The 113,195-nt window shown below is 73.3% G+C and carries 106 protein-coding genes (2 of these 106 cut by a window edge); 62 read left to right on the plus strand and 44 right to left on the minus strand.

Translation table 11 applies throughout. From position 1 onward, the window contains the following. Together HNR61_RS16320 and HNR61_RS47745 are read left to right on the plus strand one after the other, a co-directional pair. Positions 1-189 carry the 3' portion of an ArsR/SmtB family transcription factor gene (locus HNR61_RS16320; protein ID WP_182844028.1) on the plus strand. It extends 147 nt beyond the left edge of the window, so only the last 189 of its 336 coding nucleotides appear in the window; its start codon lies off the left edge, out of view; it ends in the stop codon at positions 187-189. Further along, positions 186-1,070 (plus strand): SRPBCC domain-containing protein, encoded by an 885-nt coding sequence (locus HNR61_RS47745; RefSeq protein WP_312897928.1) that lies wholly within the window; start codon positions 186-188, stop codon positions 1,068-1,070. Before HNR61_RS16320 ends, HNR61_RS47745 begins: the two co-directional genes overlap by 4 nt. Before the next feature lie 63 nt (positions 1,071-1,133). On the opposite strand, the gene HNR61_RS16335 is transcribed toward HNR61_RS47745, so the two are convergent. Continuing rightward, the gene (locus HNR61_RS16335) at positions 1,134-2,678 is read right to left on the minus strand and encodes a long-chain-fatty-acid--CoA ligase (RefSeq protein ID WP_182844029.1); all 1,545 of its coding nucleotides are present in this window, start codon (positions 2,676-2,678) and stop codon (positions 1,134-1,136) included. Positions 2,679-2,888: 210 nt separating this feature from the next. Further along, entirely contained in the window at positions 2,889-3,479 is a 591-nt protein-coding gene (locus HNR61_RS16340) for a lytic polysaccharide monooxygenase auxiliary activity family 9 protein (RefSeq protein WP_182844030.1), read from the minus strand. 233 nt (positions 3,480-3,712) lie between these two features. On the opposite strand from HNR61_RS16340, the gene HNR61_RS16345 reads away from it, so the two are divergent. From HNR61_RS16345 to leuS, 3 genes are all read left to right on the plus strand, one after another. Further along, the gene (locus tag HNR61_RS16345; protein ID WP_182844031.1) at positions 3,713-4,327 is read left to right on the plus strand and encodes a TerB family tellurite resistance protein; all 615 of its coding nucleotides are present in this window, start codon (positions 3,713-3,715) and stop codon (positions 4,325-4,327) included. 122 nt (positions 4,328-4,449) lie between these two features. Beyond that, entirely contained in the window at positions 4,450-4,683 is a 234-nt protein-coding gene (locus HNR61_RS16350; RefSeq protein WP_182844032.1) for a hypothetical protein, read from the plus strand. A gap of 214 nt (positions 4,684-4,897) precedes the next feature. After that, the gene (gene leuS / locus HNR61_RS16355; protein ID WP_182844033.1) at positions 4,898-7,363 is read left to right on the plus strand and encodes a leucine--tRNA ligase; all 2,466 of its coding nucleotides are present in this window, start codon (positions 4,898-4,900) and stop codon (positions 7,361-7,363) included. A 93-nt stretch (positions 7,364-7,456) separates the two neighbouring features. Here the strand turns inward: leuS and lexA are convergent, their stop codons facing one another. After that, positions 7,457-8,155 (minus strand): transcriptional repressor LexA, encoded by a 699-nt coding sequence (gene lexA / locus HNR61_RS16360; RefSeq protein ID WP_067814464.1) that lies wholly within the window; start codon positions 8,153-8,155, stop codon positions 7,457-7,459. A 565-nt stretch (positions 8,156-8,720) separates the two neighbouring features. Here lexA and HNR61_RS16365 point away from each other — a divergent pair. The 4 genes from HNR61_RS16365 (at position 8,721) to HNR61_RS16380 (ending at position 13,854) form a co-directional block, all read left to right on the plus strand. Next, the gene (locus HNR61_RS16365; protein WP_182844034.1) at positions 8,721-9,029 is read left to right on the plus strand and encodes a LysM peptidoglycan-binding domain-containing protein; all 309 of its coding nucleotides are present in this window, start codon (positions 8,721-8,723) and stop codon (positions 9,027-9,029) included. A gap of 297 nt (positions 9,030-9,326) precedes the next feature. Beyond that, positions 9,327-9,800: a transcriptional regulator NrdR gene (nrdR, locus tag HNR61_RS16370; RefSeq protein WP_067814468.1), complete on the plus strand. Its 474-nt coding sequence runs from the start codon at positions 9,327-9,329 to the stop codon at positions 9,798-9,800. A 114-nt stretch (positions 9,801-9,914) separates the two neighbouring features. After that, complete coding sequence (locus tag HNR61_RS16375) at positions 9,915-12,764, plus strand: vitamin B12-dependent ribonucleotide reductase (RefSeq protein ID WP_182844035.1); 2,850 nt, start codon at positions 9,915-9,917, stop codon at positions 12,762-12,764. A 145-nt stretch (positions 12,765-12,909) separates the two neighbouring features. After that, complete coding sequence (locus HNR61_RS16380) at positions 12,910-13,854, plus strand: hypothetical protein (RefSeq protein WP_220509439.1); 945 nt, start codon at positions 12,910-12,912, stop codon at positions 13,852-13,854. A 101-nt stretch (positions 13,855-13,955) separates the two neighbouring features. Here HNR61_RS16380 and HNR61_RS16385 read toward each other — a convergent pair whose 3' ends face one another. Further along, positions 13,956-14,360 (minus strand): winged helix-turn-helix transcriptional regulator, encoded by a 405-nt coding sequence (locus HNR61_RS16385; protein WP_182844037.1) that lies wholly within the window; start codon positions 14,358-14,360, stop codon positions 13,956-13,958. Positions 14,361-14,427: 67 nt separating this feature from the next. On the opposite strand from HNR61_RS16385, the gene HNR61_RS16390 reads away from it, so the two are divergent. From HNR61_RS16390 to HNR61_RS16405, 4 genes are all read left to right on the plus strand, one after another. After that, the gene (locus HNR61_RS16390) at positions 14,428-15,090 is read left to right on the plus strand and encodes a nitroreductase family protein (protein WP_182844038.1); all 663 of its coding nucleotides are present in this window, start codon (positions 14,428-14,430) and stop codon (positions 15,088-15,090) included. Positions 15,091-15,152: 62 nt separating this feature from the next. Next, positions 15,153-15,902, plus strand: coding sequence for a GNAT family N-acetyltransferase (locus tag HNR61_RS16395; RefSeq protein WP_182844039.1), 750 nt, complete (start codon positions 15,153-15,155; stop codon positions 15,900-15,902). Between the two features lie 220 nt (positions 15,903-16,122). After that, positions 16,123-17,508 (plus strand): MocR-like pyridoxine biosynthesis transcription factor PdxR, encoded by a 1,386-nt coding sequence (gene pdxR / locus HNR61_RS16400; RefSeq protein ID WP_182844040.1) that lies wholly within the window; start codon positions 16,123-16,125, stop codon positions 17,506-17,508. A gap of 86 nt (positions 17,509-17,594) precedes the next feature. Further along, positions 17,595-18,554: a pirin family protein gene (locus tag HNR61_RS16405; RefSeq protein WP_182844041.1), complete on the plus strand. Its 960-nt coding sequence runs from the start codon at positions 17,595-17,597 to the stop codon at positions 18,552-18,554. Here HNR61_RS16405 and HNR61_RS16410 read toward each other — a convergent pair. After that, positions 18,551-19,675: a Gfo/Idh/MocA family protein gene (locus HNR61_RS16410; RefSeq protein WP_182844042.1), complete on the minus strand. Its 1,125-nt coding sequence runs from the start codon at positions 19,673-19,675 to the stop codon at positions 18,551-18,553. The two genes, HNR61_RS16405 and HNR61_RS16410, sit on opposite strands and share 4 nt — an antisense overlap. A 131-nt stretch (positions 19,676-19,806) precedes the next feature. Between HNR61_RS16410 and HNR61_RS16415 the strand changes: the two genes are divergently transcribed. From HNR61_RS16415 to HNR61_RS16430, 4 genes are all read left to right on the plus strand, one after another. Beyond that, a complete protein-coding gene (locus HNR61_RS16415) occupies positions 19,807-20,448 on the plus strand; it encodes a TetR/AcrR family transcriptional regulator (RefSeq protein WP_182844043.1) in 642 nt (213 codons plus the stop codon). Positions 20,449-20,489: 41 nt separating this feature from the next. After that, positions 20,490-21,542 carry a lipoate-protein ligase LplAB gene (lplAB, locus tag HNR61_RS16420; RefSeq protein ID WP_182844044.1) on the plus strand — a complete coding sequence of 351 codons (1,053 nt, stop codon included), beginning with the start codon at positions 20,490-20,492 and terminating at the stop codon, positions 21,540-21,542. A 154-nt stretch (positions 21,543-21,696) separates the two neighbouring features. Further along, positions 21,697-23,088, plus strand: a complete 1,392-nt coding sequence (locus tag HNR61_RS16425) for a TerD family protein (protein WP_220509440.1) — start codon at positions 21,697-21,699, stop codon at positions 23,086-23,088. Between the two features lie 65 nt (positions 23,089-23,153). Beyond that, a complete protein-coding gene (locus HNR61_RS16430; protein WP_182844045.1) occupies positions 23,154-23,816 on the plus strand; it encodes a nitroreductase family protein in 663 nt (220 codons plus the stop codon). Between the two features lie 27 nt (positions 23,817-23,843). On the opposite strand, the gene HNR61_RS16435 is transcribed toward HNR61_RS16430, so the two are convergent. The 4 genes from HNR61_RS16435 to HNR61_RS16450 form a co-directional block, all read right to left on the minus strand. Continuing rightward, complete coding sequence (locus tag HNR61_RS16435) at positions 23,844-24,476, minus strand: HhH-GDP family DNA glycosylase (RefSeq protein ID WP_182844046.1); 633 nt, start codon at positions 24,474-24,476, stop codon at positions 23,844-23,846. Between the two features lie 76 nt (positions 24,477-24,552). Continuing rightward, the gene (rnhB, locus tag HNR61_RS16440) at positions 24,553-25,311 is read right to left on the minus strand and encodes a ribonuclease HII (protein ID WP_376770260.1); all 759 of its coding nucleotides are present in this window, start codon (positions 25,309-25,311) and stop codon (positions 24,553-24,555) included. A gap of 17 nt (positions 25,312-25,328) precedes the next feature. Further along, complete coding sequence (locus tag HNR61_RS16445) at positions 25,329-26,240, minus strand: haloalkane dehalogenase (RefSeq protein ID WP_182844047.1); 912 nt, start codon at positions 26,238-26,240, stop codon at positions 25,329-25,331. Between the two features lie 13 nt (positions 26,241-26,253). After that, a complete protein-coding gene (locus HNR61_RS16450; protein ID WP_312897929.1) occupies positions 26,254-27,210 on the minus strand; it encodes a cation diffusion facilitator family transporter in 957 nt (318 codons plus the stop codon). A gap of 120 nt (positions 27,211-27,330) precedes the next feature. On the opposite strand from HNR61_RS16450, the gene HNR61_RS16455 reads away from it, so the two are divergent. From HNR61_RS16455 to HNR61_RS16475, 5 genes are all read left to right on the plus strand, one after another. Further along, positions 27,331-29,784, plus strand: a complete 2,454-nt coding sequence (locus tag HNR61_RS16455) for an AAA family ATPase (RefSeq protein WP_182844048.1) — start codon at positions 27,331-27,333, stop codon at positions 29,782-29,784. A 38-nt stretch (positions 29,785-29,822) separates the two neighbouring features. Further along, positions 29,823-30,887 (plus strand): winged helix DNA-binding domain-containing protein, encoded by a 1,065-nt coding sequence (locus HNR61_RS16460; RefSeq protein WP_182844049.1) that lies wholly within the window; start codon positions 29,823-29,825, stop codon positions 30,885-30,887. Between the two features lie 313 nt (positions 30,888-31,200). Continuing rightward, positions 31,201-31,602: an effector-associated constant component EACC1 gene (locus HNR61_RS16465; protein WP_182844050.1), complete on the plus strand. Its 402-nt coding sequence runs from the start codon at positions 31,201-31,203 to the stop codon at positions 31,600-31,602. Between the two features lie 10 nt (positions 31,603-31,612). Next, complete coding sequence (locus HNR61_RS16470; protein WP_182844051.1) at positions 31,613-35,197, plus strand: caspase, EACC1-associated type; 3,585 nt, start codon at positions 31,613-31,615, stop codon at positions 35,195-35,197. 88 nt (positions 35,198-35,285) lie between these two features. After that, entirely contained in the window at positions 35,286-35,981 is a 696-nt protein-coding gene (locus HNR61_RS16475) for a histidine phosphatase family protein (RefSeq protein WP_182844052.1), read from the plus strand. A 21-nt stretch (positions 35,982-36,002) separates the two neighbouring features. Here the strand turns inward: HNR61_RS16475 and HNR61_RS16480 are convergent, their stop codons facing one another. The 9 genes from HNR61_RS16480 to HNR61_RS47755 all read right to left on the minus strand — a co-directional run bounded on the left by HNR61_RS16480 (position 36,003) and on the right by HNR61_RS47755 (position 44,604). Then, a complete protein-coding gene (locus HNR61_RS16480) occupies positions 36,003-36,755 on the minus strand; it encodes a LamB/YcsF family protein (protein ID WP_182844053.1) in 753 nt (250 codons plus the stop codon). A gap of 20 nt (positions 36,756-36,775) precedes the next feature. Beyond that, complete coding sequence (locus tag HNR61_RS16485) at positions 36,776-37,576, minus strand: putative hydro-lyase (protein WP_182844054.1); 801 nt, start codon at positions 37,574-37,576, stop codon at positions 36,776-36,778. A 29-nt stretch (positions 37,577-37,605) separates the two neighbouring features. After that, entirely contained in the window at positions 37,606-37,974 is a 369-nt protein-coding gene (locus HNR61_RS16490) for a UCP033725 family protein (RefSeq protein WP_182844055.1), read from the minus strand. Further along, positions 37,971-39,530 (minus strand): TY-Chap domain-containing protein, encoded by a 1,560-nt coding sequence (locus HNR61_RS16495; protein WP_182844056.1) that lies wholly within the window; start codon positions 39,528-39,530, stop codon positions 37,971-37,973. The genes HNR61_RS16490 and HNR61_RS16495 overlap by 4 nt, the downstream gene beginning before the upstream one ends. A gap of 79 nt (positions 39,531-39,609) precedes the next feature. Next, positions 39,610-41,007: a TY-Chap domain-containing protein gene (locus HNR61_RS49185; protein WP_220509441.1), complete on the minus strand. Its 1,398-nt coding sequence runs from the start codon at positions 41,005-41,007 to the stop codon at positions 39,610-39,612. 101 nt (positions 41,008-41,108) lie between these two features. Then, positions 41,109-42,638: a hypothetical protein gene (locus HNR61_RS16505; protein ID WP_182844593.1), complete on the minus strand. Its 1,530-nt coding sequence runs from the start codon at positions 42,636-42,638 to the stop codon at positions 41,109-41,111. Positions 42,639-42,809: 171 nt separating this feature from the next. Beyond that, positions 42,810-43,127, minus strand: coding sequence for a hypothetical protein (locus tag HNR61_RS16510; RefSeq protein WP_246442957.1), 318 nt, complete (start codon positions 43,125-43,127; stop codon positions 42,810-42,812). Between the two features lie 174 nt (positions 43,128-43,301). Then, the gene (locus HNR61_RS16515; protein ID WP_067814508.1) at positions 43,302-43,967 is read right to left on the minus strand and encodes a cytochrome b/b6 domain-containing protein; all 666 of its coding nucleotides are present in this window, start codon (positions 43,965-43,967) and stop codon (positions 43,302-43,304) included. Continuing rightward, a complete protein-coding gene (locus HNR61_RS47755; protein ID WP_220509442.1) occupies positions 43,912-44,604 on the minus strand; it encodes a molybdopterin-dependent oxidoreductase in 693 nt (230 codons plus the stop codon). Before HNR61_RS47755 ends, HNR61_RS16515 begins: the two co-directional genes overlap by 56 nt. A gap of 83 nt (positions 44,605-44,687) precedes the next feature. Here HNR61_RS47755 and HNR61_RS16525 point away from each other — a divergent pair, with 83 nt between their 5' ends. The 3 genes from HNR61_RS16525 to HNR61_RS16535 all read left to right on the plus strand — a co-directional run bounded on the left by HNR61_RS16525 (position 44,688) and on the right by HNR61_RS16535 (position 49,609). Continuing rightward, positions 44,688-45,299, plus strand: coding sequence for an HhH-GPD-type base excision DNA repair protein (locus tag HNR61_RS16525; RefSeq protein WP_182844057.1), 612 nt, complete (start codon positions 44,688-44,690; stop codon positions 45,297-45,299). Positions 45,300-45,593: 294 nt separating this feature from the next. Beyond that, complete coding sequence (locus HNR61_RS16530; protein WP_246442959.1) at positions 45,594-47,732, plus strand: SpoIIE family protein phosphatase; 2,139 nt, start codon at positions 45,594-45,596, stop codon at positions 47,730-47,732. 266 nt (positions 47,733-47,998) lie between these two features. Next, positions 47,999-49,609 (plus strand): RNA polymerase sigma factor, encoded by a 1,611-nt coding sequence (locus tag HNR61_RS16535; protein WP_182844059.1) that lies wholly within the window; start codon positions 47,999-48,001, stop codon positions 49,607-49,609. A gap of 76 nt (positions 49,610-49,685) precedes the next feature. On the opposite strand, the gene HNR61_RS16540 is transcribed toward HNR61_RS16535, so the two are convergent. The 4 genes from HNR61_RS16540 to HNR61_RS16550 all read right to left on the minus strand — a co-directional run bounded on the left by HNR61_RS16540 (position 49,686) and on the right by HNR61_RS16550 (position 52,881). Continuing rightward, a complete protein-coding gene (locus HNR61_RS16540; RefSeq protein WP_182844060.1) occupies positions 49,686-50,426 on the minus strand; it encodes a YaaA family protein in 741 nt (246 codons plus the stop codon). A gap of 121 nt (positions 50,427-50,547) precedes the next feature. Next, entirely contained in the window at positions 50,548-50,778 is a 231-nt protein-coding gene (locus HNR61_RS47760; RefSeq protein ID WP_067814514.1) for a DUF7455 domain-containing protein, read from the minus strand. A 130-nt stretch (positions 50,779-50,908) separates the two neighbouring features. After that, positions 50,909-51,982, minus strand: coding sequence for an ABC transporter permease (locus tag HNR61_RS16545; RefSeq protein WP_182844061.1), 1,074 nt, complete (start codon positions 51,980-51,982; stop codon positions 50,909-50,911). Next, positions 51,979-52,881: an ABC transporter ATP-binding protein gene (locus tag HNR61_RS16550; protein ID WP_182844062.1), complete on the minus strand. Its 903-nt coding sequence runs from the start codon at positions 52,879-52,881 to the stop codon at positions 51,979-51,981. The genes HNR61_RS16545 and HNR61_RS16550 overlap by 4 nt, the downstream gene beginning before the upstream one ends. 174 nt (positions 52,882-53,055) lie before the next feature. Between HNR61_RS16550 and HNR61_RS16555 the strand changes: the two genes are divergently transcribed. Then, positions 53,056-55,146, plus strand: coding sequence for a DNA gyrase/topoisomerase IV subunit B (locus tag HNR61_RS16555; RefSeq protein WP_182844063.1), 2,091 nt, complete (start codon positions 53,056-53,058; stop codon positions 55,144-55,146). Between the two features lie 156 nt (positions 55,147-55,302). Next, positions 55,303-55,998 carry a hypothetical protein gene (locus tag HNR61_RS16560; protein ID WP_182844064.1) on the plus strand — a complete coding sequence of 232 codons (696 nt, stop codon included), beginning with the start codon at positions 55,303-55,305 and terminating at the stop codon, positions 55,996-55,998. Positions 55,999-56,011: 13 nt separating this feature from the next. Here the strand turns inward: HNR61_RS16560 and HNR61_RS16565 are convergent, their stop codons facing one another. Beyond that, complete coding sequence (locus tag HNR61_RS16565) at positions 56,012-57,142, minus strand: tudor domain-containing protein (protein ID WP_182844065.1); 1,131 nt, start codon at positions 57,140-57,142, stop codon at positions 56,012-56,014. A 61-nt stretch (positions 57,143-57,203) separates the two neighbouring features. On the opposite strand from HNR61_RS16565, the gene HNR61_RS16570 reads away from it, so the two are divergent. Both HNR61_RS16570 and HNR61_RS16575 read left to right on the plus strand, forming a co-directional pair. Further along, a complete protein-coding gene (locus tag HNR61_RS16570; protein ID WP_312897930.1) occupies positions 57,204-58,565 on the plus strand; it encodes an FAD-binding oxidoreductase in 1,362 nt (453 codons plus the stop codon). A 73-nt stretch (positions 58,566-58,638) separates the two neighbouring features. After that, positions 58,639-60,009, plus strand: a complete 1,371-nt coding sequence (locus tag HNR61_RS16575) for an APC family permease (protein ID WP_182844067.1) — start codon at positions 58,639-58,641, stop codon at positions 60,007-60,009. A gap of 43 nt (positions 60,010-60,052) precedes the next feature. Here the strand turns inward: HNR61_RS16575 and HNR61_RS16580 are convergent, their stop codons facing one another. Together HNR61_RS16580 and HNR61_RS16585 are read right to left on the minus strand one after the other, a co-directional pair. Next, positions 60,053-60,379 (minus strand): hypothetical protein, encoded by a 327-nt coding sequence (locus HNR61_RS16580; RefSeq protein WP_182844068.1) that lies wholly within the window; start codon positions 60,377-60,379, stop codon positions 60,053-60,055. 48 nt (positions 60,380-60,427) lie between these two features. Next, positions 60,428-62,287, minus strand: a complete 1,860-nt coding sequence (locus HNR61_RS16585) for a CocE/NonD family hydrolase (RefSeq protein WP_182844069.1) — start codon at positions 62,285-62,287, stop codon at positions 60,428-60,430. Positions 62,288-62,425: 138 nt separating this feature from the next. On the opposite strand from HNR61_RS16585, the gene HNR61_RS16590 reads away from it, so the two are divergent. From HNR61_RS16590 to HNR61_RS16600, 3 genes are all read left to right on the plus strand, one after another. Continuing rightward, the gene (locus tag HNR61_RS16590; RefSeq protein WP_220509444.1) at positions 62,426-63,949 is read left to right on the plus strand and encodes a N,N-dimethylformamidase beta subunit family domain-containing protein; all 1,524 of its coding nucleotides are present in this window, start codon (positions 62,426-62,428) and stop codon (positions 63,947-63,949) included. A 194-nt stretch (positions 63,950-64,143) separates the two neighbouring features. Beyond that, positions 64,144-65,313, plus strand: coding sequence for a sensor histidine kinase (locus tag HNR61_RS49925; protein ID WP_220509445.1), 1,170 nt, complete (start codon positions 64,144-64,146; stop codon positions 65,311-65,313). Continuing rightward, on the plus strand, positions 65,310-65,972 hold the full coding sequence (locus HNR61_RS16600) for a response regulator (protein WP_182844070.1): 663 nt from the start codon (positions 65,310-65,312) through the stop codon (positions 65,970-65,972). The genes HNR61_RS49925 and HNR61_RS16600 overlap by 4 nt, the downstream gene beginning before the upstream one ends. Positions 65,973-65,983: 11 nt before the next feature. Here the strand turns inward: HNR61_RS16600 and lipP1 are convergent, their stop codons facing one another. The 3 genes from lipP1 to HNR61_RS16615 are packed head-to-tail and all read right to left on the minus strand — an operon-like array spanning position 65,984 to position 68,832. Then, positions 65,984-66,916 carry a LipP1 family hormone-sensitive lipase gene (gene lipP1 / locus HNR61_RS16605; RefSeq protein ID WP_182844071.1) on the minus strand — a complete coding sequence of 311 codons (933 nt, stop codon included), beginning with the start codon at positions 66,914-66,916 and terminating at the stop codon, positions 65,984-65,986. Between the two features lie 17 nt (positions 66,917-66,933). Further along, complete coding sequence (locus tag HNR61_RS16610) at positions 66,934-67,695, minus strand: glucose 1-dehydrogenase (RefSeq protein ID WP_182844072.1); 762 nt, start codon at positions 67,693-67,695, stop codon at positions 66,934-66,936. Positions 67,696-67,704: 9 nt separating this feature from the next. After that, positions 67,705-68,832, minus strand: coding sequence for an LLM class flavin-dependent oxidoreductase (locus HNR61_RS16615; protein WP_182844073.1), 1,128 nt, complete (start codon positions 68,830-68,832; stop codon positions 67,705-67,707). Positions 68,833-68,956: 124 nt separating this feature from the next. Here HNR61_RS16615 and HNR61_RS16620 point away from each other — a divergent pair, with 124 nt between their 5' ends. Beyond that, entirely contained in the window at positions 68,957-69,574 is a 618-nt protein-coding gene (locus tag HNR61_RS16620; protein WP_182844074.1) for a PadR family transcriptional regulator, read from the plus strand. Positions 69,575-69,661: 87 nt separating this feature from the next. Here HNR61_RS16620 and HNR61_RS16625 read toward each other — a convergent pair whose 3' ends face one another. Next, positions 69,662-70,372 (minus strand): TetR/AcrR family transcriptional regulator, encoded by a 711-nt coding sequence (locus HNR61_RS16625; protein ID WP_182844075.1) that lies wholly within the window; start codon positions 70,370-70,372, stop codon positions 69,662-69,664. A gap of 129 nt (positions 70,373-70,501) precedes the next feature. On the opposite strand from HNR61_RS16625, the gene HNR61_RS16630 reads away from it, so the two are divergent. Next, positions 70,502-71,989 carry an APC family permease gene (locus HNR61_RS16630; protein ID WP_182844076.1) on the plus strand — a complete coding sequence of 496 codons (1,488 nt, stop codon included), beginning with the start codon at positions 70,502-70,504 and terminating at the stop codon, positions 71,987-71,989. Then, positions 71,986-73,626, plus strand: a complete 1,641-nt coding sequence (locus tag HNR61_RS16635; protein WP_182844077.1) for an amidohydrolase — start codon at positions 71,986-71,988, stop codon at positions 73,624-73,626. The genes HNR61_RS16630 and HNR61_RS16635 overlap by 4 nt, the downstream gene beginning before the upstream one ends. On the opposite strand, the gene HNR61_RS49190 is transcribed toward HNR61_RS16635, so the two are convergent. After that, a complete protein-coding gene (locus HNR61_RS49190) occupies positions 73,605-74,588 on the minus strand; it encodes an acyl-CoA dehydrogenase family protein (protein WP_182844078.1) in 984 nt (327 codons plus the stop codon). The genes HNR61_RS16635 and HNR61_RS49190 overlap by 22 nt on opposite strands. Beyond that, entirely contained in the window at positions 74,585-75,715 is a 1,131-nt protein-coding gene (locus HNR61_RS16645) for an acyl-CoA dehydrogenase family protein (RefSeq protein ID WP_182844079.1), read from the minus strand. The genes HNR61_RS49190 and HNR61_RS16645 overlap by 4 nt, the downstream gene beginning before the upstream one ends. Before the next feature lie 441 nt (positions 75,716-76,156). Between HNR61_RS16645 and HNR61_RS16650 the strand changes: the two genes are divergently transcribed. Next, entirely contained in the window at positions 76,157-76,561 is a 405-nt protein-coding gene (locus tag HNR61_RS16650; RefSeq protein WP_182844080.1) for a hypothetical protein, read from the plus strand. Between the two features lie 3 nt (positions 76,562-76,564). Here the strand turns inward: HNR61_RS16650 and HNR61_RS16655 are convergent, their stop codons facing one another. Beyond that, positions 76,565-77,131, minus strand: a complete 567-nt coding sequence (locus HNR61_RS16655; RefSeq protein WP_182844081.1) for a thioredoxin family protein — start codon at positions 77,129-77,131, stop codon at positions 76,565-76,567. A gap of 44 nt (positions 77,132-77,175) precedes the next feature. On the opposite strand from HNR61_RS16655, the gene HNR61_RS16660 reads away from it, so the two are divergent. From HNR61_RS16660 to HNR61_RS16670, 3 genes are all read left to right on the plus strand, one after another. Next, on the plus strand, positions 77,176-77,574 hold the full coding sequence (locus HNR61_RS16660) for a nuclear transport factor 2 family protein (protein ID WP_220509446.1): 399 nt from the start codon (positions 77,176-77,178) through the stop codon (positions 77,572-77,574). Positions 77,575-77,830: 256 nt separating this feature from the next. After that, complete coding sequence (locus tag HNR61_RS16665) at positions 77,831-79,561, plus strand: hypothetical protein (RefSeq protein ID WP_182844082.1); 1,731 nt, start codon at positions 77,831-77,833, stop codon at positions 79,559-79,561. A 490-nt stretch (positions 79,562-80,051) separates the two neighbouring features. Further along, positions 80,052-82,112, plus strand: a complete 2,061-nt coding sequence (locus HNR61_RS16670; RefSeq protein ID WP_182844083.1) for a DUF6571 family protein — start codon at positions 80,052-80,054, stop codon at positions 82,110-82,112. Here HNR61_RS16670 and HNR61_RS16675 read toward each other — a convergent pair whose 3' ends face one another. Then, positions 82,113-82,598, minus strand: a complete 486-nt coding sequence (locus HNR61_RS16675; protein ID WP_182844084.1) for a hypothetical protein — start codon at positions 82,596-82,598, stop codon at positions 82,113-82,115. A 107-nt stretch (positions 82,599-82,705) separates the two neighbouring features. Here HNR61_RS16675 and HNR61_RS16680 point away from each other — a divergent pair, with 107 nt between their 5' ends. Continuing rightward, entirely contained in the window at positions 82,706-83,002 is a 297-nt protein-coding gene (locus HNR61_RS16680) for a hypothetical protein (RefSeq protein ID WP_182844085.1), read from the plus strand. 60 nt (positions 83,003-83,062) lie between these two features. On the opposite strand, the gene HNR61_RS16685 is transcribed toward HNR61_RS16680, so the two are convergent. Beyond that, positions 83,063-83,557 (minus strand): FBP domain-containing protein, encoded by a 495-nt coding sequence (locus tag HNR61_RS16685; RefSeq protein ID WP_182844086.1) that lies wholly within the window; start codon positions 83,555-83,557, stop codon positions 83,063-83,065. 71 nt (positions 83,558-83,628) lie between these two features. Between HNR61_RS16685 and HNR61_RS16690 the strand changes: the two genes are divergently transcribed. Then, positions 83,629-84,207, plus strand: coding sequence for a TetR/AcrR family transcriptional regulator (locus HNR61_RS16690; RefSeq protein WP_182844087.1), 579 nt, complete (start codon positions 83,629-83,631; stop codon positions 84,205-84,207). A gap of 168 nt (positions 84,208-84,375) precedes the next feature. After that, positions 84,376-85,509, plus strand: coding sequence for an MFS transporter (locus tag HNR61_RS16695; protein WP_182844088.1), 1,134 nt, complete (start codon positions 84,376-84,378; stop codon positions 85,507-85,509). Here HNR61_RS16695 and HNR61_RS16700 read toward each other — a convergent pair. After that, a complete protein-coding gene (locus HNR61_RS16700; protein ID WP_067814415.1) occupies positions 85,490-86,005 on the minus strand; it encodes a hypothetical protein in 516 nt (171 codons plus the stop codon). The genes HNR61_RS16695 and HNR61_RS16700 overlap by 20 nt on opposite strands. Then, the gene (locus HNR61_RS16705; RefSeq protein WP_067814412.1) at positions 86,002-86,469 is read right to left on the minus strand and encodes a MarR family winged helix-turn-helix transcriptional regulator; all 468 of its coding nucleotides are present in this window, start codon (positions 86,467-86,469) and stop codon (positions 86,002-86,004) included. Before HNR61_RS16705 ends, HNR61_RS16700 begins: the two co-directional genes overlap by 4 nt. Before the next feature lie 85 nt (positions 86,470-86,554). Here HNR61_RS16705 and HNR61_RS16710 point away from each other — a divergent pair, with 85 nt between their 5' ends. Then, positions 86,555-86,863 carry an antibiotic biosynthesis monooxygenase gene (locus tag HNR61_RS16710; RefSeq protein ID WP_182844089.1) on the plus strand — a complete coding sequence of 103 codons (309 nt, stop codon included), beginning with the start codon at positions 86,555-86,557 and terminating at the stop codon, positions 86,861-86,863. Then, complete coding sequence (locus tag HNR61_RS16715; RefSeq protein ID WP_182844090.1) at positions 86,860-87,978, plus strand: serine hydrolase domain-containing protein; 1,119 nt, start codon at positions 86,860-86,862, stop codon at positions 87,976-87,978. The genes HNR61_RS16710 and HNR61_RS16715 overlap by 4 nt, the downstream gene beginning before the upstream one ends. Here the strand turns inward: HNR61_RS16715 and HNR61_RS16720 are convergent. After that, positions 87,971-88,387, minus strand: a complete 417-nt coding sequence (locus tag HNR61_RS16720; RefSeq protein ID WP_182844091.1) for a cytidine deaminase family protein — start codon at positions 88,385-88,387, stop codon at positions 87,971-87,973. The two genes, HNR61_RS16715 and HNR61_RS16720, sit on opposite strands and share 8 nt — an antisense overlap. Positions 88,388-88,511: 124 nt before the next feature. Next, entirely contained in the window at positions 88,512-89,270 is a 759-nt protein-coding gene (locus HNR61_RS49195; protein ID WP_182844092.1) for a TetR/AcrR family transcriptional regulator, read from the minus strand. A 102-nt stretch (positions 89,271-89,372) separates the two neighbouring features. Between HNR61_RS49195 and HNR61_RS16730 the strand changes: the two genes are divergently transcribed. Then, the gene (locus HNR61_RS16730) at positions 89,373-90,185 is read left to right on the plus strand and encodes an alpha/beta fold hydrolase (RefSeq protein ID WP_182844093.1); all 813 of its coding nucleotides are present in this window, start codon (positions 89,373-89,375) and stop codon (positions 90,183-90,185) included. A gap of 345 nt (positions 90,186-90,530) precedes the next feature. Here the strand turns inward: HNR61_RS16730 and HNR61_RS16735 are convergent, their stop codons facing one another. Beyond that, positions 90,531-93,074, minus strand: a complete 2,544-nt coding sequence (locus HNR61_RS16735) for a DNA gyrase/topoisomerase IV subunit A (RefSeq protein ID WP_376770259.1) — start codon at positions 93,072-93,074, stop codon at positions 90,531-90,533. A 109-nt stretch (positions 93,075-93,183) separates the two neighbouring features. Between HNR61_RS16735 and HNR61_RS16740 the strand changes: the two genes are divergently transcribed. From HNR61_RS16740 to HNR61_RS16755, 4 genes are all read left to right on the plus strand, one after another. After that, positions 93,184-94,347 (plus strand): lactate 2-monooxygenase, encoded by a 1,164-nt coding sequence (locus HNR61_RS16740; RefSeq protein WP_182844095.1) that lies wholly within the window; start codon positions 93,184-93,186, stop codon positions 94,345-94,347. A 213-nt stretch (positions 94,348-94,560) separates the two neighbouring features. Further along, positions 94,561-95,214, plus strand: a complete 654-nt coding sequence (locus tag HNR61_RS16745) for an ATP-binding cassette domain-containing protein (RefSeq protein WP_182844096.1) — start codon at positions 94,561-94,563, stop codon at positions 95,212-95,214. Positions 95,215-95,245: 31 nt separating this feature from the next. Next, a complete protein-coding gene (locus HNR61_RS16750; RefSeq protein ID WP_220509447.1) occupies positions 95,246-96,403 on the plus strand; it encodes a sensor histidine kinase in 1,158 nt (385 codons plus the stop codon). Then, a complete protein-coding gene (locus HNR61_RS16755) occupies positions 96,400-97,005 on the plus strand; it encodes a response regulator transcription factor (RefSeq protein WP_182844097.1) in 606 nt (201 codons plus the stop codon). Before HNR61_RS16750 ends, HNR61_RS16755 begins: the two co-directional genes overlap by 4 nt. Before the next feature lie 9 nt (positions 97,006-97,014). On the opposite strand, the gene HNR61_RS46840 is transcribed toward HNR61_RS16755, so the two are convergent. The 5 genes from HNR61_RS46840 to HNR61_RS16780 form a co-directional block, all read right to left on the minus strand. After that, the gene (locus HNR61_RS46840; protein WP_312897931.1) at positions 97,015-97,560 is read right to left on the minus strand and encodes a class I SAM-dependent methyltransferase; all 546 of its coding nucleotides are present in this window, start codon (positions 97,558-97,560) and stop codon (positions 97,015-97,017) included. Positions 97,561-97,820: 260 nt separating this feature from the next. Next, on the minus strand, positions 97,821-98,582 hold the full coding sequence (locus HNR61_RS16765; RefSeq protein ID WP_182844098.1) for an SDR family NAD(P)-dependent oxidoreductase: 762 nt from the start codon (positions 98,580-98,582) through the stop codon (positions 97,821-97,823). A 102-nt stretch (positions 98,583-98,684) separates the two neighbouring features. Next, a complete protein-coding gene (locus HNR61_RS16770; RefSeq protein ID WP_182844099.1) occupies positions 98,685-99,266 on the minus strand; it encodes a TetR family transcriptional regulator in 582 nt (193 codons plus the stop codon). Between the two features lie 32 nt (positions 99,267-99,298). After that, a complete protein-coding gene (locus HNR61_RS16775; RefSeq protein ID WP_182844100.1) occupies positions 99,299-99,871 on the minus strand; it encodes a hypothetical protein in 573 nt (190 codons plus the stop codon). Between the two features lie 120 nt (positions 99,872-99,991). Next, complete coding sequence (locus HNR61_RS16780; protein WP_220509449.1) at positions 99,992-100,450, minus strand: hypothetical protein; 459 nt, start codon at positions 100,448-100,450, stop codon at positions 99,992-99,994. 166 nt (positions 100,451-100,616) lie between these two features. On the opposite strand from HNR61_RS16780, the gene HNR61_RS16785 reads away from it, so the two are divergent. The 13 genes from HNR61_RS16785 to HNR61_RS16845 form a co-directional block, all read left to right on the plus strand. Beyond that, positions 100,617-101,879: a sensor histidine kinase gene (locus HNR61_RS16785; RefSeq protein WP_182844101.1), complete on the plus strand. Its 1,263-nt coding sequence runs from the start codon at positions 100,617-100,619 to the stop codon at positions 101,877-101,879. Next, the gene (locus HNR61_RS16790; RefSeq protein WP_067814359.1) at positions 101,867-102,514 is read left to right on the plus strand and encodes a response regulator; all 648 of its coding nucleotides are present in this window, start codon (positions 101,867-101,869) and stop codon (positions 102,512-102,514) included. Before HNR61_RS16785 ends, HNR61_RS16790 begins: the two co-directional genes overlap by 13 nt. Beyond that, positions 102,511-103,347: a DUF4097 family beta strand repeat-containing protein gene (locus HNR61_RS49930; protein ID WP_182844102.1), complete on the plus strand. Its 837-nt coding sequence runs from the start codon at positions 102,511-102,513 to the stop codon at positions 103,345-103,347. Before HNR61_RS16790 ends, HNR61_RS49930 begins: the two co-directional genes overlap by 4 nt. A 376-nt stretch (positions 103,348-103,723) precedes the next feature. Further along, positions 103,724-104,755, plus strand: a complete 1,032-nt coding sequence (locus HNR61_RS16800; protein ID WP_067814355.1) for a methionine ABC transporter ATP-binding protein — start codon at positions 103,724-103,726, stop codon at positions 104,753-104,755. After that, a complete protein-coding gene (locus HNR61_RS16805) occupies positions 104,752-105,411 on the plus strand; it encodes a methionine ABC transporter permease (RefSeq protein WP_182844103.1) in 660 nt (219 codons plus the stop codon). Before HNR61_RS16800 ends, HNR61_RS16805 begins: the two co-directional genes overlap by 4 nt. Positions 105,412-105,478: 67 nt before the next feature. Then, positions 105,479-106,300, plus strand: a complete 822-nt coding sequence (locus HNR61_RS16810; protein ID WP_182844104.1) for a MetQ/NlpA family ABC transporter substrate-binding protein — start codon at positions 105,479-105,481, stop codon at positions 106,298-106,300. A gap of 166 nt (positions 106,301-106,466) precedes the next feature. After that, on the plus strand, positions 106,467-107,411 hold the full coding sequence (locus HNR61_RS16815) for an STM4015 family protein (RefSeq protein ID WP_182844105.1): 945 nt from the start codon (positions 106,467-106,469) through the stop codon (positions 107,409-107,411). Between the two features lie 4 nt (positions 107,412-107,415). Next, positions 107,416-108,351, plus strand: coding sequence for an STM4015 family protein (locus HNR61_RS16820; protein WP_182844106.1), 936 nt, complete (start codon positions 107,416-107,418; stop codon positions 108,349-108,351). Between the two features lie 4 nt (positions 108,352-108,355). Beyond that, positions 108,356-109,276, plus strand: a complete 921-nt coding sequence (locus HNR61_RS16825) for an STM4015 family protein (protein WP_182844107.1) — start codon at positions 108,356-108,358, stop codon at positions 109,274-109,276. Between the two features lie 4 nt (positions 109,277-109,280). Then, positions 109,281-110,213: an STM4015 family protein gene (locus tag HNR61_RS16830; protein ID WP_312897932.1), complete on the plus strand. Its 933-nt coding sequence runs from the start codon at positions 109,281-109,283 to the stop codon at positions 110,211-110,213. An 84-nt stretch (positions 110,214-110,297) separates the two neighbouring features. Beyond that, the gene (locus HNR61_RS16835) at positions 110,298-111,335 is read left to right on the plus strand and encodes an STM4015 family protein (protein ID WP_182844109.1); all 1,038 of its coding nucleotides are present in this window, start codon (positions 110,298-110,300) and stop codon (positions 111,333-111,335) included. Continuing rightward, positions 111,335-112,414 (plus strand): STM4014 family protein, encoded by a 1,080-nt coding sequence (locus tag HNR61_RS16840; RefSeq protein WP_182844110.1) that lies wholly within the window; start codon positions 111,335-111,337, stop codon positions 112,412-112,414. Before HNR61_RS16835 ends, HNR61_RS16840 begins: the two co-directional genes overlap by 1 nt. After that, positions 112,402-113,195 carry the 5' portion of an STM4013/SEN3800 family hydrolase gene (locus tag HNR61_RS16845; protein WP_182844111.1) on the plus strand. Its footprint extends 7 nt past the window's final position, so the window shows 794 of its 801 coding nt (coding positions 1-794); it begins with the start codon at positions 112,402-112,404; the stop codon falls past the right edge of the window. Before HNR61_RS16840 ends, HNR61_RS16845 begins: the two co-directional genes overlap by 13 nt.

Here is a 113,195-nt window from a genome sequence, read left to right on the forward strand (position 1 = left end):
CACCTCAAGGTGCTGGAGCGGGCCGGGCTGGTGTCGCGCCGCCGGGACGCCCAGCGCCGCCCGGTCCGGCTGGAGTCCGCCCCCCTGCGGGAGGCGGCCGGCTGGCTGGAGGACTACCGGGCGCTCTGGGAGGAGCGCTACGGGAACCTCGACGCGCTGCTCAGGGAGATGAGGGGGGACGGCGCGTGAGGACCGTCCACGTGGAGACCCCGGGCGAGACCGACATCGTCATGACCCGGGCCTTCGACGCGCCGCCCGCGATGGTCTTCGACGCCTGGACCCGGCCCGAGCTGCTGCGCCGCTGGCTCGGCGCGCGCGGCTGGCACCTGACGCGCTGCGAGGTCGACCTGCGGGAGGGCGGCCGGTGGCGGTTCGAGTGGGCCGGCCCCGGCGGCGCGTTCATGGCGAACGGCGGCGTCTACCGGGAGGTCGACCGGCCCCGGCGGCTGGTGTGCACCGAGCGGTTCGACGACCAGTCGTATCCGGGGGAGACCCTGGTCGCCCACGACTTCGCCGACCTCGGCGGCACGACCCTGCTGACCAGCACCTTCCGCTACGCGACGCCGGAGGCCCGCGCCACCGTGCTCGCCTACCCGATGGCCCGCGGCGTCGCCGAGGGCTACGCCCGGCTCGACCGAGTGCTCAAGGAGACACCCATGAACTGGACCCTGGAAGTCGTCGTCGTCCCCGTGTCCGACGTCGACCGGGCCAAGGAGTTCTACGCCGACCGGCTCGGCTTCGCCGTGGACCACGACACGAAGGTCGGCGAGGGCACCCGCGTCGTGCAGCTGACGCCGCCGGGCTCGGGCTGCTCGATCGTGATCGGCGAGGGCCTCACGACGATGGCGCCGGGCTCGCTGGAGGGCGTGCAGCTGGTCGTCAACGACGTCCGCAAGGCCCGCGAGCAGCTGGCCGAACGGGGCGTGGACGTCAGCGAGGTGATCGCCTTCGGGCCCGAGGGGCAGCGCCCCGCGCGGGACGACGACGACCTGAACAACGTCGGCTTCGCCTACTTCACCGACCTCGACGGCAACAGGTGGGCCGTCCAGCAGATCACCGCGCGGCCCTGACCGGGGGCGCGGAGGGACGGGGGCCCCGGGCGGTCGCCCGGGGCCCCCGGGGGCGGGCCGGCGTCAGCGCAGCTCGCGCTTGAGGATCTTGCCGGTGGCGGTCATCGGGAGCTCGTCGCGGAACTCCACGATGCGCGGGTACTTGTAGTTGGCGAACTGCTGCTTGCCCCACTCGACCAGCTCGTCCTCGGTGACCTTGGCGTCCGGCGTGCGGATGACGTACGCCTTGATCTCCTCGCCGTGCGTCTCGTGCGGGACGCCGACCACGGCCGCCAGCGAGACGTCCGGGTGGGTCATCAGGACCTCCTCCAGCTCCCGCGGGTAGACGTTGAAGCCGCCGCGGATGATCATGTCCTTGGAGCGGTCGATGATGTAGTAGTAGCCCTCGTCGTCGCGGCGGGCCACGTCACCGGTGCGGAACCAGCCGTCGCGGATCGCGTCGGCGGTCGCCTCGGGGCGCTTGTAGTACCCCTTCATGATGTTGTGGCCGCGGATGGCGATCTCGCCGGGGCCCTCGCCCTCGATCTCCTTCCAGTCCTCGTCGATGAGCTTCATCTCGACGCCCCAGATCGGCAGGCCGATCGAGCCGGGCTTGGTCGGGCGGTCGGGGCGGTTGAACGAGGCGACCGGCGAGGTCTCCGACAGGCCGTAGCCCTCCAGCACGTCGACGCCGAACTTCTCCTTGATCCCCTTGAGGACCTCCATCGGCAGCGACGCGCCGCCGGCGACCGCGACGTTGATGTTCTCGCGGATCGCCGCGACGTCCTCGGGGGAGGTGTCGTCGGTGAGCAGCCCCCAGTACATGGTGGGCACGCCGGCGAACATGTTCACCTTCTCCTTGACCATCAGCCCGATCGCCTGCTTGGCGTCGAACCGCGGCAGCATCACCAGCGTGGCGCGGCGGTACATGCCGACGTTCATCACGCAGGTCTGCCCGAAGATGTGGAACAGCGGCAGCGTCACCAGGAACGTGTCGTGCAGCGTCTTGGCGAACAGCGTGTCCGACACCATGACGTTGCTGAGCAGGTTGAAGTGCGTGAGCTCGGCGCCCTTGGGCTGGCCGGTGGTGCCGGAGGTGTAGAGGACGACGGCGGTGTCGGTCGGCTCGGTGAGCACCGACTCGAAGGTGCTCGGCTGGCCTCCCAGCGCCGCCCAGAACAGCTCGGCGCCCTCGATCGGCGACTCGGTGGTGGCCAGCGAGGCCGGCATCAGGAAGAAGTGCTCACAGCCCTCGACCTGCTGGAACCCGGCGTGCCCCATCTCGCCGAGCGGCAGTTCGGGGGTGCCCTCGAAGCAGAAGAACGCCTTGGCGTCCGAGTCGCCGAGGTGGTAGGCGATCTCGCGCGGCTTGAGGAGCACGTTCAGCGGCACGACGACCGCCCCGGCCTTGAGCGCCCCGAAGTAGACCATCGGGAAGTAGGGCAGGTTCGGCGAGGAGATGGCGACCTTGTCACCGGGCTGGATCCCGCGCGAGCGGAGCAGGTTGGCCACCTGGTTGGCCACCTGGTCCAGGAACGAGTAGGAGAGCCGGATGTCGCCGAAGACCACGGCGTCGCGGTCGGGGGTCTCGCGGGCGGCATCCTCCAGCAGCACGGAAAGGTTCAGCATGGCACTCCTCGCGCGGGGCTCGTCACCAGCCGGTTATTACCGACGAGTGTAGTTCTGGTCGGCCCCATCCTGGAGTATCAGGCTCCGCCCGCGCCATCCCCTACGGCCCATTTGACGTGCGGATCTTCGTTAAGTGACCGATGAGTCACCACTTGGAGCGGTGAAGGGCCGGTCGGGGCGGGCGCGGACGGGGCCGCGCGCGGCCGGACGTCAGCCGAAGTTGACGTCGGCGCAGGAGTAGAAGGCGTTCGCGGTGTCGGCGATGTCCCAGACCGCCAGGACCAGGTGGCGCCCGCGCTTGGCGGGCAGCGTGCCGGGGTGGGACACCGTGGACGGGGGCCGCTGGCCGCCGTAGTCGCGGCGCAGGAACGGCTGCGACTCCAGCGCCGCCCTGGTCAGCCGCTGGGACGGGTTCCACCCGTCGCGGGTGACGAAGTAGCGGAACGAGGTGGTCGCGTGCGGGGCGGTGAGCCGCCAGGTGAACGTGAACGAGCCGCCCGACGGCAGCGAGGCCGCGGGCCAGGCGCCGCCGCGCGGGTCGTCCAGCGGGGCCCACCGGGGGTCCCCGGCGGCGCAGATCCTTCCGTCGGCGGGGCCGGCCTGCGGGAAGCCCTTGGGGCCCTCCACGCTCTGCGGCTCCCACTGGATGGGGCCGCAGCCGGTCACCCGGCCGCTCGCGCACAGCGAGGACCGGCTCGGTGGCGAGGTGGTGTAGCCGTGCGAGAACGCCGGGACCGCCGGGATCAGCGGGAGCGTGACGGCGGCCGCGGCCGCCAGGGCGAGGGAGCGTTTGCTGGGCATACGTGATCCTCCTTGGCGGGGGGTCGTGCGGGGGGAAGACCGGGGATCGAGGTCCGTAGCCTGGTGCGGGGAGCGGACGCCTCCTTTCTGATAGGAAACCTTCCTGTCTTTTTTGGAGACTCGACGATCCCGCCACGGCCGTCAAGGCCCAAAATCGCCGCCCCCGGAAACCGGCGGGCCGCGCCGCTCGTTCTCGCTACGATGGCCCGTTCCGAAGCGACGAGAGGGACATCTTGCTCATCTTTGGCCTCCAGGTCGTGTACTTCACCCTCAGCAAGGGGGTCTTCCACTGCCCGAACTGCGGCGGCGACCGCGAGTACCGCCGCCGTCAGGGGCGCAACTTCTTCTCCCTGTTCTTCATCCCGGTCATCCCGCTGAACAAGACCGGCGACGAGTTCGTGCAGTGCGGCACCTGCAAGGGACGCTGGCACGTCGGCATCCTGGAGGTCCCGACCACCGCGCAGCTGGCCGCCGTGCCCGCCCTGCTCATGCGGCTGGCCGCCGCCCAGGCCCTGCGCGCCGGGGACGTCACCCACCCCGCCGCCCGCGACCGTGCCGTCGCCGTCGTCCGCCAGGCGGGCGACGCCGGCTACGGCCCGCACGTGCTGGACGGCGACCTGGGCCGCCCGTTCGACCAGGTCCGCGCCGAGATGGCGCACAACTCCGGGTCGCTGGCCCCCGAGGCGCGCGAGAACATCCTGCGCGCCGCCGCCGAGATCGCCCTCACCGACGGCCCGCTGAGCGTCTCGGAGGAGGAGACCCTGCACGCCGTGGGCACCGACCTCGGCCTCACCCGCATCCAGATCGGGGGCGTGATCTCCCTGGCCCGCCAGTCCACCGGGTTCTGAACCCGGCCCGCGCCGCGCGGCCCGCCGGGAGGGCTTCCCGGCGGGCCGCGCGGCGTTCACAGGGCGTTCACCGCCCCCTCGAAGATCATCGGCGGCCCCGCCCCCTCCGAGCAAAGACCCCGATGAAGACCCTGCGCGCCCTGCCCGCCGACCCCGAGGAGGCCGGCCGCGGCGAACGGCGCGGCGGCCCCGCCGAACCGGGCGAGCCGGCCGGACGCGTCGACGGCCGCGGCGCCGACGACCTGGCGCGGCTGCTGCGCGCCGCCCGGCCGGACCCGCTGGTGCTGCGGTACGCCGGGCTGGACCCCGACCGGCGCCTCGCCAGGGTGCGGGAGGCCATGGCCGAAGGCGGCTGACGGGAATGCGGAGGCTTCCGGCGTTGCGGCTGCGATAGTCTTGGGGTATGCGACCCAGGCTGCTCCTTAGCCAGCCGCGTTGACGCACCGCGTCGACGCGGCAACCCCTCCTGCGCGAGGGGTTTTCTCATGTCAGGAGCCCGCAGGCGCGAACCCGCGTGGACCTGGGCGAGCAGCCGGACGAATCCCGTAGACAAGGACCGGAGTAGCGACCGTGAGCGACGAGCAGTACGACCCCCGGGCGGTTCAGGACAAGTGGCAGGCCCGCTGGGCGGAGCTCGACCCGTTCCGCGCCGACGACAACGACGGTGAGCGCGAGCGGCGCTACGCGCTGGACATGTTCCCCTACCCGTCGGGCGACCTGCACATGGGGCACGCCGAGGCGTTCGCGATCGGCGACGTGACCGCCCGCTACTGGTTCCAGCGCGGCCACAACGTGCTGCACCCGATCGGCTGGGACTCCTTCGGCCTGCCCGCCGAGAACGCCGCCATCAAGCGCGACGCGCACCCGGCCGAGTGGACCTACGCCAACATCGACACGCAGGCGGGCTCGTTCCAGCGGTACGCCCCCTCGTTCGACTGGTCGCGGCGGCTGCACACCTCCGACCCCGAGTACTACAAGTGGACGCAGTGGCTGTTCCTGCGCTTCTACGAGCGCGGGCTGGCCTACCGCAAGGGCGGCCAGGTCAACTGGTGCCCCAAGGACCAGACCGTGCTGGCCAACGAGCAGGTCGTCGGCGGCCACTGCGAGCGCTGCGGCACCCTGGTCGAGAAGCGCGTGCTGACCCAGTGGTACTTCCGGATCACCGAGTACGCCGACCGGCTGCTGGACGACATGGAGCAGCTGGAGGGCGCCTGGCCCGAGCGCGTGCTGCTGATGCAGCGCAACTGGATCGGCCGTTCCACCGGCGCGGACGTGAACTTCGTGATCGAGGGCCGGGACGAGCCGGTCACCGTCTACACCACCCGGCCCGACACGCTGTACGGCGCGACGTTCATGGTGGTCGCCGCCGACGCGCCGCTGGCCGAGGAGATCGTCGCGCCCGAGCAGCGCGCCGCGTTCGAGGCCTACCGCGACGAGGTGTCGCGTGAGAGCGAGATCGAGCGGCTGTCCACCGAGCGCGAGAAGACCGGCGTGTTCCTGGGTCGGCACGCGATCAACCCGGTGACCGGCGAGCGCGTCCCGGTCTGGGCGTCGGACTACGTGCTGGCCGAGTACGGGCACGGCGCGATCATGGCCGTTCCGGCGCACGACCAGCGCGACCTGGACTTCGCCCTGAAGTTCGGGCTGCCGGTCCGCGTCGTGGTCGACACCGGCGAGGGCGACCCCGCCGAGACCGGCGTCGCCACCGCCGGGGACGGCCGTATCGTCAACTCCGGCCCGATCGACGGCCTGCCCAAGGCCGAGGCCATCCGGCGGATCACCGAGATCCTGGAGGAGCGCGGCACCGGCCGGGCCGCGGTGAACTTCCGGCTGCGCGACTGGCTGGTGTCCCGGCAGCGGTTCTGGGGCTGCCCGATCCCGATCATCCACTGCGACGCCTGCGGCGAGGTCCCCGTCCCCGACGACCAGTTGCCGGTGAGGCTGCCCGACGACCTGCGCGGCGCGGACCTGGCCCCCAAGGGCACCTCCCCGCTGGCGGCGGCCGAGGACTGGGTCAACGTCGAGTGCCCCAAGTGCGGCGGCGCGGCCCGGCGTGACTCCGACACCATGGACACCTTCGTGGACTCGTCCTGGTACTACTTCCGGTACTGCTCGCCGGACTACGAGAACGGGCCGTTCGACGTCGAGCAGGTCCGCCGGTGGATGCCGGTCGACCAGTACACCGGCGGCGTCGAGCACGCCATCCTGCACCTGCTGTACAGCCGGTTCTTCACCAAGGTCCTGTACGACATGGGCATGGTGGACTTCACCGAGCCGTTCAAGCGCCTGCTGAACCAGGGCCAGGTGATCCTGAACGGCAAGGCGATGTCCAAGTCGCTGGGCAACATGGTCGACCTGGGCGAGCAGATCGACGAGTTCGGCGTGGACGTCGTCCGGCTGGCGATGCTGTTCTCCGGCCCGCCCGAGGACGACATCGACTGGGCCGACGTGTCCCCGCAGGGCATGGGCAAGTTCCTGGGCCGCGTGCACCGCATCGCGGCGGAGGTGGCGTCCGAGCCCGGCGCGGACCTCGCGGCCGGCGACACGGCGCTGCGCCGCGTCACCCACCGCACCGTCGACGAGGTCACCACGCTGGTCGAGGCGCACCGCTTCAACGTCGCCATCGCGCGCCTGATGGAGCTGGTCACCGCGACCCGCCGGGTGATCGACTCGGGGGCGGGCGCGGCCGACCCGGCGGTCCGCGAGGCCGCCGAGACGCTGGCGGTGATCCTGTCGCTGTTCGCCCCCTACACCGCCGAGGAGACGTGGGCGCTGCTGGGCCACCAGGCTCCGGTGAACAGGGCGGGCTGGCCGGCGGCCGACCCGTCGCTGCTGGTGGAGGAGTCGGTGACCTGCGTCGTCCAGGTGGCGGGCAAGGTCCGCGACCGGCTGGAGGTGCCGCCGGCGATCGACCCGGGCGAGCTGGAGCGGCTGGCGCTGGCCTCCGGCAAGGTCCGGGACGCGCTGGGCGGCGCGGAGGTCGCCAAGGTGATCGTGCGCGCCCCCAAGATCGTCAACATCGTGCCCCGGCGCTGACGCCGTGAACGCCGCCGCGCCGCGCCCCGGAGGGGACGCGGCGCGGCGGCGCGGGCGCTCAGGAGTGGGACCGGGCGCGGAGGTCCCGGCGGCTCACATCTTGCGCAGGACGGCGACGACCCGGCCGAGGATGGAGGCGTCGTCGCCGGGGATCGGCTCGTAGGCCGAGTTCGCCGGCATCAGCCAGATGTGACCGTCCTTGCGCTTGAGGGTCTTCACCGTCGCCTCGCCGTCGATCATGGCGGCGACGATGTCGCCCTGCTCGGCGACCGGCTGCTGGCGCACCACGACCCAGTCGCCGTCGGCGATGGCGGCCTCGATCATCGAGTCGCCGGAGACCTTCAGCAGGAAGTGGGTGCCCTCGCCGACCAGCTGCTTGGGCAGCGTGAAGACGTCCTCGACGGCCTCCTCGGCCAGGATCGGGCCACCGGCGGCGATCCGGCCGACCAGCGGAACGTAGGCGGGCGCGGCGGAGGCCGGGGAGTCCTGGCCCGCGCCGGGCTCGTACGGCTCGTCGGAGCGGCGCACCGGCGTGGCGCCGGGCACGCGGATCTCGACGGCGCGCGGGCGGTTGGGGTCGCGGTGCAGGAAGCCCTTGCGCTGGAGCGCGCGTAGCTGGTGCGACACGCTGGAGGTGCTGGTGAGACCGACCGCCTCGCCGATCTCGCGCATCGACGGAGGGTAACCGCGGCGCGCCACCGAATCGCGGATCACCTCCAGCACCATGCGCTGACGCTGCGTCAGACCGCTCTCGTCCATGGGCCCGTCGGGCAGTTCCCGGACCTTGCTCATCGTCGCCTCCGGCGCCTGGGTTCGTCACTCCTTGTCATGGCACGGTATCGCGGCCGAAGCCAATGATCAAACAATTGTTCGAAGAATGTCCTGGAAATCTGGCTCCGCTCGCGCTACAACATCGTACAGGTGTTCGATCGAAAATTCATTCGAACGCTAATGATTCCCAGCCCGTCGCAAGGAGGGTGAAATGCCGGATCCGCGACCTCGGCGACACGGGGGCGGCCCCGCCCGGCGGGGCGGCCGGGCGCGCGCCGGTGTGGCCTGCGGGGCGACCCTCCGCGCCGCCCACGGTCCCACCCGGACCCCGCACGAGAACCCTCCGGAGGCCCCCGGCGAGGCCCGGCCGGAGCGCGGGCCCGACTCCCGACGTCCGGCGGGGCGCGCGGCGGGACCGGGCCGCGGGCGGCCCCGGCGGGCGGCGAGCCCCGCCGTCGGGCGCGTGGTGCGGCATTCCGGTGGACGTCCGGTGCGGCGTCCCGGCGGGCATGCCGGGACAGTCGGGCATGCGCGGAGCGTGAGCGGCGCGGGGGGCGGTGTCCGGCTCACCCGGCGGGGGCGGGTGGTGTTGATCTCTTTCGCGGCGGCGCTCCTGCTGCTGCTCCTCTGGCTCACCGCGGGCCCGTGGGCGCGGGCCGGTTCCGGAGGTCCGGAAAGGCATGGTCAGGACGCCGGGGCGGGGACGGGCGCGGGGCCGCGCGGGCATAGGGTGGAGCACGTCGTGGTCGAGCCCGGGGACACCCTCTGGGGCATCGCCGTGCGGACGTCCGGGAACGCCGACCCCCGGATCACCGTGCAGCGCATCATCGACGCCAACGGTCTGTCCGGCCCCATCGTCCAGCCAGGTCAGCGCCTGCGCCTGCCCGCGCGCTGAGCGCGCCCGGACGTGTGCCCGGACGCGTGTCCGGGCACATGTTGGTACACGTCCGGAGCCATGCTCCGGACGCCGCCGGGGACCGCGCGGACGCGACACGCCCGGCCGGGAAACCCGGAGGTCCGATGTGACCAGGGTCTACGCGTGTGACTCGCGTTCCAGGTTGCGCAGGCGTCGGTCGAGCCTTACGGTTGACCACAACATCTAGTAGTCACATCGATGTGATTTTCCACAGGTTGTGCTTGTGGGCTCATTCGTCGGTGTGGCTCGCGGTTGAGTCAGGGAAGGTTGGATCGCGTGCACTGCCCGTTCTGCCGCAACCCTGACAGCAGGGTGATCGACAGCCGCTCCATCGACGACGGGGCCGCCATCCGGCGCCGCCGGTCGTGCCCGGAGTGCGGCAAGCGGTTCACCACGCAGGAGAACGTGCTCCTCATGGTCGCCAAGCGCAGCGGCGTTACGGAGCCGTTCTCCCGGGAAAAGATCATCGCCGGGGTGCGCAGGGCCTGCCAGGGGCGCCCGGTCGACGAGGACGCGCTCGCCAAGCTCGGCCAGCGGGTCGAGGAGGCGCTGCGCGCGTCCGGGTCGGCCGAGATCCCCTCCCACGAGGTGGGCCTGGCCATCCTCGGACCGCTCAGTGAGCTCGACGAGGTCGCCTACCTGCGATTCGCCTCGGTGTACCGGGGCTTCGAGTCGCTCGACGACTTCGCGCGGGAGATCGAGATTTTGCGTCAGGGGGGTTCCTCGGGGGAGCCCGCCGGATCCCGTTAGGGATTGACAGCAGCAGCACCTAAGTCAAGCGCCCCCGGCCGGGATGGGACGGCCGGCGGGCGGAGTTGTCCTGGACAGGGCCCGGCGGGAGGGCCCCAAGGAGGGGGAAAGGCCATGACGGAGACGGTGAGCGGCTCGGCCCGACGCGGCAAGGGGGGCCGCAAGGGGCTGAAGATCAGCCGCATCTTCACCACTCCCGGCGTACACCCGTACGACGAGATCAACTGGGAGCGCCGGGACGTCGTCATGACGAACTGGCGCGACGGCTCGGTCAACTTCGAGCAGCGCGGCGTCGAGTTCCCCGACTTCTGGTCGATCAACGCCGTCAACATCGTCACCTCCAAGTACTTCCGCGGCGCCGTGGGCACCCCGCAGCGCGAGTGGAGCCTCAAGCAGCTCATCGACCGCGTGGTGCGGATGTACGTCACCACCGGCGTGGAGCAGGGCTACTTCGCCTCCGAGGCCGACGCCGAGGTCTTCGAGCACGAGCTGACGTACGCGCTGGCGCACCAGATGTTCAGCTTCAACTCGCCGGTGTGGTTCAACGTCGGCACGAAGTCGCCGCAGCAGGTGTCGGCCTGCTTCATCCTGTCGGTGGACGACACCATGGAGTCGATCCTCGACTGGTACAAGGAGGAGGGCGTCATCTTCAAGGGCGGCTCCGGCGCCGGCCTGAACCTGTCGCGCATCCGTTCCTCCAAGGAGCTGCTGTCGTCCGGCGGCACCGCCTCCGGCCCGGTGTCGTTCATGCGCGGCGCCGACGCCTCCGCGGGCACCATCAAGTCGGGCGGCGCGACCCGCCGGGCCGCCAAGATGGTCGTGCTCGACGTCGACCACCCCGACATCGCCGAGTTCATCGAGACCAAGGCCCGCGAAGAGGACAAGATCCGCGCCCTCCGCGACGCCGGGTTCGACATGGACCTGGGCGGCCGGGACATCGTCAGCGTCCAGTACCAGAACGCCAACAACTCCGTCCGCGTCTCCGACGAGTTCATGCGCGCGGTGGAGGGTGACGGCGAGTTCGGCCTGCGCGCCCGCCTGACCGGCGAGATCATCGAGACCGTCAAGGCCAAGGAGCTGTTCCGGCTGATGGCCAAGGCGGCGTGGGAGTGCGCCGACCCGGGCATCCAGTACGACGACACCATCAACGACTGGCACACCAACCCCGAGACCGGCCGCATCACCGCGTCCAACCCGTGCTCGGAGTACATGTCGCTGGACAACTCCTCCTGCAACCTCGCCAGCATCAACCTGCTGAAGTTCCTGCGCCCGGACGACACCTTCGACGTCGAGAGGTTCGTCAGCCTCACCGAGCTGATCATCACGGCGATGGACATCTCCATCACCTTCGCCGACTTCCCGACCGAGAAGATCGCCCAGACCACCCGCGACTACCGCCAGCTCGGCATCGGCTACGCCAACCTCGGCGCGCTGCTGATGGCGACCGGCCACGCCTACGACTCCGAGGGCGGCCGCGGCATCGCCGCCGCGATCACCTCGCTGATGACCGGCGTCGCCTACCGGCGTTCCGCCGAGCTCGCCGGGGTCGTCGGCCCGTACGCCGGGTACGCCCGCAACGCCGAGGCGCACAAGCGCGTCATGCGCAAGCACGCCGCCGCCAACGACGAGGTCCGCACCCTCGACGAGATGGACAGGTCCATCCACGCCGCCGCCACCCGGCAGTGGCAGGAGTGCCTGAAGACCGGCGAGAAGCACGGCTACCGCAACGCCCAGGCGTCGCTGCTGGCCCCGACCGGCACCATCGGCCTGATGATGGACTGCGACACCACCGGCATCGAGCCCGACCTCGCGCTGGTGAAGTTCAAGAAGCTGGTCGGCGGCGGCTCCATGCAGATCGTCAACCACACCGTCCCGCGCGCCCTGAAGAACCTCGGCTACCAGCAGGAGCAGATCGAGGCGATCGTCGAGTACATCTCCGAGCACGGCCACGTCGTGGACGCGCCGGGCCTGCGCCCCGAGCACTACGAGGTGTTCGACTGCGCGATGGGCGAGCGCTCCATCTCCCCGATGGGCCACGTGCGGATGATGGCGGCGGTGCAGCCGTTCCTGTCCGGCGCGATCTCCAAGACCGTCAACATGCCCGAGCAGGCCACCGTCGAGGACATCGAGAGGGTGTACTACGAGGGCTGGAAGCTCGGCCTGAAGGCCCTGGCGATCTACCGCGACAACTGCAAGGTCGGCCAGCCGCTGTCGGCCGCCAAGCGGTCCGACGCCAAGGCCGACGCCGCGGCCGAGGCCACGGCCGTCGAGCCCGCCGCCGTCGCGGTGGCCGAGCCCGCCCGCCCGGTCCGCAAGCGCCTGCCCAAGCAGCGCCCGGCCACCGTCACCCGCTTCTCCGTCGCGGGTGCCGAGGGCTACATGACCGCCTCGTCCTACCCCGACGACGGCCTCGGCGAGGTCTTCCTCAAGCTGGGCAAGCAGGGCTCGACCCTGGCGGGCGTCATGGACGCGTTCTCCATGGCGATCTCCATCAGCCTCCAGTACGGCGTGCCGCTGGAGACCTGGGTGGAGAAGTTCACCAACATGCGGTTCGAGCCGGCGGGCATGACCGACGACCCGGACATCCGCATGGCGACGTCGGTGATGGACTACATCTTCCGCCGTCTGGCGCTGGACCACCTGCCCTACGAGACCCGCGCGGGCCTCGGCATCCTCACCGCCGAGGAGCGCGCGATGCAGGCCAACGGCGAGGACCCGGCGAGCCTGCACGAGGCCGAGGAGGTCCGCGAGACGCTGGCCCAGTCGGCCGAGATCGAGCAGCCGGCCCGGCCCGCCGCCGCCCCGGCCCCGGCCGTCGAGGCCCACTCCTCGATGGAGGTCATCGAGTCCCGCCAGGGCCGCACCGCGGACGCCCCGCTGTGCCTGACCTGCGGCACGAAGATGCGCCCCGCGGGCAGCTGCTACGTCTGCGAGGGCTGCGGCTCCACCAGCGGCTGCAGCTGACCTCGGTCGGCCCGCCTCGCCCGACCAGGGGCCCGGTACCGGACGCTCGTCCGGTACCGGGCCCCTGGCCTTTCCCCCGTGCGGGGGAGCGGGATCCCTCCGGCGGGTGGTCCGGATGTTCGCCGGTTCCGCGAGGCTCGTCGGTGTGAACGCACAGGGAACGGCGGTGGGGCCGCGCTGGAACGCGGCGCGCAGGTGGGCGGGGTACGTGGCGGCGTCCAGCATGGGGGCCTATCTGGCGGTGAAGGTCGTCTGGGTCGTCGCGGGCCTGCTGGGGGAGCGCCCGGACGGTTTCGGCGGCACCGGCTGGGTGCTGCTGAACGCCGTCACCGTGGCGATGGCCGCGGCCGGGGTCGCGCTGGGGCTGGCGTTGGCGCGGCCCTGGGGGAGCGGGCTGCCCGCCGTTCCGGTGATCTTCGTCGCCTGGACGGGGGCGGGGCTGCTGGTGCCGATGATCCCGCCCATGGCGGTCCGGGGCGTCCTGGGCGGCGGGGACGAGGAGGCCGGCGCGACGCCGTCGTGGGAGGCGCTCCCGCTCACCGTCGGCTTCGCCGGGATGGGCCTGGGCCTGGCCGTGGCCCTGCCGATCTACCTGTGGGAACGATGGCCGCGGGCGTTCCGGGGACGGGTGGGGGACCTTCGCCTCCCCGCGCCGCCCGCGATGGCGGCGGTGTCCGGCGCGGTCGCGCTGGGGGCGCTCTGGTGCCACTGGGCGGTGGGCGGCGCCCTCGGCCTCGTCCGCGACCTGGACGTCGACGGGCGGCTGCTGGCCGCCAACTCGGGCCTGTGGGCGCTGCTGGGAGCCGGGAGCATCGCGATGCTGGCCCGCGCGTCCCGGGCGCCCCGGTGGATCCCGGTGGCGACGGCCTTCGTGGCGTCGGGCTCGCTGTTCGCGTGGAGCGCCTGGAAACTGCCGATGGTGATCCTGCGACCGGGAGGCTTCACCACCGCCGAGCACCTGTGGGTCGCGGTCGCCGAACACACCCTGGGCATCGCGACGGGCCTGACGCTGCTGGCCGTCGTACTACGAGCCCTCCGCCACCCCTCAGGGCGCCCGGGCGAGGGAGTCGGCGCCTCCCTCGCCCGGTGAACCGCGGTCGCGGGTGTTCGCCGTCGCGTTCCAGCTCGCCGGGCCCTGGTGAGGTGCGAGCGGCCAGGCGAGTGCCGTGGGCCAGGGCTTTGGAACGCGGCTCAGGCGCGGCTGGGCGGCGGGGGGTTCTGCGCCTCCGCGAACCGGGCGCGGGCGCGTTCTATCTCGTTGATGTGGGTCTCGGTCCAGCGGCGCAGCGCGGTGATCGGTTCGGCGAGGCCACGGCCCAGGTCGGTCAGCGCGTACTCGACGCGGGGCGGGATCGTGGGGTGCACGGTGCGGGTGACGAACCCGTCGGCCTCCAGGGCGCGCAGCGTCTGGGTGAGCATCTTCTGCGAGACGCCCTCGATGCGGCGGCTGAGGTCGGTGTACCGCATGGTGCCCTCCAGCAGGGAGTCCACGACCAGGATCGTCCACTTGCCGGAGATGTGGTCGAGGACCTGACGCGTCGGGCACTTGGCGGAGTAGACGTCGGCGGGCAGGCCCGAGGATTCCACGGTCGTCATGAAGGGAGAGTAACGCACTAATTTGTGCCCACTTCCCAATGGAGAGTGACTCTCCGATAGTGGGTGCATGAGCATCCAGAGCATGTCCGTCGCGGAGGCGATCCACGTCCGCCGCAGCGTCCGCCACTACCGTGCCGACCCGGTCCCGCCGTCCGTTCTCGACACCCTCCTCGAACTCGCGGCGGAGGCCCCCACGAGCTGGAACCTCCAGGACCGGTCCGTCGTCGCGGTGTCCGGGGAGGAGGGGCGCCGGGGACTGGAGTGGGCCACCGGCGGGCAGCCCCAGCCGCAGGAGGCGCCGGTCGTGCTGGTCTTCGTGGCCGAGCCGCGGTCCTGGCGCGAGGACCAGGGGGACGTCCACGCGCTCGCCCGCCGCAACGGGGCGTGGAGCGCGGAGTTCGCGGCCGCGTTCGCCGAGGCGTCGCGGGAGTTCCAGGAGGACCTGGAACGCCGCGGGCTGCTGCGGGAGTACGCGGTCAAGGACGCCGTGATCGCGGCCTCGTTCGTCATGCTGGCCGCCACCGAACTGGGGCTGGCGACGTGCCCGATGAACGGCTGGGACGAGGAGCGGGTGAAGAAGGTGATCGGGATCGACGGGCGGGACGACCTGGCCGTCGCCCTGCTGCTGTCGGTCGGCTATCCGGCGGAGGAGCGGCGGCACCCCGGGCGGCGGCCGCTGGAGCGCAACGTCTTCCGCGAGCGCTACGGGCGGGAGGCGGCCGTCCGTTAATTCGGTTGTCGGTGGGGAGGGACGGTCCGTAGCGTGCCGGGGTCGTCATGGAGAGGGGTTCCTTGTTCGCTGCCGAGGTGCACGCCTTCCTGCGTGCCAACGCCGGTCCGGACGCTCCGCGCGTCGGTCCGTTCACGCTCCGGTTCGACGACCACTCCGACGAGCGGTTCTTCAACTACGCGATCCCCGACGACGGCGCCGCTCCCGCGGCCGGGGAGGTGGAGGCGCTGGTCGCGGCGTTCCGGGAGCGCGAGCGGACGCCCCGGCTGGAGTACGTCCCCCGGGCCGCGCCGAAGGTCGAGGGCGCGCTGCTGTCGGCGGGCTTCACACCCGAGGGCCGCTTCCCGCTGCTGGTCTGCTCGCCCGGTGACGTGGTGGACGCTCCGGCGGACCCCTCCGTCCGGGTCTCCCTGGCCGGCGCCGGCGACGACCTGTGGGGAGCCGCGCGGGTGATGGACGAGGCGTTCGGCTCGTCCGGGACCACCGAGCACGACGTCGCCCGGCTGCGGCGGATCGTCGAGGGCGGCGGCCTGGTCGCGGTGGCCGTGGACACCGCGACCGGGGCCGTGGTCGGGGCCGGGCAGAACGAGCGCCCGCACCGGGGCGTCGCGGAGGTCGCCTCCATCGGCGTGCTGCCCTCGCACCGGCGGCGCGGCATCGCGGGCGCGATCACGGCGCTGCTGACCCGCGCGGGCGGCGACGCGGGGATCGCGACGTCGTTCCTCACGCCCGCCGACGACGGCGCGGCCCGCGTCTACGTCCGGGTCGGCTACCGCAAGGTCGGTGAGGCGCTGTACATCTCGTCGCGCTGAGCCCGGCCGCGAACGCCGCCCCAGGAGATGGTGGGGAGACCCCACGGACCGTGCTTCATCGCGAACTCCGTGAACTTCCCCGTGCGGCGCGAGCCCGCGTTCGTCGCGGCGGGTTGACCGTCCGGCCCCATCAGTTCCGTCGTCTGCCCGAAGGCTGCGGCCAGATGTCTCATGCCCGCAACGCTACGAAGGATCTGGCTCACATGTATGGTCCAGATCCATGGCGGATGACTGGTCCAGTTGGGGGCTCGACCTCCATCTGCGGCTCGACCGGAGCCGGGGGCTGCGGATCGGGCTGGAGAACGCCCTGCGCGACGCCGTCCGGTCCGGGCGGCTGGCCGCCGGGACGAAGCTGCCCTCCTCGCGAACGCTCGCCCACGACCTCGGCATGGCGCGCGGCACCGTCACCCAGGCGCTGGACCAGCTCGTCGCCGAGGGCTACCTGACCTCGGCGCCCCGTTCGGGGATCAGGGTCGCCGCGCAGCCCGCCCCGCCCCCGAGGGCCATGCCCGTCACCCGCTCCTGGCTGCCGCCGGTCGAGGGGACCGACCTGCGGCCGGGGCTGCCGGACCTGTCGACGTTCCCGCGCCGGGCGTGGCTGGCCGCCACCCGCCGCGTCCTGCAGACCGCGCCCAACAGCGCGTTCGGCTACGCCGACCTCGCCGGGACCGCCGGCCTCCGCGAGGCGCTGGCCGAGTACCTGGGCCGGGCGCGCGGCGTGGTCACCACGCCGGAGCAGATCGTCGTCTGTGCGGGTTACACCCACGCGCTGCGGGTCGTGTGCGAGGCGCTCGGGACGGCGTCGATCGCGTTCGAGGACCCCTGCTCGCCCGACCACCCGGCGCTGGCCGCCCGCCTGGGCCTGGCGGCGGGGCGGCTGCCCACCGACGCCAGCGGCCTGCTCATCGACGCCCTCACCGACCAGGACGCCGTCGTGGTCACCCCCGCCCACCAGTACCCGCTCGGCGGGACGCTGAGCCCGGACCGGCGCACGGCGCTGCTGGCGTGGGCGCGGCGGACGGGGGCGTTCGTGCTGGAGGACGACTACGACGGGGAGTTCCGCTACGACCGGCAGCCGGTCGGCGCGCTCCAGGGCATGGCCCCCGACCAGGTGATCTACGCCGGGACGGCCAGCAAGACCATCGCCCCCGGGCTGCGCCTGGCGTGGCTCGCCGTCCCGCCCGCGCTGCTCCCGGCGCTGCGGCGGGCCAACGCCTGGGACGACTCGCCCGTCAGCAGCCTCGACCAGCTCGTCCTGGCCGACCTGGTCCGCTCCGGCGAGCTGGACCGTCACCTGCGGCGCTGCCGGTCCCGCTACCGGCGCCGCCGCGACCGCCTGGGCGAGGCCGTCGCCCGCCGTCTCCCCGGGGCGCACCTGTCGGGCATCGCGGCGGGACTGCACGCCGTCCTGCACGTGCCCGGCGCCGACGAACGCGCCCTGGTCGCGCGCCTGCGGTCCCGCGGCGTCCACGTCGACGGCCTGACCTCCTACTACGAGGTCCCCGAGCGTTCCCCCGGCGGTCTGGTCATCGGCTACGCGACGCCGCCGGAGCACGCCTTCGCCTCGGCGCTGTCCGCGCTCGTCACCGCCCTGGGCGGGAGGTGACCGGCGGGATGACGGGACGGCCGCCCCGTGGTTTAATCTTCAACTAGATGTCGCGGTCGCGGGACCGGACGCCGGGGGAGGACCCGATGAGCAACCTGGACGTGCGGCCGAAGCCGGTGGTGTGCGGCGGGCGGGACGAGGTGTCCGCCGCGCCGGTGCGCGAGCTGCTGAAGGCGAGGGAGACGAACCTGGGCGGCGGCACCGTGGTGCGCCGCCTGCTGCCCAGTCTCGGGCGGCGCATGGTGGGCGCCTGGTGCTTCGTCGACCACTACGGGCCCGACGACATCGCCGACGAGCCCGGCATGCAGGTCGCCCCGCACCCCCACATGGGGTTGCAGACCGTGAGCTGGCTGCACGCCGGGGAGATCACCCACCGCGACAGCCTGGGCAGCGAGCTGACGTTCGGGCCGCGCGAGCTGGCGCTGATGACGTCGGGCCGGGCCATCGCGCACGCCGAGCAGACGCCGCGCGAGCACGCGCCCCTCCTGCACGGCGCGCAGCTGTGGGTGGCGCTGCCCGACTCCCACCGCCACACCGACCCCGCGTTCGAGCACCACCCCGACCTTCCGGTGGTGACCGGGGGCGGGGTGAGCGCGAGGGTCATCCTCGGGCAGGTCGACGGCGCGGTCTCGCCCGGGACGGCCTACACGCCCATCGTCGGCGCCGACCTCGTGGTGAACGGGGCCGCGCGCCTCCCCGTCGAGCCCGACTTCGAGTACGCCGTGCTCACCATGTCCGGGATCGTGGAGGTCGACGGCGTCCGGCTGGAGCCCGGCTCGATGCTCTACCTCGGGTGCGGGCGGCGCGAGCTGCCGCTGCGCGCCGACGGCGAGGCCGGGCTGATGCTGCTGGGCGGCGAGCCGTTCGAGGAGAAGCTCGTCATGTGGTGGAACTTCGTCGGCCGCACCGGCGAGGAGATCGGTCGGGCCCGCGCCGACTGGATGGAGGGGGACCGGTTCGGCGAGGTGCGCGGTTACGACGGCGACCCGATCCCCGCGCCCGCCCTGCCCGACGTCCCGCTGAAGGCGCGCGGCCGGGTGCGCTAGAGCCGCTGCCGGGTCCCGGTCTCCGCCGAGCGGCGGACCGCGTCGAGCAGGCCGTGCAGGCGCGCCGCGTGGTCGAAGTCCGCGACCGTGGTCTCGCCGCCGCGGATGTCGGCGGCCAGTGCGGCGTACTGCTCGGCCACGTTGCGGACCGTCGCCTCCGGGACGCCCCGGACCGTCCGGAACCGGTCCGGGACCGGCAGCTCCCGCCGGCCCCGCTCGCCCGCGCGCGCCTCCAGCACCCGGGCCGCGCCGATCTGGAGCTGGGCGTCGCGCGGGTCGGGGAAGTCGGTGACGACCACCAGGTCGCCGTCGGTCCCGGCGATCTCCAGCCGGGTGCGGGGGTTGGCGGCCTTGCGGTCGGACAGGTGGACCGAGGCGACCGCGCCGCCCGCCAGCGTCGCGGTGACGAGGACCTGGTCGGGGGTGGTGCGCTCGAACGTCTCGCCCGTCTCGGCGACGGTGTAGTGGGAGACCTGGCGGGACAGGTGCGCCGACAGCTCGGCGATGTCCCCCGCCACGAACTGCAGGGCGTCCAGGACGTGGCCCCCGGCGACCTCCAGCAGGCCCGCCCCGTTGGCGCTGTCGGCGGTGTAGACGGACGCGGCGGGGTAGCGGCCGTCCGCGCCGTGCGGCCGCGCGGAGTAGGCCGTCACCGCCAGCACGCGCCCGATGCGGCCCTCGGCGACCAGCTCCCGGGCGTAACGCACGCCGGGGGAGTGCCGCGCCTGGAGGCCGATCGCGTGCCGGACGCCCGCCGCCTCCGCCTCCGCCGCCAGCGACCGCGCCTCCCCGGTGGTGAGCGCCAGCGGCCACTCCGACAGCACGTGCTTGCCCGCCTTCAGCGCCGCCCGGACCAGCTCGGCGTGGTGCGGCACCTTCACGGCCACCGTCACCAGATCGACCTCGGGGTGCGCGGCCAGCGCGCCCGCGTCGGCGAACGCGTGCGGCACGCCGAACGCCCGCGCCGCCTCGCGGGCGCTGTCCTCCCGCGAGGTGCCGACGGCGGTGAGGGCGAGACCGGGGGCGGCCGCCAGGGCCGGGACGTGCGCGGCGGCCGCCCAGCTGCGGCCGGGGTCGGCGTTGGCGCCGATGATGCCCACGCGGACGGGGGAGACGGTCATGACGGGACTCCTTGCTTCCTGCTCCGGCATAAACGGACGTGATCCGTCCGTTTTCGGACCCTAGAACAAGCGGACGCGATCTGTCCACTTAATCTGGACGGCCCCCGTCCGCTTGTTGTTAGGCTGGCCGCATGTCCACGCCCCGCCCCGCCCCCGTGCCCGCCGTGGGCCGGCTGCTGGACGACGGCACCGGCCGCCGCCCCCGCGCCGACGCCCGCCGCAACGTCGAACGCCTGGTCGCCGCCGCCCGCGCGGTCGCCGCCGAACGCGGAGCCGAGGTCACCGCGCACGAGATCGCCCGCCGCGCGGGCGTCGGCGTCGGCACGTTCTACCGGCGCGTCGGCACCCTGGAACGCCTCCTCCAGGCCGTGATGGAGGAGATCCTCGGGGAGATCCTGGCCCGCGCCGACCGCGGCCTGGCCGACCCCGACCCCTGGACCGGCCTGCGCGACTTCGCCCTGGCCTACCTGCGGCTCCGCAACGAGCTGTGCGACATCAACGAGGCCGTCGGCGGCCTGCTCGACCACTCCCGCGCCGAACTGCGCGACCGCGTCCGCCTGCTGGTCCAGCGCGCCCAGGACGCCGGGGCGATGCGCGCCGACGTCTCCTGGACCGACGTGGCGTTCCTGCTGGTCGGCGCCGCCACCGGGGACCACACCCTCGGCGTGTTCGCCGGGCCCGACCAGTGGGAGCGCAACCTGCGGATCATCCTGGACGGCCTGCGCGCCCCCGATCCCGGGCCGCTGCCCGGCTCCCCGCCGAAGGCGCCCTGACCGGCCGGAATCCCGACGGCGCCCGCGCGGTTGGGAACGGTGTGACGCATGGCGAGTACAAGGTTCCCGGCGGCAAGCTCGTGGTCGCCGACGTCGAGGTCGTCGACGGGCTGCTGCGCGGGCCCCGGATCAGCGGCGACTTCTTCCTCGAACCCGACGAGGCCCTCGAATCGATCAACGCGGCCCTGGACGGGCTGTCCGCCGGGCTGGAGGCCCGCGACATCGCCGCCCGCGTGCAGGCGGGCCTGCCGCCCGGCACGGTGATGCTCGGCATCACCGCCGAGGCCGTCGGGATCGCCGTCCGGCGCGCCGTGGCCCGCGCCTCCGACTGGCGCGACCACGACTGGCGGCTGGTCCACGAGGGGCCGCAGCCGCCCGCCCTGCACATGGCGATCGACCAGGTGCTCGCCGAGGAGGTCGGCGCGGGCCGCCGCCCGCCGACCCTGCGGATCTGGGAGTGGGGCGGCCCCTCGGTGATCATCGGCAGCTTCCAGTCGCTGCGCAACGAGGTCGACGCCGAGGCCGCCGAGCGGTTCGGCGTCGAGGTGGTGCGCCGGATCAGCGGCGGCGGCGCGATGTTCGTCGAACCCGGCAACACGATCACCTACTCGCTGTACGCGCCCGGGTCGCTGGTCGCCGGGATGTCGTTCGCCGACAGCTACGCGTTCCTGGACGACTGGGTGCTCGGCGCGCTCGCCGAGCTGGGCGTCCGCGCCTGGTACCAGCCGCTCAACGACATCACCTCCGACCAGGGCAAGATCGGCGGGGCGGCGCAGAAGCGGCTGGCGAACGGGGCCGTGCTGCACCACGTGACCATGTCCTACGACATCGACGCCGACAAGATGCTCCAGGTGCTGCGGATCGGCCGGGAGAAGCTGTCGGACAAGGGCATCGCCAGCGCGCGCAAGCGGGTGGACCCGCTGCGCCGCCAGACCGGCCTGCCCCGCGAGGAGATCATCCAGCGGATGGTCGGGCACTTCCGCGGCCGCCACGGCCTCACCCCCGACACCCTCACCGCCGAGGAGCTGCGGCGCGCCGACAAGCTGGCCGCCGACAAGTTCACCACCCCGGAGTGGACCGCCCGCGTCCCCTGATCACGGCCGGTCGCGGCCGCGCGCCCCCACGGCCCCGCCGTCCCCGCCATGCTGGAGGAACAAGATCCGCCGCGACCGGGCGGCCCCGACGGTCGCCTCCGAAGGCCCCCGGGCCGTAGGTTGGTGGGGGTCGGATGACGATGAGGGGAACGGTATGTCGATGCTGAAAGGCGCCAACACCCCGGTGTCGGCCGCCGCGGTCCGCGTCGAGCTGGGCTGGCAGAGCGGGCCCGGTGTGCCCGACGCCGACGCCTCCGCGCTGCTGCTGGCCGGAACGGGCCGGGTGCGCTCCGACGAGGACTTCGTGTTCTACAACCAGCCCGCCCACCGCAGCGGGGCCGTCCGGCACGAGGGCAAGCAGCAGGGCCCGACGGTCCGCGACACCCTCGTCGTGGACCTCGGCCGGGTCGAGCCCGACATCGAGAAGATCGTGGTCTCGGCGTCCTCCGACAGCGGCACGTTCGGCCGCTTCCAGGGCCTGTACGTGCGGGTGCTGGACGCCCAGAACGGCGCCGAGCTCGCCCGCTTCGACAACCCCGGCGCGACGACCGAGACCGCGTTCGTGCTCGGCGAGCTGTACCGGCGGCAGGGGCAGTGGAAGTTCCGCGCGGTCGGGCAGGGCTACGACTCGGGGTTGGCGGGACTGGCCACCGACTTCGGCATCACCATCGACGACGCCCCGCCGCCTCCGCCGCAGACCCAGCAGGCCCCGCCCCCGCCGCCCCAACCGACGCCGCCCCCGCAGCCGCAGTACGCCCCGCCGCCTCCTCCGCAGCAGCCGCAGTACGCCCCGCCCCCGCCGCCGAACCAGTACGCGCCGCCGCCCCAGCCCCAGTACGCGCCGCCTCCGCAGCCGCAGTACGCGCCTCCGCCTCCGCCGCCCGCCCCGCAGCAGGCCGAGCCGCAGATGCAGGGCGGCAAGATCTCGCTGACCAAGAACGCCCCGTCGGTGTCGCTGACCAAGCACGGCGCGACCTCGGGCCACATGCGGGTCAACCTCAACTGGAGCGCCCGCCCCGGCGCGGCCAAGGGCTTCCTCGGCAAGCGCCGCCGCGGCATCGACCTGGACCTCGACCTGTGCTGCCTGTGGGAGCTGCAGGACGGCAGCAAGGGCATCATCCACGCGCTCGGCGACATGGGCGACCTGAACCGGCCGCCGTTCATCAAGCTGGACAAGGACGACCGCACCGGCGGCACCGAGTCCGGCGAGAACATGACGATCAACCTGGACCACACCCGCGAGTTCCGGCGGATCCTGGTGTTCGCCGAGATCTACGACGGGGCCGAGGACTTCCGCGGCCTGGACGCGATCGCCACCCTCTACCCGATCGGCTCCCCGCCGATCGAGATGCGGATGGACGACTGCGCCGACGCCTCCCGCGACGCGGTCCTGGCGCTGATCGAGAACGTCAACGGCGAGCTGGTCGTCCGCCGCGAGGGACGCTTCGTCCTGCCGCCGCCGGGCCGCCCCCGCTGGGGCAAGCTGTCGGTCGACCAGGCCTACGGCTGGAACCTGGAGTGGGTGGCCTCCCGGGGCAAGGACTGAGCCGTTCCCGGTCCGCCCCCGATCGGCTCTTGATCGGTCCGGGGGCGGCGGGATAGGACGGGGCCATGAGCACCCCTCACCCCTATCCGGCCGTCCCCGCGCCGCGCTTCCACGTCCCCTCGCGGCAGGCCGTGGAACGGGCGCGCGCGTTCGCCGACACCATGGCGCTGCGCCGCACCGTCCGGGACTTCGCCCGCACCCCCGTCCCCCCGGAGGTCGTCGAGGAGGCGATCCGCGCCGCCGCGACCGCGCCGTCCGGCGCGAACCTGCAACCCTGGCGGTTCGTGGTCATCACCGACCCCGAGCGCAAACGGCGGCTGCGGGAGGCCGCCGAGGCCGAGGAACGCGAGTTCTACGAGCGCCGCGCCTCGGCGGAGTGGCTGGAGGCGCTCGCGCCGCTGGGCACCGACTGGCGCAAGCCGTTCCTGGAGGACGCGCCCGCCGTCATCGTCGTGTTCGAGGTGCACAAGGGCCCGCACACGCCCCGCCCGTACTACGTGAAGGAGTCGGTGGGGATCGCGGTCGGGTTCCTGCTGGCGGCGCTGCACCAGGCGGGCCTGGCGACGCTCACGCACACGCCCAGCCCGATGCGGTTCCTCAACGAGGTGTGCGACCGGCCGCAGGAGGAACGCGCCTACGTCGTCATCCCCGTCGGCCACCCGGCCGAGGACGCGACGGTCCCCGACATCACCCGCAAATCGATCGAGGAGGTCGTCGTCCACCTGTGACGGCGACCTCCCCGGCGGCCGGCCCGGTCAGCCCTTCAGCACGGTCTCGGCGAGCCTCTTGTCGCGGGCGACGCGGACCAGCGCGGCGGCGAAGCGGGCGAGGTCCTTCTCGGCGACCTCGTCCGCCAGCTTCTTGGGGTCGGCGGGCAGGCCGAGCCGTTCGGCGCCCCGGAGCGTCTGCGCGTCGAAGTAGGGGCGCAGCCACGGCCACATCGCCTGCGCCTCCCGGCAGAAGATGTCCACCCCCGTCGGCCCGATGCCGGGGAACTCCCGCAGCAGCTCGGCGGCGCGGTCGCGGTCGCGTTCGGCCTTGATGGGCAGGCGGCGCAGGTCGCCCGCGTAGTGTTCCTGCACGAGCTCGGCCATGTCGCCGAGGCGGGACGCGGTGCTCTCGTCGTAGCGGACGTAGTGGGCGCGGCCGAGCGCGTCCACCCGTTGCTGCCAGGTGAGCCTGGCCAGGCCCCGCGCGGTGCCGCCGCCCGCCCCGAACAGCTGGCGGGCGGCCTCCATCGCGATCTCCGAGGAGATGCGGGCGCTCAGCAGGTTGGCCAGCACCAGCAGTTTGAACACCGCGCCGGGCTGGTCCTTCAGCGGGATCCCCGCCTCCTCGGCGAAGGTCTGACCCGCCTCGCGCAGCAGCCTTTTGACGACAGAGCCCATGCCACTTACCTCCCGTTAGCCGCGATTTACCCGCGTGGGTGTAATCGACTCTCGCGCACGGGCGACGGAGGCGTCGTCAGAGGAGACTCAGCTGGCCTTCCCCGGCCAACGGATCGCGGTGACGCCGGAGGTGCCGCCACCGGGGCAGGTCGTCCAGGTACGACCACGACAGGCGGTGGTGCGGCGTGGGGCCGCTCTCCGCCAGCGCCTTCTGGTGGGCGGGCGACGGGTATCCGGCGCTGTCGGCGAACCCATAGCCGGGGAAGTCCGCGTCCAGGTCGGCCATCAGCCGGTCGCGGTGCACCTTGGCCAGCACCGACGCCGCCGCCACGCTCACCGAGCGCTGGTCGGCCCTGACCTCGCAGCGGACCCGCCACGGGTGCCGCAGGAAGTCGCGGTCGCCGTCGAGGATCACCACGTCGGGCGGCTCGGGCAGCGCCTCCAGCGCGCGGATCGCCGCGCGCCGCAGCGCCTCCGTCATGCCCAGCTCGTCGATCTCCTCGGGGGAGGCGGATCCGAGGGCGTGCCCGGTCAGCCAGCCGGGCAGGATCTCGGCGAACGCCTCCCGGTGCCGCCGCGTGAGCAGCTTGGAGTCGGTCAGCGCGACCGTCCGGCCGCCGCGTCCCGGCAGCCCGGGCGGCGCGCCGAGGTCGGTGACGGCCGCGCCCACCACGACCGGCCCGGCCCACGCGCCGCGCCCCACCTCGTCGAGCCCGGCGATGCGCGGCGGGCGGCCGTCCGGCGCGGGCAGCGCGGCGCGCAGCTCCTCCTCGATGGCGTACCCCGCCGCGCGCGGGTCGGCGTCGGGCTCGGCGGGACGGGACGCGGCGGTCAGTCCGGGCAGGGCGTCGGTCAAGGGGTCTCCTGGACGAAGCGGGCGATCTCGCGGCCGAGCCGCTCCCCGTCGTCCTCCTGGAGGAAGTGCCCGGCCCCCTCGATCGTAGGGTGCCGCACGCCCGCCGCACCCGGAACCAGGTCCCGGAACAGCGGCGCCATCGGGCCCGTGATCGGGTCGGAGTCACCGAACGCCACCAGGAACGGCTTGTCCCAGGCCCGCAGCAGGTCCCAGGCGTCGCGGTTGGGCTGGGCCTGCGGGTCGCCCGGGTCGGCGGGCACCAGTCCCGGCATGGCGCGCGGTCCGGCCTTGAACGACTCGTCGGGGAACGGCGCGTCGTAGGCGGCCCGCACCGCCGGGTCCAGCGTCGTGCGGCACCCCGACTGGACGCCGCGCGCGACGTCGAAGGCGGGCGAGGTCCGCACCGCCTCCCGGAACCTCAGCCACGTCTCGGGCATGGGGAAGTCGCCGGTCGGCAGCCCGGTGTTGGCGGCGACGAACCGCGCGAACCGTTCGGGGTGGGCGACCGCGAGCCGCAGCCCGATCAGCCCGCCCCAGTCCTGCCCGACGAACGTGACCCCGCGCAGGTCCAGCGCGTCGAACAGCAGCGCCCGCGTCCACTCGATGTGCCGCGCGTAGCTGTGGTCGCCGATCGCGGCGGGCTTGTCCGACCGCCCGAACCCCACCAGGTCCGGCGCGACGACCCGCAGCCCGGCGTCCGCGAGGACCCCGATGACGTGCCGGTACAGGAACGACCAGCTCGGCTCGCCGTGCAGGCAGACCACGACGGGCCCGTCCGGGGGTCCGGCCTCCACGTAGGCCATCCGCAGCGTCCCGCCCTCCTGGTCGGGAACGTCGGCGTAGCGCGGTGCGTGGGGGAAGTCGGGCAGGTCGGCGAAGCGCTCGTCGGGCGTACGCAGGATCCGCATGCCGCCCATCATGTCAGTGAGCGCTTTCGGATCCCGGGTCGGTGCGGACGTGGGTCGTCTCCAGCTCGGTGTCCTGGTAGGAGCGCGGGTCGTCGATCGGCTCCACGTGGGTGAGGACGATCGCGTGCGGGAGGCGGCCGTGGACGGCGGTCTCCACCTCCTCGGCCAGGTCGTGGCCGCGCCGCACCGTCCAGTCGCCGGGGACCAGGATGTGCATGGTCACGAACGCCAGCCGCCCCGACCGGCGGGTGCGGACCGCGTGGAAGGCGATCCGGTCGCCCGCGAAGCCCGCCAGCACGTCGTTGATGATCTTCTGTTCGTCCTCCTCCAGCGCCCGGTCCATCAGGCCCGCGCCGGAGCGGCGGACCAGGCCCGCGCCGGTCCACAGGATATTGGCGGCCACCACCAGCGCGATGATCGGGTCGAGGACGCTCCAGCCGGTCAGCGCGACCGCGACCACGCCGGCGACCACCCCGGCCGACGTCCACACGTCGGTGATCAGGTGCCTGCCGTCGGCCTCCAGGGTGATCGACCGGTACCGGCGGCCGCCGCGCAGCAGCAGCCACCCGACCGCCAGGTTGATCAGCGAGGCGACGATCGAGACCGCGACGCCGGCGTCGACGCGTTCCAGCGGCTGGGGGTTCAGCAGGCGCTCGACGGCGCTGTAGCCGATCACCGCCGCCGCCACGAAGATCATCATGCCCTCGGCGCCCGCCGAGAAGTACTCGGCCTTGGTGTGCCCGAACGAGTGCTCCTCGTCGGCGGGCTTGGTCGCCCAGCGCAGCGCCCCCAGCGCGATCACGGCCGCGACCAGGTTCACCACCGACTCGGCGGCGTCCGACAGCAGACCGACCGAGCCGGTCAACAGCCAGGCGACGGTCTTCAGCGCGATCGTCGCGACGGAGGCCGCGACCGCCAGCCACAGCAGCCGGAACATGCGCCGTTCGGTGAGCGTGCCGGTGGTGTCCACCTTTCCAGCATGACCGATTGGTGGGTTTCGGTCGCGGAGAGGGGGCGGGGAGCGCGGCGCCGCCGACGAACCGGGACCGGGGAGTGCCGTTCCGGCGGGTCCTGCGATTTACTCGGCTTGATGGCTGAGTTCGGCGGCTCCCCCTCTCGCCCGGCCGTGACGACCGCGGCGCGGGATCTGTTCGAGCGCCTGCGCTGCCGGTACTTCCAGATCCCGCCGGGACTGCGGTTCCTGGGCGGGGTCGTGCTGGCCGCGGCCGTGCTGGCGGTGACGGTCGCGCTGGGCGGGCCCGTCCCGGCGGTCGCGGCGGTCACGCCGGTCCTGCTGGTGGTGGCGCACCTGACGCTGCGGTCCCCGGCGGGGATGGCGGTCGTGGCGATGGTGCCGGTGTGGCTGGCGGCGTCGGTGCTGCTGGGGCGGCTGTATCCGTCCGGCGGCGCGTTCTACGGCGACGAGTCGGCATGGCTGGCGGTGCTGGTGTTCCCGGTGGCGTTCCTGGCCTTGCGGATGCGCGGATACGCGCCGTGGCGGACGGTGCTGCTGGCGTTGCTGGCGGCCGGGGCGGCGGCCGCGGCGACCGCGCCGGTCTGGCCGGACCCGCACGTCGCGCCCGCCTGGCTGGCCGCGGCGGCGGTGCTGGCCTACCGCTGGGCGCGGGCGCGCGACACGGTGCCCGCCGAGGCGTACGAGACCGGCTGGGTGCAGGAGCAGGCGAACCCCGGAGGGAACGGCATGGCGGTGCCCGGCAGACCCCCGGCCGAACGGGGCCGGCGCGCGGCCGACGACGCCCCCGAGCCGCAGCCCGCCCCGCCCGCCGTCCCCGAGCCCGCGACCGCCGAGCCCGAGCCGCGCCTCTCGGTGAGCGACGCGCTCGCCGAGCTGGAGGAGATGATCGGGCTGGAGCCGGTCAAGCGGCAGGTCCGCTCGATCGCGGCGTCCATCGAGGCGGCGCACCTGCGGGCCGCCGCCGGGGTGCCGACCGAGAAGCCGATGCGGCACTTCGTGTTCGTCGGGCCGCCCGGCACCGGCAAGACCACCGTGGCCCGCGTGCTGGCGAAGATCTTCTACGCGTTCGGGCTGCTGCCGACGCCGAACGTGGTGGAGGCGCACCGCGCGGACCTGGTCGGGGAGTTCCTCGGCGCCACCGCGCTCAAGACGAACCGGCTGATCGACTCGGCGCTCGGCGGGGTGCTGTTCGTGGACGAGGCGTACGCGCTGGTCAACGCCGCCGAGGGGCAGCCGGACCGGTTCGGCGACGAGGCGGTGCAGACGCTGCTCAAACGCGCCGAGGACGACCGCGACAACCTGGTGGTCATCCTGGCCGGGTACGAGCCGCAGATGACCGGGCTGCTGGACTCCAACCCGGGGCTGGCCTCGCGGTTCGGCACCCGCGTCCACTTCCCGTCCTACCGGCCCGACGAGCTGCTCCGGATCGCCGAGTACCACGTCGCGCAGCGCGAGGACCGTCTCGACGAGGACGCGCGCCGCCGCCTGGCCGACCGGTTCGCCGAGGTGACCCGCCGGGGCGTCGTGGACGAGCTGGGCAACGGCCGGTTCGTGCGCTCGCTCACCGAGGCCGCCGCCCGCGCCCGCGACGTCCGGGTCGTCGGGGGCGCGGCGGGGGAGACGCCGTCGGCCGAGGACCTGGTGACGCTGCGGGCCGAGGACGTCGACACCGCGTTCGCCGAGGTCACCGAGCGGTACCGGGGGTACGCCGAGACCCCGACGCTGGACGAGGCGCTCGGCGCGCTCGACGCGATGGTCGGGCTGGCGCCGGTCAAGCGTCAGGTCCGCGAGATCGCCGCCCAGCTCCAGGTCGCCCGGCTGCGCCAGGAGCAGGGCCTGGTGACCCGCCCGCCGACCCGCCACCTCGTGTTCGCCGGGCCGCCCGGCACCGGCAAGACGACCGTGGCGCGCGTGCTGGGCAGCGTGTTCGCCGCGCTGGGCCTGCTGGCGCGGCCCTCGGTGGTGGAGGCCCAGCGCGCCGACCTGGTGGGCGAGCACCTCGGCGCCACCGCGCTCAAGACGAACCGGCTGGTCGACTCGGCGCTCGGCGGGGTGCTGTTCGTGGACGAGGCGTACGCGCTCGACAACCCCGGCTACGGCGGCGGCGACGCGTTCGGCATGGAGGCGGTGCAGACGCTGCTGAAACGCGCCGAGGACGACCGCGACCGCCTGGTGGTGGTGCTGGCGGGCTACCCCGACGACATGGACCGCTTCCTGTCGAGCAACCCCGGCCTGGCGTCCCGGTTCGACGTCCGCGTGGACTTCCCGTCCTACGGCCCCGACGAGCTCCTCCAGATCGCCCAGCTCATCGCCGAGGAGAGCGGCGACCGCTGGGAGGAACGCGCGCTGGACGACCTCGCCCTGGTCTTCCAGCACGTCGTCGGCCAGGGCCGCGTCGACGAGCTCGGCAACGGCCGGTTCGCGCGCTCCCTGTACGAGAAGGCGTGCGCCTGCCGGGCCCTGCGCGCCGCCGCCCTAGGTCCGGCGGCGACCGCCGAGGACCTGACGACGCTGACGGTGCGGGACGTGCGCGAGGCGGTGCGGGGCATGGCGCACCGCCTCGGCTGAACCCCCGGACTGTCGGAACCCTGCGGTTGAATGCCGCCATGGACTCGGTGACCTGGCCCCAGGTGCTCGCATGGCGCTCGCGGCGGCAGTACCTCGAACGACCCGCCGACGCCTCCGCGCTCGACGTCACCCGCCGCCTCGCGGGCGTCCAGGCGCAGGTCGCCTCGGCGGCCGGGCTGTCGATCGCGATCCGCCGGTCCGCCCCCGACCCGGACGAGGTCCCCCGCGCGCTCTGGCGCGACCGGACGCTGGTCCGGACGTGGGCGATGCGCGGCACCCTCCACCTGCTCCCCGCCGACGAGGCGGGCGCGTACCTGCGGCTGTCGAGCCTGGTCCGCCACTGGGAGAAGCCCAGCTGGCAGCGGCTGGCCAACGCGACCCCCGCCGACCTGGAGGCCATCGCCGCCGCCGCGACCGCCGCCCTCTCCGGCGGCGCCGCGCTCACCCGCGAGGAGCTGGCCGCCGCCATCATCGAGGAGACCGGCTCGGCGCACCTGGCCGAGGCGCTGGGCTCGGGCTGGGGGACGCTGCTCAAGCCGCTGGCGTGGTGGGGCGTGCTGTGCCACGGGCCGTCGCGGGGCACGCGGGTGACGTTCACCGCCCCGGCCTACACGCTGCCCGACGTGGAGGACGCCGCCCGGACGGTGCTGCGCGCGTTCCTCGGCGCGCACGGCCCCGCGACCCCCGACACGTTCGACAACTGGCTCATGCGGAAGATGAACCGCAGGAAGGACGTGCGGGGATGGTTCGAGGCCCTCGCCGACGAGCTGACCACCATCGACGTCGAGGGCGTCCCGATGCGGGTCCTGACCGAGCACCTGGACGAGCTCCTCCACACCGGGCCGACGTCCTCGGTCCGCCTGCTGGGCCCGTTCGACCACTACATCCTGGGCGCGGGCACGGGCGACCCGAACGTGGTGCCCCCGGACCGCCGCAAGGAGGTCAGCCGCACCGCGGGCTGGATCTCCCCGGTCGTCCTGCACGAGGGCAGGGTCGCCGGGGTCTGGGAGCCCGTCGACGGCGAACCGAAGATCACCCTCTTCACGGACGTCCCCCCGGACGCCCTGACCGCCGAGGCGGACCGGATACGCCCGCTGCTGTGACCCTCAGCCCCGCCGCGAGGGCCAGTCCCCCGCCCGCCAGTCCCGACCGTCCCGCGAGTCGACCACCCACAGCCCGGTGAGCCCGCACACCGCCAGAACAACGAGAAGAGCCAGCAAAACCAACGTGCCCATGCTCTGAGCCTGAACCCTTGTTGGTATCGCCACCAGTGCCAATTCCCCTCGCTGATGATGGACCAACGTGCTCGGTTTTGTGGCTATGTGACAGCTCGGCGCTGGTTTTGGAGATTTCCTGCAGCTCCTTCTGACTTTGATCTAGGTTTTCTGTCAAGCCAGAGAGTTTCCAGGAGGTTGTGTGAACGCCATCCGACTGACGCTGTCGATTGCCCCGGCTCCGGGCGAGGACGAGTTCGCGTTGGACGACGCGGTCCGTCGACTTCGCCGGGAGTTGCTCGACACCGACGTGGACGGGGTCGAACGGCTGCGCGGCGACGGCGCCGCACCGGGTTCCAAGGGAGCGGTGGAGATCCTTCAGGGCGTGCTCGCCGTCGCCCTCACCGCCGACGCCGGGCTGGTCCAGTCGATGGTCGAACTGGTCACCGCCTTCGCGCAGCGGGGCCCCGGACGGCGGGTCGAGGTCCGGTGCGGGGACCGGGAACTCGTCATCGACGGGGCGTCCCGGCAGGACGTCAGGCGCGTCCGGGAGGCGTTCCTCGAACTGGTGAGCGCGGACGACGAGCGTCCGGACGAGCGCTGAGGCGGCGGGCATGGGACGGTACGCCCTCCTCGTCGGCAACAGCGACTACCCCGGCCGCTCCGGACTGCCGCCGCTGGCCACCCCGCCCGCCGACGTCGAGGCGGTCAACCGGGCGCTGAGCCTGCGCGGCGGCTTCGACGTCACCACGGTGCTCGACGGAGACCGAGAGAAGATCTTCGTGGCGCTCAACAGTCTCTTCTCCGGCCGTTCGGCCGAGGACACCGTGCTGGTCTACTTCTCCTGCCACGGGGTCCTGCACGAGGACGACGACCGGCTGTACTTCGCCTCGCACGACACCGAGGAGGGACAGCTGGACGCCACGGCGGTCGACGCCGAGCGGGTCCACCAACTGATGCGTAACTGCCGGGCGGGCCGGAAGATCGCGCTGCTGGACTGCTGCTATTCGGGATCGTTCGGAGAGGGCACGGCGGTCCGACGCAGCGGACTCCGCCAACGGATCGAACGGCGGGTGCGGACCCGCGGGACCTTCGTGCTCACCGCCTGCACCAAGCTGGAGTCGGCCTACGAGCCGAAACCGGGGGAGGGCAGCCTCTCCTACTTCACGCAGGCACTCGTGGAGGGGATGGAGGGCGGCGTATCCGACCGGGACGGCGACGGCTGGATCACCGTGCAGGACCTGGCCGACTTCGTTCAGAACCGGATGGCCGACCGGAAACGCGAACAGTCCCCGTCCTGCTTCAGCGAAGGAGTGACCGGCCAGATCCCGATCGCCCGGGTGGCGTCTTCAGCCGAGCCGGATGTCGGTGGGGCATCGGGAGCGTCCACCGCCCGGTCGGCCACGGAGGACGTGTTCGACTGGCGGCGGCTGCTGTCCTACTACCGGGACTGCCTGGCCACCGAGGTCGCTCTGGAAACCCTGATCCCGCTGAACGCGACGGACCGGTACCAGGTGTGGCCCGGCGGTCCGGAACCGGTTTTCTCGGGCGGTGGAGGCCCCTTGCCCGTTCCCGGCGGCGCGCGGCGCCTGGTGCCGCATGGATCCGACGACCAGAAGACGCTGGTCTATGGCTACCCGGCAGTGGTCGTGGACCAGCCCCGCAAGGCCAAGATCGCCCCGTTGTTCGAGGTCGAGGTGGACGTCGACGCCCAGGGGCGGCTGAGGGCCTTCGCGGAACCGCACCTGAACCGCTCGCTGCTCAAACACCTTGGGCTGTCCGACGACCAGACAGAGGAGCTCGCAGAGCACGTCGCCGACAACCTCGTCCTAGGGAGAGCGGAGCAGCTGACCATGCTCGCCGAGCAGGTCGCGAAAATCGTCGATGTTCCGGTGCGTGGTCGTCTGGACGCTGCTCGACTTGCGGACGAGCTGCGGCTCACACCGTTCCAGAAAGGCGTCCAGAACGTCGCGTTGCTTTATCAGGCCGACGCCAGGGAGGACCGGACGGTCCGCGGCCTGCTGGAAGACTACGACAAACTGCTGCTGCCCGAGGTGCCGCACGTGGGGGAGACCGCGTTGGGAGCGTTGCGCGGCGAGCGGCGTACCGAGCAGTCCCGCCCATGGCAGTTGGTCGCCCCGATGCCGCTGAATGAGGCGCAGGAACGGATCGTCGCGGCGGCGATGAACGAACGTCTCACCGTCGCGACCGGCCCGCCCGGCACCGGCAAGAGCCAGCTCGTGACGGCGCTGGTCGCCACCGCGGTCGCCGCGGGCCGGACGGTGCTGGTGGCCTCCACCAACAACAAGGCGGTGGACGAGGTCAAGCGCCGCTGCGACGAACTGGCCCCTGGCCTGCTCGTCCGGACGGGGGCGCAGCGGTACCGCGCCGAGGAGCCGGACGTGCTGGCCACGCTCCTGGACACCTACCGCACCCCCGGCGACGACGAGACCGCACGTGCCCAGTCCCGCATCGCCCGCGACGATCTGAACCGGCGGCGGTTGGGCCTGGACCAGCGGCACGCGTTGGAACGCGAGCTGGCCGACCTCGTCACGAGCAGACGGGAGGCGCGGGAGCCGTTCGCCGGTCGCAGCGAGGTGCTCGCCCTGGCCGAGGACCACTCTGCGCCGGAGTCCTGGCTGCCCCGCGTACGCCGTGCGCGCCGCCCCTGGCTGGGATGGGTCGCCCGCTTCAGGATCGAACGTGCCCTCGGCGTCCGCGCCGACCGCCTGATGGATCTCGAACGGTTCCTGACGACGGAGCGTGAGTGGCACCAGGCCCGCGTCGAGGAAACGCGACTGCCCGACGAGGCCCAGCTGTGGCACGCGGCGGCCACGCTGGCGGTCTCGGCCATTCCCCGCCAGGACGCGGACTCGGTCAGAGAGCATCTGGCGGTTCGCCTGACCCGGCCCGGCAACCGCCGGCTGGTGGAGAACCGCATCCAACTGCTCCGCCGGGATCCCAACAAGTCATGGACGGGATTCAGGGACCTTCTGGCCGCGGCGCCGGGATGGGCCACGACGGCGCATTCGGCGCGTGGACTGCTGCCCCGGAGAGGGCTGTTCGACCTGGTGATCATCGACGAGGCCGCGCAATGCCCGGCGGCGGTCGTGCTGCCGTTGCTGTACCGGGCCCGCAGCGCGCTGCTCATCGGGGACCCCCACCAGATCCCCCCGGTGGTCAACCTGACCGCCGGGGACGAGAAACCGATCGCCGCACGGCACGGCTTCAGCACACGTTGGCTGCACGAGTCGCGACTCTCGCACACCACCAGCACGGCCTACGACGCGTTCGCCGCCGCTGCGAGCGAGACCTTCCTGCTGGACGAGCACTACCGCTGCCATCCCGACATCATCGAGGTTCCGAACCGAGAGATCTACGGCGGCCGCCTCGCGGTGCTGACGGATCCCCGCAGGCTCGCGGGCAGGATGGAACCCGCGGTGCGCTGGCAGGACGTCAAGGGCGCGGTCGAAGTCCCGGCCCGGGGATCGGCGCGCAACCGGGCCGAGGCGCAGGCGGTGCGGGAGGCGGTCGAAAGCCTGCGCACGGAGTACCCGAACGCGGAGATCGGGGTGGTCACCCCGTTCGCGCCGCAGGTCGAGTTGCTGAAGAGTCTGCTGGCCGACCTGGGCGTCAGCGAGGAGCAGATCGGCACGGTGCACCGGTACCAGGGAGGCGAACGCGACTTCATGGTGCTGTCGCCGGTCGGTTCGGTGGGCATCAGCAGATACCAACGGAACTGGCTGGTCACGCAGAATGACCTGTGGAACGTGGCCATCACCCGAGCCAGGGCCGGGCTTGTCATCGTGGGCGACCGTGAATGGTGGAGCGGTCAGCGCGGTCTTCTCACGACGCTGGCGACGGCCGGTGAGCGGAGCGACGCGGCCTCCGATCCTGCGCGCACCGAGGCCGCCGACCGGCTGCACGCCGAACTCAGCGGCAGGGGCGCAACGGTCCGGCGTTCCGCCACCGTGGGCGGGCAACGCTGCGACCTGCTGGTGGAAGCGGGGGAGCGGATCGCGGTCTTCCTCGACATGGCTGACGAGTACACCAGCGGACGCACCCTTCGGCAGGCCCTGGCGCGAATCGACCTCGTCGAAGGGCAGGGAGTCCGAGCCGTGCGGATCCCGGGCTGGCGATGCCTCGCCGAACCGTCGTCCGCAGCCGATCTGGTCCTGCGGCGGGCTGCTCGGGCATGACCGCTCCGCGAGTCGACCACCCAGAACCCGGTGAATCGGCACGCTGCCAGAGCGACGACCAACGCCACCACCACCGTAGGGTGCGGGTGTGGGCGGGCGGGACGAGGTGGTCGAGTACCGGCAGGAGCGCTACCGGCCTCCCGCCGGTGCGGTGACGGTGCTGCCGGTGCGGCACGGGGCGTCGCGGGCGGCGCGGGCCGACGCGCCGTTCCCGCTGGTCGACGGGCACGCCGACCCCGAGCTGGCGGCGGAGGGGCACCGGCAGGCCGAGCGCGTCTGCGCCCGGCTCGCCGGGGAACGCCTCGACGCCGTCTACGTGACCACGCTGCGGCGCACCGCGCAGACCGCCGCGCCGCTGGTCCGGCGGCTCGGGATCGAGCCGCGCGTGGAGGCCGACCTGCGCGAGGTGCACCTCGGGGCCTGGGAGGGCGGCCTGTTCCGGAGGATGGTCGCCGAGGACGCCCCCGAGGCGCGGCGGCTGTGGGCCGAGGAACGCTGGGACGTCATCCCGGGCGCGGAGCCGAACGAGGCGCTGGCCGCGCGGGTGTGGCGCGGGATCGACCGGATCGCCGCCGCGCATCCGGGCGGGCGCGTCGCGGTCTTCACCCACGGCGGCGTGATCGCCCAGGCGCTGTCGCTGGCCGCCGGGGCGCGCCCGCCGGCGTTCCTCGGGACCGACAACTGCTCGATCTCGGAACTGGTCGTGATCGGCGAACGCTGGTCCGTGCGCCGCTTCAACGACACCGCCCACCTGGACGGCCCCGGGGACGGCGCGCTCACCTGAGGCGGGACGGCCGGTGCGCGCTCAGGCGAACGGCCGCGGGGTCACCCCCGCCGCCTCCAGGGCGGAGCGGACGGCGCGGGCCAGCTCCACCGCGCCGGGGGTGTCGCCGTGCACGCAGACCGACCGGGCGTCGAGCCTCACCACCGAGCCGTCGACGGCGACCACCGTCCCGTCCGTCGCCATCCGCACCGCGCGCTCCACGACCGCGTCGGTGTCGTGGACCACCGCGCCCGGCTCGCGCCGCGACACCAGCCGCCCCTCGGGGGTGTAGGCGCGGTCGGCGAAGCACTCGGCCACCACCGTCAGGTCCTCGGCCGCCTCGTACACCGCCGAGCCCGGCAGCGTCAGCAGCGGCAGCGCCGGGTCGTAGGCGCGCACCGCGTCGGCCACCGCCCGCGCCTGCCCGGCGTCGCCGACGACCCGGTTGTAGAGCGCGCCGTGCGGCTTGACGTAGGCGACCCGGCCGCCCTCGGTCCGCGCGACGCCGTCCAGCGCGGCGATCTGGTACAGCACCTCGGCGGTCAGCTCGGCGGGCGCCACGTCCATCGCGCGGCGACCGAAACCGGCCAGGTCCCGGTAGGACACCTGCGCGCCGATCGTCACGCCGCGCGCGACGGCGTCCGCGCACACCCGCCGCATCGTCAACGGGTCCCCGGCGTGGAACCCGCACGCGACGTTCGCGCTGGTCACCACCTCCAGCAACGCCTCGTCGTCGCCCAGCCGCCAGATGCCGAACCCCTCGCCGAGGTCGGCGTTGATGTCGATGACCGCCATGGGACAGGTCTACCACCCGCTCACAGCGGCGCGTCGGGCACGGGTGGGGCGTCGGACACGTCGGTGACGAACATCCGCCCCGGCGAGTGCGTGATGGCGAACTCCGGCTTCGCCGCCAGCACCGCCGCCTGCGCCGTCACCCCGCACGCCCAGAACACCGGCACGTCGCCCGGCGCGAACTCCACCGGGTCCCCGAAGTCGGGCCGCGCCAGGTCGGCGATGCCGAGCGCCGCCGGGTCGCCCACGTGCACCGGCGGCCCGTGCGTCCCCAGACGCCGCGCGCTGACCTCGACGGCGGCGTCCACCATCGCGGGCGGGACCGGCCGCATCGACACCACCAGCGGGCCCGACAGCCGCCCCGCCGGGACGCACGGCCGGTCCGTCACGTACATCGCCACGTTCCGGTCCTGGCCGATGTGCCGCACCGGGACGCCCGCCGCCGACAGCGCCGCCTCGAACCCGAAGCTGCACCCGATGAGGAACGCCACCAGGTCGTCGCGCCAGTACCCCGTCGCGTCGGCGACCTCGGCGACCGGCGCGCCGTTCTCGTACACGCGGTAGGCGGGCAGGTCGGTGCGCAGGTCGGCGGAGGCCGCGACCTCGCGCGGATGCGGGTCGCCGGGGTCGGTGACCTCCAGCAGCGGGCACGCGTCGGGGTTGCGCTGGATGAACAGCAGCGTGTCGAGCGCCAGGTCCCGCGGCACGGCGAGCAGGTTCGCCTGCGCGTAGCCCCGGCACCATCCGCTGGTCGTCGCGGCCTGCGCGCCGGTCCGGAACAGCGCGCGGGCCTGGGTGGGGGTGAGGACGGACGGCTGTGACATGCCGCCCGTTATGCCCTCGAAACGAGGTCTTAGACGGTCTCCTCGTGCAGGTCCTCGACCTCGTCCGCCGGGGCCCACGCCTGGTACACGCCCCGGTCGAACGGCTCCAGCCCCATCCGCTCGGCGACGGGGAACCTCCCGCCGGTGTACTCCACGCGCAGCCACCCGTCGTGCTCGCCCAGCACCACGAACGGCTCGTCGCGCCACCGGCAGTAGGTGCTCACGTACGACAGGCGCTCCACCTCGGCCGCCGGGACGACCCGCACGTGCCGCTCCGGCCCCACCTCGGCGAACCCCTCGGCGGGCCCGGACCGGTACAGCCGCACCCGCGCGCCGTCCGGGCTGGCCTCGTACTCGGCGCCGTTCCAGCGTGCGTAGAACCCGTGCCGGATGCTCATCGTCCCTCCCCGACGCCCGCCGCCGGACCCGCGGGCGGCGCGCCGGCCGGGGCCTGGGGCAGCCGGATCCGCCACTGCCGCAGGTCGGCGTCGAACATCGCCACCAGCGTCACCCGTCCCGACGCGTGGATCCGGTACATCCGCGCGCCGTGCGGCAGCCGCTGACTGTTGATCTTGAATTCGGGGATCGCGGTCCCGTCGCCGGGCGCGTATCCCGACCCCGGGAACGGGGCCTTCTCGATGACCCACCCGCCCGGGATGATCCCCATGCTCCACTCGTCGATCCCGCCCAGCGGCGTCCGGAACAGCTCCGGCTTGGCCGCGGGCCACCGGATCACGTGGACCGCCTCGTCGGCGGACGAGAACGGCGTCCCCTCGTACACCAGCCCCAGCCCGCGCACGAGCTTGGCCGGGGTGTCCAGCTCCAGCACGTCGCCCAGCCGGTGCACGTACCCGGCGACGCGGTCGTAGCCGCCGTCCAGGTAGTGCGCCACGTGGTCGGGCCGGATCACCTTCTGCATGACGACCGCGCCGCCGTCGTCGACGGTCGCGGTGTCCTCCGGCTCCGGCGCGGGGGAGGGGGGCGGCTGCGGAGCGGACGGCCGCGCGGACGGAGCGTGACCGTTTCCGGCCACCGGCCGCTCGGCGGCCGAGGGCCCGGCGGCGACCGGCGGCTCGGCGGGCGGCGGTTCGGGGAGCGCCGGTTCGGGGAGCGCCGGTTCGGGGAGCGCCGGTTCGGCGGCGGGCGGCGTCGGCTGGAGGATCAGCAGCGCGGACGCGTCCAGGTAGGCCGCGCTCGGCAGTCCCGGGTTCACCGCGAGCCGCCAGTCCGGATGCGGCCAGTCCCGGGCCAGCCGCTCCAGCGTCGCGGGCCGGTGGTGGACCGCCTGGCCGCGCAGCGACCGGTCCATCGCCTCCGGCGAGGTGAACGCCAGCACGAACGTCCCGTCGCCGAACCGGGCCGTCGCGTACCGGTCCCCGGCCGCCGACGGGTCGCCCGGGGCGGGCAGGCACAGCGTGACGCCCGCCAGGAGCTCCAGGTAACGCCGCTGGTCACCGCGCTCCCGGGCGGCGGCCAGCGCCGCCTCCAGATCGGCCTCGGCGGCGCTGCCCGGCGTCCGCTCCGCCTCGGGGATCGCCACCGGGATGCCGAGGCCCGGCAGCGCCAGCGCCCCGCCCCCGGTCCGGCCGGCCTGGTACACCAGCTCCAGCGGCGTGCGCACCCCGTACACGTCGCGGAACGCCGCCGCCATCCGCGCCGCCAGCCGCCCGCACGCCTCGGTGAACGCGTCGTCGGCGGGGACGTTGTCCCACCAGTTGCGCCGCGCGTCGTCGTCGGGCGGTCGCCACCCCAGCCCGGCCAGCCGCCGTTCCTGCCGTCCCGACAGCGGCCGGGGCAGGAACGCGCTGCCGACCGCCTCGGCGTCCAGCACGTCGTCCGCCCGCATCGCCTGCGTGTAGGGCAGGCCGCCGGGCCCCTGCACGATCAGGAACGACCGGGCCGGGAGCCGCATCAGCTCGACGGCCAGCCGTTCGGCGAAGTCGTTCCAGTCCAATGGGTCCCAACCCTCGCGTGCTCGACCTGACGTACCAGAAGTTAGCCGCCCGGCCGGGCCCGCGGGACCCGACCCCGGCTCATTCGGTGCCGAGCGTGGAGGCCAGGTCGGTGCGGACCGGGGTCCAGACCCCGCCGATCGCGTCGTAGACCGCGACGAGCAGCTCGCCGTCGTCGGTGGCCTGCCACATCCGGGTGCCCTGCGACGGCCGGATGACCGGCGGCCCCGGAGTCGCGGGCGGCACCGGGGGCACCGGGGGCGCTGCGGCGGGCTCGGGCTCGGTGGGCGCGCCGTAGGGCAGCGCGGGGACGGGCTCCTCGGCCACCGGAGGCTCCGCGAGGGCCTCCAGGGGGAGCGGCGCCGGGGGCTCCACGGGAGGCGCCACAGGGGGCTCCGTAGACGCCACAGGGGGCTCCACCGGAGGCGTCACCGAAGGTACCGGCGGCACCGCCGGAGGCTCCACCTGAGGCGGCGTCGCCTGCGCCGCCGGCGGGGTCACCGGAGGCGTCGCCGGCGGTTCCGGCGCGGGGGCGGTGCGCTGCTGCTTGTCCAGGCGGGTCACCGTGGCGACGTCCAGGTGCACCTCGCTGGGCAGGCCCGGGTTGACCGCCAGCTGCCAGGCCGGATCCGGCCACACCGCCAGCAGCGCCCCGAACGAGGTGTTCTGCCAGCTCAGCGGCGTTCCGGGCAGCAGCAGATGGGCGGCGGCCAGCGCCTGCGGCGAGGTGAACACCGTGACGTAGACGCCCGACCCGATCGTGGTGGTCGGCAGGCCCGCGCCGGGCACGGCCGGGGCGGGGATCACCAGCGCGGCCGTCAGCAGCAGCTCGAAGTAGGTGGCGTGGTCGGCGCGCTGCTTGGCGTCGGCCAGCAGCGGCTCCAGCTCGTCGGGCAGGTCCGGCGCGGGCGCGGTGAACGTCTCCCCGAACGCCGGGGCCGCCCCGTTCGCGTGGGGGACGGCGCCGGTCCCGGCGGGCGGCGGGGCCTCCACCAGGGGCGGCAGCTCGCCGGTCGCGGGCCGGACGTGCTCGATCCGGCCGGGGTCGGCGACGTCGATCCCGAAGTCCGGCAGCTCGATCAGCCCGGTGCCGTGCCGGTGGAACGACTCGTACACCAGGTCCGAGGGCCGCCGCACGCCCTGCACGTCGCGCAGCGCGGTGACCATGACGTCGGCGAGGCGGCCGTGGTCCTCGGGGCCGGCGAACGCGGGCAGCTCGGTCCACCAGTTGCGCGGCGCGGGATCGCCGGGCGGGCGCCACCCGGCGTCGCTCATGACCTCCTCGTCGGCGAGGGTGAGCAGCAGCGGCCCGTCCAGGAAGTTGTTGCTGACGGCCTCGGCGTACAGCCGGTCCGGTTCGCGCATGGCCTGGACGTAGTGCCGGCTCTCCTCGCGCTCGCGCACGATGAGGATGGTGTCGGTGTCGAGCGCCGCCAGCTCACGTCCCAGCCGCCGGGCGAACTCGGACCACTCCAACAAGATCACTCCCTCAGCCCCGGGGACGTCCCCCGGTCCCCCGTACGCCCCATGCCAGAGATCCCGATGATTGTCGCCCCGGACGCTTTCTGGCAAACCGGACGTCACTCAGGTGGCGGTTCGTGACGCAGCACACGTAGCGCGTCGCGCAGCCCCTGCGGATCGTGACCGTGCCGCTCCAGCACGTCGATCAGCTTGTGGAGGACCTCGTGGCGCTCGTAGCCGACGTCCAGCAGCGCCTGGGCGGTCTCCCACAGCTGCGGCGGGTCGCCGTCCCACAACCGCCCGGCGAGCCGCTCGTGGGCGTCCAGGTGGGCCTCGTCGGCGCCGGGGTGCTCGAACTCCAGCAGGATGCGGCGGTCGCCGGGGTCGGCGGGGTCGAGCTTGGTCAGGTCGACCCTGCCGTGCTTGCCGTGCCGTCCCGGCAGCCGGTGCGTCCCCGACAGGAACGGCAGCGTGAACGCCCGCCGGGGCAGCGCCTCCAGGTCCCCGTCCGGCAGCAGCCGGTCCACGATCTCCCGGTCCAGCCCGAACGCCGACGGGTCGCGGTAGGACTCGGCGAACTTGGCGGTGGCGTCCCAGACGGCGTCGAGCGTCGCGCGCACGCCCTCCTCCGGCAGCCCGGTGCGCTTGCCCGCCCACCGCACCCACGCCGCCAGCACGTGCGGCACGGCCTCCTGCTCGGCCCTGGACAGCAGCACCTTGCGCGGCAGCCAGTCCAGCAGGAACATCTCGGCCTTCAGCGGCGACACCCGCAGCGGCCGCCCGAAGTCGTGGGCGCACCCGTAGTCGATGATCCGGTCCACGCAGCGGCTGGCCGCCGACCGGTCCGACAGCTCCTCGGCCTCGTCGGAGGCCAGGAACCGCGCGGCGAGCGTGGCGCGCCGGTCGTGGCCGTGCACGGCGGGCGCCGGGACCCCGCCGCCGGGCGGCAGCGCCCGCACCCGCGACCGCACGAACGCGTGGTAGGAGCCGAAGCTCTCGTTGACCGGCGGGTCGTCGACGGCGTCGGTGCGCTCCAGCGCCCGTTGCAGCAGCGCCCGCGTGTCGCGCGGATCGACCTCCTCGAACCGCATCAGCGGGTTCTCGCGGCTCTCCCGGCGGCAGTGCTCCAGCAGCTCGTCCACCCGCGACGACACCCACGCGTCGCGCACCATCCCCGGCGCGGGCGGGCGGCCCGAACGCGCCGGGGCGCTCGGCACCGGCTCGGCCTTGTTGCGGTCCACCAGGACCACCAGCGCGTGCCGGTCGGCCCCGCCGTAGGTGAACGTGCACACGACCGACTCCTGGTCGCCGTACACGTCGCGGGAGACGTAACACTGCCCGGGGGTGACCATGCCGACGTGCTCGGCCCAGCCGGGGCGGGCGACGCCGCGTTCCATCAGCTCCAGCGCGGCCTGCTCGGCGAGGGCCTCCTGCCGCCGGGTGCCGAGGTTGGCGATCCCGGTGAGCAGCGCCAGGGCGGCGGGCGTCCCGGCCCGCGCGGCGTGCCCGATCAGCGCCTCGCCGATGACCTCCTCGACGTCCCCGCCCGGCATCCGGTGCCCCCACCACGACCCGAGGATCTCGCTGACGATCAGCTCGGCGTCCAGCGGGGAGCGCACGGCCAGCAGCTCGCGGGCGTGCCGCAGCATCCCGTCGAAGATCGCCGAGACCTCGCCGGGGGGCTCGCGACGATCCCGCGCGGGGTCGCCGGAGGAACGGCGGGGGCTGCGCGAACTCACGTCTATAGCTTCGCAGATCCGTCGACGGGCGTTGCCCAGGACGCCGCCGTGCGGCCGAATTGGGACGGATCGCGACAGTCGTCAGCCGTCGACGCCGCCCTTCCCGGTGCCGCCGACGCCGCCGTCCGCGCGGTGCGGGACGTGCCCGGGCAGCGCACCGCCCCAGGGCCCGGCCGCCCGCCCCGACGGGGGCTCGGACTTGACCATGCCGATCAGGTGCTCACGCGCCATACGCTCCACCAGTGCCGGGGTGGGGTTGACGCCCAGATGGGTCATGACGGCCTGAACGTCGGCGACGCATCGCTCGACGGCGTCCACGGTGAAGGTCATGAACTCGGCCGCCAGCCGCCGGGCGAGCACCTGGCGGGTCTCGCTCCGGTGGTCGGCCAATGCAGGCATCAGCGCACTACCTCCGCGCCGCAGGGACCGGCGGACGGAATGACCGCCGGGTCGAGGCGCCGACCCCGATCGGAGGCCGCCGGGTCCGCGCCTCGTGCTCATTCCAACCCTTTCCCCGGCAGAGTCAAGACCTCCCCAGGTCGGGACCAGAAGATTCCACATAGTGTTCGCCGGTCACTCTCCCGGCGGTCCCTCCAGCCACCCCCGGTGGTGACGTGCCGCCCAGTCGCGGCCGACCCTCCCGGACCACATGCCGGCCAGCGCCCCGCGGTCCCGCGACGCCTCCCACAGGTGCCCGGCGGTCACGACCAGCACGGCCAGGAACAGCCAGTCGTGCACGAACGTCGCGCCCGTCCGCCACCGGTCGGGGAACGGCCCCGGAAACGCCATGATCGCCCCGGTGCCCAGCAGCACCAGCACCGCGCCCGCGGTGAACGCCGCGTTCAGCTTCTGCCCGGCGTTGAACTTGCCGACCGGCAGCACGCCCCGTCCGCCGACCGTCGCGCGCCGGTCGCGCCGCCGCAGCCACGCCCAGTCGTGCGGCGCGAACCGGTCCAGCCGCCGCAGGTCCGCCCGGAACGCCCGCGACGCCAGCCCCAGCAGCACCGGCGCCGGCAGCGCGAACCCGCACCACAGGTGCACCGTCTTGACTAATCCGCGCCGCCCCACCGCCGCCGACAGGGGCGGGAAGTACAGCAGCGCCGCCGTCACCAGGCACCCGAGCATCAGCAGCGCCAGCGCGTGGTGGACCCACCGCTCGGCCCGCGTGAACCGCTCGATCAGCTCAGGTGGGCCGGTCGTCGCGTCCGTTGGACCGCCCGACCCACGCGTCGACGTCATATCCGCGTTCCTCCCAGTATCCGGGCACCACGCGGTCCACGACCTCGATCCCGCCCAGCCACTTGAGCGACTTGTAGCCGTACATCGGCGCCACCAGCAACCGCGCCGGCCCGCCGTGGTCGTGGCTGACCGGCCCGTCCCGCATCCCCGTCGCCACCAGCACGTCGCGCCGCCGCGCCTGCTCCAGCGTCAGCGACTCGGTGTAGACCCCGTCGAACGACCGGAACAGCACCGCCCGCGCCCGCGCCGACGCCCCGACCGCGTCCAGCAGGTCCGGCAGCGCCACCCCCGACCACGCCACGTCCGGCACCCGCCACCCGGTCACGCACTGGAAGTCCCGCGTGATCCGCGTCTGCGGCAGCCGCGCCAGGTCCGCCATCGCGAACGCGCGCGGCCGCTCCACCAGCCCGCCCACCGTGATCCGGTGCTCGGCGGCCGACCGCCGCCGCACCGACGGCACCACCGAGTAGAACCGGAACCCGCCCGCCGCCGGCAGCAGGTCGCCCAGCGGCGCGACCGGCGCGACCGCCCGGTTCACGCCGTCCTGCACCGACGCGCCCACCACGACCCCGACCGCGCCGAGCCCGAGCATCCCCAGCACCACGCGCCGCCCGACGGGCCGCCCAGCTTCGTCCACACCCCCATCACAACACCACCGGCCCCCGCCCGCCACGCTCGGAGCCCGCCGGTAAGACTTCCGTCAGATCTAAGCTGTCGCGCATGCACGCGACGGTCCACCTCACACAACACCCCGAAGCCGACGCCCTCCTCGGCCGCAGCCCCCTGGCCGCCCTGACCGGCATGCTCCTCGACCAGCAGGTTCCGATGGAGTGGGCGTTCGCCGGGCCGTACACGATCGCCCGGCGGATGGGGGTCGATGATCTGGACGCCCATGACATCGCCGCCGCCGATCCCGAGAAGTTCGCGGCGCTGCTGTCGGAGAAGCCCGCCGTGCACCGGTACCCCGGTTCGATGGCCGAGCGCGTGCAGCAGCTGTGCCGGTACCTGGTGGAGCACTACGACGGTGACGCCGAGGCCGTCTGGCGGGACGTGCCCACCGGCAGGGAGCTGTTCGGGCGCCTGAACGCGCTGCCCGGCTTCGGCAGGCAGAAGGCGCAGATCTTCCTGGCGCTGCTGGGCAAGCGGTACGGCGTGCGGCCCGAGGGGTGGCGCGAGGCGGCGGGCGACTACGGGCAGGAGGGGGCCCACCGGTCGGTCGCCGACATCACCGGGCCCGAGTCGCTGGCGAAGGTGCGGGCGTTCAAGCAGGAGGCCAAGGCCGCCGCGAAGGCCGCGAAGGCCGCGAAAGCCGCGAAGGCCGCCGCCGGGTGATCCGGAGGTTCTTTACCCCTTCTTTGCCGATCGGGGACGGACCGGCGCACGACACTGGGACGCGACGCGACACAGATGTCCGTCAGCCCTTCCGTCCACGGCCAACCATCGGGATGATGAGAACCTGACTCCGACCGGTGTTGTGATGGAGGCGGGAGCGCTAGCCTGCTCCCATTCACGCATAGTGATGAAAACTTGCCGCGCGGTGCGGAACCCCCTGGGGCGGAGGTGTTGTCCATGAGCACCGAGACGTCCGTTCCGCATCCCCGGACCTCTGCGGTGGAGGGCCCAGACATGGACGCGTTCGACGACGCCCTGTACTCCGCCCTCATGAAGCAGGCCCCCGCGGGGATCGCGTACTTCGACACGGAGCTGCGCTGCCGCCGCGCCGGCGAGGCGCTGGCCGGGCTGCTCGGCGTGTCCGGCGCCGGCCTGGAGCGCCACACCCCCGCCCAGGCGCTGCCCGAGGCCCTGGCCGCCGAGGTCGAGGCCGCGCTGCGCGAGGTCCTGGCGGGCGAGGGCGCGCCGCTGGAGACCGACCTGATCGTGTCCGCGCGGGCCGACAAGCCCGCCGACACCGAGAACGCCGAGCACGCCGAGAACGCCGGTGGTGGCGGCCTTGCCGCGCCGCTGCCCCTCGGCACCGCCGGCGGCCTCGGCCCCGGCGACCGCGTCCTGTCGTGCCTGTGGCTGCCGGTCCGCGCCACCGACGGCGCCGTGCGCGGCGTCGCGCTGACCGCCCACGACGTCACCGAGCGCCGCCGCGCCGAGGAGATCATCCGCCGCAAGGAGCAGCGGTACCGCTCTCTGGTCGAGGCCTCCTCCCAGGTCGTGTGGGTGACCGGCCCGGACGGGCGGCCGCTGGACGACGCCCCCGAGTGGCGCGCGATCACCGGCCAGACCCCCGAGGACTACGCCGCCGGCGGCTGGCTCGCGGTCGTCCACGGCGACGACCGCGCCCGCGTCGAGGCGATCTGGAACGAGTGCGTCGCCGACGAGCGCGTCTTCGAGACCGGCTACCGCATCCGCACCCGGTCCGGCGGCCACCGCCACTTCGACGTGCGCGCCGTCCCGATCCGCCAGGGCGACGAGGTCATCGAGTGGGTCGGCGCCAACACCGACGTGACCGGGCAGAAGGAGGCCGAGGAGATGCGCGGCCGCCTCACCGAGCAGCTCTCGGCCGCCGCGCTGCGCACCGCCCGCCTCCAGCAGGCCACCTCCATGCTCGCCGAGGCGCTCACCGTCTCCCAGGTCGTCCAGGTGATCACCGAGGTCGGCCGGTCGGCGATCGGCGCCGACTACTCGGCGGTGGCGCTGCTGGACGACGACAAGCTGCGGCTGTCGATCGTCACCCCGTCGCCGCCCGGCGGCGAGACGGCCCCGCGCCCGGCCACCCGCGACGACATCCGGGTCAGCGACCAGACGGTCATGTCGGTCGCGGTCCGCGAGTCCCGCCCGTTCCTGGCCCAGCACCCCGACGAGCTGCGCCTCCAGCTGGGCCGCGACGAGGCCGAGCTGTTCACCCAGCACAACGAGGAGCGCGCCTGGGTCGGCCTGCCCCTGCTGGCCGCCGGGGCCCCGATCGGCGCGCTGCGGTTCTCCTTCACCCGCCCCCGCGAGATCACCGAGGAGGAGCGCGTCTTCCTGGAGGCCCTCGCCGGCCAGTGCGCCCTGGCCGTCGAACGCGCCCTGCTGTTCGAACGCGAGCACAAGACCGCCGAGGAGCTCCAGCGCAGCCTGCTGCCCACCGCCCTGCCGCAGCTGCCCGGCATGGTGCTGGCCGCCCGCTACAACCCCGCCACCCGCCACGTGCAGGTCGGCGGCGACTGGTACGACGTGTTCCGCCTCCCCGACGACCGCCTGGCCGTCGCGGCGGGCGACGTCATGGGCAAGGGCGTGCTCGCCGCCGCCGGGATGGGCCGCGTCCGCAACGCCCTGCGCGCCCTGGCCCTCAACGACCCCCGTCCCGCCGCCGTCCTGGCCGGGCTGGACCGCCTGTTCAGCGCCACCGAGGACGAGGAGCAGTTCACGACCGTCGCCTACGCGGTCATCGACCCCGAGACCGGCCAGGGCGCCTTCAGCAACGCCGGTCACCCGCCACCCCTGCTGATCTCCCCGGACTCCCCGGCCCGCGTGTCCTCCAACGAGCCGGGAACCCCGCTCGGCTGGCCCTCGCAGCGCCAGCAGACAAGTTTTTCCATCGAAACCGGCAACACTGTGGTCTTCTATTCCGATGGACTTGTGGAGAACCGTAGGCGTGGGGTGGACGCCGGGCTGGAGGAACTGGTCTCCGTCGCGGCCGACGCCCCACCTGAAGTGGTAGGAGATCCGGAAAGACTCGTCGACTTCCTGGTCGATCGGATGCTTGCAGGTTACGAGCAAGTTGACGATGTGACCGTACTCGCCCTGCACGTCCCGCCGAAGACCGTTTGAGGCCCGTTCGAACCCCGCCGTGGAGCGCGAGGAGACGGTGTAGTACGTACGAAGGACCGCCCAGCGCCCTCTAAGGTGGAGTGTTACCGGGTTGGACTACGAAGCGGAATGCGCAGCCGTGCCAGAATGCTTGACCCCAGTAGGAGCGGGTACGCTGCGGTCCCGCACAGGGTGGCCCCGCTCGGTGTGTGGTCCCACCCCGTGTGAGGCCGGGCCCGTCAGGGCACTTGGGTCAACCAAGCCACACGTTCGTTCGAGAGGTATTTGTGTCGCCTGCTAGCTCGACCTCGAAAGCTTCGGATCTGCACGAGCACGTCATCGCGCAGCTGATCGAGCGTGGACGGTCCCAGGGTTACCTCGATGCCGAGGACGTACGCCGTACGTTCGAGGAAGCCGACATCCCTGTCGAGAAGGCTCCCGGCATTCTGCGGAGCCTCAGCAAGGAGGGCGTGACCGTTGTGGTGAGCGCTGCCAACTCCGCTGCGCCCAAGCGTCGCAAGCCGACGCAGCCGCGCAGGCCCAAGACCGCCGCTGCCGCCAAGGAGCAGCAGCCCGAGACGGTGACCGCCGTCGTCGACGACGACGAGGCGGCCGCTCCCAAGCCGCGTGCCCCCAAGAAGGCCGCCGCGCCCAAGAAGCCCGCCGCCGCCAAGCCCAAGGCCCCCGCGGCCAAGAAGGACGCCCCGGCCAAGACCGCCGCCAAGGCCACCACCAAGAAGGCCAAGTCCGCCGACGACCCCGAGCTCGAAGAGGACGAGGTCGACCTGGACCTGACCGACCTGGAGCTCGAGGACGAGCCGGAGGTCGAGGTGGAGGTCGAGGTGGAGGAGGCCGAGGAGGCCCCCGCGCCCGTCGCCGTCAAGGCCGCCAAGCCCGACGAGCCGCCCGCCAAGACCGACGAGGAGGCCTTCGTCCTCGGCGACGACGACGAGGACGCCCCGGCGCAGCAGATCGCCGCCGCCGGCGCCACCGCCGACCCGGTCAAGGACTACCTCAAGCAGATCGGCAAGGTCCCGCTGCTCAACGCCGAGCAGGAGGTCGAGCTCGCCAAGCGCATCGAGGCCGGCCTGTTCGCCGAGGAGCGCCTGGCCGTCGAGGGCCACCTGATGTCCCAGGAGGACCTCGAGGACTACGAGTGGATCGCCGAGGACGGCCGCCGCGCCAAGAACCACCTGCTGGAGGCCAACCTCCGGCTGGTGGTGTCGCTGGCCAAGCGCTACACCGGCCGCGGCATGCTGTTCCTGGACCTGATCCAGGAGGGCAACCTCGGTCTGATCCGCGCGGTCGAGAAGTTCGACTACACCAAGGGCTACAAGTTCTCCACCTACGCCACCTGGTGGATCCGGCAGGCGATCACCCGCGCGATGGCCGACCAGGCCCGCACCATCCGCATCCCGGTGCACATGGTCGAGGTGATCAACAAGCTGGCCCGCGTGCAGCGCCAGATGCTCCAGGACCTGGGCCGCGAGCCCACCCCGGAGGAGCTGGCCAAGGAGCTCGACATGACCCCGGAGAAGGTCGTCGAGGTCCAGAAGTACGGCCGCGAGCCGATCTCGCTGCACACCCCGCTGGGCGAGGACGGCGACAGCGAGTTCGGTGACCTGATCGAGGACTCCGAGGCGATCGTCCCGGCCGACGCGGTCAGCTTCACCCTGCTCCAGGAGCAGCTGCACTCGGTGCTGGACACCCTGTCCGAGCGCGAGGCGGGCGTGGTGTCGATGCGGTTCGGCCTCACCGACGGCCAGCCCAAGACGCTGGACGAGATCGGCAAGGTGTACGGGGTGACCCGCGAGCGCATCCGCCAGATCGAGTCCAAGACCATGTCGAAGCTGCGCCACCCGTCGCGCTCCCAGGTCCTGCGCGACTACCTGGACTGACCGGGAGTCGCGCACGAACGTGTGACGGCAGGGGCCCCGTTCCGGACGACCGGAACGGGGCCCCTGCCGTTCGGGGTCAGCCGGGGAGGATCACGTCGAGGTGGGCGCCGTCCAGCTCGGCGGCGTACCCGAGGTCCGTCACGGCCTTGAGCAGTTCCTCGGGGGTCTCCGGGGACGCCCCGGCCTTGATCAGGTCGTGGGCGACCCTGCCCCGCGTCGCCTTGGCCATGTGGCTGACCACGGTGCGCTGGGGAGCGCCGTCCAGGATCCGTTCCCGGAACACCCGCACCGCCACCGCGGGCCGGGGCGCCTTCCACGCGGCCATGTACGGGCCCGACCGCATGTCCACGACCAGGCCGTCCGGGCGCAGCGCCTCCTTCAGGGCGGGGCGCCACACGGCCGAGACCCGGCCCTGGCCGGGCAGCGTCACGCCCATCGCCAGGCGGTAGGGCGGGATCCGGTCGGTGAGCCGCAGCGCGCCCCACAGCCCGGAGAAGATCACGATCTGCCCGGCGGCGCGTTCGAGGTCCAGCTCGCCGATCGCGAGGTTGTCGTAGAGGACGCCGGTGTAGAGCTCGGCCGCCGGCAGCGCCGGGGCCTCGCGCAGCGCCCGGTTCCGCGCCAGGGCCTCGGCCGCCTGGCCCGCGGGAAGCCCCAGCACCTCCGGGGCGTCCCCGCGCCGGCTCGCCTTCCCCAGCGCGTCCATCATCCGTTCCCGCGTGGGGCGCAGTTCCGGGAAACTGAGCGCCGCCGGGTCCAGCGGCGGCCCGTCCTGCGCGACGGACTTCTTCTCCGATGGCGGCAACAGAATGTGCACGGTCCCCCCGAATCCGGTGAATACGGCCACGCTTCAGCCGGGCCGCACTCCAGGATAGGAAAGGCGAACGGCGGCCATCGTCGCCGATGACCGCCGTTCCGGGATTCTTCTATGTCAAGGGCTACCGCTCCTCGACGGCCGCGGCCGCCGGGGTTTCGCGAAGCCGGTCGCTCTCGTCCTGAATGTCGGCCCCGTTCGCACGGAGCGCCTCTGCGTACTTGCGTCCGTGGTGGGCGCAGAACAGAAGGTCGCCGCCGCCTACAAGGACTGCTCGGACGTAGGCCTGGGCGCCGCAACGGTCGCAACGGTCGGCGACGGTCAACGGCTTGGTCGGGGCAAGGGCTCCAGTCACGGCACCTTCCTCATGCTCGGGGTCGGTACTTAGGAGAACATCTAACCCGACCAGGACGTTCCCAACCTGGATCCGCGTACGCCCAGAGCAGAATGCGGCCAATAGTGACCGAGGTCACACTCATTCGGGGTCAGGAGGCGTCCCAGCGGAACATTCGCACCGCCACGACCGCTCCCACCGCCGCGATCCCGAGCAGGGTCACCAGCTGCGGCACGGCGCTCCCGGCGCCCAGGCCGCGACCCATCACGTTCAGCATTCCCTCGTTCAGGTAACGCAGAGGGAAGACATGGGAAAGAGTTCGCATCCATCCCGGGGCCCCGTCCAGCGGGAAGAACGACCCGCCCAGGAACGCCATCGGCAGCACCACCAGCTGGGTCACCGTCTGCGCGGACTCCTGCGTCCGGGCCCATGCCCCGATGACCATGCCGATCGCCAGGAACGCCAGCACGCCCGCCACGACCAGCGGGACCGCCATCCACCACGCCCCCTGGAGCCGCAGCCCGAAGAACGGCAGCGACGCCACCCCCAGGAACACCGCCAGTTGCAGCAGCGCCACGGCCACGCTCACGACCACCCGCGCCCCGAACAGCGCCCAGATCGGCGCCGGGGACAGCCGCAGCCGCCGCAGCAGACCCCGCGTCCGCCACGTCACCAGCGTCTGCGACGCCCCGAACACCCCCGCCGACGCCAGCGCCCACCCCAGCAGGCTCGGCGTGAAGAACTGCACGGCGCCCAGCGACTCGTCCTCCACCCGCTGGACCCGCAGCGAGAACCGGGGCTCCCTCCCCGACGCGGCGACGTCGGCGCTCTGCACGATCGAGCCCAGAAGGCCCCGCACCGTCCCGGCCTTCACCGGGTCGGCCACCGAGTAGTGCGCCACCAGCACGTTCCCGTGCTGCTCCACCACCGCGTCCGCGTCGCCCTCGGCGACCTTCCTCAGCGCCGCCGCCCGGTCACCGCCGCGCTCGACCGCCAGGGTGTCGGTCAACGCCCGTCCGGCCCGCCCGACCGCCTGCTCCAGCACCGGCGCCGCCCCCACCTGGACGACCCTGACCCTCGGCGTCGACTGGTGCCCGAACACCCCCGCGAACACCACCAGGAACAACAGCGGGAACAGCACCGTGAGGAACAACGCCCCCCGATCCCGCACGAACCCCGCGAACAACGCCCACGAAAGACTCCTCAGACCGCCCACCCCGCTCACGCCCGGTACTCCCGTCCGGTCAGCTCCAGGAACACGTCCTCCAGCGTCGCGCCGCGGATCCCCACGCCCGCCAGCGCGCCCCTCGCCGCCAGGGCCGCCACCACCGCCGACGGATCCCGCGTCCGGACGGTCAGCGAGACGCCGTCCTCCTCCGCCTCGTCCACGCCCGGCAGCGACAACGCCTCCGCCGCCGTGAGCACCCCCGCCGCCACGCTGACCCGCGTCGGCGCGTCCAGCCCCCGCACCAGCGTCGCCGGAGGACCCAGCTCCAGCACCCGGCCCGCGTCCACGATCGCGACCCGGTCGCACAGGACCTCGGCCTCGTCCATGGAATGCGTGGTCAGCACGATCGTCCGACCCCCGGTGTTGATCGCCCGCAGCACGTCCCACAGATTCCGCCGCGCCTGCGGGTCCAGCGCCGCCGTCGGCTCGTCCAGGAACACCACCTCCGGGTCGTGCACCAGCGCACACGCGATCGACAACCGCTGCGCCTGCCCGCCCGACAGCTCCTCCACGCGCGTGTCGGCCTTCCCCGCCAGCCCCACCGACTCCAGCATCGCGTCCGCCCGCCGCCCCGGCACCCCGTACAGCGACCCGAACGTCCGCAACTGCTCACGCGCCGTCAACCGCTCGAAGAACGACGACGCCTGCAACTGCACCCCGATCCGGGGCAGCAGCCGGGGGTCGCGCGGCCACGGCGCCATCCCCAGGACCGACACCTCGCCCCCGTCGGCCCGCCGCAACCCCTCGATGATCTCCAGGGCCGTGGTCTTGCCCGCCCCGTTCGGCCCCAGGATCCCGAAGAACTCACCCGCGGCCACGTCGAACGAGATACCGTCCACCGCGTCCACACCGCCGTACCTCTTGCGCAGACCGCGCACACTGATGGTGTATGCCATGATCTGGACACTAGGAACGCGGACCGCGCCGAACACCCGTCCACGGGTGGAGACCGCGGGATCCACCCACCGAACGACCCGCCGCCCTCCCAGGGGCGGCGAGCCTTGTGAAGGACTGTCAGTGCCCGGGGGTAACCTCTTGGCCGACGTCCGACCCCCGAGGAGCACACGCAGTTGACCGCCACCGCAGCTGAACCGACGACCGACGACCAGCAGGGCTACAGCGCCCGGCACCTCTCGGTGCTCGAGGGCCTGGAGGCCGTGCGCAAGCGTCCCGGCATGTACATCGGCTCGACCGACAGCCGCGGACTCGCCCACTGCCTGTGGGAGATCGTCGACAACTGCGTCGACGAAGCCCTGGCCGGACACTGCACCCACATCAGCGTCATCATGCGCGCCGACGGCTCCTTCGAGGTCGGCGACAACGGCCGCGGCATCCCCGTCGACATCGAACCCAAGACCGGCCTCCCCGGCGTCGAACTCGTCATGACCCGCCTGCACGCCGGCGGCAAGTTCGGCGGCGTCTCCTACACCGCCTCCGGCGGCCTCCACGGCGTCGGCGCCTCCGTCGTCAACGCCCTCTCCGCCCGCCTGGACGTCGAGGTCGACCGCGACGGCTCCACCCACGCCATCAGCTTCAAGCGCGGCCTCCCCGGCGAGTTCGCCGACGACGGCCGCCCCAACGCCCGCTTCAAGAAGAAGTCCGGCCTGCGCGCCATCCGCAAGGTCGCCCGCCGCACCACCGGCACCCGCGTGCGCTTCTGGCCCGACATGCAGATCTTCCTCCAGGGCGCCACCATCGAACGCGACCTGGTCATGGACCGCATGCGCCAGACCGCGTTCCTCATCCCCGGCCTCACCATCGACGTCCGCGACGAGCGCGACGACGAGGTCGTCGAGGAGACCTTCCACTTCGAGGGCGGCATCAGCGAGTTCTGCTCCTACCTCGCCAAGGACGCCCCCATCATCGACGTCCTCCGCCTCCAGGGCCGCGGCCACTTCACCGAGACCGTCCCCGTCCTCGACGAGCAAGGCCACCTCATCCCCACCGACGTCGAACGCGACCTCGAGGTCGACGTCGCCCTGCGCTGGGGCACCGGCTACGACACCATCACCAAGTCGTTCGTCAACGTCATCGCCACGCCCAAGGGCGGCACCCACGTCCGCGGCCTCGACCGCGCCCTCATCCGCGTCATCAACGAGCAGCTCCGCGCCACCAAGCTCCTCAAGAACGGCGACGAGGACGTCATCAAGGACGACATCCTCGAAGGCCTCACCGCCGTCGTCACCGTCCGCCTCCCCGAACCGCAGTTCGAAGGCCAGACCAAGGAGATCCTCGGCACCTCGGCCGCCACCCGCATCGTCTCCCGCGTCGTCGGCGACGAGCTGAAGGCCATCTTCGAGAACCCCTCCCGCGGCCAGAAGCAGCAGCTCCGCACCGTCCTCGAAAAGATCGTCAGCGCGGCCAAGACCCGCATCGCGGCCCGCACCCAGCGCGACAACCAGCGCCGCAAGAACGCCCTGGAGAACTCGGCGCTCCCGGCGAAGCTCGTGGACTGCCGCACCACCGACGACCGCAGCGAGCTGTTCATCGTCGAGGGCGACTCGGCCCTCGGCACCGCGAAGCTCGCCCGCAACTCCGAGTTCCAGGCGCTGCTGCCCATCCGCGGCAAGATCCTGAACGTCCAGAAGGCGTCGGTCGCGGACATGCTGAAGAACACCGAGTGCGCCGCGATCATCCAGGTGGTCGGCGCGGGCTCGGGCCGCACGTTCGACATCGACGCCGCAAGGTATGGACGCCTCATTCTCATGTCGGACGCCGACGTCGATGGAAGTCACATCAGATGTCTTCTGTTGACTCTGATCAACCGCTACATGCGTCCGCTCCTGGAGGCCGGTCGCGTGTTCGCCGCCGTCCCGCCGCTGCACCGGATCGAGCTGATCAAGCCGAAGCGGGGCCAGGACAAGTACATCTACACCTACAGCGACGCCGAGCTGCGCAAGAAGCTCGTCGAGCTGGAGCGCAAGGGCCAGCGCTGGAAGGAGCCCATCCAGCGCTACAAGGGTCTGGGTGAGATGGACGCCGACCAGCTCGCCGAGACGACGATGGACCCGCGCTACCGCATGCTGCGCCGCATCCGCGTCGAGGACGCCGAGGAGGCCGCCAAGGTGTTCGCCCTGCTGATGGGCAGCGAGGTCGCCCCGCGCCGCCAGTTCATCATCGCCGGAGCGAGCGAGCTGGACGTGGAGCGCATCGACACCTGACGTCCACCGGCGGACGGTCTTCGGGGTGTTCTGGGGGAGTGGGAGCTCGCTCGGAACACCCCGTTCGGGTTTGGGGCCCCGCCCGGACCGGCCGGAACAGCGGCCTTGCCGAACCTCCTGTCCAAGGGGCCCGAACGTCGCAGGAACGGAGCGGCCATGAGCGGCCTGACGGTCACTGAACGGCTACTGGAGAAGGCGCTTCTCGAACTCCGGGAAGCCTCCGGTGCAGAGGACCTCGAATGGCGGCGAGGCGACCTCCATGTGGAGCATGAGGACATCGAAGCGGAAGTCGCCGCCCTGTCCGAGGCGGCCGGCACCGTCCTCGACCCGAGGTTCAGGGAGGGGCTCTGCCGTTTCGATGAGATTTCGGCCTGCTGGTCCCTGGACTCTCCGAGAGAGCTCGGCGGTGAGTTCAGCGTGGTGAACCTCCACCAGGCCCTCGCCGAGAAGGCGCACGACCATCCCCTTGAGGAGACGCTGACGCCGGACGAGCGGCAGCGGTGGTCGGAGCTGCGCCCGTTCGACGGCCACCCCGTGACGGGGACGGGGGAGTGGGTGGCCTTGCGCGTCCGCCCGGACGAGCCCATGCCCGAGCTCTGGTACTACCACCCCGAAATCGCGCCCTACAAGGGGCTCAGGATGGACATCGACTACTGCGGGTACCTCCGGAACCTGGCGATCACCAAAGGGGTCTACGGCTGGCAGAAACTGTTCTGCGACATCACTCCGCTCGACGAGGACGACAGGGAGTACTTCCGCGCCGACATGGCGGAAATGCTCGAACTCTTCCCCGTGCTGTTCCCCGACCACGACTACGAGCCTCTGCGGCGACGCCTGGCCGAGCGAAGCTGAGACCCAGGCCCGGTCACCAGTCGCGGACCTGCTCCACGCCCGCGATGAGGCTCTCCCTCGCCCAGGTCAGGTCCTGGGCGAGGGTGGTCTCGGCCTGGTCCACCAGGTGGTCCAGGGCGGTGAAGAGTTCCTCGCGTTCGACGGTCTCGATGAAGCCGGTGCGGCGGTCGAGGGCGTTGAACGCCTCGCCGTACTCGCGGCCGATCTCGACCAGGCGTCGCGGGTCGTCGGCGGTGAGGGCCTCCAGGACCGCTCGCCGGGTCCTCCTGTACTGGGCGACGGCCTTGGTGTAGCGGGTGCGACCGATGCGTTCGCGGCCGTCCCAGTCGCGGAGGGGGTTGTCGCGGTTCTCGGCGACCCATTCGGGTTTGCGGGCGCGGCGGATGTCGACGTGGACGCCGTGGGGGATCTGGGGTTTCCAGGCCCTGCGCATCGCGGTGGCGTATCCGGTGGGGATGCCGCTCAGGAGCAGTGATTCCAGGGCGGGGACGCGTTCGGGGAGCAGGCGGTCGTGCCCGGTCATCCCGAACAGGTTCACGATGCGGAGCCGCTGGAGGGACGCGAGCTCGTTGAGGCGTTCGGCGGCGGTCAGGAGGCCGAGGTCGCCGTGCAGGGACAGGTCGGTGAGGTGGGGGTGGCGCTCGACCAGGAGACCGCAGTCGAGCGTGGTGATCCGCCGGACGGTCAGGTCCGTGATCTCGGGGGCGTGGTCGAGTTCGGCGGCGGTGCGGGTGGCCTTCCAGGGCTGCGGCAGGTCCCCGTGGTCGCCGGTGTCCCAGTGCCGCTGGCGGGCGAGCTGGTCGTCGACGCGCCAGCCGTGGGAGTAGGCGTTGGGGGGCTGGTCGCGGAGGAGGGGCAGGGCGCCGATGACCTTGAAGCCGCGGGGGAGGACCCACTCGTGGTGGCAGTGTTCGACGCGGCCGTTCCAGGCGTGGTGGGTCAGGACGAGCGGCGCGACGTCGCCGAGGTCGGCGACGGTGGCGGGTTCGGGGCCGGACCAGTCCAGCGTGAGGACGGCGGCGGTCTCGGCCTCGGGGTCGAGGTGGGTGATCTGCGCGGCGACCCAGGCGTTGAGGATGGGCGAGTGCCTGGTCACGATGTCGCCGGGGGCGATCGGCCGCGGGGGGACGCGCTGGCGGGGCATGGCGACGATCATAGGCGCGGGCCCTGACGGGGCTTCGGGAACGGTTGTTACGGTGCTGGGCGTGCGGTTTCTTGATGCTCTGGCAGGGGTCCTGCCGTCGGATGTGATCGTCCGGGATGCCGATGTCGTGGCCGCCCATGCCCGCGACCAGGCGGCGTGGGCGCCGGAGGGGACGGCGTTGGCGCTGGTCAGGGCGCGCAGCGCCGAGCAGGTGCGGGACGTGGTCGCGCTGTGCGCCGAGCACGGGGTGCCGGTGGTGCCGCGCGGGGCCGGGACGGGGCTGTCCGGTGGGGCCAACGCCGTGGACGGCTGCGTGCTGCTGGCCCTGGGCGGGATGGACCGCGTCCTGGAGATCGACGCGGCCGAGCAGATCGCGGTGGTGCAGCCGGGCGTCGTCAACGACCGGCTGCGGGAGGCCGTCGCCGAGCACGGGTTGTGGTATCCGCCGGACCCCGCCAGCTCCCCGTGGTCGACGATCGGTGGGAACGCGGCGACCAACGCGGGCGGGGTCTGCTGCGTCAAGTACGGCGTGACCAGGGATTACGTGCTGGGTCTCCAGGTCGTCACCGGCACCGGCAGGCTGGTGCGGGTGGGGCGGCGGACCCGCAAGGGCGTGGCCGGGTACGACCTGGCGGGGCTGTTCGTGGGGTCGGAGGGCACCCTCGGAGTGATCACCGAGGTCACCGTGCGGCTGCTGCCGCTGCCGCGGGGGACGCCCCGGACGGTGGTGGGGGCGTTCGGTTCGCTGGTCGCGGCGGGGGAGGCCGTCGCGGCGGTGGCCGCGTCGGGGATCGCGCCGTCGGCGCTGGAGCTGGTCGACCGGTACTGCCTGCGCGCGGTCGACGACTGGAAGAACATGGGCCTGGCCGATCTGGGCGACGTGCTGCTGCTGGGGCGGGTCGACTCCGGTGACGAGGACGAGGCGGCGCTGCTGCAACGCTGCTTCGACGAGGCCGGGGCCGGGTGGAGCACCCGGTCGACCGACGCGGAGGAGGCCGAGGCGCTGTTCGCGGCGCGGCGGCTGGCGTATCCGGCGCTGGAACGGCTCGGGCCCGTGCTGACCGAGGACGTGTGCGTGCCGCGGGGCCTGGTGCCCCGGATGCTGGGGCGGATCGAGGAGCACGCCCGGATCCACGGGGTGCACGTCGCCAACATCGCGCACGCCGGGGACGGGAACCTGCACCCGCTGATCGTGGTGCCCGCCGGGGACGAGGCGGCGCGGGCGCGGGCGCAGGCGGCGTTCGAGGCGATCCTGGACGACGCGATCGCGCTGGGCGGGACCGTGACCGGTGAGCACGGGGTCGGGCTGCTCAAACGGCGCGGCATGCACGCCGAGGTCGGCGAGGACGTGCTGGAGCTGCACCGCGCGGTGAAGGCCGCCCTGGACCCGGCCGGGATCCTCAACCCCGGGAAGGTCATCTGAGCGCCACGGTTCGGTAAAACCTTGCTTTTCCGGGTATCTGGGGCGGCACGCCGGGGTCGGAGAGCGGGGTGCCATGTCGGAGGGACCGGAGGAACGGGTCGATCCGCGCCAGCTGGAGGGCGGGCTGCGGCGCGTCGTCGGGCGCCGGACGCTGCTGCTGTTCGTGATCGGGGACATCCTCGGCGCGGGCATCTACGCGCTGGTCGGGAAGGTGTCGGGCGAGGTCGGCGGGGCGGTGTGGCTGCCGTTCCTGGTCGCGTTCGTGCTGGCGGCGCTGACGGCGACCGCGTACGCGGAGCTGGTCGGCAAGTATCCGCAGGCGGCGGGCGCGGCGCTGTACGTGAACCGGGCGTTCGGGGTGCCGTTCGTGACGTTCGTCGTGGCGTTCGCGGTGATGATGAGCGGGGTCACCTCGGCGAGCGCGGCGGCGCGCGCGTTCGGCGGCGACTACCTGGCCGAGTTCGTGTCGCTGCCGACGCTGGTGGGCGCCCTGGCGTTCCTGGCGGTCGTGACGCTGGTGAACCTGGCCGGGATCTCCGAGTCGATCAAGGTGAACGTGGCGCTGACGCTGGTGGAGGCGTCGGGACTGCTGGTCATCATCGTGATCGGGGTGTTCGCGCTGGTCGGCGGGGACGGGGAGCCGAGCCGGGCGCTGGAGTTCCATCCGGGGGGCGGGGCGTTCCTCGGGGTGGTCGGCGGGACGGCGCTGGCGTTCTACGCGCTGCTGGGGTTCGAGGACTCGGTGAACCTGGCGGAGGAGGCCAAGGATCCCGAGCGCGACTTCCCGGTCGCGCTGTTCGGCGGCCTGGCGGTCGCGGTGGTGATCTACGGGGCGGTGGCGTTCACCGCGACGATGCTGGTGGACGCCCGGACGTTGCAGAGCTCGACGGGGCCGCTGCTGGAGGTCGTGAAGGTGGCGGGGCTGGACTTCCCGCCGAAGCTGTTCGCGCTGATCGCGCTGCTGGCGGTCGGGAACACCGCCCTGATCAACATGATCATGGCGTCGCGGCTGGTGTACGGCATGGCGCGGGAGCGGATCGTGCCGCCGCCGCTGGGCGCGGTCCATCCGACGCGGCGCACGCCGTGGGTGGCGATCGCGTTCACCGTGGCGCTGGCGGTGGCGCTGGTCGCCACCGGGGACGTCGGCGGGCTGGCCGACACGACGGTGCTGCTGCTGCTGTGCGTGTTCGCGCTCGTCAACGTCTGCGTGCTGGTGCTGCGGCGCGAGCGCGTGGAGCACCGGCACTTCCGGGCGCCGACGTGGATGCCGGTGCTGGGCGCGGCGAGCTGCCTGTTCCTGACGCTGCCGATCACCGGCCGGGACGGCGAGGTGTACCTGCGGGCGCTGGTGCTGCTCGCGATCGGGCTGGTGTTGTGGCTGGTCAACCGGATGGTGCTGCGGCGGACGGCCCGCTCCGGCGCCACCCGTCCCGGCCGGGGCTGATCGCGGGGGTGGAGCTAGTACCACCCCGGGTCGGAAAGCCGCGTTACCGACAGCGCGCCCCCTCCACCGGCACCTTGGTGATCACAGTGGTCGGGCGGTGCGGGGGAGCGGGCGTGGCGGGGTCGGTGCGGGAGTGGTGGGCGGCGGTCGAACGGGCGCTGGAGCCCTGGCTGACGCTGCCGCCGGTCGCCGTCGCGTCGACCGGATGGCGGATCGTGGCGACCGCGCTGACCGGCGGGGACGCGGTGACGGCGTGGGGGCGGCACGACGCCGCCGCGCTGATGGTCGCGGTGCTGTGGCTGCTGCCGTGGGGCGACCTGACGCGGCGGGCCGTGCCGATGCTGGTCGACTGGCATGCTGCGGGGCGCATGGTGAGCGCCCCGCGCCGCCGCCGTCAGGGTCGCCCTCAGGGCGGCCCTCAGGGCTGGACCGGCAGCGCGACCCAGGAGGGGTTCTTCGGGTCGTGCCAGATCTTCAGGCCGGGACCGACGGAGTCGCCGAGCTGGGGCAGCGGCGGGAACAGGTGGGGGAAGTCGGCGGTCTGCACCGAGATCCGCAGCCGGTGGCCGGGCTTGATCTCGGCGGCGATCGGGAAGACCTCGACGTCGATGGGGACCGGCCGGTTCTTCGGCATCGCCTTCGCCGAGCGCCTGGTGAACGGATGCCACGGCCGCACGATCATCCCGTCGGCGCGGTCGCTCCTGTCCTTGTCGAGGGCCCGCAGCGACAGCACCTGCCAGCCCGCGGTGAGCTGGGTGGCGCGGCCGTCGGGGGCGACGTCCTCGACCCGCACCGTGACCTGGCCGTCCTTGGCGGCGCTGGAGACGGTGAGATGCGCGTTGATCGGCCCGGACAGGCGCAGGGGCCTGGTGACCGGCATGTCGTAGACGACGCCGAGCCGGTCGTTGGCGCTGTTGTCGTACTCGCAGGCCAGGCCGAAGAATTTCAGGAAGCCCGCGCCCGCCCACTGGATGGTGGAGCGGGTGCACAGCCCGGCGAACGGGTTGTAGGGCACCGCGTCGGGGCCGCCGCCGCCCTTGCCGGGGGTGAGCGTCCGGCCCTTGCTGAGCTGGAACGCCCGGTAGCGGACCCCGGCGGGCGGCCACTGGGTGGTGCTCCTCCACTTGCCGGAGCCGTTCTCGAAGTAGGTGACCGGCGGGACGTCGCGGTCCAGCCCGGGATCGGGAACGTCCCGGACGTACCGGTCGAACCACCGCAGCATCAGGTCCGCCAGCGGCGGTCCGGGCGGGGTCGGCGTGCCGGGCAGCGTGAGGCCGAGCGCCGGGGCGGCGCCGTCGATGTGGTACCAGGGCCCGTACACGAACCGCGCCGGGACCCGGCGCGCGAGCCGCTGGTAGAGCATCGGCTCGCTGCGCTGGAAGATGTCGAACTCGCCGCCCACGACGAACGTGGGCACGTTCACCCGGTCCACGACCTCCAGCGGGGAGCGCGTCCGGTAGAACGGCCCGTCGAACGCCTTCTCGCCCCCGGCCAGCGCGTCGAGGAGCATCCGGATCTGGAAGTCGCCGATGTTGCCGAAGTGCTCGCGCAGCACCTGCTGCGCCTTCCGCGGGTCGCGGCCGGCGTAGGTGGGCGGGATCAGGCTGGTGCCGCCGACCGCCGCCAGCCAGAACGGGACGAAGCCCAGTCCGAGCTGGCCGCCCGTCCCGATGACGTCGCGGTAGGCGTCGCCCATCGGCACCACCGGGAACAGCGCCTTCAGGCCCCTGGGGCGCTGCGCGGCGGTGAACAGCTGGTTGATGCCGCCGTAGGACGCGCCGACCATCCCGACGCGCCCGTCGGACCAGGGCCGCTTGCGGGAGGCCGCCCACTCGACGATCTCCTTGCCGTCGCGCTGCTCGCGGGCGCTGAACGCCTCCCACTTCCCGCGCGAGCCGCCGGTTCCCCGCACGTCCACGATGATCTGGACGTAACCGCGCTTGACCAGGTGGTCGCTGGCCATGTTCGCGCCCGGCAGGGTCTTGTTGTAGGGGGTCATGGTGACGATGACGGGGAACCGCCCGGCGACGGGCCTGCCGCCGCGCGCGGGGCGGCGGACGTCGGCGACCAGCTCGGTGCCGTCGCTCATCGTCAGGACGATGTCCTTCTCGGTGGCCACGTCGTAGGCGGCGGGTCGCGGCCGCCACGCGCCCGGGGCGGGCGCGGCGGCCGGCGCGGTGGCGAGGGCGGTGGCGGGTGCGGCGTGAACGGCCGGAACGGCGGTGAGGGCGAGGGCTGCGGTGGCTAGGGGCGCGGTCCAACGAGTGACGCGGCGCATCGGCGGTACCTCCAGGCGCGGGTTTCCCGCCGGTAACGTAATGGCTCACTTACCGAACGGCAAGTATTGACCCAGTGTCCAGTAACGGCCGTCCCGTGGCGCCGCTCCCGCGCGGCCGCGTTCCGCCAGGTTGGAGGCGTGCCAACGAACCGGGGAACCGCCGTCCCCTACCTGACGGCGTTGACGCTGCTCATCGCCGTGCCGACCGCCCTGCTGCTCGCGGGCTGCGGCGCCCTGGGCGACGGCTGGTGGGCCAACCAGGCCGCGCGGCCGGTCCACGACCCGCACGCCGCCGGCACCGCCGTCGAGAACACCCGCTCCGGGACCCCCGACTGGCGGATCCGCCACAAGGGCGCCGAGCACGAGATCGAGGGCTACGCCGACCGGGTGAGCGTGCTGCCGGGCCAGAGCTTCCGGCTGTTCGTGTCGACCACGGCGGCGGGCTTCCGGGTGGAGGCGTTCCGGGTCGGCTGGTACGGCGGAGCGCAGGCCCGCCGGATCTGGACGTCGTCCCGCCGGCCCGGCACGAGGCAGGCCGCGCCCGTCGTCAGCGCCGGGACCCGGACGGTGACCGCGCCGTGGCGGCCGTCGCTGACCGTTCCCACCGCCCACTGGCCCGAGGGCGTCTACCTGCTGCGCCTCACCGCCGACACCGGCGCGCAGCGCTACGTCCCCCTCACCCTGCGGTCGGCGAGCACCCGGGGCCGCGTGGTGGTCCTCAACGCCACCACCACCTGGCAGGCCTACAACCTGTGGGGAGGCCGCAACCTCTACCGGGGGCCCGGCGGCCACGACGACCGGTCCCGCGCCGTCAGCTTCGACCGGCCCTACGACAAGAACGGCACCGGCAAGTTCATGGGCTACGAGCACCCGGCGATCGTGCTGGCGGAGAAGACCGGCGTGCCCCTGGCCTACGCGACCGACAACGACCTGCACGCCGACCCCGGCCTCCTCGACGGCGCGCGCGGCCTGGTGTCGCTCGGCCACGACGAGTACTGGTCCACCCGCATGCGCGCCCACGTCACCCGCGCCCGCGACCGGGGCGCGAACCTGGCGTTCCTCGGCGCCAACGCGGTCAACCGGCACATCCGCCTGGACCCCACCCCGCTCGGCCCGGACCGCCTGGTCACCTGCTACAAGGACGCCGCCGAGGACCCGGTCTCCCGCACCGACCCGGCCGAGTCCACCCAGGACTGGCGGCTGCCGCCGCACCCGCGCCCCGAGAGCGACGTCATGGGGATCATGTACAACTGCTTCCCGGCCACGGGGGCGTTCACGGTCCGCCGCCCCGGCCACTGGCTGCTGCGCGGCACCGGGGCGCGGCGCGGCACCGCGTTCCCCGGCCTGATCGGGCCCGAGACCGACGCGCTCAACCCCGGCGGCCCCACCCCGCGCCCCATCGAGATCTGGGCGCACTCGCCGATCGACTGCGGCGGCACGCCCATGACCGCCGACGCCGCCTACTACACGACGGCGAGCGGATCCGGCGTCGTGGCGACCGGCACCATGCGCTGGGTGTGCGCCCTGCGCGGCCCCGCCTGCGGGCACGGTGTCACCCGGCGGACCCAGCGCTTCGTCGCGACGGTCACCGGCACGCTGCTGCGGGAGATGGCGCGCGGCCCGCTCGGCGCCTCCCACCCCGCCCGCGACGACCGGCCCTGAGGCCTCCACCCCGGGGTGGAGAACGGCGTCCCCACCCGCGCTCCGATCCGCGGCGGGGCGGGCCCTCCTAGGGTTGCGGGCATGAACGCGCCGCTCGACGTCATGACCGCGACCGCCGTCGCGCGGCCGGCCGTCCCCGGCGGGGCGGCGGGAGCGGGCCGCCCGCCCGGCACCGCACGGGTTAGCGTCGTCACGTGAGGTCCAGGTGCTTGGGAGTCCACGGCGGGCACGTGCGGGCCCTCCTGGTCGCGGCCGTGGTGGTGTGGGCGTTCGGCGCCTATGTGCGCGACGCCATGCAGGGCTCGCCCCGGCCGGGCCTGACCGGCGCGGGGCTGGCCGTGACGGCGCTGAACGCGGCGTCGTTCGCGCTGCTGGCCGCCGGGATCGGGGCGGGCGGGGAGCGTCCCGGACGGCTCCGGCGAAGGGTGCGCGACGCCGCCCCGTGGGCGGGGGACGCGCTGCTGCTGGCGGGCATGGCGACGTCCCTGGCCCTGTACGGGACCACCGGCGCCGACAGCGGCGGGTTCTTCCTGACCATGGTCGCCCTGTGGGTGCTGGTCAGCCGGTGGCCGCTGCGCCGGGCGGTCCCGCTCGGCATGGCGACGATGGCGACGGTGTCGGCCGTCGGCATGGCCGCCGGCGACGGCCACCTCGACACGGGGACCTACGTCGGGTTCATCGGGGTCATGCTCGGGGCGACCGCGCTGCGCGAGCGCCGCGCCGCCGAGTCCGGGGCCCGCCGCGCCGAGGCCGCGGCGCTGCTGCTGGACGAGCGCACCCGCCTGGCCCGCGAGATCCACGACATCCTCGCCCACTCCCTGTCGGCGCAGCTCGTCCATCTGGAGGGCGCGCGGCTGCTGCTGTCGCGCGACGGCGACCGGACCCAGGCCCTGGAGCGGGTCGAACGCGCCCAGAACCTGGCCCGCTCCGGCCTGGAGGAGACCCGCCGCGCCCTGGCCGCGCTGCGCGGCGACGCGCCCCCGCCCGACCGGGCGCTGGCCGGGCTCGCCGACGAGTACCGCGCCGCGACCGGCCGCGACGCCGCCGTCGAGGTCGTCGGCGACCCCCGCGAGCTCAGCCCGCCGGCGGCCCTGTCGGTGGTCCGCACCGCGCAGGAGGCGCTGACCAACGTCCGCAAGCACGCCCCCGGGGCCCGCGTCCGCCTCACCCTGCGCTACCTGCCCGGGCACGCCGAGCTGGAGGTCGTCGACACCGGCGGCACCGAGCCCGGCCTCGACATCGCCGCGACCGGCTCCGGCTACGGCCTGGTCGGCATGCGGGAGCGCGCCGAGCTGATCGGTGGCACCCTGGAGTCCGGGCCGGAGGGGAAGGGGTACCGGGTGAAGCTGCGGTTGCCGGTGTGAGCGGGGAGCCGGTGCGGGTGCTGGTCGCCGACGACCAGACCGTCGTGCGGGAGGGCCTGGTCCTGCTGCTGGACCTGCTGCCGGAACTGGAGGTGGTCGGCGCGGCCGCCGACGGGGAGCAGGCCGTCGCGATGGTCGCCGAGCACCGCCCGCACGTGGTGCTGATGGACCTGCGGATGCCGCGCGTGGACGGCGTGGAGGCGACCCGGCGGATCAGGGACGCCCACCCCGAGGTGGAGGTCGTCGTGCTGACCACCTACGCCGACGACGACTCGGTCTTCGCGGCGCTGCGCGCCGGGGCGCGCGGCTACCTCACCAAGGACGCCCGCGCCGAGGAGATCTCGGCGGCCGTGCGGGCGGTGCGCGCGGGCCGCTCCCTGCTGGACCCGGCCGTGCAGCGCCGCCTGGTGGAGGCCGTGGCGGGCGAGCGGGCCCCGGCCCGGTCCCGCCGCGCCGACCTGCCCGACGGGCTGACCCCGCGCGAGGCCGAGGTCCTCACGCTGATCGCGCGGGGACGGTCCAACGGCGAGATCGCCACCGACCTGTTCATCTCCGAGGCGACGGTGAAGACCCACATCAACAACCTGTTCGCCAAGGCGGGCCTGCGCGACCGCGCCCAGGCCGTCACCTACGCGTTCCGCCACGGCCTGGCCGACTGAACGGGCCCGCCTCAGCGGGCGGCGAGGCCCTCGCGCAGCGCCGCCACGACCGCCCGCTGGGCCTCCGCCGCCACCGGCAGGACATGGTCCAGCGAGACGAACCCGTGGAACGCGCCCGCCATCCGCCGCGACCCGACCCTCACGCCCGCCCGCGCCAGCCGCGCCGCGTACGCCTCGCCCTCGTCGCGCAGCGGGTCCACCTCGGCGGTCAGCACGAACGCCGGGGGCAGCCCCGACAGGTCGGCGGCGCGCAGCGGGGAGGCGTGCGGATGGTCGCCGTCGGCCGGGTCGGCCAGGTACTGCTCCCAGTACCACCGCATGTGCGCCGAGGTCAGGAAACCACCGGTCGCGTACTCGGTGTAGGTGGGGGTGTCCCGCGCCGCGTCGGTCACCGGGTAGACCAGTAGCTGGAACGCCAGGTCCGGCCCGCCCTCGTCGCGGGCGCGCAGCGCGGTCACGGCCGCCAGGCAGCCGCCCGCGCTGTCCCCGGCCACCGCCAGCCGCGCCGGGTCGCCGCCGAACGCGGCGGCGTGCGCGGCGGCCCACCGGACGGCCGCGAACGCGTCGTCCACGGCCGCCGGGAACCGGTGCTCGGGCGCCAGCCGGTAGTCCACCGACACCACGACCGCGTCCGCGCCGCGCGCCAGCACCCGGCACAGCCGGTCGTGGGTGTCCAGCCCGCACAGCACGAACCCGCCGCCGTGGAAGAACACCACCACCGGACGCGGCCCGCCCGCCCCCTCCGGCCGGTAGACCCGCACCGGGAGGCCGCCGTCGGTCATCCGGTCCTCGACCCGCCCCACGGGGACCGGGTCGGGCTCGGGGGCGCGCGCCGCCGCCAGGACGCGCCGGGCCTCCGCCGCGTCGGTCACGGCGCCGCCGAGGTCCGGGAACGCCGCGCTCATGGCGGCGGCGATCTCTGCTGCCAGGGGGTCGAGGGGCATCGGGGCCTCCGGCCGGATCAGTGCGGGATCTGCTGTGCCATCATGACCTGGCCCGCCGTCCAGCCGCCGTCCACGGCGACCTCCGAGCCGGTCATGTAGGAGGCGGCGTCGGAGATCAGGAACGCGACCACCGCGCCGACCTCCCCGGGGACGCCGACCCGGCCGAGCGCGGCCGACGGGAAGCCGCCCTCGCCGACCCGCGCGCCGTGCGCGGCGGTCATCGGCGTGTAGGTCATGCCGGGGTGGACCGAGTTGACCCGGATCCGGTCGCGGCCCAGCTCCACCGCCGCGACCTTGGTGAGGCCGCGCACGCCCCACTTGGACGCGCCGTAGCCCGAGGTCAGCGGCAGCGCGGTCAGCCCGGCCGCCGACGAGATGTTGACGATGGAGCCGCCGCCCGCCGCGCGCATCGCCGGGATCACCGCCCTGACGCCGAGCCACACCCCGGTCAGGTTGACCCTCAGGACCTTCTCGAAGTGCTCCAGCGGCTCGTGCTCGATGGCCTGGCTGGAGGCGATGCCGGCGTTGTTGACCAGGCCGTCCAGGCGGCCGCGGGTCTCCACGGCGGTGTCCACCACGCGCCGCCAGGCCGCCGGGTCGGTCACGTCGTGCTCGACGAAGACCCCGCCGACCTCGGCGGCGGTCGCGCGGCCCTCCTCGGCGAGCAGGTCGGTGACCACGACCCTCGCGCCCCCGCGCGCCAGGTGCGCGGCGGTCGCCGCGCCCAGCCCCCGGGCCCCGCCGGTGACGATCACTACCTTGTCCCGAAGCCCGGACATCGCCGTCCCCTACCTCTCGTCTCCCCTGAAGTGCGGGATGACCTTGTCACCCCACCGCCTGATCGTCTCCAGGCAGGCGTCCTGCGGGACCGTCCCCATCTGGATCAGGCACATGACCTCGTCGACCCCGGCCTCGGCCAGGCGCCCGACGTAGGCGATCGCGTCGTCGGCGGTGCCGTAGGCGTGCTCGCCGCCGAACGTGGCGGTGGTGTGCGGGCCCACCGGGATCCTGGCCTCGTGCAGGTGGGCGACCTGCTGCTCGGCGGCCTGGCGGAGGGCGGCGACCTCGTCGGCGCCGGGGTGCACGGCCTCGTCCGGCGGCGGCGCGCTCCCGTACCAGTGCGCGATCGACTGCGCGAAGAACCGCTGCCCGCGCGCCCCGATCCGCACCGCCTCCCGCCGGTCGTCCAGCACGATCGTCGGGCACAGGGCGGCGAAGTGGTCGTTGACGACCGTGGACACCCGCCGCCCGCCGGTGCGGGCCGCGATCGCGGCCGAGTAGGCGCGGCGCAGCCCGGCGACCTGCTCGGGCCCGGAGAAGCCCAGCACCAGCGCGCCCACCCCGTACTCGGCGGCGAGCACGAGGGTGTCGCGCCGGGAGCACGCCAGGAACAGCGGCGGGTGCGGCTCCTGGACGGGCCGGGGCAGGATCGGGTGCGGCGGGATGTCCAGCAGCTCGCCGTGCCACTCCAGCTCGTCGGCACGCCAGGCCGCGGCGATGATCCGCAGCGACTCGTCCAGCTCGGCGCGGGTGCGGTCCGGGTCCACCCCGCACAGCGAGGTCTCCTGCCGCGTCGCGCCCCGCCCCGCGCCGAGGTCGAGCCGCCCGCCGCTCAGCACGTCCAGCATCGCCGCGCGTTCGGCGACCCGCACCGGGTGGTTGAACCCGAACGGCAGGCACACCACCCCGTGCCCGAGCCGGATGCGGCTGGTCCGGGCGGCGACGTAGGACAGGAAGACCTCGGGCGCGCTCATGTGCGCGTACCAGCGCAGGCTGTGGTGCTCCACCGCCCACACCCGGTCGAAGCCCGCCTCCTCGGCGAGCACGGCCTGCTCCACGCAGTCGTGCAGCACCCGCCGCTCGTGCTCGGGGGTGGGGTGGGCGAGCTGCGCCTCGAAGATCATCGAGAACTTCATCCGGGTTACCTCGGTCGGGTCGGCCTGCTGTGTATTCCAATTTGGAACATCTCGTCCGTCCGATCAAGCACTTGCTAGGTTTTTTGGGGCCGTCCCGCGCCGGGCCGATCGTTACGCTGGAGCCATGCCGACCCCGCCGCGTCCCGTTCCCGAGCCCGAACCCGACGCCGCCGACGCCGACGCGCGGGACGTCCGCCTCCCCGCGACCGCCTGGGCCGTGCTGGGGATCCTGTCGTTCGGCGAGGAGCTGACCGGCTACGAGGTGCGGCAGTGGTCCGACCACATCCTGCGGTTCTTCTACTGGAGCCCCGCGATGAGCCAGATCTACTCCGAGCTGAAGCGCCTGGAGAAGGTCGGGTACGCCGCCTCCCGCGAGCTGACCGCCGAGGACGGCCGCTCCCGCCGCGTCTACGGCATCACCGGCACCGGCCGGGCGGCGCTGGCCGCGTGGGTCGGGGAGTCGCCGGTCGAACCGCCCGTCCTCAAGCACGGCCCGATGCTGCGGGTGTGGCTCGGCCACCTCACCGACCCCGACCGCCTCCGCGCGGTCGTCGTCCGGCACCGCGACGACTGCGACCGGCTGCTGAAGGAGGCCGAGCACTCCCGCGGCACCGCCGCGCGGGTCCCCGGCTGGAGCTACCCCGAGCTGGTCGCCCGCTGGGCCGCCCGCCACTACGCCGCCGAACGCGACCTCGCCGACCGGCTCCTGGCCGACCTGGACGAGCTGGCCTCCCGCCGCTGACCGCCGCGAACGCCTTCACGCGCGGCCCGCCCCCGGCACACCGCGTGCGTCTCCCGGAGGACTCCGCCGTGCTCCCGCGGCGCCGTTTCAGCGGGGGAGCCGCGCGGCGATCCCGTCCAGCAGGAGTTCGAGGGCGGCGGGGTAGGCGCTGCGGGTCATCGTCTCGGCCAGCGCGTCCGCGCACGCCGTGATGTTCGGGTACCGGTCGGCGGGCAGCCTGGCGTAGGTGGCGTGCCAGGCCCGCTGGTCGGCCTCGGCGGACGGGTGCGGGAGCGCGAACGCGGCGGCGTCCAGCACCGCGTAACCCAGGCTCAGGTCGATGAAGCTGTGGTAGTGCCGCGCCGCCTCCCGCGGCGGGAACCCCGCCGACAGCAGGACGCCCAGCCCGGTCTCCACGGCGCGGACCTCGTTGGGACGCCGGGTCACCCGCGACGCCGACAGCGCCGCCGCCTGCGGGTGGGCCAGGTAGGTCGCGTGGATGCGGTGGCCGATGTCGCGCAGGCTGGCGCGCCAGTCCGCCGACGGCTCGAAGTCGGCCAGGCTGCGGCGGATCAGCTCGTCGGCGACGGCCAGCACCAGGTCGTCGGCGTTGCGGAAGTACCGGTACAGCGACGACGGATCGGCGCCCAGCGCGGCGCCGAGCCGCCGCACGCTGAGCGCCTCGGTCCCGTGCTGACCGAGCAGCCGGATCGCCGTCGCCACGATCAGCTCGTGGGACAGCACCGTTCCGGACTTGGTGGGGCGGCGCCGCCGCCGGGTGCCGATCACCCGTGCGGGCTCGCGCGGAGGCTGGGACATGAGGGGATCCTTCGGTCGCCGGGCACCGCGAGCTTATGACAACACCATTGACGTGTGAAGCGGGCCACTGTTCCATACCGCTCACCCCCTCGCCGTGTCCCGCCCCCTCGTTCACGGAGCCGCCGCCCCATGGAAGAGCCCACCACCGGACCCCCGCCCGCCGAGCTGCGCCGTTCGCTGGGCGTCGTCGACGGCGTCGTCATCGCCGCCTCCAACACCGCCGCGACCACCACCATCGGCGTCGGCCTCGGCCTGCTGGCCGCCTACGTCGGGCGGCAGACGCCCGTGCTGCTGGTGCTGGCGTTCCTGCCGATCCTCGGCATCGCCGGGGCCTACGCCCGCCTCAACCGCTCCGAACCCAACTGCGGCAACGGCTACGCGTGGGTCGGCCGCACCCTGGGCCCGTGGCCCGGCCTGCTGGCGGGCTGGATCCCGCTGGCCGGCTCGGTCATCTTCCTCGCCTACACCACCTCCCTCACCGGCTCGGTGCTGATGCAGACCGCCGGGAAGCTGGGCGTGACGTCCCTGTTCGGCTGGGACCTCGACCCCAACTCCACCGGGCAGAGCACGGCGATCGGCCTGGCGGTGCTGGCGGCGGTGACCTGGACGGCGGTCACCGGCATCACCAAGGCCGCCCGCTTCCAGGCCGGGCTGCTGGTCTTCGAGTACGTGGTGCTGCTGCTGTTCTGCGGCTGGGGCCTGGCGGTCGGGGACCAGCCGTTCTCGTGGGAGTGGCTGAACCCGTTCGCCGTGGGCTCGCTGTCGGGGCTGGCCCAGGGGCTGGTGCTGGCGGTGTTCTGCTACTGGGGATGGGACGCCGCCTTCAGCGTCACCGAGGAGACGCGCGGCCCCGGCGACGCGGCGCGCGGCGGCCTCATCGCGCTGTGGACCGTGCTCGGGCTGTTCCTGCTGGGGGCGTTCGCGTTCCAGCGGGTCATGCCCGCCGAGGAGATGGCCGCCAACGGGGCCCAGGGCCTGGCCCACTACTCCGCCCAACTGGCCGGCGAGCCCCTGGCCACCCTCCCGCTGGTCGCGCTGCTGTTCTCGGTGCTGGCCTCCCTCCAGGCCGGGGTGATCCCCACCGCCCGCATCGCCCTGGCCATGAGCCGCGACCGCACCCTCGGCCCGGTCTGGTCGAAGGTCAGCGTCCGCTACGGCACCCCGGCCGCCGGCACCGTCCTGGTCTCCCTGGTCGCCGCCGCCATCGCCCTGCTGACCCTGGCGATCCCCAAGCTCAACGAGGCCATCCTCGCCCTGGTCAACGCGATCGGCATGCTGGTCGCCCTCTACTACGGCCTGACCGCCCTCACCTGCGCCGTGCGGTTCCGCGACCAGGTGCGCGCCGGACCGGGCCCCGCCCTGCGCGCGGTGGTCGCGCCCGCCGCGTCCGGGCTGGCGCTGCTCACCCTGGGCGGCTACCTGGTCCACCACTACGCGACGATGAGCGACGGTTTCGCGGTCAGCGCCGCCAACGGCTGGTTCAACCTGGTCTGCCCCGGCGCGGTCCTGGTCCTGGGCCTGCTGGTCGGCGCGGTGGCCAGATGGCGCCGCCGCTCTCCCTACTTCGACCGCCCGCGCGGCAGAGTGTTCCCACGACGAAAGGAAGTCTCCGCATGACCGACGCCGACCTGCTGTTCACGGGCGGCCCGATCCTCACCATGGACGCGGCCCGGACCTGGGCCAGCGCCCTTGCGGTCCGCGACGGGAGGATCGTCGCGGTGGGCCACCGGGAGGTCCACGACCTGCGCGGCCCGCGCACCGAGGTGGTGGACCTGCGCGGACGCCTGCTGCTGCCCGGCTTCCAGGACGCCCACATCCACGCCGTCATGGGCGGGGTGGAGCTCGGCCAGTGCGACCTGACCGGCACCACCGACCCCCGCGAGTACCTGCGCCGCGTCGCCGCCCACGCCGCCGCCCACCCCGACCGGGAGTGGATCGTCGGGGGCGGCTGGTCCATGGAGAGCTTCGACGGCGGCGTCCCCACCCGCGCCCTGCTCGACGAGATCGTCCCGGACCGCCCGGTCTACCTGGTCAACCGCGACCACCACGGCGCGTGGGCCAACACCCGCGCCCTGGAGATCGCCGGGATCACCGCCGCGACCCCCGACCCCGACGACGGCCGCATCGAACGCGACGCCGACGGCGTTCCCGGCGGCGCCCTCCAGGAGGGGGCGATGGCGCTGGTCGCCGCGCACCTTCCCCCCACCACCGCCGAGGAGAGGCTGGCGGGCCTGCTGCGCGCCCAGGACCTGCTGCACAGCCTGGGCATCACGGCCTGGCAGGACGCGATGCTCGCCGGGACCGACGGCTACCCCGACCCCTCCGGCGCCTACCTGACCGCCGCCCGCGACGGCCTGCTCACCGCCACCGTCATCGGCGCGCTCTGGTGGGCCCGCGGCCGGGGCGCCGAACAGATCGACGACCTCCTGGACCGCCGCGAACGCCTCACCACCGGCCGCCTCCGCTGCTCCACCGTCAAGATCATGCAGGACGGCGTGGCGGAGAACTTCACCGCCGCCATGACCAGCCCCTACCTGGACGCCTGCGGCTGCGCCACCGCCAACAGCGGCATCAGCTTCGTCGACCCCGAGGCGCTCAAGGGCTACGTCACGGCCCTGGACGCGCTCGACTTCCAGGTCCACTTCCACGCGCTGGGCGACCGCGCCGTCCGCGAGGCGCTGAACGCCGTGCAGGCCGCCCGCGCCGCCAACGGCCGGCGCGACACCCGCCCCCACCTGGCCCACCTCCAGGTGGTGCACCCCGACGACGTCCCCCGCTTCCGCGCGCTGGGGGCGACCGCCAACATCCAGCCGCTGTGGGCCGCCCACGAGCCGCAGATGGACGAGCTGACGATCCCGTTCCTGGGCCCCGAACGCGCCGCGTGGCAGTACCCGTTCGGCGACCTGCTGCGTTCCGGCGCGGTCCTGGCCGCCGGAAGCGACTGGCCGGTGAGCAGCCCCGATCCCCTGGAGGGAATCCACGTGGCGGTGAACCGCGTGGCCCCGGGAGCGGACGAGAAGCCGTTCCTCCCCGACCAGGCCCTGGACCTGACGACGGCCCTGGCGGCCTACACGGCGGGAAGCGCCTACGTGAATCACCTGGACGACACCGGGACCCTGGCCCCCGGCAACAAGGCCGACCTGGTCGTCCTGGACCGCGACCCCTACGAGAACCCGCCCGAGGCGATATCCGAAACCCGGGTGGCCATGACCTACACCTCCGGAACCCGGGTCTACGCCTCTCCCGACGCCTGACCGGCTTTGGGTTGCAGCAGGGCCATCAGGCGGGCTTTGTGGTCTGACGGGGAACCCCAGGCCGTGTACAGGGCCCTGGCTTTCCGGATCCACAGGCTGGGGTCGTATTCGGCCGTGTAGGCGATCGCGCCGTGGACCTGGAGGGCGACTCTCGCCGCCGTGTAGGACGCTTCGGAGGCCGCCGCCTTCGCGGCCGACACGTCGCGGGGGAAGTCGTCGGTGCCGTAGGAAAGGGCGGCGGCGTGGACCAGGGGGCGGGCGAACTCCAGTTCCACCAGAGCGTTGGCCAGGTGGTGCTTGACCGCCTGGAACTCGCCGATCGGGCGGCCGAACTGGTGGCGGGTCTTCGCGTAGTCCACCGACACCTCCAGGAGGCGGCGGCCCACGCCCATCTGCTGGGCGGCGCAGGCCAGGGCGCCCAGGTCGAGGGCGCTTTCGGTGGCCCTTCCCAGGGGACGCGTGGCGGTCACCCGGAACAGGCGGCGGGCCGGGTCCAGGGAGGGGCGGGCCTCTCCGGCGGGCTCGGCCCGGTGGAGTCCGCCGTTCTCCACGGTCAGGACCAGGTCGGCCGCGTCGGCGTCCAGCGCGTACGGGCGCGCGACCGTGGCCATGGCCTCGCCCGCGGCCATGCGGGGGAGCCAGGTGGCCGCCGCGTCCCCGCCCACCGACGCCAGCAGGGCCGCCGCCGCGACGGTCTCCGCCACCGGGCCCGGCACCGCGTGGCGGCCCAGCTCGTGCGCGGCCGTCACCAGCTCGACGGGGAGGACGCCCGCGCCGTCGTGCTCCTCGGGGACGGCGAGGGCGAACACCCCCGCTTCCGCCAGGGAACGCCAGACGCGGCGGCCCGGCCCGTGGTCCCCCGCCGACCAGGCGCGGATCGCGGTGGGCGTGTCGGACCGGTCCAGCAGCTTGTGCAGGCTCTCGGCGAACAGCAGGTGCTCGCCGTCCAGGACGAACTTCACCGCGACCCCCTCGGCAGGCCGAGCACGCGCTCGGCGATCACGTTGCGCTGGATCTCGTTGGTGCCCGCGTAGATCGGCCCGGCCAGGGAGAACACATAGCCCTCCAGCCACTCGGACTCCAGCTCGCCGTCCGCGCCGAGCAGGTCCAGGGCCGTCTCGTGCAGGGCGATGTCGAACTCCGACCAGAACACCTTGTTCACGCTCGACTCCGCGCCGACGTCGTCGGTACGGGAGACCGTCTCGAAGCCCTTGAGCCGGTAGGCGCGGGCCCTGATCCACGCGTCGGCCACGCGGTCGCGCAGCGCGGTGTCGGACGGGTCGGCCCGCTCGCGCCACAGGTCGAGGAGGCGGCCCGCGGCCGCGGTGTACCGGCCGGGGGAGCGCAGCGTCAGCCCGCGTTCGTTCCCGGCGGTGCTCATCGCCACCCGCCAGCCGTCGTCCGGCGCGCCGATCACGTCGGCGTCGGGCACGAACACGTCGTCCAGGAACAGCTCCGCGAACGCCGGCCTGCCGTCCAGCCGCCCGATCGGGCGGACCGTCACGCCGTCGGCGTCCAGCGGGAACATCAGGTACGTCAGCCCCCGGTGCCGCCGGGACCCGGGGTCGGAGCGGAACAGCCCGAAGCCCCGGTCGGCGAACGCCGCCCGCGAGCTCCACGTCTTCTGCCCGTTCAGCCGCCAGCCGCCGTCCACGCGGGTCGCCGTCGCCCGCAGCGCCGCCAGGTCGCTGCCGGCGCCCGGCTCCGACCACGCCTGCGCCCAGATGACCTCCCCGGACGCCATCGGCGGCAGGATCCGGGCGAGCTGTTCGGGGGTGCCGTGCTCGAAGAGGGTGGGGGCGAGCAGGTTGATGCCGTTCTGGCTGACCCGGCCGGGGGCGCCCGCCGCGTAGTACTCCTCCTCGAAGATCAGCCATTCGAGGGGGGAGGCGTCCCGGCCGCCGTACCCGGCGGGCCAGGACACGACCGACAGACGGGCCGCGCCGAGGGCGCGCTCCCACTCGCGGTGCGCGGCGAAGCCCTCCTCGGTCTCCAGCGACGGCAGCGGCTCGGGCGGAACGTGCGCCCGCAGCCAGTCGCGCACCTCGGCGCGGAACGCGTCGTGCCCGGGGGAGAAATCAAGATCCATCGGCGGCCGCCTTCATCGGTCGGGGGTCGCGTCGGGCCAGGGGGCCGGCGGCCCGGCGGACCGCCGCGCGCGGCGCGCACCCCACTTTGTTCTAACAACTGTTTGGTAGATTAAAGCACGCGCTCCGGCCCGGAAACGGGGCGCCGGGCTGGACGCGACGTTCCCTCGCCGGGTCCTGGAAGGGGATGAAGGCACCTGGCCGTCACCGTCCGCGACCTGATCCTGATCGGTGACAGGGGCGCGACCGGCTGGGGGAGCCGGGCGGGCCGTTCCCGCCGAGGATGTTATTTCTCCTGGTGAACGGGGAAAAGCGAAGGTATGTCCGCCGCTGCGGGAAGCGGTCCGGCAACGGTAAGGAGTGGGTCAAGCCGCTCGCGCGCCCGCCGCCGGATGCTCACGATGGGTGACGGACTCCCCGGTGGGTTTCTGAGAGGACGCGGCGTGCCCAAGACCTGGATGATCGCGGAATACCTACGTCCCGTCGCGCAGTGGCGGATCGACCGTGCCGAGCCGCGCGACGAGGGCCGCAACGCCCGCGCCGCGATCGGCCTGCTCGACGCGGCCGCCTACCTGGCCGCCCTCGACGACGGGGACCCGGCCGTCGCGCGGCTCGCCGTGGCCGGATGCTTCACCGTCGACGGGTTCGACCCCGGACCCGAGGGCGAGGCCATCGTCCGCGACTGGCACTACGAGAGCGTCGCGGGCGGCCCCGCCGACCTCCTGGCCGCCCTCGCCGACGCCGCCGAGCGCGCCCGCGCGTCCGGCGCCGCGCCCGCCGGGGGACGGCTCGCCGCGCGCTCGGGAGCCGGACGCGGCCCGAGCCTGCCGCGCCCCCGCGTCGGATGACCCTCAGCCCGGCTCGTTGCCCGGCTTCCACTTGATGCCGCACCCGAGGCTCGGGGTGTGCGGCTCGGGCACCTTCTCGCCCGCCAGCACCAGGTCCAGCGCCGCGCGCAGCGACGAGCCGTCGGAGGGTGCCTCGTTGCCCGGCCGCGCCCGGTCGAACTCGCCCCGGTAGGCCAGCCGCCGCTCGGCGTCGTAGAGGAACAGGTCCGGGGTGCAGGCCGCCTTGTAGGCGTGCGCGACCTCCTGCGAGGCGTCCACCAGGTAGGGGAACTCGAACCCGGAGCGTTCGGCCTGCTCCCTCAGGTGGGGGACGTCGTCGTCGGGATAGCGCTCCACGTCGTTGCTGCAGATCGCGACGGTGGACAGGCCGCGCTGGCGGTACTCGGCGGTCACGACGCCGAGCGCGCGTTCGACGCGGCGCACGTAGGGACAGTGGTTGGACAGGAACGCCACCAGCAGCGCGGGCGTTCCGGCCAGGTCGTCCATCGAGACCAGCGTTCCGTCCAGCGACGGCAGCGTGAAACCCGGAGCGGAGGACCCCAGCGGGACCATGAACGAGGAGATCGCCATGCCCCCATTCTCACCCTCGTGCAGCCGACCATGCGCTTGGTAGGGTGACGCGACCGGTCGCGTGGAAGGGCAGGTGGAACGTGCCGTCCCAGGAGCACATGAAACGGGTGCTGCAGAGCTACGTCGACGGCTTCAACGCGGGCGACGCCGCCGCGGTGGCCACCCTGTTCGCCGACGACGCCGTCATCGAGGACCCGGTCGGCACCCCCGCGATCAAGGGGCGGGAGGCCATTGACGAGTTCTACGCCAACGCCGTCTCCGCCGGGAGCAGGCTCACCCTCGACGCCCCGATCCGCGGCTCGCACGGCGACCGCGCGGCGATGGCGTTCACCGTCGAGGTCACCGGCCTGCGGATCCGCGTGATCGACGCGATGACCTTCGACGGGCAGGGGAGGATCGCCCGGATGGAGGCGTTCTGGGGGCCCGACGACATCGAGCGGTGATGGCCGGTAACGGACGGCTCACCGCTTCCCCGGCCCCGCCCGCGCCCCGGCCCTAGGATGCCGGAAACGCCGCTCGAAGGATTCCCCCGGGGAAGTCGCCATCAACAGGCCGTACCAGTCCATCCTGCGTGATCCCGGCCCCGGCCAGGGGGAACGGCTGCGCCGCGCGTTCACCGCCGCACTGGCCGCGCGCGGCCTGCCGCCGCTCCCCGGCGGCCCCGACGTCGAGGAGACCCACGACGGCGGCGCCGTCACGGTGCGGGTCCGCCCCGGCTGCGGCCGCCTCCAGTTCGACGACGGCGCGCTGCGCACCCGCGTCACCTACGGCGAGACCGGCGCGGGCCCGGGCGGCTGGGCCGTGGTGACCGTCGAGCGGCACAACGGCGCGGCCGAGGCGTTCGCGCCCGCGTTCCTGCCCGACTACCTGCGCACCAGCCGGATCACCGACGGCGGCGTCCACCTGCCGCACACCGCCACCGAACTCGACGAGGACACCGTCGGCTACTTCCTGCCCGACCTCACCGAACGCCGCCGCAGCGTCCCGCTGGTCGCCGTCGCGGCCACCCCGCAGGAACCGGGCGCGGCCCGCGCCCGCGCCGAGGGACTCGCCCGCGCGGTCGCCGGGGCCGCCGCCGTCGTGTGGTTCGCCGACCTGGCCGCCCAGGACCGCTTCAACGCCGAGGTGGGCGACGACCTGGCCGTCTACGGCGGCGGCGTGCGCACCTACCTGCCCGGCCTGAGCCTGGAGCACGAGAGCTACCCCAGCCGCCACCGCGTGATGGGCGGCGCGACCCTCCGCCGGCGCGGCGCCCGCGCGCTCGACATCGTCGCGGGCCACGTCCTCGGCCAGACCGCGCCGCGCCGCCTGCCCGACGACGTCCGCGCGGCCCACCGCATGGTCGGCCGCATCCTCGCCGGACTCGAACCCCCCGAGGCCCTCGCCGGCGTCACCGCCGCCCCCGTCCCCACCGAACAGGACCGCGAACGGCTGCGCCGGGCCCTGCTGGCGATGGTCCCGGCCCCGCGCCCCACCCCGGCCCGCCCCGCGGAGAACGGCCGCCCCGCCGCCGAGCCGCCGGAGCGGCCGCCCGCCCCGGCGCTCGACCCCGACGCACTCGCCGACGCCGTCGCGTCCACCGTCGCCGACCGCCTCCGCGACGAGATCATGGCCGCGCTGGAGCTGGCCGCCGCCCGCGACCGCCCCGCCGCCCGCGACGAGCTGCTCCGCCAGATGCGCACGATGAACACCCACATCGGCAGCCTGAGCAAGGCCCTGGACGAGGCCCACAGCATCAACCGCCAGGCCGAGACCGAGTCCGACCGCCTGGAGGACCAGCTCGAACGCCTCCGCGAGGCCAACGGCGTCCTCGAACTCGAACTGGAGGAGGCCGCCCGCGAGGCCCGCCACCTCACCGAACGCGTCCGCCGCCTGGAGGCCCGCCTCGCCGAGACCCGCCAGGACTTCCCCAACCCCGCCGGGCTCTTCGAACCCACCCACCTGGTCGACGCCCTCTACCACGCGCGGGAGACGCTGCCGTTCATCGAGATCGGCGACACGTTCGACACCGCCTCCGCCCTCGACCTCGGCTACCCCGGCCAGTGCGCGCGGTGGGCGGCCAAGGCGTGGGACGCGTTCCAGGCGCTGAACGACTTCGCCGCCGCCCGCTCCTCCGGCGCGTTCCACGGCGGCTTCTACGACTGGTGCCGCGACGACACCGGAGGCCGCCGCGTCATCCCGACCACGGTGGTGTCGCTGCGCGAGTCCACCACCGTCACGACCCGCGACAAACTGGCCCGCCCCCGCGTCTTCCCGGTCCCCACCTCGGTGAACCCGAAGGGCCGCCAGTACATGCCCGCCCACATCAAACTCCGCCGCGTGGGAAGCCCGGCTCCCCGCATCCACTTCCACGACGACTCGGCCGGAACCACAGGCAAGGTCTGGATCGGCTACGTAGGCGACCACCTCCCCAACACCCGGACGAACTAGACCGTCCCAAAAGCCCTGGCCTACGGCGCTCGCCCTGAGGGCTCGCGCCTCACCAGGGCTTGGCGAGCGCGACATCGCTTCGCGATCTGACCCGCGGGCCCTCGCCTGCGGCTTCGGACCCGCGAGTCAGGGAGCGCGCTCGCGTGCGTGGCCGAGGCCAACTGTGAAACAGACCCTGCACCCTATGGCCGCCGAGCCCCTGCGGGCCTGTCGCGCATCCCAGTCGTTGGACGGTCGCGGTCACCGGGACCCGCTGGTCACCGGCCCGGCGGACCGCGCCCGCACCAACGGCGATCACGGCCTGGCCGAAGCCACGTGCCGGATCTTGCGCCATGGCGTCCCGGCCAACGTTCCTGGGCAAGTACGCCTCCGGTCCGTACCGGTACCTCGCGGACCCATCGGACAAGGCATGGATCGAGCGGTCTCGATGTCGTTGCGGTGTGTCACGTCTTATTGACGCTGAGTTGACGGCGTGGGTTATCTGTGGCGGGTGAGTGCGCCGTTCCCCGCTGGATTCAGCGGTATCGACCCGGCCCTGATGGGCGAGATGATCGAGGAGATGCGGCGCGGCCGGGCCGACATCACCGGAACGGTCGCGCCTTACCGCGCCAGGCTGGCCGCTCTCGGCGTGGACACCGCCCCCCTCACCGAGATCGACCGGGTCTGCGGCTGGCTCGACGCGCAGCTGCCCATGCTGACCCGCCGCCGCGACCTGGCCATCGCCCTGGACGACAACTCCGAACCCGGCCTCGCGCCCATCGACGAATCGCTGGTCCTCACCCCCGCCGAGGCCCGCCGCCAAGGGAACGCGCTGGCCGCGCGTCTCCAGGGACTTCACCCGGAGGACGGCGTCCACCACGAGATCCTCAACGAACTGGGACTGCATCGCTTCGATCCCGACTACACCGCCGCGTTCTTCGCGAGGCTCGGCGGAGAGGGGACGCGGCGGCTGCCGGGACTCGTCGAGGAGCACGCCCGGCTCGCCCACGTCGACCGCCAGCTACGGGAGGTGGGGGAGGCGTTCGCCGGCGCGGTGTCGGGAGGGAGGGGCGTTCCGGGGTTCGGCGCGGTGGCGGACGCGATGTTCGCCCGCGACCTGCCCACCGCCGAACGGCAGGGCGTGGCGGCGTTGGCCTCCCACGGCACATACCCGCCGAGGTGGCTTGCCGCCCTCACCCGGCAGCACGCACTGGACCCGCTGTACCGGCAGTACACCGCGAACCCGGACATGCGCGCCGCCGACCTGAACACGACGGACTGGCAGACGGTGCGCGGGATGCTCCAGGCGTTGGGCAACAACCCGGTGGCGTCGCGGCTGGCGTTCCAGGGGGTGGCCGACGCCCACCCGAGCCTTCCGGTGAACCCGACGGCCCTCGTCGACCGGCTCCCCGCCCCCGAGAAACGCACCCCTGACCTCGCCGGCGTCCTGACGGCTTACACGCGCCTGGCCGCGTTCGACTCACAGACGGCCGAACAACTGGGCAGGGCGTTGGCGGCGGGCAGCGGGGCCGACGACGAGAAGGACGGGCGGCACAGCCAGGCGGCGGCGCGGTTCGCGTTCACGGTGATGACGACGATCCCCGAGGCCGCCGACGCGATCCCCGAACCGATGCGCCTGCCGATGTCCCGCATAGCGGCGTCCTACGTCACCGAAATCACCGAAGGCGCCAACATCGACGACCGCCACCAGGACACCGCCTTCGGCAAGGTGAAGTCCTACACGCCCGGCCTGAAGCCCCTGTTCAGCCTCAGCCCGGAGGACACCTACGAGTTCCTGAAGACGTTCGCCGACTCGCCCGAGCACATGCGGCCGTTCGAACAGGGCATGGGGGCACTCACCCGACGCCTGGGAGCCGAGGGCATCCGCATCGAAACGGCCAAGAAGAACGGCGCGATCCACCACGACACCCCGGGCCTGGAACGGGTGATGCAAGCGCTCGGCTACGTCGCGGGCCTCCAGTCCCAAGCCCAGAAAACAGTGCAGGGCGAGCTGGACGAGCAGGACGCCCTACGCCGCGAGCAGTTGCGTCAGCTGGCCGATGTGGGCTTCGACCTCGGCACCATCTTCGTTCCGATGGCGCCGATGGCCGACGAGATGGTCTGGGGCATGCTCACCAAGGTCTCCGGCTCCGAACTCGACCGCCTCAAGGACAACGCCGACGAGAACACCCGCCTCAAACGCCTGGAGGACAGGGAACTCCAGACGTCCCTGGGCCTCCAACACGCGATGGTGCAACGCCTGATCAGGCGCGGCTACCCGATGGAGGTCACCCCCTGGGAAGCCGAACACCCGCACCCGGGCCACCTGTTCTACAACAACGCCACAGGCCACCTGCTCCCGTACAAGGAGATCACCGGCGACCCCAAACTACTGGACAACTACATCTCCTGGCTCAACGCCAACGGCCGCGGCGGTGACGACGAGGCAGCCTTTGGGCAGATCGCAGTTAATGCCACTGGAAATTTCAGGGGGATGTGGGCTCAGGCAGCAGATTATGCATCGCTCTTGGAGCGAGAGCAGGAAAAAGGTAAGGGGGGTAGAAAAAACTGATCATGCTGGACGCAGGCAGTCAGTATAGCCCTGAATAGTCACCTTCCTCTCGGTGGTGACTATAATGGTTATATTGGTGCGCGTTTCGGGATTGTGCATTGTCTTCTCCGGCTTACCCCCTTCAAAGTGGGTAAGTTTGTACTTGGCAACTTGGGTAATAAGGCGGCCATATAGTGAATTCGTCAGATCAACCGCAGTCAGGCTTGGATCGTCCTTCTTTGGATCGTTCTTGTCTCCAGTAATGCCATAGGTTCGCTTTACGCGACCCTTAGTGCATTTGATATCTCTGTTGCCTGGATCGGTCACTTTGAGGTGGCGGATATTCCCAACTCCCATGCCGGCCAGATTGTCAATGTGATATTTCAGCTTCTGTTCCGCCTCGGTGACCGTTGGTTCACGAGAAGCTGCTTGTTGGCAAGAGGAGGCGGTCAAGGCAAAAAGAAAGGCAAATGCACTTTTTGCTCGCCTTTCGCTATTTCTGGACATTCTGCTCCTCCGGAAAAGAGTATTTACTCGTTGGAGTGCCGAGTGGGTGGTCGACCTTAGAATGCCTCTGATCGCTTCGTCTCGCTACTGCTCTTGAGGATGTGGTTATGGCTCCCGGAAAGGTGCCCAATCCGAAGTATCGGGAGCTTGAGGAGCTTCTGCGCAGGTTGCGGCGGGATGCCGACGTGATCGAGCGGGCGCTTGACAGGCCGGTTCGTCGGATGGCCAGTCGGCATGTCTGGGTCAGTGGCAGTGGGGGTGCGGCCGTCGCCTTCGAGCGTGAACTCATCGATCAGCGGCGGCGTCTCCGGTCCGCCGTGCGCGCGTTGATCGTCTCTGTCGAGGAGGCGCTGCGCCGCACCCCCAGGGAAGTCAGTGAGCTTGAGGCGGCATTGGGCGGCTGATCGGAGTTGACCTTGGTGGGAGAGGGCCCTGAAGGGGGGCTCTCTTGGGTGAGGTCAATGTTAGGTTGTGATCTTTTTTAGGAAATTGGCCAGGTTTGTTTGGGCGCGGGCTACTTTTTCACCTGGGGTCAGGGTTTCTTCTAGGCGGCCTCCTGGTTCTGGGGCCTTTTTGTCGCGGGTGTAGAGCGAGCACGCCAGGTCTGTGCACAGGTAGGCGCCCACCGAGTTTCCCTGGCGGCCTGCCTGGCCTGTGCGGCGGGCCGTCATCAGGGCGACGCCGTTGCCGGAGTGCGTCGTCAGGCACAGTGAGCACATGGTGCGCTGGGTGAGGCCGCGCGCCTGGTTCGACAGGCGCAGGGTGACGCCGGTCAGGCGGCCTTCGTGGTCGGCCACGATGTAGCAGCGGTCGGGGGCGCCGGGGTCGCGCCAGCCCAGGAAGTCCAGGTCGTCCCAGGGGCGTTCCGCGAGGTCGCGGGGGAGGGGCAGGCGCTTGGCCTCGCCCTTGGAGCAGTTCACGAACGAGGCGCGGATCTCGGGTTCGGTCAGCGTCTTCATGGTCGCCGACGCTAGCTTTCCTAGATAGTCTAGGCAAATTCTTAGTCTGTCGAGGTTCGGAGGTGGCGTCCATGGCGCGGGCGGGGCTGACGGTCGAGCGCGTGGTGCGGGCGGCGGCGGAGATGGCCGATGAGATCGGGATCGACAACGTCACCATGACGGCGCTCGCGCGCGGTTTCGGGGTGAAGGACGCCAGCCTGTATTCGCACGTCAAGAACGTGACGGAGCTGCGCGGCCGGGTTGCGTTGCTGGCCGCGGCCGAGCAGTCCGAACGTCTCAACGATGCGGTCGCGGGCCGTGCCGGGAAGGACGCGCTGGTCGCGTTCGCCAACGCCTACCGCGACTACGCGCGCGAGCACCCCGGGCGTTACGCGGCGACGCAGGTCCAGGTCGATCCGGAGCTGCTGGCCGAGTCGCCCGCGAGCGCGCGGGGCGGCGAGCTCGTCTACGCGATGCTGCGCGGCTACGGCCTGGACGAGCCGGACGTGACCGACGCGGTGCGGCTGCTGCGCAGCACGTTCCACGGCTTCATCCTGCTCGAGGCGAACGCCGGGTTCGGGCATCCGCGCGACGTGCGGTCCTCGTGGGGACGCGCCGTCGAGGCCCTGCACGTCCTGCTGGAGAACTGGCCCTCGGAGGAGGAACGATGACGACCCAGGTGCGGGAGACCTCCCCGAACCCCTCGATCGGGCCACGGTCCGCGTCGGGATGATCCTGGCAGCGGGGGCCTTCGTGGCGCTGCTGGACGGCACGGTCGTCTCGGTCGCCGTGCACACCCTCGCCGGGCGTTCTCGGTGGGCGTGGCGGACGCCCAGTGGGTGACCACCGCCTATCTGCTCGCGCTGGCGGCGGTCATCCCGGTGACCGGGTGGGCGGCGCGGCGCTTCGGGGCGTCGCGGGCGTGGACGGTGTCGCTCGGCGTGATGCTGGTCGGCTCGGTGCTGTGCGGGCTGGCCTGGTCGTTCGGCAGCCTGGTGGCGTTCCGCGTGGTGCAGGGGCTCGGCGCGGGCGGCCTGTTCCCGCTGTCGCGGATCATCGTCATGGAGGTGGCCGGGCGCGAGCGCCTCGGCCGGGTGATGGCGGTGATGGCGCTCCCGGTGCTCACCGCGCCGCTGCTCGGCCCGGCCGTCGGTGGCGTGGTGGTCGAGGCCCTGTCGTGGCGCTGGGTGTTCCTGCTGAACGCCCCGCTGCTGCTCGCCGCGATCGTCCTGACCCTGGTGTTCGTCCCGGTCTCGCCGCGTGCGGCCGCCGAACGCCTGGACGTTCCCGGCCTGCTCTGCGTGAGCGGCGGCCTCACCCTGCTGGTCTACGGGCTGAGCGGCACGGGGCAGCGGGCGGCCGCGCTGGTAGCGGGCCTGGTCCTGTTGGCGGCCTACGGTCTGCGCGAGGCACGGTCGCCGCGGCCGGGCATCGTGGGCCTCGGCCTGTTCCGCGACCGCGCCTTCGCCGCCTCCGCCGCCGTCGGGCTGCTGGTCAACCTCACCCTCTTCGCGGGGGCGTTCCTGGTGCCGCTGTTCTTCCAGCAGGGGGCCGGGCGCGGAGCGCTGGACGCGGGCCTGATCCTGGTCCCGCAGGGGCTGGGCATGCTGGTGGCGACGCTGTTCGCGGGGCGTCTCATCGACGCCGGTCCCCGCGCCCGCACGATGGTGCTGGCGGGCCTGGCGCTGACCGCGGTGGGAACGGTGCCGTTCGCGCTGGTCGAGCCGGGTTCGCACGTGCCGCTCGGCGTGGCCGCGCTGTTCGTCCGCGGTGTCGGCCTGGCGCTGGCGGGCTCGCCGATCATGAAGACGCTCTACCACTCCCTGCCCGCGGCGAAGGTCCCGGTGGCGACCACGGCCAACGCCGTCGCCCAGCAGCTCGGCGGCGCGCTCGGCACCGCGGCGGTCACCGCCGCCGGTGCCCTCCTGCTCCCGGAACGGCGGCCCGGCGCGGTCAGCGCACCGGGCCGGTGAGGGCGTCGGCGCCCCACGCGTCGAGGCGGTCCGGGAGCGGGCCCCCGCCGTCCAGGACGTGGCGGGCGAACGCGTCCCGCTCGTGGGTGAGGATCGCCGCCTCCCAGACGCAGGGGGCGAGCCCGGCGCGGCCCGGCCGCATCTCGCCGGGCTTGCCCTGCGGTCCCACGAACACCGCCAGGTCGGACATGTAGCCCTCGATCCAGGTGTGGACCAGCACGTAGTCGCCGTCGCCGCCCGCGTGCAGGATCAGCACGGACAGCCCCAGCGAGCCCCGGGCGCGCCCGAGCGACAGGTGGTCCTCGGCCAGCTCGACGGCGGTCTCGACGTCCCCGTCGGTGAGGGCGCGGCCGGGGGCCTCCAGGACGTAGACCTTCAGCAGGTGGCCGGCGACGGTGCGGACGCCGAGGGAACGCGTGGCGCGCTCGTGATGTCCCTCGGCCAGCGCGAGCAGCGCTCCGCCGTCCACCGCGGAGGGAAGTTCGTGGCGGTTCATCCCTCCATCATGTCGCGCCAGGCGCGCTGCCGCCGGACGATCTCCCGGAAGGCGTCCTTGAACGCGGCATAGTTCCCGGCTCCGACGGCCCGGGCGTGACGTTCCTCGATGGCGGCCAGGACGGCGTCGGACCGGGTCATCATGTCCAGGCCGCGTTCGGTGGGGACGACGAGCTTGGCGCGGCGGTCGGCCGGGTCGGGGCGGCGTTCGACGTACCCGAGGGCCTCCAGCTCGTCGAGCAGCTTGCCGACGACCTGCTTGTGCTGCCCGGAACGGCGGGCCAGGTCGGTGGCGCGGCTGCCCTCGGCGTCCAGGTAGGCCATGACCGCGCCGTGCTGGGGCCGCAGGTCGGGATGCCCCTGGTCGGCCATGGTCGCGAACAGCTCCTCCTGCACGGCGAACATCAGCCGTGCCGTGAGGACGCCCAGGTCGGGATCGCTCTGCTTGCGCTCGCTGCGGCGCATCGCCCCTCCATTGGTCACCGATGTTGACAGTAATAATAGGTGACTATATCGTCCCGGACACCACCTGATCATTAAGGAGGCGGTCATGGCGGTGACCGTGGAACTGACCCGTTTCCGCACGGTCCCGGGGCGTACCGGGGACATGCTGGCGGCCCGTCCGGCGATGGTGGCGGACTTCCGCGCCGACCGCGCGGGCTTCCTGGGGGCGCGGCTGGTGCGGCTGGCGGACGACGAGTGGCTGGACATCGTGGAGTGGCGTTCGGCGGAGGACTTCGCCGCCTCCCGCGCCAAGGGCGCCAACCGCCCGGGCATCGCCGCGTTCTTCGCGACGATCGCCGAACTGGCCGGCGACGAGCAGGGCGTCCGCGTCGACGGCGGGGAGGAGGGGCGATGACGGCGCCGGTCCAGGGCACCGTGGCCGACGGGTTCGAACGGGTCCGGGAGGAGTTCGCCGCCGTCGTGGCCGCCGAACCGGATCTCGGCGCGCAGCTCGCCGTGCGGCTCGGCGGGCGGACGGTCGTCGACCTGTGGTCCGGGGTGGCGGAGGACTCGCTGCTGGCCCTCCACTCCTCGGGCAAGGGCGCGGCGTACCTGGTCGTAGCGCTGCTGGTGCAGGACGGGGTGCTCGACCTGGACCGGCCGGTCGCGGACCACTGGCCCGGGTTCGCGGCCGGAGGGAAGGGCGGCGTCACCCTGCGGGACCTGCTGGCGCACCGCGCCGGGCTCGTCGGCGTGGAGGGCGGTTTCACCACCGCCGAACTCGCCGACGACCGCCTCCTCGCCGAACGCCTCGCCCCCCAGCGCCCCCACTGGGAGCCGGGCACCGGCTACGGCTACCACGCGTTCGTCATCGGCGCGCTCGTCGGTGAGGTGGTCCGCCGCGCGACGGGCCGCTCCCTCCAGGAGATCTACGACGAGCGCGTCCGCGTCCCCTACGGCCTGGACTTCTACCTGGGGCTCCCGGAGAGCGAGGAGCCGCGTTACCTCCCGGTCCGGCCGATGCGCGGCACGGCCCCGGCGCCCGCGCCGGACAGCCTCACCGGCATCGCCTTCAACCTGAACGCGACCCCGCCGACCGACCTGGTGGAGTTCGCCAACACCCGCTCCGTGCGGGCCCTGGGACCGGCGTCCTCGGGGAGCGTGGGCAGCGCGCGCGGCCTGGCGAAGATGTACGCGGCGACGATCGGCGAGGTGGACGGCCGGCCCCCGCTGCTGACGCCCGCGACGCTGGCGGAGTTCACCAAGCCGCACGCCACCGGCATCGACCTGGTGACCGGCGAACGCGACCACTTCCTGCTGGGGTTCGAGGCGCAGGGGGTGCGGTACCCGTTCCTGGGCGCGGACGCGTTCGGGCACAGCGGCGCGGTGGGCGCGCAGTCGTTCGCCGACCCCGCGAGCGGGGTGGCCTACAGCTACACGCGCCGGAGCTTCGCCCCGGGCGGGGGAGGCGGTGCGCGGGAGAACGAACGCCTCGCCGCCGCCGTCCTCGACGCGGCCCGCCTCACGTGAGCGGCGGGGGCTCGCCCTGGATGTCCTCCCAGATGTAGCTCTCGGGGAGCAGCTCGCCGATGGGGAGGGCGCGCGGCTCCTCGGCCGTTCCGACGATGGCGCGGATGGCGGGGAAGTAGTCGATCAGCACCTGGCGGCAGCGCCCGCACGGCGGCAGGATCGAACGGCCGTCGTCGCCCACGGCCACGATGGCGTCCAGCTCGTACGCGCCGTGCGCGGCGGCGGTCCCCATGACGACCAGCTCCGCGCAGGGGCCGCCGGTGAAGTGGTAGACGTTCATCGCGGTGAAGACCCGCCCGTCGCGGGCCCGCGCCGCCGAGGCCACGGTGTGGACGTCGCGGTGGGCGTACGCGGCGACGACGCGCGCCGCGGCCTGGACGAGCTCCCGGTCGGCGGCACTGATCGTCATACCGCCATCATGCCCCGCGCGGAGCGCCAGGCCGTATATCGCCATCAGATCCCGGGCGGAACGTCGTCCGGCGCGTTGTTCCCGCTCTTCCTCGCGAGGTAGAGCGCCAGGCTGTTCATCGCCGTCATGTCCCGCGCGGAGCGCCGACCGTCGTGTCGCCCCCGTTTCCTCCCGCGAGGCGGAGCGCCAGGCCGTCCAGGAGGCAGTCCAGGGCGAACGTGAAACGGCGGTCGCACTCGGCGTCCACGTCGACGCCGGTGGCCGCGGCCATGCGGCGGGCCAGGCGCGGATGGTCGCGGTGGAGCCCCGCCAGGAGGTCGCCCGCCTCCCCGGGCCAGCGGGCGGCGGCGCGGGCGGTCACCGTCCGCCAGGTGATCTCGGCGGCGACCGCGCCGGTCACCTGGTCGTTGACGGCGGCCAGCGCGGCGTCCAGGTCCCGCTCGGCGAAGCCCGCCCGCGACAGGACCGCCAGGCCCGCCTCGGCGAGGGCCAGGGCGTTCGGGCCCAGGTTGGGCTGGGCCGTCAGGTCCGAGACCACCCAGGGGTGGCGCAGCATCATCGCGCGGGTGGAGCGGGCGAGACGGGCGAGACCCTCGCGCCAGCCGGGCGCGGGGGCCGCGCGCAGGTCGGCGAGCACCTCGCCCAGCACCGCGTCCAACGCCAGTTCGAGGAGCTCGTCCTTGGTCGTGACGTACCAGTAGAGCGAGCCCGCCGTGACGCCCAGGTCGGTGGCGACGCGGCGCATGGACAGTCCCCGGTGGCCCTCGGCGTCGAGGATCTCGACGGTGCGGCCGACGATGCGGTCGCGGGTCAGGCGGCGGTCGCGCGGCGGTTTCTCGGGGCGCAGCCAGACCGAGAGCGGGGCGTCGTCGGAAGCGGGCACGGGACGACCCTATCCGGGACGGAGGCGTGGGTGCGTACGTTGTTCCCTACACCTATACAGCGTTTAGTTTTTCTCATACGGTGTTTGGGAAAGGAGGCGGTGATGAGCGTTCACGTGACGGTGTGGGACGAGACCGGCGGGGGCGGGGAGCCCGTGGTCCTCGTGCACGGGTCCACGAGCTGGGGTGACGATGCGGTGTTCGGGTTCGCGGCGCAGCGGCCGCTGGCGCGGCGGTTCCGGCTGGTGGCGATGGACCGGCGGGGGTACGGGGGCAGCCCGGACGGCTCGACCGGGTTCGCCGGCGACTACGAGGCCGACACCGAGGACGTCCTCGCGCTGATGGGGGAGGGCGCGCATCTCGTGGCGCACTCCTACGGGGCCGTCGGGGTGATGCGGGCGGCGGCGCGGCGGCCGGAGGCGGTGCTGTCGATGACGCTGGTCGAGCCGGGGTGCTACCAGGCCGCCGCCGACGATCCCGTGGTCGCGAAGGCGCTGGCGGCCAACCGCGCCGCGTACGCCGCGCTGCCCGGGGACGTCCCCGCCGAGACCTCCCTGCGCGCGGCGACCGAGTCGGTGGGGCTCCCGCCGCTGGAGCCGACGCCGCGACGCCTGCGCGCCGCGCGCTCGGCGTTCCGCGAACGGGTGTGCTGGGAGGCGGCGATCCCGGTCGCCGCACTGGCGGCGGCCCCCTGGCCCAAGCTCGTCATCTCCGGCACCTGGGAGAACGCCCCCGCCCTCTACCGCGAACGCGGCGGAGAGCCGCTGATGGCGTGCGCGCGGGTGACCGCCGAACGCATCGGCGCGCGCTGGCTCCAGATCCCCGGCACCGCCCACTGGCCGCACGTGGAGGAGCCCGGAGCCGTCAACGCGGCCCTCGAAGAACTATGGACGAACGCCGTCACCCGCAACACCTGACATCCGTGCAGATGCGCGGCCCTCCGAGCCCTCGGCGGTGAACGAACGCCCCGGGTACCCGAGCCCGTCGGCGGCCCGAAGACGCGAAGCGAACGTGTGTCCGCCGCCCGTCACGCCGCAGGATCCAGGGGCGACGGCAGAGTGCCCGGCTCGTTGCGGGGACGGGTGTTCCCGCGCCCCCCGGCTTTGTCGGGCGGCAGGATGTCGGTGGCCTGAGGGCGTGGAGCGAACGTGTGCCCGTCACCCTTGTGCCGCGGGAACCGGCGGTGTTCGGTGGAAGGGGTGCCCGGCTTCTCCTGTGAAGCCGGTGCCGTCCCGGGTTCGGGGCGGCACCGGCGTCGGGCGTCAGTTGACGGAGCCGCCCTGCTCGGCGGCCACCTCGGCGGCCTCGGCCGCCTCCTCGGCCTCGTCGGGGCGGCGGCCCAGGGGGCCTCCCACCTCGGCGATCGGCTGCTCCAGCGGGGTGCCCGAGCCGTCGCGGCGGCCCAGCTCGGCCGGGAGCTCCAGGGGCTTGCCGTTGGCGGCCGCCGCCTTCGCCGGGGTCGCGGCGACCCAGGCCGCCAGCAGCGTGTCCTCGCCCTTCAGGAAGCGGTGCGAACGCACACCGCCCGTCGCGCGGCCCTTGGCCGGGAAGTCCGCGAAGTCCGACACCTTGATCGCGCCGGTCTGGGTGCCGGGCAGGGCCGTCGAGCTGCCCGCGACCGTCACCACCCGGGCCTCGCGCGCCGGGTCGATCGCGCCGAACCAGATCACGCGGGCGTCCGCCGCCAGCTTGATCCCGGCCATGCCGCCCGCCGGGCGTCCCTGCGGGCGGACGTTCGAGGCCGCGTAGTGCAGCACCTGGGCGTCGCTGGTGGCGAACACCAGGTGGTGGTCCTCGGACTCCAGGTGGACGGCGCCGACGACGCGGTCGCCCTCCTTGAGGGTGATGACCTCGAAGTCGTCGCGGTTGTTCGGGAAGTCGGGCACCACCCGCTTGACCACGCCCTGCTCGGTGCCGAGCGCCAGGCCCGCGCCCGCCTCGCTGATCGTGCCCAGGCCGACGACCGTCTCGCCCTCGTCCAGCGTCACGTACTCGGTGACCGGCGCGCCGCCCGCCAGGGACGGCGGCGAGGCCGACGGGGGCAGCGCGGGCAGGTCCACGACCTCCACGCGGACCATGCGTCCGGTGGAGGTGACCACGCCCACCTGGCCCCGCGCCGTCGTCGGGACGACCGCGCGCAGCACGTCGTGGGACGAGCGCCCGCCCTCGTCGGACAGCGGGTCGGCCGTGGCGGTGCGGGCCATCAGGCCGGTGACCGACATCAGCACCAGCACCGGGTCGTCGGGCACCTGGAGGGGAACGGCCGCCGCCGCCGTCTGGCCCGACGCCTCGATCAGCACCGTGCGGCGCGGGGTGTCGAACTTCTTGACGACGTCGCGCAGCTCGCGGGAGACCACGCCGCGCAGCTTGCGCTCGGACTCCAGGATCGCCGTCAGCTCGGCGATCTCCTTGTTGAGCTGGTCCTTCTCCTTCTCCAGCTCCAGCCGGTCGTACTTGGTCAGCCGGCGCAGGGGAGTGTCGAGGATGTACTGCGACTGGATGTCGGACAGGTCGAAGATGTCGATCAGGCGGGCCCTGGCCTGCGCCGAGTCGTCGCTGGAGCGGATGACCTGGATGACCTCGTCGATGTTCAGCAGCGCGACCAGCAGGCCGTCCACCAGGTGCAGGCGGTCCTCGCGCTTCTTGCGGCGGAACATCGACCGCCGCCGCACCACCTCGATGCGGTGGTCCACGTAGACCTGGAGCAGGTCGCGCAGGCCGAGGGTGCGGGGCTGGCCGTCGACCAGCGCCACGTTGTTGATGCCGAAGCTCTCCTCCATCGGGGTGAGGCGGTACAGCTCGGCGAGCACGGCCTCGGGGTTGAAGCCGTTCTTGACCTCGATGACCAGGCGCAGGCCGACGTTGCGGTCGGTGAGGTCCTTCAGGTCGGCGATGCCGTTGAGCTTCTTGGCGTTGACCAGTTCCTTGATCTTGGCCTTGACGCGCTCGGGGCCCACCGCGTACGGCAGCTCGGTCACCACGATGCCCTTGCGGCGGGGGGTGACGTTCTCGATGTGGGTGGTGGCGCGCATGCGGAACGTGCCGCGCCCCTTGGCGTAGGCGTCGCGGACGCCGTCCAGGCCGACGATCTTGCCGCCGGTGGGCAGGTCGGGACCCGGCACGAAGCGCATCAGGTCCTCAAGGGTGGCGTCGGGGTGGTCCAGCAGGTGCCGGGCCGCGGCGACGACCTCGCCGAGGTTGTGCGGGGCCATGTTGGTGGCCATGCCGACCGCGATGCCGGAGGCGCCGTTGACCAGCAGGTTCGGGAACGCGGCCGGAAGCACGTCCGGCTCCTGCTCCTGCCCGTCGTAGTTGGGGCGGAAGTCGACGGTGTCCTCGTCGATGGAGTCCACCATCAGCATCGCCTCGGGCGTCAGGCGCGCCTCGGTGTACCGCATGGCGGCGGGCATGTCGTCGCCGCCGAGGGAGCCGAAGTTGCCGTGGCCGTCGACCAGCGGCATCCGCATCGCCCACGGCTGCGCCAGGCGCACCATCGCGTCGTAGATGGCGCTGTCGCCGTGCGGGTGCAGCTTGCCCATCACCTCGCCGACGACGCGGGCGCACTTGACGTGGCCCCGGTCGGGACGCAGTCCCATGTCGTTCATCGAGTACAGGATCCGGCGCTGGACGGGCTTGAGCCCGTCGCGCGCGTCGGGCAGCGCCCGGCTGTAGATCACCGAGTAGGCGTACTCCAGGAAGCTGCCGCGCATCTCCTCGGAGACATCGACATCGATGATGTTCTCCTCGAAGTCCGCCGGCGGGGGAGGAGGAGGGGCTTGGGATCCGCGTCGTGCCATGCCACACATTGTGGCCGGTCCCAGTGACATCTTTTGCCCGGGCGGGGACCGGCGCGCCGCCGGACGGGCGGCGTAGGGTCCGTTTCACACCGCCTGTCCCGATCCGCGAGGAGGCTCCATGAGCGCGCCGGCCGACTTCCAGAACGAGATCTACCTCAACGGACTGGGCGACGCCCTCCCCGGTCTCCCCACGGATCTGACGAGGCTGGAGGCCCTGGCGGAGGGGCGGCTGTCGGCGCAGGCGTTCGGGTACGTGGCGGGCGCGGCGGGCAGCGAGGCGACCGCGCGGGCGAACCGGGAGGCGTTCGACCGGTGGCGGATCGTCCCCCGGATGCTGCGGGACGTGGCCGAACGCGACCTGTCGGTCGAGGTCCTGGGAACGCCGATGCCCGCGCCGGTCCTGCTGGCCCCGATCGGCGTGCAGTCGATCCTGCATCCGGACGGCGAGCTCGCCACGGCCCGCGCGGCGGCCGGAACGGGCCTGCCCGTGATCCTGAGCACCGCCTCGTCGTACGCGATGGAGGAGGTCGCCGCGGCCGGCGGCGACGGCCCGCGCTGGTACCAGCTCTACTGGCCCAAGGACCGCGACCTGGCCGTCAGCCTCCTCGACCGGGCCCGGGCCGCCGGGTACACGGCGCTGGTGGTGACGCTCGACACGTTCACCCTGGCGTGGCGGCCCCGCGACCTGGACCAGGCGTACCTGCCGTTCCTGCGCGGCGTCGGCGTCGCCAACTACTTCTCGGACCCGGTGTTCCAGAAGGCCGTCGGCGGGCCGGTCACCGACGAGAACCGGTCGGCGGCGCTGCTGCACTGGGTCGCCAACTTCGGGAACCCGTCGCTGACCTGGGCGGACCTGGCGTTCCTGCGCGAGCACTGGGACGGCCCGATCGCGCTCAAGGGCATCCAGCACCCCGACGACGCCCGCCGCGCCGTGGACGCCGGCATGGACGGGGTGATCGTGTCCAACCACGGCGGGCGGCAGGTGGACGGCGCGGTCGCGTCGCTGGACGCGCTGCCCGCCGTCGCCGACGCGGTCGGGAACCGGATCGCGGTGCTGTTCGACAGCGGCGTCCGCACCGGCGCGGACGCGGCCAAGGCCCTGGCGCTGGGCGCGCGGGCGGTGCTGGTCGGCCGCCCGTACGCGTACGGGCTGGCGCTGGGCGGCGAGGCGGGCGTGCGGCACGTGCTGCGCTGCCTCCAGGCCGAGCTGGAGCTGACGATGGCGCTGGCGGGCCTGACGCGCCCGGCGGAACTGGATCTGGACTGCCTGGTCCGGGGCTGACCGCGCGGGATCTTACGGACCGCGAAACAGAAGGCCGTTCACCCCCGTGCGACCGGTCCGCGCCGGTTAGCCTCGACTTCGAGTGATCTTGTTCGAGGGGGAACGATGCACGAGGGGCATGACGGATGTCATGGTCGGACCCGGCGGATCTCACGACCGGTCGCTGACGCCCGTGACTGCCCGCCGGCGCGGCCGGCGGCCAGCATGGGGGACATGAGCGGCGACGTGATCGAAGTGACCGGACTGATCGTCCGTCCCGGGGGGCGCGGGGCGCCGCGGACGGTCTCGTTCGCCGTGGCCCGCGGCGAGGTCTACGCGGTGCTCGGCCACGCAGGCTCGGGCAAGACCACGGTCCTGGAGGCCGTCGCGGGCCTGCGGCGACCCGAGGCGGGGACGGTCCGGGTGCGCGGCGCCGACCCGTTCGCCGAATCCGGACGGGCTCCGGCGGGCGCCGTGTGGTCCGACGGCGGGCTGTTCCCGGGGCTGACCCCCCGCGAGGTCGTCGGGACGTGGCGGCGCTGGACGCTGGACCCGCTGGAGGCGGACCGGGCGCTGGAGCTGGCGGACCTCACCGGGGCGGCCGACGTCCCGTTCGAGGACCTGGCCGCGGGCGCGCGGCGGCGCCTCGACCTGGCGCTGGCCCTGATCGGCCGCTCGGACGTGCTGCTGCTGGACGCGCCCACCGCCGGTCTCGGCCCGGCCGACCGGCGGGAGGTGTGGACGGTGCTGCGCCGGATCGCGGCCGAGGGCGTGACGGTGCTGCTGGCCACCCGGGACGCCGACGAGGCGTGCCTGGCCGACCGGGTCGGCGTGCTGGACGGGGCCCGCCTGCCGGGCCGCCGGACGCGGTCCTTCCTGGCCGCCTGACCCCGGGGGCGGCGCGTAGGCTGTGAGCCGCATGTCCCCGGGGACGGAGGGGCGGGTGCGGCCCAGGATTCCGCGGCTCACCGCCATCGCCGCGATCATCGTGGCGATGGCGCTGGTCACGCTGGCCGGCCTGGTGCTGTCCCCGATGTGGGACGAGCTGGTGACACGGCGCGACGCCGGGCGGATCGCGGTTGCGGTGCCGCTGGTCGCGGCGGTGTTCGCGCTCTACGGGCGGCTGCTGTGGCTGAACCTCGTCCGGCGCGCCGCGCCCGTCCACCGGTCCGTCCAACGGCTCGGCCTGGCGGCGGTGCTGGCGTGCTGCTGGACGCTGCCCGCGCTGCTCGGCGTGGGCCAGGGCTGGGCGAACGCGCTGGTCGTGCCCGCCGGGCTGATCGCGGTGGTGCTGCCGGCGCGGCAGGCCGCCGCGGTCACCGGGGCCGTCGCCGCGCTGACGTTCGGCTACGGGCTGGTGCTCGACCTGCCCGTGCTGACGCTGCTGTACAACCTGGCCGGCATCCCGCTGACGGCGTTCTCCGGGTACGTGACGATCTGGCTGGTCCACGTGGTCCAGGAGCTGCACGAGGCCCGCGCCGAGCTGGCCGGGGCGGCGGTCGGCGAGGAGCGGCTGCGGTTCGCCCGCGACCTGCACGACGTGCTCGGCCACAGCCTCCAGGCGGTCGCGCTGCGCGCCGAGGTCGCCGAACGGTTCCTGGACCGCGACCCCGGCCGCGTCCGCGGCGAGCTCGTCGAGATCCAGGCCATGGCCCGCGACTCGGTCCGCGACGTCCGCGAGGTCGTGCGCGGCTACCGCGCCACCTCGCTGCGCGGCGAGCTGGACGGCGTGTCGGCGGTGCTGCGGGCCGCCGGGATCGTCTGCGACCGCCCCGACCTGCCGCCGGACCTGCCCGCCCGCGTCCACGAACCGCTCGGCTGGGTGGCCCGCGAGGCCGCCACCAACGTCCTGCGGCACGCCGGGGCGTCCTGGTGCCGCATCACGGTCGACGCCGACGGCCCGCACGTCCGGCTGGAGATCGTCAACGACGGCGCGGGCCGCCGCGCCGGGACCGGCGGCAGCGGGCTGACCGGCCTGGCCGAGCGCCTCCGGGCGGCGGGCGGCGCGCTGGCGGCCGGTCCGGCGGGCGACGGGACGTTCCGCGTGACGGCCACCGTTCCGAAGGGGGACACGTGATCCGGGTGCTGCTGGCCGACGACCACCACCTCATCCGCGAGGCCCTGGTCCTGCTGCTGGAGACCGAGGACGGCATCGAGGTCGCCGCCGACGTGGGCCGCGGCGACGAGGCCGTCGACCGCGCCCTGGCCCTCCGGCCCGACGTCGCTGTCCTCGACATCGACATGCCCGGACTGGACGGGCTGGCCGCCGCCGAACGCCTGGCCCGCGACCTGCCCGGCTGCCGCCTGGTGATCGTGACCGCGCACGGCCGCCCCGGCAACCTGCGCCGCGCGATGGCCGCGGGCGTGCGCGGCTTCCTCGGCAAGGACGCGCCCGGCTCCCGGCTGGCCGAGGTCATCCGCCAGGTCGCCGCCGGCGCCCGCTACATCGATCCCCAGCTGGCCGCCGACGCCCTGGCCGCCGAGGAGTGCCCGCTGACCCCGCGCGAACTGGACGCCCTGCGCGCCGCCGCCGACGGGGCGCCCGTGGCCCGCATCGCCCGCGCCCTGGGCCTTTCGGAGGGGACGGTCCGCAACTACCTGTCCTCCGCGGTGACGAAGCTGGGCGCCGACAACCGCCACGCCGCCGCCCGCGCCGCCGCCGACCTGGGCTGGCTGTGACGGCGGCGGTCAGCGGCGGGCCGTCGCCAGCGCGCCGCGCTTGGTGACGCGCAGCGGCGTGCCGACCCGCGCGGCCAGGTCCGCCGCCTCGGCGCGCGGCACCCGGCGGGCGACCAGGTAGTCGCGGACGGCCGCCCGGTCCGGGAGGGTGATCAGCGGAGCGTCCCAGCGTTCCGCCTCGACCGCGCCGAACACCGCGCCCACCAGGCCCGGCGCGTCCTCGGCGTCGAACGGCGTCGGCGCGCGCCGCCACACGTGGGCCAGCTCGGGGCTGTCGTCGCGGGCGATGGCCGACACGACCAGCAGCCCGCCCGGCGCCAGCACCCGGCGCGCCTCCCGCAGCGCCGCCGACGGGTCGTCCAGGTGGTGGAGCATGTTGACCGCCACGGCGGCGTCGAACGCCCCGTCCCGGAACGGCGGCCGCACCGCGTCCCCCGCACGGCGGGCCCCGGATGCGCCGCCAGCATCGTCGCCGACGCGTCCAGCCCCACCACGCGCATGTCGCCCGGCGAGGCGGGCTGCGGCATTGCGAACGGCGGACCCGCGCGCCACCACATTCCCGGCGACGCGGGCTCGTCCAGGGAGGCGGGAAAGGAGCGCGTCCAGGCTCGGGTGGCCGCGCGCCGCCCCGCCCGCTCCCGGTCCCCGGCCGGGCTCGGTGGCGCTCCGGGCGAGGGCGTCCAGCTCCTCGCGCGCCTCCCGCAGCTCGCGGTTCGGTGCGGCGGCGCATCACCGCCACGACGGCCGTCACCGCGACCATCGTCCCGAACGGGTCGCCGGAGAGCGGGATCCGCTCCAATCGTGGTGACCGCTGGTCAGGCGGACGCGCCGCCGTCGATGACGTGGTCCTCCCCGACGACGAAGCCGGACTCCTCCGAGGCCAGCCACAGCACCGCCCGGGCGATCTCCTCGGGGGCGGCGACCCGGCCCAGCGGCAGCCTCCCGCCCATCCGGGCGTCGCGCTCCTCGCGGGTCTCGCCGGGGCGGTGGCTCATCGGGCCGTCGATCGGGCCGGGGCTGATCGCGTTGATCCGGACGCCGTCGGCGATGGCCTCGCGGGCGGCGGCCCTGGTCAGCGCGCTCACCCCGGCCTTGGCGGCGGCGTAGGCGCCCAGCCCGGGAAGCCGCTGGTGCGCGCCGATGACGGAGGCGGTGTTGACGATCGTGCCGCCGCCGTGCGCCCGCATGTGCGCGATCTCGTGCTTCATCGACAGGAAGACGCCGGTCAGGTTGGTGTCGACCACCCGGGTCCAGTCGTCCTCGGGCAGGTCGGCGACCGGGCCGAACGGGGCGGCGACGCCCGCGTTGTTGAACGCCACGTGCAGGCCGCCGTGCCGTTCCACGGTGGTGGCGACCATGCGGGCCACGTCGGCGGACACGGTGACGTCGGCGGTGATCGCGCTGGCCGTGCCGCCCTCGGCCGCGATGAGCTCCACCGTCCGCCCCGTGCCCTCCGGGTCGCGGCCCGCGACGGCCACCGTCGCGCCGGCCCGGGCGAACGCCAGCGCGGTGGCGCGGCCGAGCACGCCCGACGCCCCGGTGACGAGGACGACCCTGCCGTCGAACCGAACGGTCATGAGGAACTCCGTTTCGCTGTAAACCAACAGAACGATTGGTATCGAATAAGGTCCGAAGAAAGCCCCGCACCTTCCCGGTGCGGGGTCCGTCCCCGGCGAGGATCAGGCCAGGAGGGTGAGGGCCTGCTCGGCGGCGTCGCGCAGCCGCGCCCGGTCGGCCGGGGCGCGGCCCAGGACGCGCATGCCCTGGAACAGCACCACCAGCAGCCGCGCCAGGGCGCGCGGGTCCCGGTCGCCGGCCAGCTCGCCCTGGGCGCGGGCCCGGGTGAGCGCCGAGGTCAGCGCCGTCTCCAGATGGTTCCAGCTCGCCTCGACCAGCCGCGCCGCCGCCGGGTCGCGGCCCGCCCGCTCGACCGCGGTGTTGACCACCATGCAGCCACGCCGGGCCGGGTCGTCCGCCGAGTCGGCGGCGTACCGCTCCACCAGCTCCCGCACGGCGGGCAGCACCGGGCCCGGCCGGGACAGCGCCGCCATGATCTGCGGGTCCTTCAGCTGCGAGTAGCGCTCCAGCGCCCGCAGGAACAGCTCGTGCTTCCCGCCGAACGTGGCGTAGACGCTGGCCCGCGCGACGCCCAGGTGCTCCACGAGATCGGCCATGGACGTCGCCTCGTAGCCGCGCTCCCAGAACAGCTCCAGGGCGCGCAGCAGCACGGCGTCCGGGTCGAACTCCTTGGTCCTCGCCATGCCCCGACCGTAGACCTATCGAGACCGATCGGTCAAATATTCAGCATCGTCTTGGAGCGATCCAGATCGAGGACCTCCAGGACCGCGCCGTCGGCGGACAGCGCCTCGGCGCGCGGCGCGCGGCGCGCGCCCCACACCACCACGGCGTGCCCGTGCTCGGGCACCTCCAGGGTCCGGTTCCCGAACCGGATCCGCGCGACCTCGTCGGAGGCCTGGAGCCGCGCCTCGTGGACGTACTTGGCGCCCCAGGGCAGGAGCCGGTTGGCGTTGCGGACGGTGTTGCCCCAGCCGTGCAGCAGCAGGTGGCCGCCCAGCTCGGCCGCGCCCCGCCGGGTCAGCGGTTTCTCCGGCGCGGTGCCGCCCGCGCCGCCCAGCTCCTGCCAGTCGCCGTCGCGCTTCTGGAACGTCCACGTCTCCATGTACGTCAGGTCCCGCGCGCCGGGCATCGCCTGCCCGCGCCGCAGGACCAGGATGACGGCGATGTCCCCGTCCACGTCCCGGTCCAGCGGGACGACCGGCCGCTGCTCGAACTCGGCCGGGGCGGGGATGGGAAGGTCGTCGCGCAGGAGTCGCAGGATCTCCTCGCGCACCTCGTTGTCGTTCATGGAGGGACCTCATGGGGGTGCGTACAGCGGAAAGGGCCCTCCTGCCGAGAGCCCGCGTCGCACTCTAAGGGTCCGAGTACTCAGGTTTCACCAGAATGCGAGGGTTGGGGGGTAAAGAACTCAGACGGGCGACTTCTCCATCGACAACGCGCGCGCCGCGAGTATTCCGCACAGCGCCGCCAGCGGCAGCTCGACGCCCGCGGCCAGCGCCGCCGCCACCGCGCGCTCCGACCCGGGGGCCGAGGTCAGGACGTCGAACCAGGCGTCCATCACCAGCAGCGCCCCCGTCGCGGCGGCCGTCAGCCCGTAACGCGCGTCGCGCCGCAGCACCAGCGCGCCCGTGCCCAGCAGGCCCGCCGCGAGCACCACGTCCAGCCCGACCCAGGCGGCCGACCAGTTGGACACCTGCGCGGTGGACGGCAGGCGCGCCGCGAGCGCGAACGTCCACGGCACGAGCGCCAGCCCGCCGCCCGCCAGGCCCCAGCCGAGCCAGCGGCGGCGGGCGTGGGCGTGCGCGGTGGCCGGGCGGCGGGCCGCGGCGGCGCGACGGGAGGAGGAGGGGGACACGAGTGTCGCCATCGGAGTGACCTTCCGGTGGGGGCCGGTGGGGAACGTGCCTCCAGCCTGCCGATCCGCGCGGTCGCCGTCGGTAACCCGCGTATCCGACCCGGGGTGGCACCAGGTACACCCCCACCCTGGAACCCGCTGGATGGCGCAAGATCGGGCCTGGCAATACGGTTCTGCCATGACATCGGGGACACTCCTGCGACGGGCGGGCGCGCACGCTCCGTGGTCGCCGACCGCGTGGCGCGACACCGCGTTCGCCGTCTCGGGGGTGCCGCTGCACCTGGCGTTCCCCGCGCTGCTGGTGCTGCCGTGGTCGGTGTGGCTGCCGTTCGACCCGGTCCTGATCGCCCTCTACCTCGTGGTGCCGGCGGTGGCGGCGCTGTGGCTGATGCCCGCCCTCACCCGCGCGCACCGCGAACGCTGCTGGGCCATGCTCGGGCTGGACGTCCCCGCGCCGCCCGAACGGCCCGGCGGGTTCCGGGGGCTGCCCCGGACGCTGCGGTCGGACGACCTGTGGCGGGAGGCCCGCTACCACCTGCTCACCGGGCCGCTGCTGGCGTGCGGCGCGCTGGCGGTGCTCGGCTGCTGGGCGGTCGGCGCGGCCCTGGCGACCCTCGGCCTGTACGCGTGGGCGCTGCCCGACACCAGCGCGCTCAGCCTGAACACGCACGCGGTGCGGGTCGGGCTGCTGAACGCGCTCGGGGTGCTGCTGTTCCTGGCCGCGCCCTGGGCGGCGGCGGCCGTGCGGGACCTCGACGGCCGGGCCGTCGAGCGGCTGCTCGGCCCCGACCGCGCCAAGGAGCTGGAACGCCGCGTCGAGGACCTGGCCGAGAAGCGCGCCGAGGTCGTCGACGCCGCCGACCTGGAACGCCGCCGCATCGAACGCGACCTGCACGACGGCACCCAGCAGCGCCTGGTCTCCCTCGCCCTCAACCTCGGCCTGGCCCGCGAGACCCTCACCGACGTGCCCGACCCCGCCATGAAGGTGATCGTCGAGGCGCACGAGGAGGTCAAGGAGGCGCTGACGGAGCTGCGGAACCTGATCCGCGGCCTGCACCCGCCCGTGCTGGAGGACCGGGGCCTGGACGCCGCGCTGTCGGGGATCGCCGCCCGCGTCCCGCTCCCGGTCCGGCTGCGGGTGGAGGTGCCCGAACGCGCCTCCTCCACCGTCGAGGCCGTCGCCTACTTCGTCGTCTCCGAGGCCCTCACCAACGTCGTCAAGCACGCCCGGGCCACCGGCGTGGACGTCGCCGTCGTCCGCGACGGCCACACCCTGCGCGTCACCGTCACCGACGACGGCGTGGGCGGCGCCGACCCGGCCGGCGGCAGCGGCCTGGCCGGGCTGGCGCGGCGGGTGCGGTCGGTGGACGGCGTGTTCCGCATCACCAGCCCCGCCGGGGGCCCGACCACCCTCACCGTGGAGTTGCCGTGCGCATTGTGATCGCCGAGGACTCGGTCCTGCTGCGAGCCGGACTGATCAAGCTGCTGGAGAGCACGGGCTTCGAGGTCGCCGCCGCCGTGGGGGAGGCCGACGGGCTGCTGGCCGCCGTCGCCGAGCACCGGCCGGACGCGGCGATCGTGGACGTGCGGATGCCGCCCGGCTTCACCGACGAGGGGGTGCGCGCCGCCCTGGTGATCCGCCGGGAGCACCCGGAGGTGTCGGTGCTGCTGCTGTCGCAGTACGTCGAGGAACGCTACGCCGCCGACCTGCTGTCCGCCCACACCAGCGGCATCGGCTACCTGCTGAAGGACCGGGTCGCGGACGTGTCGTCGTTCCTGGACGCGCTGCGCCGCGTCGCCGCCGGGGGCACCGCCCTGGACCCCGAGGTGGTGTCGCAGCTGCTGCTGCGCCGCAACAGCGACCCGCTGGACCGCCTCACTCCGCGCGAACGCGAGGTGCTCGGGCTGATGGCCGAGGGCCGCTCCAACGCCGGGATCGCCGCCGCCCTGGTGGTCAGCGAGAGCGCCGTCGCCAAGCACATCAACAGCATCTTCACCAAGCTCGACCTGCCGCACGCCGAGGGCGACCACCGGCGGGTGCTGGCCGTGCTGCGCTTCCTGGACGGGGACTCGTGACCGCCACCGTCGAGCGTCCCGCCGTCCCGGCCGGTCCCGCCGACCGGCCCCGCCGCCGCGGCGTGTGGATCGCGCTGGCGGCGCTCACCGCGTTCACGGTCCTCGTTCCCGCCGGCCTCCAGGTGGTCGGCGGGGTGCTGCGGCAGAGCGTGGTCGCCCCGCCGGCCGAGTACCGGAGCCTGGTGCAGGAGGTGCGGGTGGACGCCGGGGGCGCGCACCTGACGTTCGGGCCGAGCGGCTCGGGCCTGACGCGGGTGACGCAGGAGCTGACCTGGGTCCTCCACCGGCCGCGGGTGAAACACCACCTGGACGCCCAGGGGGTGCTGCGGATCAAGGTGACGTGCGACGACCCGGCCGCCCTGAACGGGGGCCGGGACTGCGGCGCCGAACTGGGCGTGCGGCTGCCGTCCGCGGCCAGGGTGACGGTGACCTCGGAGTCCGGGTCGGTCACGGCGCGGGACCTGGCGGGCGACGTGGAGGTGCGCACGCGCAGCGGCGAGCTGAACCTGCACGACGTCCGGGGGAACGTCGTGTTCGAGGCCGGCTCGGGCGCCGTCCGCGGCGAGGGGCTGCGGTCGTCGCGGCTGCGCGCGCGGGCGGGCTCGGGCAGCGTCGACCTCGACTTCGCCGCGCCGCCCTCCGACGTCACCGTGCGCACCGGGTCCGGGGCGGTCGACATGCGGCTCCCGGCGGGAAGCCACTACCGCGTCGTCGGCGACGCCGGGTCCGGCGGCTGGCAGGTCGACCGGATGCTCCACGACCCCGGCGCCCCCGCCCGGATCGACGTCAACACCGGTGCGGGATCTGTCACAGTGGGGTATCCGCGCAGGTAGCGGCGGTATTCGGCGATTTGACGTCATTGATGTCGAGCGGGTTTACTGATGACCATGACCGCCGTACGCCCGTGCCAGATGCGCCGCCCGCAGCTCATGCGGGTCATGGGCTGTGCGTGCCGTTGTCGAATGTGTGACCGCTGAGGGCCCCCGCCAGAGCAGCCTCGCGCCCCGAAGCGAGCCGGATCCGACCCCCGAGCCACACATGATCTTCCAACGCCACCTGCTGAGCCACGCCCCGTACCCGCCCGGCCTGGCCTGAGACCGCCCCGCCCGGCGCCCCGGTCCGCCCCGGACCGCGCCCGGCCGCGCCCTCGTCCCGATCCCGCCACGCCGCCGTCGCACGGGCGGCGGCTACCGCACGGAATGAATCCCTGTGATCCAGATCGAAGAACTCCGAAAGGTCTACCGCGCCCGCGGGCGTGAGGTGACCGCCGTCGACGGCGTCGACCTGACCGTCCGCGAGGGCGAGGTCTTCGGCGTCCTCGGCCGCAGCGGTGCCGGCAAGTCCACCCTGCTGCGCTGCGTCAACCTGCTGGAACGCCCCGACTCGGGGCGCGTCGTCGTGGCGGGGCAGGACCTGATGGCGCTGCGGGGCGGTGAGCTGCGCCGGGCCCGGCAGGGCATCGGGATGATCCACCAGCACTTCGGGCTGCTGTCCAGCCGCACCGTCGCCGGGAACGTCGCGTTCCCGCTGGAGGTCATGGGCGTGCCCCGCGCCGAACGCGCCGAGCGCGTCGCCGAGCTCCTCGACCTGGTCGGCCTGTCCGACCACGCCGACGCCTACCCGGCGCAGATCTCCGGCGGCCAGAAGCAGCGCGTCGGCATCGCCCGCGCCCTGGCCGGCCGCCCCAAGGTGCTGCTGTCGGACGAGGCGACCTCCGCGCTCGACCCCGAGACCACCGCCTCGATCCTGGAGCTGCTGCGCGACCTCAACCGGCGCCTCGGCCTCACCATCCTGCTGATCACCCACGAGATGGACGTGGTCAAGCGGATCTGCGACTCGGCCGCGATCATGCGCGAGGGACGGTTCGTGGAGTCCGGTCCGGTGCGGGAGCTGCTGCTGCGGCCCGGCTCGGAGCTGGCGCGCGGCCTGTTCCCGCTGCCCGAGCCAGCGGTGCGGCCCGGCACCACCGTGGTGGACCTGACCTTCGAGGGCGACAGCGCCGACCGGCCGTTCGTGTCGTCGCTGGCCCGCACCTACTCCATCGACGTCAACATCCTCGGCGGGGCCGTGGAGGAGATCGGCGACACCCGCGTCGGGCGGCTGCGCGTCGAGCTGCCCGGCGACCCCGAGCTCAACGCCGCCCAGCTCGCCCACCTGCGCGACGCCGGGCTGACCGTCGAGGTGCACGGCGCGGCCCCGGCCGGCCCCGCGACCGACAGCGGCCTGGAGGTGGCCCGATGACCTGGAGCGAGATCTGGCCGCTGCTACAGGAGGCGTCCGTCGCCACCGCGATCATGGTCGGCGTGTCCGGCCTGTTCGCCACGGTGTTCGGCCTGCTGTTCGGCGTGCTGCTGGTACTGACCGACCGGGACGGGCTGTTCCCCCTCCCGATCCTCAACAAGCTGCTGGGCGGCGTCGTCAACGTGGGCCGCTCGCTGCCGTTCATCATCCTGATGATCGCGATCGTGCCGTTCACCAAGCTGGTCACCGGCGGCTCCTCGATCGGCACCGAGGCGATGATCGTCCCGCTGGCGGTGGGCGCCGTCCCGTTCTACGCCCGCCTGGTGGAGACCGCGCTGCGCGAGGTCGACCCCGGCGTGGTCGCCGCGGCCCGCGCGATGGGCGCCTCCGGCCGCGAGATCGTCTGGAAGGTGCTGCTGCGCGAGGCCCGGCCCGGCCTGCTCGCCGGCCTCACCGTCACCGTGATCGCGCTGGTCGGCTACTCGGCGATGGCCGGGACGATCGGCGGCGGCGGCCTCGGCGACGTCGCGGTCCAGTACGGCTACGAGCGCTTCGAGACCAAGGTCATGATCTCGACCGTCGTGCTGCTGGTGGTCGTGGTCCAGCTGGTCCAGATGCTCGGCGACTGGGCGGCCCGCCGCCTGTCCCACAAGTAGACCCCACCCCGTTCCACCGAGATCCGTGCCGGAAGACCCCGGCGCGGCCCACAGAAAGGCACTCTTCGTGCTTCGTAAGATCACCCTCGCGCTGGCCTCGGTCGGGCTCCTGGCGGGCCTGACGGCCTGCGGCTCGTCCGACGCCCAGACCAACGACAAGGCGGACGGCCCGCTGAAGGTCGCGGTCAACCCCGTGCCCCACGGCGAGATCCTCGAGTACGTCAAGAAGAACCTGGCCGACAAGGCCGGTCTCAAGCTCGAGATCGTCTCCTTCTCCGACTACGTGCAGCCGAACACCGCCCTCAAGGAGGGCCAGGTCACGGCCAACTACTTCCAGCACGTGCCGTACATGGAGGAGTTCTCGAAGTCCAAGGGCTTCGCGATGACCTTCGTCGCGCCGGTCCACCTGGAGCCGCTGGGCGTCTACTCCAGGAAGGTCAAGGACCTCAGGTCCGCGCCGCAGGGCGGGAAGGTCGCCGTCCCCAACGACCCGGCCAACTTCGGCCGCTCGCTGAAGCTGCTCGCCGACAACGGCCTGATCACCCTCAAGCCGAACGCCCCGGTCACCGCGACCGAGCGCGACATCGCGAGCAACCCCAAGGGCCTGAAGTTCACGCCGGTCAAGGCCGCCCAGCTGCCGCGCACGCTGGACGAGGTCGACCTGTCGGTGATCAACGGCAACTACGCGCTGGCCACCAAGCTGAACCCGGCCAAGGACGCGCTGGCGCTGGAGAAGGCCGAGGGCAACCCCTACGCCAACGGCATCGTCACCCTGCCCGGGAAGAAGGACGACCCGCGCGTCAAGAAGCTGGTCGACCTGCTGCGGGGTCCCGAGGTGAAGAAGTTCATCCAGGACAAGTACCAGGGCTCGGTCCTGCCCGCCGCCTGACCCGAGGCTCCCCGAACGGCCCCCGGACGCCCCGCGTCCGGGGGCCGTTCCCGTCGGCGCACGGCCGCGCCCCCGCGCCCCGACGGGATGATCCGCCGATTCCCTCCGGATCTGTCGGCCGGTGCTGATAGGACTTGTGCCGACGTTGATCCGGAAAGGGGCCCGTATGGGCGTGTACCAGCATCTCACCGAGTTCGCCGGGCTGCCGGTGGCCGAGTTCGACTTCGAGACCGAGGAGGACGCCGAGCTCCCGCCCGCCGCCGGGCACGCCTGGGCCGTGCGCACCTCGTTCGACGAGGAGTCCTTCGAGCAGGTGTGGTCCCGGTTCCGGGCGGCCGTGGACACCACGGCGGTCACCGCGCTGGTCATCGGGTACTGGGGCGCGTCCTACGACGAGCACGACGCCGACCCCGTGGCGCTGCTCACCGAGGCCGCCGCCGACTTCCCGGCGCTGCGGGCCCTGTTCCTCGGCGACATCACGGGGGAGGAGTCGGAGATCTCCTGGATCGAGCACTCCGACATCACCCCGCTGTTCACCGCCTTCCCGGAGCTGGAACGCTTCGAGATCCGCGGCGCGGACGGCAACGAGGGCGAGATCCGGCTGGAGCCGATCAAGAGCGCCGCGCTGAAGCGGCTGCGGTTCGAGTCCGGCGGGCTGCCCGCCCGCATCGTGCGGGCCATCGCCGCCAGCGACCTGCCGAACCTGGAGCACCTCGACCTGTGGCTCGGCACCGACACCTACGGCGGCGACGCCACGATGGCGGACCTGGAGCCGATCCTGACCGGGGAGCGGCTGCCGTCCCTGCGCCACCTGGGCCTGGAGGACTCCGAGACCCAGGACCGGGTCGCCGAGGCCGTGGCCGGCGCTCCGGTCGTGGCGCGGCTGGAGTCGCTGAGCCTGGCCATGGGGATCCTCACCGACGCGGGCGCCGAGGCGCTGCTGTCCGGCCAGCCCCTCACCCACCTGCGCAGGCTCGACCTGCACCACCACTACCTGAGCGACACCATGATGGACCGCCTCCGCGCCGCGCTGCCCGGCGTCGAGGTGAACCTCGACGACCGGCAGGAGACCCACAGCGACGGCTGGCGTTTCATCGCCGTCTCGGAGTGACGCCGTGACCATCAACGAGCACCTCACCGAGTACGCCGGGCTGCCCGCGTTCACCTTCGACGAGTCGACCCCGACCGAGGGGCTGCCCGACGCCGCCGCCGTCGCCTGGCGCGTCCGCACCGAGGAGTGGGACGCCAGCGGCGAGTGGGAGCAGATGTTCGAACGCTTCCTGTCCACGGTCGACACCGCCCGCGTCACCCACCTGATCATCGGTCACTGGGGCCACCTCCAGCGGGACAACCCCGGCTACCCGCCCGACAGCCTCGCCAAGGCGGCCGACCGCTTCCCGGCGCTGCGGCACGTGTTCGTCGGGGACATCGTGCTGGAGGAGAAGGAGGTCTCCTGGATCGAGCACGGCGACCTGGGCCCGCTGCCGGCGGCGTTCCCGGCGCTGGAGCGGCTCGACGTGCGCGGCAGCGAGAGGCTGCGGCTGGAGCCGTTCACCGGGGCGAACCTGCGGACGCTGCGCTTCGAGACCGGCGGCCTTCCCCGGGAGGTCGTGCACACCGTCGTGGCCAGCGACCTGCCGAACCTGGAGCGCCTGGACCTGTGGCTGGGCACCGACACCTACGGCGGCGACGTCGGCGTGGGAGACCTGGAGCCGATCCTGACCGGGGAGCGGCTGCCGTCCCTGCGGCACCTGGGGTTGGAGAACGCCGAGATCCAGGACGAGGTCGCGGCGGCCGTGGCGGGTGCTCCGGTGGTGGCGCGGCTGGAGTCGCTGAGCCTGGCGCTCGGGACGCTGACCGACCGGGGCGCCGAGGCGCTGCTGTCCGGCCAGCCCCTCACCCACCTGCGGAAACTCGACCTGCACCACCACTACCTGAGCGACACCATGATGGACCGCCTCCGCGCCGCGCTGCCCGGCGTCGAGGTGGACCTCGCCGAAGGACGCGGGCCGAGGGACGACGGCGGCCACTACATCGCCGTGTCGGAGTGACACCGTGGCCATCAACGAGCACCTCACCGAATACGCCGGGCTGCCGGTGTTCACCTTCGACGAGTCGACCGACCTCGACGCCCTGCCCGACGCCGCCGCCGTGGCCTGGCGCGTCCGCACCGAGGAGCCCGGCCACGAGGACGAGTGGCGGCGGGTGTGGGCGGACTTCCTGGCGTGCGCCGACACCGCGGCGGTCACCGCGCTGATCATCGGCTACTGGGGCTCCTCCAGCGTCTACCCGCCCGACGCGCTGGTCGAGGCGGCCGACCGCTTCCCGGCCCTGCGGTCGCTGTTCGTCGGGGAGATCCTGCCGGAGGAACAGGACATCTCCTGGATCGAGCACGGCGACCTGAGCCCGGTGCCGGGGACGTTCCCGGCGCTGGAACGGCTCGACGTGCGCGGCAGCCAGGACCTGATACTGGAGCCGTTCACGGGCGCGAACCTGCGGACGCTGCGCTTCGAGACCGGCGGCCTGCCCGGCGAGGTCGTCCGCGCGGTCGCCGCCAGCCACCTGCCGCACCTGGAGCGCCTGGACCTGTGGCTCGGCACCGAGGAGTACGGCGGCGACGCCACCGTGGCCGACCTCGAACCGTTCCTGGCGGGGGAGCGGTTCCCCGCGCTGCGGCACCTGGGGCTGGAGAACGCCGAGATCCAGGACGAGGTCGCGGCGGCCGTGGCGGGTGCTCCGGTGGTGGCGCGGCTGGAGTCGCTCAGCCTGGCGCTCGGGGCGCTGACCGACCGTGGCGCCGAGGCGCTGCTGTCCGGCCAGCCCCTCACCCACCTGCGGAAACTCGACCTGCACCACCACTTCCTGACCGAGGAGATGGCGAACCGGATCCGCGCGACCCTGCCCGATGTCGAGCTGGACCTCGGCGAGAAGCAGGAACGCGACGACGACTGGCTCTTCATCGCCGTGTCGGAGTGACGCCGTGACCATCAACGAGCACCTCATCGGGTACGCCGGGCTGCCGGTGTTCACCTTCGACGAGTCGACCGACCTCGACGACCTGCCCGGCGCCGCCGAGGTCGCCTGGCGCGTCCGCACCGAGGACTTCGACGAGGAGGACGAGTGGCGCGCGGTGTTCGAACGCTTCCTGGCGTCCGTCGACACCACGGAGATCACCACGCTGGTCGTCGGGTTCTGGGGCCACGACTGCGGCGAGGGCTACACCTATCCGCCCGCGCTGCTCGCCGAGCGGGCCGACCGGTTCCCGGCGCTGCGGTCGCTGTTCGTCGGGGACATCGTGATGGAGGAGCACGAGGTCTCCTGGATCCCGCACGATGACCTGGGCCCACTGCCGGCGGCGTTCCCGGCGCTGGAGCGGCTCGACGTGCGCGGCGCCGACGGTCTGGTGCTGGAGCCGTTCCGCAGCGCGAGCCTGCGCACCCTGCGGTTCGAGTCCGGCGGGCTGCCCGGCCATGTGGTGCGGGCCGTCGCGGCCGGCGACCTGCCGCACCTCGAACGCCTCGACCTGTGGCTCGGCGTCGGCCGTTACGGCGGCGACGCGACCGTGGCCGACCTCGACCCCATCCTCGGCGGCGAACGCCTCCCCGCGCTGCGGCACCTGGGGTTGGAGAACGCCGAGATCCAGGACGAGGTCGCGGCGGCCGTCGCGGGGGCCCCGGTCGTGGCGCGGCTGGAGTCGCTCAGCCTGGCGCTGGGAACGCTGACCGACCGGGGCGCCGAGGCGCTGCTGTCCGGCCAGCCCCTCACCCACCTGCGCGAACTCGACCTGCACCACCACTTCCTGACCGACCCGATGACCGAACGCGTCCGCGCCGCGCTGCCCGGCGTCGCCGTGGACCTCCGCGAACAGGAAAGGGCCGGCGGGGACTGGCTGTTCGTCGCCGTCTCGGAGTGACCCGGAGAAGAGACATGCCGACCCCCACCCGACCCGCCCATGACCCCGGACGGGTCCACGCCACGATCCCGGAGTGATCCCACCATGTCCCTCTACGGCCACCTCACCGAGTTCGCGGGACTCCCCGTCCAGGAGTTCACCGAGGACCACGTCGACGCGGACCTGCCCGAACCCGACACCGTGGCGTGGCGGATCCGGGCCACCTACCGGGGGGCGAGCTGGGGCGAGGTCCTGGACGACTTCCTGGAGGAGGTCGACACGGCCCGCGTCACCACCCTGATCACCGGCTACTGGGACTACCTGAGCGAGGACGCGGAGCACCCGGCCGATCTGCTGGCGGAGGCCGCCCACCGGTTCCCGGCGCTGCGCAACGTCTTCGTCAGCGAGCTGGCCCAGGAGGAGGCCGAGATCTCCTGGATCAGGGGCGCCGACCTGACCGGCCTGTTCGACGCGTTCCCCGGGCTGGAACGGGTGACCGTGCGCGGCAACCGCATGACCCTGACCCCGATCGGCTCGCCCCACCTCAGGGAGCTGCGGTTCGAGTCCGGCGGCCTGCCCGGTGCGGTCGTCCGCGCGGTCGCGGCCGGCGACCTGCCGAACCTGGAGCATCTGGAGCTGTGGCTCGGCGTCGCGGAGTACGGCGGCGACGCGACCGTGGCCGACCTGGAGCCGATCCTGTCCGGCGAGCGCCTGCCCGCCCTGCGCCACCTCGGCCTGATGAACAGCGAGATCCAGGACGAGATCGCCCAGGTCATCGCCGCCGCCCCCGTCGTGGCGCGCCTGGAGTCGCTCGACCTGTCGATGGGGCTGCTCAGCGACCGCGGAGTTGAAGCGCTGCTGTCCGGCCAGCCCCTCACCCACCTGCGCACACTCGACCTCGGCAACAGCCGCATGTCCGGTGACATGGGCGCCCGCCTGCGCGCCGCGCTGCCCGAGACCACCCTCGTCGGCCTGCCCCGCCCCGGCGAAGCGGACCGCGTGGAGAACGGGTGCCTCGGATGCCACGAGGCCGTCGCCGACTGCGAGTGCTACTGCCGCTCCTGCGGTGAGACCCGCGAGGGCTGCCCGTGCGCCTTCTTCCTCTCCGAGGACGACGAGTGGTACGTCAGGGTCACGGAGTGATGTTCGCCGTGGTCGGGACGCCCGGGGACCGGCGGGTGACGATGTTCGCCGACGCCTGCCGGGCCGAGGGCGCGGGCGAGCCGCGCGTGGTCGGATGGCCGGACGTGCTGCGCGGCGCGGACCCGGCGTTCGGGCCGGGAACGCTGGTGCGGATCGACTCGCCGGGGGAGGACCCCGAGGCCGACGCGCTGCTGCGCGGGCCCGGCGACCCGACGCGGGTCGGGGGCGGGGCCGCCTGGTACGCGGCGTTCCGCACCGGGCTGGAACGCGTCCGCGACGCCGCGCACCGGGCCGGGGCGCGGCTGCTGGGCGACCCCGACGAGATCGCCGTCATGTTCGACAAGCGGCTCTGCCACGCCCGCCTCCAGGCCGCCGGAGTGCCCGTCCCGCCCGCGCTGCCCGAGGTCACCGGCTATGCGGAGCTGCGGGCGCGGATGGCCGAGGCGGGGGAGCGGCGGGTGTTCGTCAAGCCCGCGCACGGCTCGTCGGCGTCGGGCGTGGTGGCGTTCCAGACCAATGGGACCCGCGTGAAGGCCGTCACCTCGGCGGCGCGCGGCCCCGGCGGCTTCCACAACTCGCTGCGCGTGCGCACCTACGAGGACGAGGCCGACGTCGCCGCGCTGGTCGACGCGCTCGGCGGCGACGGCCTGCACGTCGAACGCTGGCTGCCCAAGGCGTCCCTGGACGGCCGCGTCCTCGACCTGCGCGTGGTCGTCGTGGCGGGCGAGCCGACCCACGCGGTGGTCCGCACCAGCCGGGCCCCGATGACGAACCTGCACCTGGGCGGGCGGCGCGGCGACCTCGACGCCGTCCGCCGCGCCCTCGGCGAGGACGGCTGGCGGCGCGCCCTGGACGTGTGCGCGCGGGCCGCCGCCTGCTTCCCCGGCAGCCTCATGGTCGGCGTCGACCTGCTGGTCGGCATCGGCTGGCGGCGGGTCGCGGTCGGGGAGGTCAACGCGTTCGGTGACCTGCTGCCCGGCCTGACCGGGCTGCCCGAGGGCCCGGCTGTCGGTGCCGACACCTACACTGCGCAGGTCAGAGCCGTCCGGTCAGGAAAAGCCACCCCATGCGCGACATGAACGACATCGTCGGCAGCCACGACCTGCTGCTGGTGACGCTCGACACCCTGCGGTACGACGTGGCCGCCGAACTCGCCGCCTCCGGCGGGACGCCCGTGCTGGCCGGGCTGCTGCCCGGCGGCCGGTGGGAGCGGCGCCACACCCCCGGCAGCTTCACCTACGCCGCGCACGCCGCCATGCTCGCGGGCTTCCTGCCGACGCCCGCCGCGCCGGGCCCGCACCCCCGGCTGTTCGCGGCGGCGTTCCCCGGCAGCGAGACCACCGCCGAGGGCACCTGGCGGTTCGCCGCCGCCGACCTGCCCACCGGCCTCGCGGACGCGGGCTACCACACGGTGTGCGTCGGCGGCGTCGGCTTCTTCAACAAGCTCACCCCGCTGGGGTCGGCGCTGCCGTCGCTGTTCGCCGAGAGCCACTGGGAGCCGGGGTTCGGCGTCACCGACCCGAGGTCCCTGGAGCACCAGATCGACCGGATCGAGCAGGTCGTCGCCCGCCAGCCCGCCGACCGGCGGCTGTTCCTGCTGCTCAACGTGTCGGCGCTGCACCAGCCCAACTGGTTCCACCTGGACGGCGCGACCCGCGACCACGGTGACTCCCGCGCCAGCCACGCCGCCGCCCTGCGGTACGTGGACCGGCACCTGGAACGCCTGTTCGCCGCGGTGCGCCGCCCCACCTTCGTGATCATCTGCTCCGACCACGGCACCGCCTACGGCGAGGACGGCCACGTCGGGCACCGCATCGGCCACGAGGTCGTGTGGACCGTTCCCTACGGAGAGTTCGTACT

The sequence above is a fragment of the Actinomadura kijaniata genome, assembly GCF_014138665.1.
Taxonomy (GTDB): Bacteria; Actinomycetota; Actinomycetes; order Streptosporangiales; family Streptosporangiaceae; genus Spirillospora; species Spirillospora kijaniata.

What these genes read in the sequence shown, in the direction of transcription:
- HNR61_RS16335 (WP_182844029.1), bottom strand. Translation starts at nt 2,678, where the DNA reads ATGCTGAACCTTTCCGTGCTGCTGGAGGATGCCGCCCGCGAGACCCCC.
- HNR61_RS16340 (WP_182844030.1), bottom strand. Translation starts at nt 3,479, where the DNA reads ATGCCCAGCAAACGCTCCCTCGCCCTGGCGGCCGCGGCCGCCGTCACG.
- HNR61_RS16350 (WP_182844032.1), top strand. Translation starts at nt 4,450, where the DNA reads ATGAAGACCCTGCGCGCCCTGCCCGCCGACCCCGAGGAGGCCGGCCGC.
- lexA (WP_067814464.1), bottom strand. Translation starts at nt 8,155, where the DNA reads ATGAGCAAGGTCCGGGAACTGCCCGACGGGCCCATGGACGAGAGCGGT.
- HNR61_RS16375 (WP_182844035.1), top strand. Translation starts at nt 9,915, where the DNA reads ATGACGGAGACGGTGAGCGGCTCGGCCCGACGCGGCAAGGGGGGCCGC.
- HNR61_RS16385 (WP_182844037.1), bottom strand. Translation starts at nt 14,360, where the DNA reads ATGACGACCGTGGAATCCTCGGGCCTGCCCGCCGACGTCTACTCCGCC.
- HNR61_RS16390 (WP_182844038.1), top strand. Translation starts at nt 14,428, where the DNA reads ATGAGCATCCAGAGCATGTCCGTCGCGGAGGCGATCCACGTCCGCCGC.
- pdxR (WP_182844040.1), top strand. Translation starts at nt 16,123, where the DNA reads ATGGCGGATGACTGGTCCAGTTGGGGGCTCGACCTCCATCTGCGGCTC.
- HNR61_RS16405 (WP_182844041.1), top strand. Translation starts at nt 17,595, where the DNA reads ATGAGCAACCTGGACGTGCGGCCGAAGCCGGTGGTGTGCGGCGGGCGG.
- HNR61_RS16410 (WP_182844042.1), bottom strand. Translation starts at nt 19,675, where the DNA reads ATGACCGTCTCCCCCGTCCGCGTGGGCATCATCGGCGCCAACGCCGAC.
- HNR61_RS16415 (WP_182844043.1), top strand. Translation starts at nt 19,807, where the DNA reads ATGTCCACGCCCCGCCCCGCCCCCGTGCCCGCCGTGGGCCGGCTGCTG.
- HNR61_RS16425 (WP_220509440.1), top strand. Translation starts at nt 21,697, where the DNA reads ATGTCGATGCTGAAAGGCGCCAACACCCCGGTGTCGGCCGCCGCGGTC.
- HNR61_RS16430 (WP_182844045.1), top strand. Translation starts at nt 23,154, where the DNA reads ATGAGCACCCCTCACCCCTATCCGGCCGTCCCCGCGCCGCGCTTCCAC.
- HNR61_RS16435 (WP_182844046.1), bottom strand. Translation starts at nt 24,476, where the DNA reads ATGGGCTCTGTCGTCAAAAGGCTGCTGCGCGAGGCGGGTCAGACCTTC.
- HNR61_RS16445 (WP_182844047.1), bottom strand. Translation starts at nt 26,240, where the DNA reads ATGCGGATCCTGCGTACGCCCGACGAGCGCTTCGCCGACCTGCCCGAC.
- HNR61_RS16455 (WP_182844048.1), top strand. Translation starts at nt 27,331, where the DNA reads ATGGCTGAGTTCGGCGGCTCCCCCTCTCGCCCGGCCGTGACGACCGCG.
- HNR61_RS16460 (WP_182844049.1), top strand. Translation starts at nt 29,823, where the DNA reads ATGGACTCGGTGACCTGGCCCCAGGTGCTCGCATGGCGCTCGCGGCGG.
- HNR61_RS16470 (WP_182844051.1), top strand. Translation starts at nt 31,613, where the DNA reads ATGGGACGGTACGCCCTCCTCGTCGGCAACAGCGACTACCCCGGCCGC.
- HNR61_RS16480 (WP_182844053.1), bottom strand. Translation starts at nt 36,755, where the DNA reads ATGGCGGTCATCGACATCAACGCCGACCTCGGCGAGGGGTTCGGCATC.
- HNR61_RS16485 (WP_182844054.1), bottom strand. Translation starts at nt 37,576, where the DNA reads ATGTCACAGCCGTCCGTCCTCACCCCCACCCAGGCCCGCGCGCTGTTC.
- HNR61_RS16490 (WP_182844055.1), bottom strand. Translation starts at nt 37,974, where the DNA reads ATGAGCATCCGGCACGGGTTCTACGCACGCTGGAACGGCGCCGAGTAC.
- HNR61_RS16505 (WP_182844593.1), bottom strand. Translation starts at nt 42,638, where the DNA reads ATGCTGCGGCACGCCCGCGAGCTGCTGGCCGTGCGCTCCCCGCTGGAC.
- HNR61_RS16510 (WP_246442957.1), bottom strand. Translation starts at nt 43,127, where the DNA reads ATGCCTGCATTGGCCGACCACCGGAGCGAGACCCGCCAGGTGCTCGCC.
- HNR61_RS16515 (WP_067814508.1), bottom strand. Translation starts at nt 43,967, where the DNA reads ATGACGTCGACGCGTGGGTCGGGCGGTCCAACGGACGCGACGACCGGC.
- HNR61_RS16525 (WP_182844057.1), top strand. Translation starts at nt 44,688, where the DNA reads ATGCACGCGACGGTCCACCTCACACAACACCCCGAAGCCGACGCCCTC.
- HNR61_RS16530 (WP_246442959.1), top strand. Translation starts at nt 45,594, where the DNA reads ATGGACGCGTTCGACGACGCCCTGTACTCCGCCCTCATGAAGCAGGCC.
- HNR61_RS16550 (WP_182844062.1), bottom strand. Translation starts at nt 52,881, where the DNA reads ATGGCATACACCATCAGTGTGCGCGGTCTGCGCAAGAGGTACGGCGGT.
- HNR61_RS16560 (WP_182844064.1), top strand. Translation starts at nt 55,303, where the DNA reads ATGAGCGGCCTGACGGTCACTGAACGGCTACTGGAGAAGGCGCTTCTC.
- HNR61_RS16565 (WP_182844065.1), bottom strand. Translation starts at nt 57,142, where the DNA reads ATGCCCCGCCAGCGCGTCCCCCCGCGGCCGATCGCCCCCGGCGACATC.
- HNR61_RS16575 (WP_182844067.1), top strand. Translation starts at nt 58,639, where the DNA reads ATGTCGGAGGGACCGGAGGAACGGGTCGATCCGCGCCAGCTGGAGGGC.
- HNR61_RS16580 (WP_182844068.1), bottom strand. Translation starts at nt 60,379, where the DNA reads ATGCGCCCCGCAGCATGCCAGTCGACCAGCATCGGCACGGCCCGCCGC.
- HNR61_RS16585 (WP_182844069.1), bottom strand. Translation starts at nt 62,287, where the DNA reads ATGCGCCGCGTCACTCGTTGGACCGCGCCCCTAGCCACCGCAGCCCTC.
- lipP1 (WP_182844071.1), bottom strand. Translation starts at nt 66,916, where the DNA reads ATGCCCCTCGACCCCCTGGCAGCAGAGATCGCCGCCGCCATGAGCGCG.
- HNR61_RS16610 (WP_182844072.1), bottom strand. Translation starts at nt 67,695, where the DNA reads ATGTCCGGGCTTCGGGACAAGGTAGTGATCGTCACCGGCGGGGCCCGG.
- HNR61_RS16615 (WP_182844073.1), bottom strand. Translation starts at nt 68,832, where the DNA reads ATGAAGTTCTCGATGATCTTCGAGGCGCAGCTCGCCCACCCCACCCCC.
- HNR61_RS16620 (WP_182844074.1), top strand. Translation starts at nt 68,957, where the DNA reads ATGCCGACCCCGCCGCGTCCCGTTCCCGAGCCCGAACCCGACGCCGCC.
- HNR61_RS16625 (WP_182844075.1), bottom strand. Translation starts at nt 70,372, where the DNA reads ATGTCCCAGCCTCCGCGCGAGCCCGCACGGGTGATCGGCACCCGGCGG.
- HNR61_RS16630 (WP_182844076.1), top strand. Translation starts at nt 70,502, where the DNA reads ATGGAAGAGCCCACCACCGGACCCCCGCCCGCCGAGCTGCGCCGTTCG.
- HNR61_RS16635 (WP_182844077.1), top strand. Translation starts at nt 71,986, where the DNA reads ATGACCGACGCCGACCTGCTGTTCACGGGCGGCCCGATCCTCACCATG.
- HNR61_RS16645 (WP_182844079.1), bottom strand. Translation starts at nt 75,715, where the DNA reads ATGGATCTTGATTTCTCCCCCGGGCACGACGCGTTCCGCGCCGAGGTG.
- HNR61_RS16655 (WP_182844081.1), bottom strand. Translation starts at nt 77,131, where the DNA reads ATGGCGATCTCCTCGTTCATGGTCCCGCTGGGGTCCTCCGCTCCGGGT.
- HNR61_RS16675 (WP_182844084.1), bottom strand. Translation starts at nt 82,598, where the DNA reads ATGTCCAGAAATAGCGAAAGGCGAGCAAAAAGTGCATTTGCCTTTCTT.
- HNR61_RS16680 (WP_182844085.1), top strand. Translation starts at nt 82,706, where the DNA reads ATGGCTCCCGGAAAGGTGCCCAATCCGAAGTATCGGGAGCTTGAGGAG.
- HNR61_RS16685 (WP_182844086.1), bottom strand. Translation starts at nt 83,557, where the DNA reads ATGAAGACGCTGACCGAACCCGAGATCCGCGCCTCGTTCGTGAACTGC.
- HNR61_RS16690 (WP_182844087.1), top strand. Translation starts at nt 83,629, where the DNA reads ATGGCGCGGGCGGGGCTGACGGTCGAGCGCGTGGTGCGGGCGGCGGCG.
- HNR61_RS16700 (WP_067814415.1), bottom strand. Translation starts at nt 86,005, where the DNA reads ATGAACCGCCACGAACTTCCCTCCGCGGTGGACGGCGGAGCGCTGCTC.
- HNR61_RS16705 (WP_067814412.1), bottom strand. Translation starts at nt 86,469, where the DNA reads ATGCGCCGCAGCGAGCGCAAGCAGAGCGATCCCGACCTGGGCGTCCTC.
- HNR61_RS16710 (WP_182844089.1), top strand. Translation starts at nt 86,555, where the DNA reads ATGGCGGTGACCGTGGAACTGACCCGTTTCCGCACGGTCCCGGGGCGT.
- HNR61_RS16715 (WP_182844090.1), top strand. Translation starts at nt 86,860, where the DNA reads ATGACGGCGCCGGTCCAGGGCACCGTGGCCGACGGGTTCGAACGGGTC.
- HNR61_RS16720 (WP_182844091.1), bottom strand. Translation starts at nt 88,387, where the DNA reads ATGACGATCAGTGCCGCCGACCGGGAGCTCGTCCAGGCCGCGGCGCGC.
- HNR61_RS16730 (WP_182844093.1), top strand. Translation starts at nt 89,373, where the DNA reads ATGAGCGTTCACGTGACGGTGTGGGACGAGACCGGCGGGGGCGGGGAG.
- HNR61_RS16735 (WP_376770259.1), bottom strand. Translation starts at nt 93,074, where the DNA reads ATGTGTGGCATGGCACGACGCGGATCCCAAGCCCCTCCTCCTCCCCCG.
- HNR61_RS16740 (WP_182844095.1), top strand. Translation starts at nt 93,184, where the DNA reads ATGAGCGCGCCGGCCGACTTCCAGAACGAGATCTACCTCAACGGACTG.
- HNR61_RS16745 (WP_182844096.1), top strand. Translation starts at nt 94,561, where the DNA reads ATGAGCGGCGACGTGATCGAAGTGACCGGACTGATCGTCCGTCCCGGG.
- HNR61_RS16750 (WP_220509447.1), top strand. Translation starts at nt 95,246, where the DNA reads ATGTCCCCGGGGACGGAGGGGCGGGTGCGGCCCAGGATTCCGCGGCTC.
- HNR61_RS16765 (WP_182844098.1), bottom strand. Translation starts at nt 98,582, where the DNA reads ATGACCGTTCGGTTCGACGGCAGGGTCGTCCTCGTCACCGGGGCGTCG.
- HNR61_RS16770 (WP_182844099.1), bottom strand. Translation starts at nt 99,266, where the DNA reads ATGGCGAGGACCAAGGAGTTCGACCCGGACGCCGTGCTGCTGCGCGCC.
- HNR61_RS16775 (WP_182844100.1), bottom strand. Translation starts at nt 99,871, where the DNA reads ATGAACGACAACGAGGTGCGCGAGGAGATCCTGCGACTCCTGCGCGAC.
- HNR61_RS16780 (WP_220509449.1), bottom strand. Translation starts at nt 100,450, where the DNA reads ATGGCGACACTCGTGTCCCCCTCCTCCTCCCGTCGCGCCGCCGCGGCC.
- HNR61_RS16785 (WP_182844101.1), top strand. Translation starts at nt 100,617, where the DNA reads ATGACATCGGGGACACTCCTGCGACGGGCGGGCGCGCACGCTCCGTGG.
- HNR61_RS16805 (WP_182844103.1), top strand. Translation starts at nt 104,752, where the DNA reads ATGACCTGGAGCGAGATCTGGCCGCTGCTACAGGAGGCGTCCGTCGCC.
- HNR61_RS16815 (WP_182844105.1), top strand. Translation starts at nt 106,467, where the DNA reads ATGGGCGTGTACCAGCATCTCACCGAGTTCGCCGGGCTGCCGGTGGCC.
- HNR61_RS16835 (WP_182844109.1), top strand. Translation starts at nt 110,298, where the DNA reads ATGTCCCTCTACGGCCACCTCACCGAGTTCGCGGGACTCCCCGTCCAG.
- HNR61_RS16840 (WP_182844110.1), top strand. Translation starts at nt 111,335, where the DNA reads ATGTTCGCCGTGGTCGGGACGCCCGGGGACCGGCGGGTGACGATGTTC.